51 protein-coding genes and 3 pseudogenes are annotated in these 82,702 nt (G+C 42.7%); 26 read left to right on the top strand and 28 right to left on the bottom strand.

What is annotated here, in order from left to right:
* Nucleotides 1–985 (bottom strand): DUF4347 domain-containing protein (locus tag RMX89_RS00265; RefSeq protein ID WP_322687515.1); only part of this gene is annotated, 985 nt, incomplete at its 3' end.
* An 840-nt stretch (nucleotides 986–1,825) separates the two neighbouring features.
* On the opposite strand from RMX89_RS00265, the gene RMX89_RS00260 reads away from it, so the two are divergent.
* From RMX89_RS00260 to RMX89_RS00240, 5 genes are all read left to right on the top strand, one after another.
* A complete protein-coding gene (locus RMX89_RS00260) occupies nucleotides 1,826–3,037 on the top strand; it encodes a sensor histidine kinase (RefSeq protein WP_322683233.1) in 1,212 nt (403 codons plus the stop codon).
* The gene (locus RMX89_RS00255; protein WP_322683232.1) at nucleotides 3,034–3,486 is read left to right on the top strand and encodes a response regulator; all 453 of its coding nucleotides are present in this window, start codon (nucleotides 3,034–3,036) and stop codon (nucleotides 3,484–3,486) included. The genes RMX89_RS00260 and RMX89_RS00255 overlap by 4 nt, the downstream gene beginning before the upstream one ends.
* Before the next feature lie 827 nt (nucleotides 3,487–4,313).
* Nucleotides 4,314–5,807, top strand: coding sequence for a sensor histidine kinase (locus RMX89_RS00250; protein WP_322687514.1), 1,494 nt, complete (start codon nucleotides 4,314–4,316; stop codon nucleotides 5,805–5,807).
* Nucleotides 5,785–6,933 (top strand): response regulator, encoded by a 1,149-nt coding sequence (locus RMX89_RS00245; protein WP_322683230.1) that lies wholly within the window; start codon nucleotides 5,785–5,787, stop codon nucleotides 6,931–6,933. The genes RMX89_RS00250 and RMX89_RS00245 overlap by 23 nt, the downstream gene beginning before the upstream one ends.
* Nucleotides 6,934–7,191: 258 nt before the next feature.
* Nucleotides 7,192–8,904, top strand: coding sequence for a putative bifunctional diguanylate cyclase/phosphodiesterase (locus RMX89_RS00240; protein ID WP_322683229.1), 1,713 nt, complete (start codon nucleotides 7,192–7,194; stop codon nucleotides 8,902–8,904).
* Nucleotides 8,905–9,140: 236 nt separating this feature from the next.
* Here the strand turns inward: RMX89_RS00240 and RMX89_RS00235 are convergent, their stop codons facing one another.
* From RMX89_RS00235 to RMX89_RS00215, 5 genes and pseudogenes are all read right to left on the bottom strand, one after another.
* The gene (locus RMX89_RS00235; RefSeq protein ID WP_322687513.1) at nucleotides 9,141–10,307 is read right to left on the bottom strand and encodes an ATP-binding protein; all 1,167 of its coding nucleotides are present in this window, start codon (nucleotides 10,305–10,307) and stop codon (nucleotides 9,141–9,143) included.
* Nucleotides 10,308–10,883: 576 nt separating this feature from the next.
* Nucleotides 10,884–11,086 (bottom strand): annotated as a pseudogene (locus tag RMX89_RS00230) (IS5/IS1182 family transposase); the annotation flags it as partial.
* Between the two features lie 223 nt (nucleotides 11,087–11,309).
* Entirely contained in the window at nucleotides 11,310–12,431 is a 1,122-nt protein-coding gene (locus RMX89_RS00225; RefSeq protein WP_322687512.1) for a hybrid sensor histidine kinase/response regulator, read from the bottom strand.
* 230 nt (nucleotides 12,432–12,661) lie between these two features.
* Nucleotides 12,662–21,106, bottom strand: coding sequence for a PAS domain S-box protein (locus RMX89_RS00220; protein ID WP_322687511.1), 8,445 nt, complete (start codon nucleotides 21,104–21,106; stop codon nucleotides 12,662–12,664).
* A gap of 446 nt (nucleotides 21,107–21,552) precedes the next feature.
* Nucleotides 21,553–21,696, bottom strand: a complete 144-nt coding sequence (locus tag RMX89_RS00215; protein ID WP_322683225.1) for a hypothetical protein — start codon at nucleotides 21,694–21,696, stop codon at nucleotides 21,553–21,555.
* 210 nt (nucleotides 21,697–21,906) lie between these two features.
* Here RMX89_RS00215 and RMX89_RS00210 point away from each other — a divergent pair, with 210 nt between their 5' ends.
* The 4 genes from RMX89_RS00210 (at nucleotide 21,907) to RMX89_RS00200 (ending at nucleotide 25,403) form a co-directional block, all read left to right on the top strand.
* Nucleotides 21,907–22,287, top strand: coding sequence for an MHYT domain-containing protein (locus RMX89_RS00210; RefSeq protein WP_322683224.1), 381 nt, complete (start codon nucleotides 21,907–21,909; stop codon nucleotides 22,285–22,287).
* Nucleotides 22,253–22,426 carry an MHYT domain-containing protein gene (locus RMX89_RS34405; RefSeq protein ID WP_409883806.1) on the top strand — a complete coding sequence of 58 codons (174 nt, stop codon included), beginning with the start codon at nucleotides 22,253–22,255 and terminating at the stop codon, nucleotides 22,424–22,426. The genes RMX89_RS00210 and RMX89_RS34405 overlap by 35 nt, the downstream gene beginning before the upstream one ends.
* 175 nt (nucleotides 22,427–22,601) lie before the next feature.
* The gene (locus tag RMX89_RS00205; protein ID WP_322683223.1) at nucleotides 22,602–23,741 is read left to right on the top strand and encodes a response regulator; all 1,140 of its coding nucleotides are present in this window, start codon (nucleotides 22,602–22,604) and stop codon (nucleotides 23,739–23,741) included.
* A 33-nt stretch (nucleotides 23,742–23,774) separates the two neighbouring features.
* Nucleotides 23,775–25,403, top strand: a complete 1,629-nt coding sequence (locus tag RMX89_RS00200; protein ID WP_322687510.1) for a PAS domain-containing sensor histidine kinase — start codon at nucleotides 23,775–23,777, stop codon at nucleotides 25,401–25,403.
* A gap of 557 nt (nucleotides 25,404–25,960) precedes the next feature.
* Here the strand turns inward: RMX89_RS00200 and RMX89_RS00195 are convergent.
* From RMX89_RS00195 to RMX89_RS00170, 6 genes and pseudogenes are all read right to left on the bottom strand, one after another.
* Nucleotides 25,961–29,083 (bottom strand): carboxypeptidase regulatory-like domain-containing protein, encoded by a 3,123-nt coding sequence (locus tag RMX89_RS00195; RefSeq protein ID WP_322687509.1) that lies wholly within the window; start codon nucleotides 29,081–29,083, stop codon nucleotides 25,961–25,963.
* Between the two features lie 377 nt (nucleotides 29,084–29,460).
* Nucleotides 29,461–30,288, bottom strand: a complete 828-nt coding sequence (locus RMX89_RS00190; protein ID WP_322683220.1) for a P pilus assembly protein, chaperone PapD — start codon at nucleotides 30,286–30,288, stop codon at nucleotides 29,461–29,463.
* Between the two features lie 120 nt (nucleotides 30,289–30,408).
* Nucleotides 30,409–30,894 carry a hypothetical protein gene (locus RMX89_RS00185; RefSeq protein ID WP_322683219.1) on the bottom strand — a complete coding sequence of 162 codons (486 nt, stop codon included), beginning with the start codon at nucleotides 30,892–30,894 and terminating at the stop codon, nucleotides 30,409–30,411.
* A 388-nt stretch (nucleotides 30,895–31,282) separates the two neighbouring features.
* A complete protein-coding gene (locus RMX89_RS00180; protein WP_322687508.1) occupies nucleotides 31,283–31,555 on the bottom strand; it encodes a hypothetical protein in 273 nt (90 codons plus the stop codon).
* Nucleotides 31,556–32,025: 470 nt separating this feature from the next.
* Nucleotides 32,026–32,208 (bottom strand): annotated as a pseudogene (locus RMX89_RS00175) (ISNCY family transposase); the annotation flags it as partial.
* A 749-nt stretch (nucleotides 32,209–32,957) separates the two neighbouring features.
* Nucleotides 32,958–33,635 carry a Uma2 family endonuclease gene (locus RMX89_RS00170; RefSeq protein WP_322687507.1) on the bottom strand — a complete coding sequence of 226 codons (678 nt, stop codon included), beginning with the start codon at nucleotides 33,633–33,635 and terminating at the stop codon, nucleotides 32,958–32,960.
* 178 nt (nucleotides 33,636–33,813) lie between these two features.
* Here RMX89_RS00170 and RMX89_RS00165 point away from each other — a divergent pair, with 178 nt between their 5' ends.
* Nucleotides 33,814–36,222 (top strand): tetratricopeptide repeat protein, encoded by a 2,409-nt coding sequence (locus RMX89_RS00165; protein WP_322687506.1) that lies wholly within the window; start codon nucleotides 33,814–33,816, stop codon nucleotides 36,220–36,222.
* Between the two features lie 60 nt (nucleotides 36,223–36,282).
* Here RMX89_RS00165 and RMX89_RS00160 read toward each other — a convergent pair whose 3' ends face one another.
* Entirely contained in the window at nucleotides 36,283–37,830 is a 1,548-nt protein-coding gene (locus tag RMX89_RS00160) for a hypothetical protein (RefSeq protein WP_322687505.1), read from the bottom strand.
* 362 nt (nucleotides 37,831–38,192) lie between these two features.
* Here RMX89_RS00160 and RMX89_RS00155 point away from each other — a divergent pair, with 362 nt between their 5' ends.
* Entirely contained in the window at nucleotides 38,193–38,903 is a 711-nt protein-coding gene (locus tag RMX89_RS00155) for a Uma2 family endonuclease (RefSeq protein WP_322674078.1), read from the top strand.
* A gap of 293 nt (nucleotides 38,904–39,196) precedes the next feature.
* On the opposite strand, the gene RMX89_RS00150 is transcribed toward RMX89_RS00155, so the two are convergent.
* The 3 genes from RMX89_RS00150 to RMX89_RS00140 all read right to left on the bottom strand — a co-directional run bounded on the left by RMX89_RS00150 (nucleotide 39,197) and on the right by RMX89_RS00140 (nucleotide 43,160).
* Entirely contained in the window at nucleotides 39,197–41,188 is a 1,992-nt protein-coding gene (locus tag RMX89_RS00150; RefSeq protein WP_322687504.1) for an ATP-binding protein, read from the bottom strand.
* On the bottom strand, nucleotides 41,185–42,459 hold the full coding sequence (locus tag RMX89_RS00145) for a DUF4255 domain-containing protein (RefSeq protein ID WP_322687503.1): 1,275 nt from the start codon (nucleotides 42,457–42,459) through the stop codon (nucleotides 41,185–41,187). Before RMX89_RS00145 ends, RMX89_RS00150 begins: the two co-directional genes overlap by 4 nt.
* A 269-nt stretch (nucleotides 42,460–42,728) precedes the next feature.
* Nucleotides 42,729–43,160, bottom strand: coding sequence for an EamA family transporter (locus RMX89_RS00140; RefSeq protein WP_322687502.1), 432 nt, complete (start codon nucleotides 43,158–43,160; stop codon nucleotides 42,729–42,731).
* A 403-nt stretch (nucleotides 43,161–43,563) separates the two neighbouring features.
* Between RMX89_RS00140 and RMX89_RS00135 the strand changes: the two genes are divergently transcribed.
* Nucleotides 43,564–45,474, top strand: a complete 1,911-nt coding sequence (locus RMX89_RS00135; protein WP_322687501.1) for a serine/threonine protein kinase — start codon at nucleotides 43,564–43,566, stop codon at nucleotides 45,472–45,474.
* A gap of 461 nt (nucleotides 45,475–45,935) precedes the next feature.
* Here the strand turns inward: RMX89_RS00135 and RMX89_RS00130 are convergent, their stop codons facing one another.
* Nucleotides 45,936–47,534, bottom strand: a complete 1,599-nt coding sequence (locus RMX89_RS00130) for a peptide ligase PGM1-related protein (RefSeq protein ID WP_322687500.1) — start codon at nucleotides 47,532–47,534, stop codon at nucleotides 45,936–45,938.
* A gap of 561 nt (nucleotides 47,535–48,095) precedes the next feature.
* Between RMX89_RS00130 and RMX89_RS00125 the strand changes: the two genes are divergently transcribed.
* Both RMX89_RS00125 and RMX89_RS00120 read left to right on the top strand, forming a co-directional pair.
* Nucleotides 48,096–48,977 carry an SDR family oxidoreductase gene (locus RMX89_RS00125; protein WP_322687499.1) on the top strand — a complete coding sequence of 294 codons (882 nt, stop codon included), beginning with the start codon at nucleotides 48,096–48,098 and terminating at the stop codon, nucleotides 48,975–48,977.
* Nucleotides 48,978–49,170: 193 nt separating this feature from the next.
* Entirely contained in the window at nucleotides 49,171–49,428 is a 258-nt protein-coding gene (locus RMX89_RS00120; protein ID WP_094352695.1) for a hypothetical protein, read from the top strand.
* Between the two features lie 102 nt (nucleotides 49,429–49,530).
* On the opposite strand, the gene mgtE is transcribed toward RMX89_RS00120, so the two are convergent.
* On the bottom strand, nucleotides 49,531–50,931 hold the full coding sequence (mgtE, locus tag RMX89_RS00115; protein ID WP_322674071.1) for a magnesium transporter: 1,401 nt from the start codon (nucleotides 50,929–50,931) through the stop codon (nucleotides 49,531–49,533).
* A gap of 1,052 nt (nucleotides 50,932–51,983) precedes the next feature.
* Between mgtE and RMX89_RS00110 the strand changes: the two genes are divergently transcribed.
* The gene (locus RMX89_RS00110; RefSeq protein ID WP_322687498.1) at nucleotides 51,984–55,016 is read left to right on the top strand and encodes a PA14 domain-containing protein; all 3,033 of its coding nucleotides are present in this window, start codon (nucleotides 51,984–51,986) and stop codon (nucleotides 55,014–55,016) included.
* A gap of 229 nt (nucleotides 55,017–55,245) precedes the next feature.
* Here the strand turns inward: RMX89_RS00110 and RMX89_RS00105 are convergent, their stop codons facing one another.
* The 4 genes from RMX89_RS00105 to RMX89_RS00090 all read right to left on the bottom strand — a co-directional run bounded on the left by RMX89_RS00105 (nucleotide 55,246) and on the right by RMX89_RS00090 (nucleotide 59,253).
* On the bottom strand, nucleotides 55,246–56,796 hold the full coding sequence (locus tag RMX89_RS00105; RefSeq protein WP_322687497.1) for a mercuric reductase: 1,551 nt from the start codon (nucleotides 56,794–56,796) through the stop codon (nucleotides 55,246–55,248).
* Between the two features lie 322 nt (nucleotides 56,797–57,118).
* The gene (locus RMX89_RS00100) at nucleotides 57,119–57,565 is read right to left on the bottom strand and encodes a YybH family protein (protein WP_322674068.1); all 447 of its coding nucleotides are present in this window, start codon (nucleotides 57,563–57,565) and stop codon (nucleotides 57,119–57,121) included.
* Between the two features lie 94 nt (nucleotides 57,566–57,659).
* On the bottom strand, nucleotides 57,660–58,526 hold the full coding sequence (locus tag RMX89_RS00095) for a TVP38/TMEM64 family protein (RefSeq protein WP_322687496.1): 867 nt from the start codon (nucleotides 58,524–58,526) through the stop codon (nucleotides 57,660–57,662).
* The gene (locus RMX89_RS00090; RefSeq protein WP_322687495.1) at nucleotides 58,495–59,253 is read right to left on the bottom strand and encodes a TVP38/TMEM64 family protein; all 759 of its coding nucleotides are present in this window, start codon (nucleotides 59,251–59,253) and stop codon (nucleotides 58,495–58,497) included. The genes RMX89_RS00095 and RMX89_RS00090 overlap by 32 nt, the downstream gene beginning before the upstream one ends.
* Before the next feature lie 39 nt (nucleotides 59,254–59,292).
* On the opposite strand from RMX89_RS00090, the gene RMX89_RS00085 reads away from it, so the two are divergent.
* The gene (locus RMX89_RS00085) at nucleotides 59,293–59,499 is read left to right on the top strand and encodes a hypothetical protein (RefSeq protein ID WP_322687494.1); all 207 of its coding nucleotides are present in this window, start codon (nucleotides 59,293–59,295) and stop codon (nucleotides 59,497–59,499) included.
* Between the two features lie 12 nt (nucleotides 59,500–59,511).
* On the opposite strand, the gene RMX89_RS00080 is transcribed toward RMX89_RS00085, so the two are convergent.
* Both RMX89_RS00080 and RMX89_RS00075 read right to left on the bottom strand, forming a co-directional pair.
* On the bottom strand, nucleotides 59,512–60,222 hold the full coding sequence (locus RMX89_RS00080) for a TIGR04283 family arsenosugar biosynthesis glycosyltransferase (protein WP_322687493.1): 711 nt from the start codon (nucleotides 60,220–60,222) through the stop codon (nucleotides 59,512–59,514).
* Nucleotides 60,219–60,620 carry a CU044_2847 family protein gene (locus tag RMX89_RS00075; RefSeq protein WP_322687492.1) on the bottom strand — a complete coding sequence of 134 codons (402 nt, stop codon included), beginning with the start codon at nucleotides 60,618–60,620 and terminating at the stop codon, nucleotides 60,219–60,221. Before RMX89_RS00075 ends, RMX89_RS00080 begins: the two co-directional genes overlap by 4 nt.
* Before the next feature lie 290 nt (nucleotides 60,621–60,910).
* Here RMX89_RS00075 and RMX89_RS00070 point away from each other — a divergent pair, with 290 nt between their 5' ends.
* From RMX89_RS00070 to RMX89_RS00060, 3 genes are all read left to right on the top strand, one after another.
* Nucleotides 60,911–64,018 carry a pentapeptide repeat-containing protein gene (locus RMX89_RS00070; protein WP_322687491.1) on the top strand — a complete coding sequence of 1,036 codons (3,108 nt, stop codon included), beginning with the start codon at nucleotides 60,911–60,913 and terminating at the stop codon, nucleotides 64,016–64,018.
* 95 nt (nucleotides 64,019–64,113) lie between these two features.
* Entirely contained in the window at nucleotides 64,114–64,530 is a 417-nt protein-coding gene (locus RMX89_RS00065) for a XisH family protein (protein WP_322687490.1), read from the top strand.
* Entirely contained in the window at nucleotides 64,518–64,859 is a 342-nt protein-coding gene (locus tag RMX89_RS00060; protein WP_322687489.1) for a XisI protein, read from the top strand. Before RMX89_RS00065 ends, RMX89_RS00060 begins: the two co-directional genes overlap by 13 nt.
* 398 nt (nucleotides 64,860–65,257) lie before the next feature.
* Here the strand turns inward: RMX89_RS00060 and RMX89_RS00055 are convergent, their stop codons facing one another.
* The 3 genes from RMX89_RS00055 to RMX89_RS00045 form a co-directional block, all read right to left on the bottom strand.
* Nucleotides 65,258–66,754, bottom strand: a complete 1,497-nt coding sequence (locus tag RMX89_RS00055; RefSeq protein ID WP_322687488.1) for an aldehyde dehydrogenase family protein — start codon at nucleotides 66,752–66,754, stop codon at nucleotides 65,258–65,260.
* Between the two features lie 113 nt (nucleotides 66,755–66,867).
* Nucleotides 66,868–67,590 (bottom strand): cyclase family protein, encoded by a 723-nt coding sequence (locus RMX89_RS00050; RefSeq protein ID WP_322687487.1) that lies wholly within the window; start codon nucleotides 67,588–67,590, stop codon nucleotides 66,868–66,870.
* A 373-nt stretch (nucleotides 67,591–67,963) separates the two neighbouring features.
* Nucleotides 67,964–70,735, bottom strand: a complete 2,772-nt coding sequence (locus RMX89_RS00045) for a PAS domain S-box protein (RefSeq protein WP_416211954.1) — start codon at nucleotides 70,733–70,735, stop codon at nucleotides 67,964–67,966.
* A 438-nt stretch (nucleotides 70,736–71,173) separates the two neighbouring features.
* Between RMX89_RS00045 and RMX89_RS00040 the strand changes: the two are divergent.
* From RMX89_RS00040 to RMX89_RS00015, 6 genes and pseudogenes are all read left to right on the top strand, one after another.
* Nucleotides 71,174–71,375 (top strand): annotated as a pseudogene (locus tag RMX89_RS00040) (IS4 family transposase); the annotation flags it as partial.
* A 460-nt stretch (nucleotides 71,376–71,835) separates the two neighbouring features.
* Complete coding sequence (locus RMX89_RS00035; RefSeq protein WP_322682790.1) at nucleotides 71,836–72,753, top strand: exosortase-dependent surface protein XDP2; 918 nt, start codon at nucleotides 71,836–71,838, stop codon at nucleotides 72,751–72,753.
* Nucleotides 72,754–73,465: 712 nt separating this feature from the next.
* On the top strand, nucleotides 73,466–76,012 hold the full coding sequence (locus RMX89_RS00030) for a proteasome protein (protein WP_322687485.1): 2,547 nt from the start codon (nucleotides 73,466–73,468) through the stop codon (nucleotides 76,010–76,012).
* A 31-nt stretch (nucleotides 76,013–76,043) separates the two neighbouring features.
* Nucleotides 76,044–76,853: an Rpn family recombination-promoting nuclease/putative transposase gene (locus RMX89_RS00025; RefSeq protein WP_322687484.1), complete on the top strand. Its 810-nt coding sequence runs from the start codon at nucleotides 76,044–76,046 to the stop codon at nucleotides 76,851–76,853.
* A gap of 366 nt (nucleotides 76,854–77,219) precedes the next feature.
* Entirely contained in the window at nucleotides 77,220–80,195 is a 2,976-nt protein-coding gene (locus RMX89_RS00020) for a molecular chaperone (RefSeq protein ID WP_322687607.1), read from the top strand.
* A 139-nt stretch (nucleotides 80,196–80,334) separates the two neighbouring features.
* Nucleotides 80,335–81,426 (top strand): hypothetical protein, encoded by a 1,092-nt coding sequence (locus RMX89_RS00015; protein ID WP_322687483.1) that lies wholly within the window; start codon nucleotides 80,335–80,337, stop codon nucleotides 81,424–81,426.
* A gap of 101 nt (nucleotides 81,427–81,527) precedes the next feature.
* On the opposite strand, the gene RMX89_RS00010 is transcribed toward RMX89_RS00015, so the two are convergent.
* Nucleotides 81,528–81,707 carry a high light inducible protein gene (locus RMX89_RS00010; RefSeq protein ID WP_322687482.1) on the bottom strand — a complete coding sequence of 60 codons (180 nt, stop codon included), beginning with the start codon at nucleotides 81,705–81,707 and terminating at the stop codon, nucleotides 81,528–81,530.
* 199 nt (nucleotides 81,708–81,906) lie between these two features.
* Here RMX89_RS00010 and RMX89_RS00005 point away from each other — a divergent pair.
* Nucleotides 81,907–82,702 (top strand): dynamin family protein (locus RMX89_RS00005; protein ID WP_322687481.1); only part of this gene is annotated, 796 nt, incomplete at its 3' end.

Here is an 82,702-nt window from a genome sequence, read left to right as displayed (position 1 = left end):
CTGGAGGTGTTACCGGATCGAGGATATTAGCAGTAACATTTGCAGACAGTAGGGAGGAAATGGGGTTAAGAATAGCCTGGAGAGTAGGGTTACTAGTTGTAATTGTGGCGCTAATTGTACCAGTCTGATTAGTTTCTGTCAGATTATCATTGATGGCGGCGATGGTGACTGAGGGGAAAACTTGGGTGGTTTGAGTCGGGTCGATAGTTAAAGTCACCGAGGAGTTTGAACCATTCAAGTTCAGTTGAGCATCGGGAGTCAGAGTCAGGTTGATTGGCACTCCACCATTAACCAAAGTCGTGCCGGCAACACCGAGACTACTAAGTAGGCTGGCGACATTAACACTCACCCCTAAAGTATCTGTAGCACCGCCTTCTGTCAGAGGGTTTGTTAGTCCTGTTAAAGTAATGATTGCCAGTACAGAGGTGTAAGCTTCCCTTACTGTTTCTGAAAACGCCAAGGAAGTGTCAATCTTGCCAATTGTAACTTCCAGTTCCCAGTCTCCTCCTTTAAGAGTACTGCCAGTAGGGTTGGCAGAAGCTGCAATATTTGCCCCAGTCAGTTGGTGGAGCTTTGACAAAAAGGCTTCGCCAATTTCTCCAGATGCAATATTACAACCATAAAGGAGTACAGAGGCAGAGGAGAGAAGGCTTGACCAACTTTGCACGTCCTCTGCATAGCGATTGAGTGTTTCGTTGCTGAGTTGACTATTCCCTAAATAGACTCGTCCTGGTGCGCCGTGAGAAACAATATGCAGGCTGTTAACTTCTTGATAGGATGCTAGTACTTGATTAATTTGCTCAATGCCATCTCTATCGTTATCTAGAACTACAACACAAGTATTCGGTAAAACACCTGCTACTAATGTTTCGTAGTTCTCTACCTTGGAGTCAATGATAACTAGGCGATTAGCAGAAATTTTCCAATCGAGGTTTTTAGTAGCGATCGCAGTAGGTATTGTGTCCAACATAAATTTAGGATTCATAGAAGTTTGTTTTTATCTTCAAAACTTTTGTTAGTTTTACTTTTGAATAATTCAAAAGCCTTATTTAGCAAAGCTTACACCTTGTTTGTTAGCCCTATTTAGCTGTTTTGTTTTGGCTATAATTGAATGCGTGTTTAATGGCGTTCCAAAGATGGCTGATGCAAAAGATAAATTGAGTGCGATCGCAAATAGGTTTAGAAAATCCATAGTTCAGGTATTTCCCTTGTATGGATTTATCCACACTATGTTTTTGATTGAATGAACTTTTGCTCTCAACCTTTCTACTTTTCTACTTTCTTTTCAGTCACACTCGTTTCTCTAATTTAATGACCCTAAGAAACTTCGTAATTCGTAGCTCTACGGGTTTCATGAACTTACTCATCCCGAACTCAGTAATCTTTTTAGCAACCAATCACCTTAAACAAGGGTGCGATCTGTAGTTTTACGCTTTTACTGAACTTACCCATCCCAATCTCAGTAATTTTCTCAGGGTGCTATTATTTATTTCAGCATAAACCGCAATTTTAGCAATTTTATAAGTAATTATTTACACATTTTAATTGTTAAGCCGCAGTGCCTATGAGTCTAATGAAATAAGATTATGGTTATTTATGAGTATTCTTAGTCCTCCTTTACTCTTAGACCACACCAGGACTTACGCACAGGTAATGTAAAATTAAATCTCAAAGGATGCAGAAAACACAGAGAAGCCGGAGCGGCTGCTTTTGCTGTAGACGCTTTGCGGCTTGGCGCAGGTATTGGAACTTCGTTGGTAATAAGACTTAGAGAGGTTTTTTGCGTAAGTCCTACACACATAACCATTCGCTAATAGCTAAAAAGATGAAAGCATTTTTACAAGCATTTTTTTCATCCGACTATATACCGCATGGACATTGCTACCTTTGGCAGCCAAGGTTAGTTTGGTTGCATGGAATGTCAGATGCGTTAATTGCCCTGGCTTACTATTCCATTCCCATCTTTCTGATTTACTTGTCTTATAAACGCTCAGATATCCCTTTTCGTGGGGCTTTTTGGCTATTTGGAGCCTTCATTGTTTGTTGTGGAACCACTCATCTGCTAGAAATCTGGACGCTGTGGCATCCAGTATACTGGCTGACAGGAGGAATGAAAGCAGTGACAGCGATCGTCTCTCTCCATGCAGCACTGACGCTGATTTTGTTAACTCCTAAAGCTTTAACATTACCCAGTCCGGCTCAACTAGAAATTGCAAATCAGACCCTTGAACAACTCAATCAAGCACTGGAAATAAGAGTGGCTCAACGCACAGAAGAGCTAACGAAAACGATTCGGCAACTACAAAATGAAGTGGAACAGCGCCAGCAAACCGAAAACGAACTGCAACGATCTAATCAAGAGTTAGAGCAGTTTGCCTATGTTGCTTCCCATGACCTACAGGAACCCTTGCGGGTCATTGTCAGCTATACCGAACTACTGGCAGAGAAATATCAAAAACAGTTAGATGAGAAAGCCAATAAATACATCACTTATATTGTCAATGCTGCGACTCGAATGCAAGCACTAATTGAAGACTTACTATCATATTCCAGAGTCGGTCGTTGCGATTTTCGATTAGTTTCAACCGATTGCGATCGGATAGTTGACCAAGTGATTCAGACACTCCATGTTGCGATCGCTGAAAGCCACGCCACCATCACGCGCGATCGCCTCCCAACGATCGAAGCCGACAAAGAGCAATTTAGCCGTTTATTACAAAACTTAATCAGCAACGCGATTAAATATCGTCAAGAACAGCCACCTCAAATTCACATCAGTGCAACCCAAAAAGATAACAAATGGCTATTTGCAGTGCAGGATAATGGGATTGGGATTGAAGCGCAATATGCACAGCGTATCTTCATCATCTTTCAGCGCTTACATACCCGTCGCCAATATTCTGGCACAGGACTGGGTTTAGCCATTTGTAAGAAAATTGTTGAGCGTCACCACGGAAATATCTGGATGGAATCAGAGGTAGGGAAAGGATCTGTTTTCTGGTTTACAATTCCCATAAAAAAAGAAAACTCCCAATGAGCAAAGACTCTCACCCGATTGAACCTATTGAAATCCTTTTAGTCGAAGATTCACCGGAAGATGCCGATTTAACGATTGAAATCCTGGGCGATGCTAAAGTTCTCAACCGAATTCATGTGGTGGAGGATGGTGTTGAAGCCCTAAAATTTTTGCGGCGGCAGGACGATTATGCCAATGTACCTCGTCCAGATTTGATTTTACTGGATTTGAATCTCCCGAGAAAAGATGGTCGAGAAGTTTTAGCGGAACTGAAAACCGATCCCGATCTGAAGTTGATCCCGGTTGTGGTTTTAACAACCTCTGCGGCTGATGAAGATATTTTGCGAACTTACGCACTCAACGTCAATTGTTATGTAACCAAACCTGTCGGTCTAGAAGAATTTGCTAAGGTGATTCGTTCGATTGAATTTTTTTGGCTGGCGGCTGTTAAGTTTCCCAAAGTTGTATAGTAGGCTTTAGATAACCTCTGGTGCATTCAAAGCCCTTGTATTAAGCAATACCTTTGCCAAAATAAGAGCCTACAAAAATTTTGGCAAAAACTGGCAAAATGACCCATATATAAGCTTTTAGCTGAAAAGGTAGCTTGAACTGTCAGAACCTTTATGTACTGGGCAATACGCTAAAAAATACCTTGCGGGAAACCTGAAAGGAATTTTTAGGACTTATTGTTTTTGCCCAGTTTCGGAGAAATGGGAGTTTGGACATCAAATCATCCTCGTAAATTGGCTAAGGTACTGATTAGGGCTAACGCATTTTGTTAATAAACTCTTAAATAATCGTATTAAGAATAGCTTATTAAGTTAGTATCAGATTTCGATTATTACTGTTTTCTACTTACATGAGAAAGAAGCAATGGCTACGACCGCCGCAAGTATCGCTATAGATCCAATTCTGTAAAAGGGACCGGGGATTGGGGATTAGGGATTGAGGGTTGGTTTATCAAACGAAAAATGAAGCTATATATTAATTTTAATCTAGTAAAAACGTGAATATTTTTGCTAGTAGTATTTAGGATTATTCTATCTTTTTTAGATTGTAATAACTTTCGTTTTTCCTGCCTGGTGCAATTGTTCTGCATTTTGGATTAATTGTTGTAACTGTTCGTACTTCAAAATAATTAAACGTTTTGTTGCTTTAGTATTGTATTCAATATAATTCAATATGTCACTATCTATTTTTGTCAAAAAAGCTCTTGAAAGTTCTTCTATGGCAGAATGTTACTATTTTGGGGATATCTCTTTTAAGATAGGTTTTGGCATCACTATGGGCAAAACTCATGACGAAGAATGATTCTCTACAAATTCTATTAATTGAAGATAGCCTAGAAGATGCAGATATATTACAAGAATTTCTGGAAAACACAGATCGAACTAGTTGGAAGGTGACAGTCGTAGAAAAACTGAGAATAGCCCTCGAAAAACTGCGTTGCCACAGTTTTAATGTGATTTTGTCCGATCTGTCCCTGCCCGATGCTCATGGTTTAGAGACGATCGCCCAACTCCATACAGCAGCTCCAACCTTGCCGATTATCGTACTCACCAGCCTCAAAGACGAAGCGATCGCTTTAGAAGCAGTGCGGCAAGGCGCACAAGATTATCTCGTCAAAGGGCAAATTAACACCCATGCCCTGATTCGCTCCATTCACTATGCCATCGAGCGATCGCGAATGCAACAGATCATGCATCAACAGTCAGTGGCGATCGCCGTATCAAGTGAAGGAATTGCCATTTTAGATGCCCAATGGAACTATGTGTATGTCAACGAAGCATATTCCAAAATTTACGGTTACAAAGATTCCAGTCTCCTGCTACAAACCAATTGGAAAATTCACTATCACCCGAATCAACAAGCTGGCTTGAGGGGCGAAATTGAGCAAAGTCTACAGCAACGGAAATTTTGGCGAGGAGAAACCGTTGGTTATAAATGTAATAGTCAACCCTTTGACCAAGAACTGTCAATCTCATTGTTACCGCATGGAGGAACAGTCTGCATTCTCCGAGATATTAGCGATCGCAAACGAGCAGAAGCCGCCATGCAACAAGCTTTGCAGCAAGCAAGAGAATTGCACCAACTCAAGTCTGAATTCATCACGATGGTTTCCCATGAATTCCGGACACCTCTGAGTGTGATTTTGGTAGCAACAGAGACGTTAAAACGCTATGCTCATCAATGGACTCCAGAAAAAAACCAGATTCGCTACAATCGCATCATTGCTGGAGTACAGCGCATGACTGAGTTGCTCAACGATATGCTGGTTATGAACAGTTCGGGGGCACATCAAGCTAAACTCAACCCCGTACCGTTGAACTTAGAAAAGTTCTGTCAAGAATTAATTGCCACATTAACCACCAGCGAACACCCAATTATCTTTGAAAGTCAGGGCAATAGTCAGCAAATTTACTTAGATCCAACTGTGCTGGAACTCATACTCACCCACTTACTCTCCAATGCGATTAAATATTCTCTTGACTCTGGAAAGGTGATGTTTGACTTGATTTTTGCTCCCGAACATGTAACATTCTCTATTCAAGATTGGGGTATTGGCATTCCCCTAGAAGACCAGGACAAATTATTCATTCCGTTTTATCGCGGTAGCAATGTTGGCAATTTGCCTGGGACGGGCATAGGGTTAGCAATTGTTAAGCAATTTGTGGAAGAGTGTCAAGGTGTAATCAATGTTACTAGTCAAATGAATCAGGGTACTTTAATTAGAGTAACCTTGCCAATTGCTTTAGTAGAGCAAATTCATGACCAAAATCCTGGTAATTGAAGATGAGCCATCATTACGCGAAGAAATCCTCGATATCTTAGAATCTGAGGGCTTTGATGTAATGGGAGCAGAAGACGGGTTAGAGGGGCTGGATTCAGCTCAAACAAACTTCCCTGACCTGATCCTCTGCGATGTAATGCTACCCGGATCTGATGGGTATGCAGTGTTATCGGGACTGAGACAAAATCCGGACACAGCACTGATTCCTTTCATTTTCCTCACCGCTAAAGCGACCCGCGAAAATGTTCGGCAGGGAATGGACTTAGGCGCAGATGATTATTTGACAAAACCCTTTAGGATGGATGAGTTGCTTAACGCGATTACAAGTCGATTGACTAAACAAGCAACAATCGTCCAGATTCATCAGAAAGTTACCCAGCTTCAACACTCCAATTTGCTTAAAGACGAGTTTATTGGGACTGCATCACAGGAATTACGAGGCCCAGCGACTAATATAATGATGGCGTTGAAACTCTTGCAACAAGCTGTTAACCCAGAGCAAACGCAACGCTACATCGATCGCTTGCAACAAGAGTGTTACCGCGAAATTCATCTGATCGATGACTTGCTCGATTTGCATTATTTAGGCGCAAACGAACGTCCTTTGCAACCCGAAAAATTGAATTTACAAACCTGGATTCCTGCGATCGTCGAACCATTCAAAACCCAGGCTCGAAAACGCCAACAAACTCTCTGGAGCAACATTCCACCTTATTTGCCAATGCCTGTAATCGATGCCGCAGATTTCAAGCGCATCTTGAGCGAACTGCTTAACAATGCCTGTAAATACACTGCTCCCGGTGGCAAAATTGTTTTAGAAGCTCGTTGTGATTTGACTGCATCCGAGGCAATAAATCCAGATGGTCAGATGATTATGCTTATTGTTAGCAACGAAGCAGAGATTCCCGATAAGTTCATTCCCAATCTGTTCCAACCGTTTTATCGAGTTCCAGAGAGCGATCGCTGGCAGCAAGGCGGCAATGGTCTAGGCTTAACACTGGTTGAGAAATTGGCTAAACGACTGAACGGTAAAGTTCAAATTAGTAGTAAAGCGGGTTGGACTCAGTTTACGCTTCAACTACCGATTGAGACTAATCCGCCTACTACCTTGGCTCCTAATAAATGAAAAACTCCATCCTTTTGTGGGTGAAGTTTTTGGGCATGGGGGATGGGGCATGGGGCATGGAAAAGAGCCACTAATGACGGCAGTTGCTACAAGTCCGGAAACCCGCCCAAAGCACAAAGCACTGCCTCCTCAATGCTCAATGCCCAATGCCCCAAGTAGGCGGGCGGCTATCCCTCTCCACCCACAATTCGATTGAGTTTCCCGCGACTTTCAATGAAGGTAATCCATTTTTAGTTTTCTTGTGCCAACTTACTTAATATGTCCAAAATATTAGTCATTGAAGATGAAGTTTCATTGCGCGAAGAAATTCTTGATATTTTAGAAGCAGAAGGCTTTGAGGTCGTGGAAGCCGAAGACGGTCAAACAGGGATTTTTTTAGCTCAGTCCCAGCATCCCGAATTAATTCTCTGCGATGTGATGATGTCAGGCGCAAATGGCTACGAGGTGCTATCGACATTAAGGCAGAATCTAGATACGGCATTAGTCCCCTTTATTTTTTTAACAGCTAAAAGCACCCATGAAGATATTCGTCAGGGTATGAATCTCGGTGCAGACGATTATTTGACGAAACCCTTTGGTGTCGATGAATTATTAGCAGCGATCGCCGCCCGACTCGCCAAGCAAGAAGCGGCATTCCAGGCGCAGCAGCACTGTGCACTTTGGGATTCGTTGACCAACTTACCCAACAAAGCGTACTTAATCGAGCAACTTAATCGGTTAACTCAACAGACACCCACAAATACAACCTCTCAGTATGCCGTGTTATTTGTGGGTTTAGATAACTTTAAGGAAATCAATGATGCTTTTGGGCAACTGATGAGCGATCGCTTGCTGCAAACTGTAGCTACTCAACTGGAGCAAATCCTTGCACCTGAGCAGTTCCTCGCCTATTTTGGCTGTGACGAATTTATTATTATTCTAGAAAACCTTCAGCATCTATCGACGGCAACCAAGCTAGCCGAACAATTTCATCAACAAAGCTTGAAACAGGCATTAGATTTAGGAAGTTGTGAAGTATTCAACAACATAAGTATCGGGATTACGCACAGCCAATTTAACTATAGCAACGCCATCGATCTGCTTGCAGATGCTTCTTTAGCAATGCATCATGCCAGAACAGCAAGCAGCGGATATACTGTGTTCGATCCGGCAATACGAGTCCATCTTTCCGAGCAGTTACAGTTAGAAACAGACTTGAGACGAGCGATTTTAAAAAGCACATATTCGGGTAAACAGCAAGAATTTTGCTTGCATTATCAACCGATTGTTCATTTGTTTACAAATCAGTTAATAGGGTTTGAAGCATTGATTCGCTGGCATCATCCTGAAAAAGGACTCATACCACCGATTCAGTTTATTGCGATCGCGGAAGCAAAGGGGCTAATTCAGGAGTTGGGCTGGTGGATTCTCCAAGAAGCCTGCGAGCAACTGCGAAGTTGGCAACAACAGTTTCCTCAACACGCTGACTTGATTATGAATGTCAATATCAGCGCCTTGCAATTGAATCGAATTGACTTTAGTCAACGGTTGGCAGAAATATTGCAGCACTCCCATTTGTCAGGTGAGTACTTAAAATTAGAAGTGACTGAGAGTTATCTGTTAGAAATGACAGAGGATAACAGTCAAGTCCTCCAATCGCTGAAATCGCTGCAAATTCAGTTATGTATTGATGACTTCGGCACGGGATACTCCTGCTTGAACTGTTTGCATCAGTTCCCAATTGAAACGCTGAAAATCGATCGCTCTTTTACTAGCCAGATTGATGAAGATGGCCAAAATGCCGTCATTAAAGCTATTATTACCCTGGCTGACAGCCTGGATATTAACATCGTGGCAGAAGGAATAGAAACCTCAGTTCAACTGGAAAAATTAAAAGAATTGAATTGTAAGTTGGGACAGGGTTACTTGTTCTCTAAACCGTTGACCAGCCAAGCAGCCACGCAAGCGATCGCCAATGGGATTTTTAGTTAAACTCCAGAAAGCCAATTCCGCAAACGGCGGACTTCCAAACAAAACAATAATCATTGGACTTATACCATTTCACGAAAAGCCTGATACAAATAACGCTTCCAAAATAAAATTCCAGCCAGCAATAGATTTAAATTGAGCAGTTAATTTATCTAACTGTTTCCATACGGCTTCTCGTAACTAATTAAAAGAAGTTAGCCAATTTAGTTGCCAACCAGGAACGCGCTTTGAACTCAAATTTACCGAACGCCAGTATCAACAGAGATTTTTTGTTCACTCGACGGTCTGGTTACAGGCAAAGTTACCCTAAACGTTGTACCTTTACCAACTTCGCTGTCGAAAGTAATGTCTCCCCGCAACAAATCAACACAGCGCTTCACAATTGCTAAACCCAAGCCCGTGCCTGGAATATCAGCTACATTACTGCCTCGGTGAAACGGCTGAAAAATATTAGGATAATAATCGGCTGGAATCCCAATACCTCGATCTCGAACTTCAATTTCAACTCGATCTGCTTGCCGATCGAGCAGGAGTAAAATCGACGTATCTTCAGGCGAATATTTCAGAGCATTTAACAACAAATTCTTTAACAGATAATTCAGCAATCGTTCATCCATGAAGGCAACAAGCGTCTCTTGCTGACTCAGCAGCCGCAATCGATCTTGCCGTTGTTGTACTGTCACTATTTCGATTAATTGTTGAGCCGTACTCAACAACTCAATCTCAGTCAGTTGCAGCTGATACTGATTTGTTCCGGTTTGCACCAGAACCAGTAAATCCTCGCGTAACCAGTTCATACGGAGCGCCGCATTCTGAATACGCTCAATGGCACGCTGCTTTACCAAGGGTGGAGCCTCAAATTCATTCAATAGTTCGGCACTGACCTGAATCACACTGATAGAGTTGCCTATTTCATGCACTACCATGCCCAAATAGTTTTGAAACAAAGGATTTAATTGCTGTTGCTTGGGTTGGCTTTCAGCCTTGGTTTGCCTTTGAGCTATCTCGATCGCTTTTCCGATCTCGGATTCAGCTGTGTGCAATGCCAACGCAATCTCAATAGTTGTTCTCAGGACGCGCTCGTTGAAGGGTTTGATCAGATAAGCAAGGGGGTGGGTTGCTTTTGCCCGTTCCAAAATAGTTTCATCATCGTAGGCAGAGATATAGATCGCCGGAATTGGAGCAGTCTGATGAATGCGCTCTACCGCCTCAATACCGTCGATTTCTCCCGGTAACATAATATCCATCAAAATCAAGTCAGGCTGAAGTTCTGCCGCCTTGGCAATCGCCTCTGCTCCATTCCCTGCAATTCCGACTATGGTGTAGCCCAGACTCATTAAATTGGTTTCTAATTCTCTCGCAATCAGAACTTCGTCTTCTACAACCAGAATTTTTGGATTATCCATAATATTTAGGGCTTACTGAAAACATAATAAAAAAGTCAACAAACGCCGTCTTAAAACGCATAACTGTATCCAGTTTATGAATTGCTAAACAGTATTTGTGACTGATTCCCGCAACACGACCGTTTTTAGTTGAAATATCAAAGCTTCCAGATTTTCGACAAAGCAAACGTCCGGCATAGATGCTTATTTTCTTGCCGCTATTAACTATGGCTTTAACAATGTCGCCAGTTTGAAAACCAATATTTGGAATTCTAAAATTTGCTTCTTTTTTTCGTTACTACAGTCTTCTGGAGTCTGCTCAAAGGTGAACCAGTACTTCTAATATCTCCTTGTTTTCATAAACTGAATTTTCTCTGGTGCGATAATTTTTGTCAACATCAACGGATTCTGGACAATAACTAGTACCGCTACGTTGGAAGTCAAAAGTTGACCTTGAGGGTAGTCGAAGGATCAAAAGTCAAAAAGCCTTTATTTTGGGCTTTTGAAAGGGTGTCTATATTTATACCTTAGTGTACTAAGTTTTTCAAGGTGACTAAAAAGTGTTTTCAAGTTTCTTTATTCATTAAAGTTATCTTAACTAAGATAGTCTAAATATAGTCTAAAAAATACATATTCATCAAAGCAACTAGCAGACAGTTTTGCGGCACATTCCACGATTTTCCCCGCTTTTCTTAGTGCCATTCGGACGTATATGGTTGACTTAAACTTACAATACGGTTATCAACGCTCTGCTTTTTATTTTTATACAACCAGAGTTTTTGACAATAAACTTCTGTGATACCAATTCACTAAAATCCTGAAACAGATCCAAAACTGGAAACTCTTATCAAGTAAGGATTTTTGAATTGCAAATTCGTATGACTACTAGCAATATCTCATATCACCTAGCTTTGAAGAAAGTATAGCCATTTTTCTCTTGATAACGTATTATTTTGTACGGCAAAACTTCTGATTATTCCTTATTGTTCAAGCTCTAATCTTCAATCGAGCGATCGCCCTGTTTCAAAAATAAGCGTGTTTTGCTCCTGGAAGGAGATTGCTGATTTCTATTAAAATGACTGACCCTTGAGGCTGATTATCTTTTACTGAGATTTTGCCGCCATGAGCTTCGATCGCCATCTGACAAAATGCCAAGCCCAAGCCAACTTGCTCAATGTTTTTCATCAGAGTCCCAATTTCATACTTTTCAAAGACTTTTTGCTTGAGTTCGTCACTGATTCCAACACCCATATCAATCACTCGAATCTGGGTTGTCAGCTCGTCTAAATAATTGACTTGCACCGTAACTTGACTTTTAGACGGAGAAAATTTAATTGCATTTGATAATAAATTGTCTAAAACTCGACGCATCACGAGCTTATCGGCGTAAATCGGTCTTTCGGGTTCTGGGAGGTGGGAAATTATCTGAATCATTTTTTGATTGGCGATCGCCTGTATATCGCTGATACAACTATCAATCAGGCGATTCAGCTCGATTGTCTCCAGATTCACGAGCATTTTTCCTGACTCTAGTTTTGCCATGAGCAGTAGGCTTTCGGTTAGCGATCGCAACTGTTGTTCCGCTATTTTTATGCGATCGATCCGAATTTGACATTGCTCTGGCAAATTCGCTCGGCTGAGTATTTCACAAGACAAAACAATGTTAGTCAGAGGATTACGCAAATCGTGTACAATCATATTTGCCATGTCCGATCGCATTTGTAGAGAAGCTTTGAGGGCATCATACTGTTGCTTAATGCGGAGCATCGAGCGAATTCTGGCGCGTAACTCTAATGCACTTACAGGTTTACTGAGAAAATCATCTGCGCCAGCTTCGAGGCAACGGGCTAAATCTTCTTTCCCATTCAATGCAGTGACTATAACGATCGGAATATGCTTCCAATTTGGATTAGTCTTGATGCGACGGCACAGCTCAATGCCATTCAACCCTGGCATCATCACATCAAGCAAAATCAAATCGGGCTGACTTCTTTGTAGCCGTTCTAAGGCACTAACACCACTCGATGCATATCCCAAACGATAGCCACAATTGTATAGAATGCCGCTGATAACTTCAAAATTATCGGGTTCGTCATCCACTAATAGAATCGTCAGTTCTTGATTCACTATTTCAAATTCACTCATGCACGAACAACCCCAAAGCGTAAACCAGACTGAGCCAAATTGATTATACTCTTAGTAAATGAAGGCAGAAGTACAGAGGCAGAGGGCAGAAGGCGCAAAAGCTCTTATTGTAAGCTTTTTGTCTGTTACTAATGGTTGCTTTATTTACGCCGTGCTGTACTAGCCTTCAAAATAACTTTAATAGACGCAACTGATTAGCCGGACATGATATCACTACCAGACATATTCAGTTAGCACAACTGGAGATATTTCTTCATCGTGTTGACGAGATGGATGGGACTGATGGGTTTGGTCAAATAATCATTCGCTCCAACGGCTAAACACTTTTCTTTATCCCCCGACATGGCTAAAGCCGTTACCGCCAAAATGGGAGTGTGCTTGTATTGCTCCTGCGATCGAATTTGGCGAATCGCTTCTAGTCCATTCATATCTGGCATTTGAATATCCATCAAAATCAAGTTGAAAGACTGCATTTGGGTGAGATGAATCGCTTGCAAACCATTGCGGGCAACCACAATGTTAAACCCTTTCAATTCTAAATAAGCTTGTAGCGTCTCGATGTTATCGAGGTTATCGTCTACCAAGAGAACAACAGGTTTCTTTACTACATTCTCTGCTGTATTTTTTGTTTCTACAAGTAAGAAGGGTGAAGCAATTTCGGCAATAGCAGTGGTGCGATGGACAGGCTTATCTGAGTTAGGCTGATTGACCTGTTTCCAGGGAAGTATCACTATAAATTCGCTGCCTTGACCGACAGTGCTGCGAACTTTCACGGAGCCTTTGTGTAGCTCGATAATGCGCCGGACTAAGGCTAAACCTAACCCCGTACCAGCATAACGCCGAGATAAGCTGCTATCGATTTGAACAAAGGGCTGAAACAATTTGTCAATGTTTTCTGGAGCAATGCCAATGCCCGTATCGATGGCGCTGAAGCTGATTGTTTGTTCGGCTGCATTGCCTTGCACTTTGAGGATGACAGCACCACCATTGGGTGTAAACTTGATGGCATTGGTCAGCAGGTTGATTAATACCTGGCGTATCAGTCGTTCGTCTAACTCAATGTCAGGCAGATTGGGAGACAGTTCGAGGGTAAAACTAATTTGCTTTTTGAAGGCTTGCTGTTGGATAAAAGGAATTGTGCTGCGACAAAGTTGCTCCACTGAAACGGGTGTTATTTGTAGGTCTAGCTTACCGGATTCGATTTTGGCTAGATCGAGAATGTCATTAATTAGTTCTAATAAATGTTGCCCATTGGTTTGAATTGTGGTTAAGGTATGGTGTTGTTGCTCGGTTAAATTCCCGTATGTTCTTTCTTGCAAGACTTCAGACAGTCCCAAGATGGAGTTGAGGGGGGTACGAAGTTCGTGGCTCATATTCGCCAGAAATTCGTCTTTGAGGCGAGTCGCACGGGCTAGTTCTGCATTGGCAATAGTCAGTTGTTCGTTAATTTTCCGGAGTTTTTCCTCAGTTTGTTTGATTTGGGTGACATCAAAAATAATGCCAACGATATGCAGAGCTTGTCCAATGTCATCAGTTACGGTGCTGCCTTGTTCGAGCAAATATCGCTTTTCTTGGGTTGCGGGGATGTAAATGGAATATTCGACCTGAAAGGGCTGTTGATTGGCGATCGCCCCTTGAATGACTTCGATAACGCGATCGCGGTCTTCTGGTACAATCAGCGAGTTGACTGGACAGAGATTGCCTTGATTGGCGAGATCCAGGGGGTCAAGGTGGAATAACGCCGTTAAGCGGTCGTTAAAAAAAACAAATGTATTATTTTCAGCAGGATACAGCTTGTAGACAATTCCCGGTAGGTTTTCAGCCAGGGTGCGATAGGAAAGCTCACTCGCTTGCAGCGCCATCTCAGCTTGCTTGCGATCGCTAATATCTCGGATTGCGGCTAGAAAGGCTTGATGATTCTGCCAGGTAATTTCCTCAACGCGCACTTCAACTGTAGTCACCCTGCCAGTGGGTTGCGGAATCTCCAGTTCAAACGTCTTTTGGAGCGTGATGGAAATTCCTAAATCTGCACCCTGGTAGTCTGCTTTTTGGCAATTGAAAATTAGATCGGCAGCCGGATTGCTGAAAAGAATCTGTCCTTGGGAATTTAGAATCAGGATGCCATCAACTGTCTTAGAAATGATTTTTTTGAGGCGCTTTTCGCTGTTTTGGAGTTGTTGCTCAATATGCTTGCGATCGCTAATGTCTTCCACCACCGCCAAGTCACCAATGAGTGTACCCGCAGCATTATATAGCATCGATACTGTAAGACTAACCCATTGTAGCCGACGATCTTTGCGGATATAGCGGATTTCAAGGGTTATTGATGCCAACTCACCGTGATGTAAATGAGCCAACTCACCTTGGATTACTTCTAAATCTTCTAGATGGATCAAGTCTTGCCAAGACATATCCAGTAGCTCAGATTGAGTATAGCCAGTCAGTTCACAAAAGCGTTGATTGACTTGGATATAACGTCCTGATGGGTGAGATTGGCTAATGCCGACAGCTGCCTGTTCAAACAAAGACCGATAGCGCACCTCACTCTCACTCAATGCTGCTGTGCGGCGAGCGATTCTGGCTTCTAGCTCCTGATTAAGCTGTTGTAGTGCCAGTTCTGCGTGTTTGCGATCGCTATCATCTGTACCAATTGCCGTTACAACCCAGCAGCGATTGCTCTCATTCCAGCGAGATGTCAGCGTATCTAAAACCCATCGAGTCGAGCCATCTGGATGATAAAAACGATACTCAAGTGTGGTTTCTCTCTCGGCTTTAATCGCCGCCTGCATCCGCTCCTGTATGACTGCCCAATCTTCTGGGACAATGTTTGATAACCAAACTTCCGCCAGAAATTCCTCTGGTCGATAGCCAAACACTCGTTCGCATCCCTTAGAGTGATAATCAGTTTCCCAAAAACCATTTGGATAATATCGAAAATGCCCAATTGACGCACCTGCACTGTTCAACACATCATTCAGTTTTGCCTCTGAAGCTTGCAAAGCCAGCTCGGCTTGTTTGCGTGCCAGTTGAGCGCGTTTAAAGTCATCGATATCAGTAACTGTGCCTACCCAGCCTGTAATTTCTCTTGATTGGTTTTGGATTGGTATTCCCCGTGCCAGAAACCAGTGGTACAGTCCTTGACGATCGCGGACGCGATATTCGCTCTCAAATAAACTGCCAGTGGCGATCGCTTCTTCCCATTGCTGGAGGGTGCGATCGCGCTCATCGGGATGAATCGCTGCTGCTTTGCCCAATCCCATTGCCTGAGCTTGACTTTGCCCCGTGTAGTCATACCAGCGTTGGTTAAAGTAGTTAACGGCACCTGTTTCATCTGCCAACCAGACCATCTGGGGCATTGCTTCTGCCAGGTCGCGGTAGCGTTGTTCGCTTTCTTGCAAAGCTTGTTCAGAGTATTTGCGCTCAGTGATGTCAGTGATAGTTCCTATATAGCCAATTACGTTGCCAGAGGTATCACTTTCAACGATCGCCAGACAGATCAGCCAATGCACCTTTCCATCTGGTCTCTGAAAGCGACACTCCATTAAAAAGGGAGTCTGAGATTGGGTAGCTCTCTGCCAGTTGAGAAAGACCCAATCGCGGTCTTCGGGGTGCAATGCTCGTTTCCACCCGATGTCCATTGCCTCGTTGAAGGATAGCCCTGCTAGTTGACACCAGCGGGAATTGACATATTTACAGTCTCCGTTCGGATCGGTGTGGAAAATGCCAACTGGTGATAGTTCAGCCAAGTTTAGATAACGCCGTTGGCTTGCTTGAAGTGCTAGCTCGGCTTGTTTGCGATCGCTAATATCTGTGAGGATGCCAAACCAAATAATACTGCCATCTTCTTCCTGAGTGGGAATAGAATGTCCTGAAATCCACTTCAAGATGCCGCTAGGAGTTCTGATGCGAAACTCCATCTCCCATGCTTCGAGCGTTGCAGCCGATCGATCGATGGAAGCGCCGATTTTTTCTATATCTTCTGGCAAAATAATATCCCACACGATTTGTATATCCTTGAGGAGTTCCTCTGGCGTATATTCATACAAATCGACAATACCTTCGCTCATAAAGATCAAGTTGTTTGACCCATCCGGCAAGCGCTGATATTTATAGACGGCTCCAGGCACCATATTAGTAAGTTGACGCAGTATTTGCTCGCTTGTTCGCAGAGCAACTTCGGTTTGTTTTTGTTCGGTGATGTCTGTATTGGTGCCAAACCACCGCAACACCCTACCCTGTTGATCTCGGATGGGAATAGCACGAGAGAGAAACCACCGATACTGCCCATCTCGGCCACGCAAGGGAAAGGTATCTTCCCAGATTTCGCCTGTTTCAAAGCAGTGGCTAATTTTCTTCACTACCCGATCGACATGATCGGGGTGATGTACCTGCTGCCATCCCCAGCCCTGCATTTCTGCCAGTGTGGTGCCTGTGTAGTCAAACCAGCGCTGATTATACCATTCAATCCAGCCATGTTCGTCAGTTATCCAGGCAAACTGAGAAATGTTGTCTGCTAGGGTACGGAACCAGGCTTCACTTTCCCTCAGTTTTTGTTGTGCCTGGACAAGTTCGGTTACGTCCATCACGGATACGCCAACGCCGATTACTTCCCCATTGGGTAAACAAACGGGATAGTGATTGGAGATTGCGCTGCGAAATACACCCGGCCTGACCTCACCGCTAAACTCCATATTTATAATTGGTACTTGGGTTTCTATAACCTGGAGCAGCATGGGAGCAAACTGAGATGCCATTTCCGGAAAAACTTCCCATAAGGTGCGTCCCAAATGCTTACTTAATGGCAGGTCGTTGATTTTGGCTAATGCCTCGTTGCCATAGAGGTAGCGCAGTTCCCGATCGAACAGGGTTAGCCCAACTGGAGATGCGGCGATCAATGCCTGAAGCAGAGCTTCGCTGCGCTGGCGTTCTAGCTCGGCTTGTTTGCGATCGCTAATATCGGTGAAAATGCCACACCAGACAATACTGCCATCCTCTTCTTGGGAGGGGATAGAATGTCCTAAAATCCACTTCAAGACACCGCTGGCAGTTCGGATGCGAAACTCCATTTCCCACGGATCGAGGGTTGCTGCCGCTCGGTCTCTCGAAGCACTCATCTGCTCCATATCTTCGGGTAGGACGATATCCCAGGCGATTCGTCCATTGTTGAGGATTTCCTCCGGTGTATGCTCATACAGATCGACAATGCCCTGGCTGATAAATACAAAACCATCTGCCGCATCCGCCGACCGCCGATATTTAAAAACCGCTCCAGGCACGGTATTCATGACCTGACTTAAGGTTTGTTCACTCGTTCGCAGAGCGGCTTCAGCCTGTTTGCGATCGTTGATATTAATAGCTGTACCAATGATGCGATGGATATTTCCCGCTTCGCTCCGGATTGGAAATAGGTTGGTGAGCGCCCAAATTGAACCCCCTGGAAAAGAAATATATTCTTCATAGCTGATCTTCTGACCCGATTTTAGACATAGGACATACTTTTGCCGGATTGCTGAACCGACCGCCTCACCAAATGCTTCCTCTGGCGTTTTACCCTGAATTTCTTCGCAGGTAACTGAGCCATATCGTTCAGCCACAGGGTTGAATTCCAGGAAGCGAAATTCTTGATCTATGCTCACCTCAATCACAAAAATCGCCAGTTCTGCTCCTGTGTAGATGCTACGGAGAAATTCTTCCTGTTGACGCAGTTTGGCTTCGGCGTGCTTGCGATCGCTAATATCAATTAGAATGCCGTGCCAAATAATGCTACCATCTGCTTGTCGGGAGGGGATGGAATGACCAAAAACCCATTTTAAGACTTTGCTAGCAGTTATCAGGCGAAACTCCGCCGTCCAAGGAGTGAGCATTGCAGCAGATTGGTCAATCAAATCCCGCATCCTCTCTGCATCCTCTGGAACGATGAGATGCCAAAGCACTTGGGAGTCGTTGAGGATTTCCTCTGGGGTGCGATCGCAAAGCTTGATAATACCTTGGCTAATAAATCGAAAACTTTTCGTTCCATCCACACAACGGCAATAGGTATAAACCACTCCCGGAACTGTATTGACCACCAGGCGTAAGGTTTCTTCACTAGCTTGTAGAGCAGTTGCCATTACTTTCCGTTCTGTGATATCTGCGATCGCTCCCACCATGCGAATCGGCTTGCCAGTTTGATCCCGGATTGCCTCTCCACGAGAACGACACCAAATATACTCACCTGATTGCTTACGTCTGCGAAATTCTACTTCATAGGGCAAATGGTCTTCAAGGTGGCCTTTTAGGGTTAATTGCATCAGATCGAGATCGTCGGGATGGATCTCTTCCCTAAGCATCTCATCGGCAAACTTCCAGGCGTTTTTGGCTGGGGATGGGTAGCCTAAAATTTCCCAATAGCGATCGCTGGCAATGACGCGATCGCTGACAAGATCCCAATCCCACACTCCTTCGCCGATACCCCGAATGGCGAGTTGATAGCGTTCTTTGACTACGCTTAATTCCAGTTCCAGTTTTTTTTGCTCAGTAATATCGATGTTGGCCCCAGCAAGACGGTAAATTTCTCCGGCTTCGTTGCGAATCGGAAAGCTGCGGTTCCAGAGCCAGCGAATGGAGTTATCGGGACGGATAATCCGATAGGCAAAGGAGCAAACCTCTTTCCCTTGACAAGCTTGCTGGTTAAACGTGACTACGCCATCGCGATCATCTGGATGAATAAAATCGAGCCAAGCTTGAGGATTGTCATAGGTTTGCTGCAACGGCGTTTGGTAAAGATATTCCCAGGCTAGGCTGGTATAAATCATCTGCTTACCATCGAGGGATTTGAGAAAAAACACATCCTGACTATTGTCAAAAATTTGTCGGAGTTGGGCTTCGCTTTCTCTGAGGGCAGTTTCTAGCTGCGTGCGTTCGGCTTCTAACCTTTTTTTCTCGTTAATATCAGTGACATACCCGATAATCTGAGTTAAGTTGCCGTTAGCATCTGCAAAAAACTGTGCCTGAGTTTCAATCCAGATGTAATGCCCAGCCTGATGTTGCCACCGATATTGCAAGTAGAGATGTCCCTGACGTTCAAAATACTCTGCGGCGGCCGTTTGCACCCGTTTCTCATCCTCTGGATGAATGCTGGCAAACCAATCGGCTGATGTCTGGGGCATTTCAGAGGCGCTATAGCCAAACACCTGCTCGGCATTGATGCCCCACATCATGCGATCGGAGGATGTATCCCATTCATACAGCACTTGTTTAGTAGCTAGCTGGGCAGCATGATGGCGGTTTTGCCACTCTAGCAAGACGTTGATATAGGCGGCTTGTCTAGCTTCAGCTTGCTTCTTTTGGGTGATATTGCGCGCCACGCACAAAAACGACGTAACGGTTCCATCCATATCATATTCTGGAACGACACGGGTTTGAAACCAGATGGAGCGCGAGTGAAGGCGAAGTTGATATTCAATCGTTTGTTCTTGCCTGGTTGCTGCTACTTTTTGAGTGAGAGTTTGCCACTCAGCAAGATGTTCTGGGGCAAGGGTGGCTGCGAGCAGTGGTTGACCAATCAGCGCTTCCGGCGCGTAGCCCAACTCCACCTCTACTGCTGCGTTGAGATAGACGTAGTGTAAGTCTCGATCGAGCCGAAAAATCACGTCAGGGGAACGATCTAGCAATGCGATAAGCTCTTGCCCTTGTTGCTGGAATCGGGTCGCCGTTTCGCTGTGTTGAATGGCGATCGCCACCTGAATGGCAAGTTGTTCTAAAAATGTGACCTCAGCCGGTTGCCAATCACGCGGCACAGCCGACTCACTGGCGCTAACCAGTCCCCAAAATTGGTTGTTAACGATCGCCGGCACTAGAATTTTGGCTCTAATCTGCAAATGCTCCAATAACTCAACATGGCAGGGGGTCATCCCTGCCGTATAGATATCGGAAACTACTCGCACTCGTCCTTGGCCATATCGATCTGCCCAATCTGGAGCAAAGCAAGGATCGTAAATCTCTTCACTGACAAAGGAGCGTTGATCGGCGGCGAGGGACTCTGCTACTACCTGGAACTGCCCATTTTCCAAAAAGTGATAGATCGACACGCGATCGCAGCCCAAAAACTGTCGCACTTCAGATACCGTGGCATCAAGTGTTTCCGCTAAACTCAGCGAAGCCCGAATCCGCGTTGAGACTGCCATTAAAAGCTGCGATCGCTCTGTCTGAAGTTTCAAAGCGGCGATTGATGCCTCATCTGGCCGATCGGGTTCTACAGGTTGCAGCAAACGGCATAAACTTTCGTAGGTCAGCAGCCCTAGTAACTGCCCATTGTCGTCTAATATCGGCAAGTGCTGAATCTGGTGTTTTTGTAAAAGGCTCAGGGCAACATCAGGATTCGTTAACTCAGATTGCCGTAAAACGATCGCTGGTGGTTCAATCACCTCTGCTAAAGTGACTCCAGCAAGCGATCGCCCACTGGCAACCAAACGTGTCACCACTCGTTCGCTGAACAGTCCCACCAGTTGGTTTTCACTGACTACAGCTAAACAGCCTATGCAGTCGTTAGCGCCCATACCGGGATCAAAGTTGCAAGAACTGGAATTCAAAAGTGCGATCGCCTCTGTCACCAGCACATCTGGGGTAACGGTGATGGGCGGCGCGATCGTGTTTTCTAGGACAAGCCTTAACAGAAATGAGCGGGGCAAGAACATAACATTTCCAGCCACAATACTGAGATGAGAAACATCGGGTTGGTCAACAAGAGGAAAAGGGGCAGGGGGCAGGGGGAAAAAAGTTTGACCCTTGTTTACTTTTATTTACACAATTTGGTTTTATTGTGCCGACTTACTTACTACTTAGAGATTGGTTTAACGATTCAGTCTAGCCTATTCTGCAAAAGCAGTCTCTCGGCTTATACTGAATTCCCAGAAAGCTAAGTCAGTAAATTAAGTGGCTAATACCAATTCTCGCTCATTGACACTCCTCAGCCTAAAGCCCGGATTTCTCACCACATCTCCAGAGAGCTAGGGGAGCAGGGGAGAGTTGTTGTACAAGTTCTTTCTCCTGTGTCCCTCTGCCCCTCTGCTCCTCTGCTCCTCTGCCCCTGAAGTTCGTCAAGCTTGTGAGAAATGCGGGTAAAGGCATGAGGATTCTTGGTTCAACGAGATAAGGCAATATATTCAAACCCCAAAAGGCTTGCCATATCTGACCCATCTTCATTGCATAAAGCCTGCGGTATAGCTGCGCTTAGAGCATAGCCCATTGCCAAAAGCAGGGAATTGCGAATTGGTATAAGTTTCACAGTAATTCTACGAAAACAGTATTTAGCATCCAGTACTTCCCCCAATACGGATAAAAATTTGTTCTTGATGCACTTAAGTAAATAATACCGCAAAGGCAAAATCCATTAGAGATTAAGGAATTACTCTCTTTTAAGGGCAATCCTCTCAGCCCTAATGTTAAAGAGTAGAGTTTTAAATTCAACTCCACTCTCATTGTTCAGGGTTTAATTATGACGGCAACCTACGATATTCAGCTCGCGATCCTTTCATTCTGCATTGCTGTCTTTGCTGCTTATACAGCACTCGACCTAGCAGGACGAATCATGGCAGCTCGTAATCTGGCACGTCTTTTTTGGCTCGCTGGAGGTGCGGCTGCAATGGGCATTGGAATTTGGTCAATGCACTTTATTGCTATGCTGACTTACCAGTTCCCTGTCCCAGTTTTTTACGATCTGCCTATCGTTATTTTGTCCCTAATGGTGGCGATCGCTGCATCAGGAAGAGCATTGTTTATTACGAGAGACAACCTTCAATCTGGTCATAGGGGGAATTTTACTAGGAAGTGGAGTTGGCGCAATGCACTACAACGGTATGTCAGCTATGAAACTTGAGGGAACGGCTGACTATAATTTGCTTTTTATTATTGCCTCGATTCTTTTTGCCTTATGTGCTTCCATCATCGCGCTCTGGCTTGCATTCCGAATTAAAGAACTCCAAAAAATAAATTATCCAATTTGTCTACTCAACTAGACTTATTTTCTTCCTTGTCCCCCTTGTCCCCCTTGTCTTCCTTGTCCCTCTGCTATGGAATATTTTTTTACTTGGAAGTCCCTTAAAGGGGAAACAAATCCAATCAGCAAATTACGAAAAATCAGTAGTAGCTTCATTTAAACATCTTGCTTTAGCAGCATAAGGAAAAATCATCATGCAATCTACTCTCAAAAAGATTTTAGTTGTCGAAGATGAACCTCAAGTCCGCGAGAATATTGCCTCAATTTTAGGGTTTGAAGGGTTTTATCGAACTACGGCTGAGAATGGCTTGATTGGCTTGCAAAAGGCCAAAGAAGAGATGCCAGATTTGATTATTTGCGATGTGATGATGCCGGAATTAAATGGCTACGAGTTTGTCCAATCGCTCCGTCAAGACCCGAAAATGGCCACTATCCCTGTGATTTTTCTCACCGCTAAAGCCGATCGAACTGATTTGCGATACGGAATGGAACTAGGTGCGGATGACTATCTCACCAAACCCTTCACTCCTTCTGAACTGCGACGAGCAATTGAGGTTCAGTTCAAAAAGCAAACGATGATTGCTCAAAAGAACCAAATAAAATTTCAGCAGTTGTGTAACACGATTACGGTGTCATTACCCCACGAACTGCATACGCCATTGCAAACTATTATTGCATTACCACAGTTATTAATCGAAGACTGGGAATGTACGTCAGATACTGAGAAATTAGAAATGATCGAGGCAGTTTATACATCCGGCAAGCAGCTTTATGGCTTGACTCAAAACTTTTTGCTCTACGCCAAACTCGAAGTAACCCTATCTGATGCAGAAAAAGTTGCTAGTTTCCGAGAATATGCCCCTAAGACCTCTCTCAAAATGATAGTTGAAGAGACTGCATATCAGGAAGCCCAGAATGCACAGCGAACATTAGATTTAGAGATCGATCTACAAGATGCAGCCGTACAGATTTCACCTACTAGTCTCAAGAAAGTTATGAAAGAATTGATTAACAATGCTTTCAAATTTTCTCTGTCAGGTTCTAAAGTCAGTGTCGTTGGCCTTCCAAGCAATAACCTTTATTCGCTCTATATAATCGACCGCGGTCGTGGCATGACCTCTGAGCAAATTAAGAATGTGGGTGCTTATATACAGTTTCATCATAAGTTGTACGAACACAATGGTGCTGGGTTAGGGCTAGTTACTTCAAAACGCTTAATTGAATTGTATGGAGGAGAGTTGACAATCGAAAGCATAACTGGCGAACAGACTATTGTTCGGATTGCATTGCCAATGCCACTCACTTCTCAAGAAGATCGGCCAGATACAAATTGAATCATATTGAAGGACTTGAGAAGAGGCTTCAAGATGCTAGATTTACTCCATCCTCTTTTAAATTCAAACAGTTTTATTCCACACGGACATTGCTATCTCTGGAAACCAGGATTGGTGTGGCTGCACGTGCTTTCTGATAGTGTGATTGCATTGTCCTACTTCTCTATTCCCTGCTTGCTCGTCTACTTTGTCTCCAAACGACGCGATATTCCGTTTAACTGGATATTTCTGATGTTTGGTGCTTTCATTATTGCCTGTGGCACCGGACATCTGATGGATATCTGGACATTATGGTATCCAACTTACTGGCTGTCAGGTGTAGTCAAAGCCTTGACAGCCCTTGTTTCAATGTATACAGCTTTGGAACTCATTCCTCTGATTCCTAAGGCGCTAGCGTTATCGAGTCCAGCTCAGTTAGAAGCAGCAAACCAGGAGCTAGAACAAGCTCTCAAACAGTTGCAGCAGGCACAATCTCAACTAATTAAAACCGAGATTAAACTGGCTAAAGCCGAGATATTGCAGCAAAGTGAAGAGCGATTTCGCTCGTTGCTCCAAAATGCATCGAATATCATCGCTACCTTAGAATCAAGTGGAGGGGTTGTTTATGTTAGCCCTTCTTTGATGCATATTCTAGGACATCAGCCAGAAGATTGGATTGCTAAAAATCTTCCTGAGTTAGTCCACCCAGACGATGGCCTTTCTGCGTCAGCGCTGCTGTATCGAGCCATTGATAATCCATCTCAAAAAACAACAGTAGAATTTCGTTTGCATCATGCAGATGGTTCTTGGCATGATTTTGAGGCGATCGCGAAAAACCTCCTAGATGAGCCAAATGTAGCGGGCATTGTGATCACCTGTCGAGATATCACCGAGCGAAAACAAGCAGAAGCCGAAGTGCGTAAAGCACTAGAGAAAGAACGAGAACTAAATGAATTGAAGTCGCGCTTTATTTCAATGGCTTCTCACGAGTTCCGCACGCCATTGGCGATCGTGTCATCTTCCATCGGCATCTTAGAAGACTACGGACACCGCCTCAATCCAGACCAAAGCCGAAAGCAGTTTCAGCACGTCCAAAAATCTATCACTCATATTACCCAACTACTAGACGATGTGTTGATGATTAACCGCGTAGAAGGTGGGAAAGTGGAATTCATGCCAACTGCGATCGATGTTATGCAGTTTTGCCACGATCTAGTAGAAGAAATACAACTGAGTGCCCCTAGCCATCAGATTACGCTGTTTATTACCGACAAACGGAACGCAGGCAGCAATAGTTATACTCAACTCGACAAAAAGTTACTCCAATCTATTTTGACTAACTTGTTGTCGAATGCTGTCAAGTATTCCTTTTCAGGAAGCGCAATTGACTTCAACCTGATTTGTCAAAATGAAGAAACGATCTTCAAAATTCAAGATCGAGGTATTGGGATTCCCGATGACGATCGAGACCACTTGTTTAAGCCCTTTCATCGGGCTAAGAATGTAGGGAATATTCCCGGAACAGGTTTAGGGCTTTCAATTGTCAAAAAATGCATTGACCTGCATGGCGGTGAAATTAAGGTATGCAGTCAAGTAAATATAGGTACAGTCTTCACTGTTATAATCCCTACAAATCAAATGGAACTCATAGCTGGTAGGGCTACCCCATCCAATAATGAATAGACTTGTCCGAAAATTTGAAAACCAGTCTGTATCCATTTGTCACAAGTTAAAAACGAGTAGATTTTGTCAATACTAGCCCGCAGTTCTCACAAGCAGTAAAAAATTAATTTACATGACCTGATGTGAGGCTTTTTTTTGATATATCATCAATCAAAATTTAGGCGCAAAGATGAATTAAGTATAAAGTCCAGTTATTAAGTTAAAATAGTTACTCTTTTTGTATCAGTACTCGAATCAGAATGCTCTGTTCATAAAATGCCTGCATTCCAAAACAAAACTTGAATCAACCCAAGCCCAAAGTATCATTTATTAGAAATACATAAAAAGGAATTTAACTTCAACTTAAGCAACCACTGGGACTGACTTTGGCTGTTCAAATCTGAACTGTTTTGGTATACGATCTGTTGAAGATGGGGTCATACTTGTAACTGCTGAAACACTTAATATATCCACATTTTCGCAGTTTTTCACCCCCTTTTTTATCTCTTTGTGAGAAATCCGGGTTAAGCGTAAAATACTTGATTCATCTGAAGAGGGTTGGTGAAAGCGAGTTAATTTCATGGTTTTTGCAACACAGCAGATATTTCTAATTGTTGCAAATTGAGTTCTTGAAAGGGTGGAGACGTTTCGGTTAGCTTGATTTTACTCGGTTGAATGGATTTGCCATTCACCTGTAACGTATAACTACTTTGCCGCAGGTGTTCTATAAAGTAGACCCCGGCATCATTTGTAACTGATATGAGCCGCTGCCCGGAATCCACGCCGGAGCCAACCTGAATTGCTTCGACTCGGACACCACTCAATGGGGTTCCGTGGCTATCTGTGACAATGCCTGAGAGCGAATAGGCAGGGACGAGGGGAACTAGCACAGGAGTATAGCTGCCAGCCACAACCTTAACTGCATAAGCACTGGTTGCTGCCTGCCAATCGGGGGGTAGCCCTGCTGCATCCAGATCCAGACGATAGGTGTTGGGCAGCAAACGTACCAAGATGCGATCGCGGTCAACCTGTGCCCTAGCAGCTTGAACCATTTGATTATTGATCGTCACGAGATTGGGATCTGTGTAAAACTCCTCGCCTGCATCGCGTTGGCCGTTGTTATTGCGATCAAAGAACGGCTGCACCAGAATACCACCCTGAGTCCGTAAATAGTTGGCATGACGATCGCCAGGAGTGATACCACCTTGAAGATTCAGCCCCGATACTAACTCGATACCAAAAGTCGATTCGCCTGTTGTCACTGATACGCCCTGATAGCGTGCGCGGAGCATTACGCCAGGGATGATTGTAGTGCCCACAGAGGCAAGTACGCCAGAACCCCGCGAGCCGATACCATAGCCTAATTGGGCTTCCCATAACAACGTGCCATCGATGGAACGTTCTTTTGAGCGATAACGCCAAGCGAGATTAACTAGATCGTCATTCCTATTTTGGTTGTAAGTGTCGTAGCCGAGAACAAAGGAATGTCCAGTTGTAAAATCGCTGTGCTTTCCCAGGTAAAAACTTAGCGCCGACTGGGAACTGATTTCATTGCCGATAGAGTTCAGTTCAAGTTTTCCCAACCGTTGAATCAGATTCCAGCGCAAGTGACTTTTGGTGTCAAAAGTAAGGCGGGCAAAGGTAAAAGAATCTCTGCCACTGAAGTTGAGTTGAATGCCTCCAGAGGTGGCATCATTACTATTGGTGTTGCCCAGCAAAGTGATGCCTTTAGCCAGTTGCCAATAGGCATCTAATCGGCTGGAGAAGCGATCGTGGGTGAACCGGGCACTGAAGTTTTGCGATGGGTCGTAACTGACATCTGCATTGATGTCCCATGCTGAATTATCGCTGCCGCTTAGGACTGAAACTGCTGCCTTGAAGGGGACGTTTTCTGGCTGCCAGAAGAGTTCGGCTAGTCCTCTTAAAGACCGATCGTAGACAGTGCCTGCACCTAGCGTCACGCTATTTGAAACGCCCCATCGTTGAGCAATGCCACCCCGAAATGTGGAAAAATCGCCAAAGAGATTGTTATTATCCTGTTTGCTGTAATCTCGATTCACTCCACCGGAAACGATCAACGCGGAAGCACCAGCAGGAAGTTGACCAGCCAAATTGGAAAACGTCGCGTCTCGAATTTCTGGTTGGGCAGTTAATTGTCCTTTGGGATAGAGGAAGACCTGGTAGTAGCCGCCCAGCGCTGGGGTTTCCAATTTGAGATTCTCAAACCGATACACGCCAGAGGAATCCACCAGGGTTTCGGCAATGATGCGATCGCTAAATCCTTTTACCAATCGCACTAAAGTCCCTGGTTCTGCCTGCCCGGACACCGTTCGTCCCACCTGTGCTGCTTGCAGGCGTTGGCGCGGATCGCTTTCGCCATAAAATTGTGGCGGTGGTGTGTAGCCCTGGCGCTGAATGAAGGTAAAGCCTACATAGTCGTTAGGGCTGAGGTTCTGCCAGAAGGGGGGCTGAGTACCCACAAAATAATCATTAGCATCGGTCTGGCGTTGAAATAGCGCATCTGTAATCCGCCAGCTATTGGAACTAAATAGTTTGGGCTGGTCTGCCCGCACAAACCAACTGCCGCCCAAAATGCTACCCACCGCAGTCAAATCTCCGCGGAAAGCAGTTGGGGTTGAATCTCCACCACTGACGCTGACCCCTTGTTCGATCGCAGCCAGAGAAATATCTGGCGATGCAATTCGGGGTAGCCCTTCAAGCTGCACAGGAGCCTCTTCCAGTGATGAGCTTTGTTCCGGTGCCGTCAGCCAGGGTGCGTCAAACACAATCGCGTACTCTTTGAGATCAAACTCAACCTGAACTCCAAATAGCGATCGCACCTCCCCCACTGAAAAAACCAGACCCAATTTTGGATCGGTGTGGAGTTTGGCAGGATCGATACGAACGGCAAGACTGGGCGATCGTAATTCGATTTGATTGTCGGGTAAAACTTTTGTGCTTAATTTCAGCGCTTGCACCACGGCATCATAGGGCAATAACCAATGTTCTAGATCGAGCGCTTTCGAGCTATTTTCCTGCCCCCGAACAGAAACCCCCTCATTGACATTGCGCCCACCAATGTTGATACCCACCGGAAACACTGTAAAGCCCTCCGGCACCTGAGCAATGGGAGACAGATTCGGTTCCGATGTCTGCATCTTCGCATCGCTTGTTGGCAAAGTGGCGGAATTTGCTGAAACTGTAGGCGCAACAGTCACAGGTTCAACCGGACTCGCCTTTTCGGAACCTGTAGGCGTAACAGTCACAGGTTCAACCGGACTCGCCTTTTCAGAACCCAAAGACTCAGGTACAACCTTTGGGGCAATCTCAGGCTGTGTTGCCGGAATATGCACAGATGGAGGTTCTGTAACTAGAAACTCTATATCTTGTAAATCAATGGATAACGGTTGTCCCAGCAGTTTTGCATCTGATTTAACGCTTGATTGTGCATCAGCACCCGATGGTTCCTGTTCTCGATCGCGTGCTGATGGACTTAAAGCAATTGATTTAACGCTTGATTGTGCATCAGCACCCGATGGTTCCTGTTCTCGATCGCGTGCTGATGGACTTAAAGCAATCTGTTTTTCATCAATAGATTTAGGAGTAATGCTAAAGATGCCGATCTCCGAAAGAGATTTACTATTAGAAATGTTGTGGGGAATTGAGTGGACGATGGCGGGTGGGGGAATTGTTGGGAACATAGAGGTAAGCGGAGTTAAAATCAGCAGGCAAAATCAGCCTTCCTCAGGTCTTCTAGGTGGCTCTTAACTTTGTGCAAATTAGTTAGCAAGCAATCTGTTGAGACCCTACACAGTCGGCCAGTCATCGTCGTAAGTAGTTGGACAAGAATATTTACAGTCATTGTGAATGAAGCGTACCCCTGCGGGGAAGCTTCATTCACAATGGCGTTGTGTAATTAATTCTGCTCGATAAAAGTAGGACGCACGGACAAGGATTTTACGTCATTACGAGCAAAGCGTTTGCGGAGCGTCTCGTAGAGAAGTAATCGCAAAGGCTTAGTTTTTCCTCACGAGTATCACGAGTACGTAAGTCCTAAAAATTCTTGATTGTGCAGTTCCTACTTTGCAGGTACTATCAAATCCACCGAAAATGGCACTGTCTGAGCGTTGTCCTCACCCCAGAGCAACTGTCCACTTAGTTGGTAGTTACCAGGGAGTAAGGGCGATGTATCTTTTTCTGAAACGGCTAAAGCTAAATTACGATCGCCCAGAGCAATGATGGCAGTAGGCGCCAATTCTCCACTCCGAAATACTTTGTTTGCTTGTTTCAACGACCAGCGAACCATTGGGCGCACAGATGCATTGCCTATATTTTTGACGAATAGTTCGAGATGCTTTTGCTTGGCATTGAAACTGGCACGATCGACAACTAAGTTCGGCGCTGTATCTCCCTTGCGGACGTAAACAGTCGTACCGACTCGAGTGATAATGCCAACTTTCCGTCCGATTGTGTCTGTTGACTCATTCAAGGCTTCTGTAAAGATGACTGCCCGGTATTCACCATTCGCTAGGCTGGGAGCAAGTTGAGCCACCATACGAACCCGACGGCTACTTCTGGGTGGCACAATCAATTCTCTAGGAGAAAACTGTATATAAGAACCCAGATAGCTTGAATCAGAGGGTATTGTTTGGAACCCGCGATCGCGGCTGTAAGTGAATGGCTCCGTATAAACCCTCGCCCGCAACGGCGTATCCCCAGAGTTGATCACGTTAAGCACTGCTTTTACTTGTCCCCGGTTTGCCTGGGCTTCAATCACCAGAGGGGATGCTCCCAGATTTGCCCAAGCAGCACCATTGACCAAACAAGCTGCTGATAGTAACCAGCCACTCAGTTGAATGGCTTTTAAAGTTGTGGATGAAGCGGGCTTGTGAACACGGGAGAACATGATGACCGATCCTGGCTTTGCGAATAAATCTAAGGATTAGAAGGAATGAAAGAATGATTGATGGGGGAAGTAAACAAGTTAGCTAGAATTCCCCCATCTGTATCTTTGTACGTTGCTTTATTAAGGGGTCACTGTCAACGTCACAAACATATCGTAGGCACCGCTGGGGATTAGACCAAGGGTTGTGGTTGTCATATTCACACTCAAATTGGTGACACCTGGCAGGGGCACAGGAAAAGGAATAGAGGGTGCGACAATAGCAACAAGGTTTGCGCCTGTGCCTGTAACTGCAACTGTCTTTACGGCTGTAGTATGGTCATAGCCAGCGGGTGCAGTGGTTTGTTGGGGTGCAGATGCCGAGAGGGTTGCCAGAATGTTATTACAGGTGAGTTTGGCTTGGCCAGAAGTGCCGCCACTGGTTGGCAGACTGCTAAGAGTTGTGCCAGCAACGTCTAATCCTAATGTGCCATTCTGGACATTGCTAAATGTGCAGGAGGAAAGGACATTTCCATTAAAATGAACATCGGTACTCCCTGCTTGAGCAACAGAGCTGAACGCAAACGTGCTACCAAGAATCATTGCCGAGAGTAGTAGAATACGACGCATAATGAATTCCTCAAGTTAACTGAATGGATGTTGAATGATGTTCCAGAGATGCCTGATGTCTCAGAGGCATTGAGCGTGATGCTCTCAACCTTTTTGCTTTTCAGTCACGCTCGTTTCTCTAATTTAATGACCCCAAGTAACTTTGTAATTCGTAGCTCTACGCGTTTAATGAACTCGCTTATCCTGAATTCAGTAATCCTTTTAGCAATCAATGACCTCAAACAAGGGTGTCATCTGTAGCTCTACGCCTTTACTGAACTTCCCCATCCCGATGTCAGTAATTTTGCTAGGGTACTGTTAGTAATAACAGTAAAAATCGCCACATTACGCAAATATTGAGTAATTATTTACACTTAGTGTGGTAAAATTTACTAGAGAAGACGACTCTCTAGATTAGCCAAGTAAGCCTTGGGATCTCTGCGAAATCGATACTGTTCAATTCTGGCAATGCGTGGTGTTTTTGCAATTGAGAGCGTAATTCGAGCCAAGTATGAATATCAACTTGTGCTAAATCAGATGCGGTAAAAGAATGAAGCGAAGTTGCGATGCCTTCGGCAACGGCAAAGCCGAACGCGCAGGCAAGTTTGACAGAACCACGAATAACGAGGGATGAGGGGGCAACCTTACAACCTGTACAACGACGTTGATGATGACGTAGCATACCAAAAGCATGTTATAAGTCATTATTAGTTCTGGGAAAATCTTCAATTTCGTAACAATGAAAAAGCCCAGACCAGTAGCTATGGGTGGTTTTTATAAAGTTATCGATTGCAGTGTTCAGCGTACCAGCTTTCTGCTTATGTTGGGACATTTCTATTAACTGGAGTTTAGACTAGTTTCCGGTGCGAAACTGCCAAACAAATCAGAGTAAAACTTGATAATTAATCAATATTTGTATACACAAACTATTGATTAACTATCAAGCTGTATTGAACTATTTACTCTGCTATTTTTAATAGTCTAATGTTGAATTAGACTCAAGTTTAATTGATAGTAACAATTTAAATAAACAGGTGACATAGCAACGGACAGCAGGCTTAGTACACGTAGCGAAAAGGCCGAAATAAAGTCTGCGTTACTTTGCACTCAACTCTGCGCTCCTTTGCGTTTTAATAAACTTATCCTAATGTCCTAATAGCTTTGGCGACTGCTATAAATTTTTTCAGTTTTGAGAGTCTCGCGACTAATAATAGTTAAATTATGAGCAATAATTCCCCAGCCAACCCAACGACAGAATCCCAACTCTCCCCTATATAAACAACGTTGTAAGCCAAAACATCGTTTCAAGAAACTTATACGTTCTTCTACTCTATTAGCCTAATTGTTGATTTACAGACGATTATATCCTCACATAGATGCTTGTCAACAGACTGTAACGTTGTATGTACGCATTTATATGGAGACGCATATCAAGAACCCATATTAACCACGTAATAATCTGGGTTTTAGCCATCGTGTAAAAAACCTACACTTGTCAGGGGGATTAAAGTTGTTGGCTTATTCGTATCAATGAAAGTATTTCATGAACAAGTAAGCTTTTCTTATCTCAAAGAAATTTTGGGCAACCCGTACATCTAATTTCAGTGTCTCTGTCAGGCACAACGATCGCTCTTGGCAGGCGGATAGCCATCACAAAGCGCGCTCAACGAAAGCAGCGATCGCTCAATGCTACTGACTATAGGTAAAGTGAAATAAAGTGCGATCGCCACTGAGGTATTTTTGTGAACACTACCATGCCAGCAATAGAATTAGAAGATGTTTAATATTTTGGAGAGTCCGTCAAACTCTTGTTATGTAAAGCTTTTCAGAAATTGTTTAATCGTTTTATTTTTTTATTGGACTAGGAGTCAAGTATCTTAGAAAGTCATGACTGAAATTGTTCAACCGTTATTTCTTAATTGTCACGAAATAACAAGCATTTGATGGGCTAAAATTGTTCAACCGAATTATTTGTCTACAACTGTCCCACAACACTTTGCTGCTTACCAGCTTCATATTACGGCAAGTACAATTCTATTTTTGCTAGAAGCGGAGAAGGCGCGGCCTTAAAGCTAATGCTTGCATTATTCCGGCAAATCTCCAAATTGCTGACGATAACGCTCAAGTTGTTTTTGCGCTAATTCAAGCTGTTCTTCTGAAGTTTGATAACGATTTCCTTGTTGGTCATACCAATACAAAACCTGACGCTGGATATTACCAGATACGTATTGCCCTCTACCAATTCCTAAACCAATTTCTGGCATCCAAAAGGGTTCACCAATTTGCAATTGATAGCTACCATCTACTAAGCGATAAACTTCAAAAGGTTGGTGACGGTCTCTTTGCCAATACTCTGGATTATAAATAATGTAGTACAGTACCCCTAACTTGGCATAGGTGTCTAATTTATTGTCATATTCTCCACCCGGAGTTAAGGAGACAATTTCTAAAGCCAGGATAGGCACAATGTTGTTTTCTTCCCAGACAACATAGCTTTTACGAGATTTATCTGACTTGCGGCGTTCTACACCTAAGCTCAAAAATCCGTCTGGGACAATCGGCACAAGTGGACTAACCCCTGTGGTATGGTAAACGCCCATATCGACGCTGAAAAACCAGTCATTACGGTTTGCCCAAATATATTGCAGCAAGAAGAGAAGCAAGTTGGGAATAAAGTTCTGGTCTTCGTTATCCACAGGGGTATCGTCTGAACAAGGAAGTTCAGCACTACTAGGCAATTGACGGGGGTCTGATTTCACCATAAGTAATGATGGTGCTGAGATGACCTAATGACCTTTATTTTATTAGATGAGAAAGCTTTATTCTGAAAAGTCAGGAAAAAAGTCGGATTTACAGAATCTTATCCGAAAACTCCAGCAACATAACTGTAAAGTAATTTATAGTTGTCCCTAAAATCTGAACTACCCTTGTCGTTACACAATGGACGCTGAAGCAGCATTAGCATGGTTAGACGCTACAATTCCCCCGCAGACTGGGGAACGGTTGAGCGATTTGCAAAAAGTGATTCTTGTGCAAGTTTGGTTGGGTAGAAAATACTTGGATATCGCTCATTCTTACGGTTGTACGGAAGGACACGCCAAGGATGCAGGTTCTCAGTTATGGAAGCTGCTTTCTAAAGTATTGCGAGAAAAGATTACCAAAAGTAATTGTCGCGCTACTTTGGAGCGAGTTCTGAGAAAAACTACTGCGATATCATCCAGTCTGATTGATTATTCCAGATCGCCCCAACCCACCCCAAAATTAGAGGATACCAATTTTATTGGACGAACAGAAGCGATCGCTCACTTAAATACTTTGGTAAATCAAGGCTCGAAAGTGATTGTGATCCAAGGTGAAGGCGGTTTAGGCAAAACTACTCTAGCGCAGCAATATCTTCATCAGGGGTTTGATTTGGTTTTGGAACTACTGATGGCGAAGGAAACGCAAAATATCACTCCCGCTGAACGAGTTGTAGAGGAATGGCTTAAACAAGATTTTGACGAAGAACCTGGGGTAGAATTTGGGGTAACTTTGGCGCGACTCAAGCGCCAACTCCACAATCGGCGCATTGGGGTGTTAATTGATAATCTCGAACCTGCATTAGATCGACATGGTGGGTTAATTGCTTCTCACCGCAACTATGTAGAACTATTGCGCGTTTTAGCTGATGCCAGGGTGCAATCTGTTACCTTGATTACTAGCCGCGATCGCCTTTGTGAACCTGGGTTAAATGTGAATCACTATCGGCTTCCTGGTTTGGATGAAAGCGCATGGCAACAGTTTTTTAGCAACCGTGGGTTAAATATCAACACACCAACTTTGCAAATCATGCATCGCACTTATGGCGGTAATGCTAAAGCAATGGGAATTCTCTGCGGTTCGATTCAGGAAGATTTTGACGGTGACATGGTTCTTTATTGGCAAGAAAATCATGCCGATCCGTTAGCCGCAACCGACTTAAAAAATTTAGCCGTTAGTCAAATCAATCGTTTGCAAGCTCTCGATCCCCAAGCATATCGCCTCCTTTGCCGTTTAGGATGTTATCGTTACCAAGATATACCCAGCATTTCATCACCAGGGTTGTTTTGTTTACTGTGGGATGTTCCAGCCGATCAACATCGCCAAATCATCGCCTCCTTGAGAAATCGGTCTTTGGTGGAGTGCGATAAAGGTGAATATTGGCTGCATCCCGTGATTCGGAAAGAGGCGATCGCACGTTTACGCCCCAGCGATGAATGGGAAATTGCCAACCACAAAGCCGCAGAATTTTGGACAATTAGTGTTCAACAAATTGAAACCTTTAAAGATGCTTTGCAAGCTCTAGAAGCATATTATCACTACATAGAAATTCACGAATTTGATTTGGCGGGTAAAGTAATTTTAAAAAGCCGAAATAATCAATGGCAGCAGTTTTTACCTCTTGGTAGCACATTGTATCGGATGGGTTTAATTCAACCGATACTTGCGGCAATTGAGCGAGTTGTTAACAATCTAGAAGATGACCAAAATCTCAGCGAACTTTATAATATATTAGGCGATTTATATTGGATAACAGGTAAAATTAGTCAAGCGATCGCTTGTCAAAAAAAGACTATTGCACTCGCAACCCAAGCACTCAAATCACTTGTACCTCAGCCAGAAAATAAACATACAGTTTACTATCTGAGGATGCTAGAGGTAGATTCTTTATTAAGTATTGGTCTTTACAAAATAGATTTGTGGGAACTAGAGGCAGCCGCAAAATTATTTCAACAAGTAATTTATTTAGCTCAAAATACCGAGCATCATCGCTGGGCAGAGAAAGCTTCAGTCTGTTTAGCTTTGGTGTATTCTTATTTAAGTTTGTGCGATCTCTCATATCAATTAGCAGATGTAGCGTATCAAAATATTACGAACGAAAAACTGATAGAACAAACTGGTAGATTTGTCTATTTTATGCAAATTTTAGGTCAAACATACGTCAATTTAGGTGAATTTTCTCAGGCAAATCAGATATTCCAGCAAGCTTTGACTTTTGCTGAAAAAAGTCATTATATGCAGGTAAAAGCAAAAACACTCAATGGTTTAGCAGAAATCCATCGACAAAAAACAGATTTTGCATTAGCTCTTGTTAAGCATACAGAAGCAATCGAACTTTTGGATAAAATAGGCGCTAAATGCGATCTGGCTGAAGCTTATTTTCAATTGGGTTTAACTAATCAAAAGATGTTGAAGCCTGATGAAAGTCAAATAAATTTCGATCGAGCGATTCAGCTATTTACTGAAATCAAAGCACCAAAACAAGTTGAAAAAGTTTTAAACTGCGCTGCTCAAATCTGTGTCACCAGTCGGAGATTGGAAACGAGGTAAAAATCTTTGATTTAGTAAACGGCTCTGCAAACAAATCAAAGTAAATAATTAAAAGTTGACTCAAGGACTTGGTGCAGTCCATTGAGAAGTGGTTTGATCGTACTTCCCTTTTATAGTTGCAGCGCGAGGACGAGCTGCTGCTAAAGCCGCTAGTTCATCGTCTTCCGAGGTATAGTCTCCAAAATCTACACCTAATAAACCACCATTACCTAAAATCCCGATACTCTTCAAATGATCCTCAATATTATCTAAATCAAGAATGTCAGAGTCATCATTACTTAAAGTTCCCATCCACATAATCCAAATATCTTTTTCTATTTGAGCGACTCCAGGTTTAGTAGGATCGTAAGCCAAAATAGAATTGCCAAAGGCACTCATTGCAGTTGCTTTTTGTCTCAATTCGCTAAAGACACTTGCCATTCCATTAATGCGATCGTTCATGGCATTAGTTGCTGTTAATATATCTGCTGGCGAATATGACGATGCACCACCAGCAATTTGTACCCTGATTTCTGCAATTAATCGCTCAAGAATAACGGAATTTTTATGTAAGTTTGCTAATACTTTATTGGTTTGCAATGCACCACGATACATTGATGCAACGAGTTGCCAAATATTACTTCGCAGCATATCCGGTGAAAGACCGCTAGGTTGTAAATCACTGCCTCGCGTTGTGATGGCGTCTGATACAGCAAGAGCTACAGCCGAAGACGCAGCTCCTTGTAAAAATGAAGAACCGGCTGCTGTACCTGCATCCGCTAGGGTGAGAGCAAACCATCCAGCAGCGGTAGAAGGAGCAATATAGGCGGCGGCAAGACCTGCTAAAACACCCGTTCCTATTCCTAAAAATATTCCTCTCCAAAGAGTTTGATTTTGTGCTTCTGCTCTTCCTTGACCAATTACTCTTGAGTAATTGCTGTAAGCCATATCGTAATTTATAGAGAAAATTTTTAATTTTGTACTGATTAAATCAGTATTTGCTACAGATAAATCGACATAAATACTACCTAAATTATGACAAGCATCAATTAATCTTGCATTGGCTTCCGTCAGTGGCAGTTTTGTCGAAAGTTCTGTAACTACTGGGTTTTTTGGCGCTCTCTGCAATACATCTCTCTGCAATACTCCACCTTTCTGTTGTACTACATGAGTCAACTGATTATTCCCTGGCGATTTCCTTTGCCCAAAGTAAACATCGAGAGGCTTGGTTTGCACTTCTTCCTCTTGAGTCTGTTCTTCTTGTGTCATTTGCGGTTGCATCGCAGTATTAGGCATTGACATGACTCGATTAGCCACTCTATCGGCTTCCTGCTCATACCGATCTCCTGGTTCTCCAACCGTCAGTTTTGCTTGTGGACGACGCAACGCTATGCTACTAATGTCGTGAACAGGCTTTTTTTTGATAGCTTGTGATTCCCAGGATTCTTCGCCAGCAGACCGAGCTGCTTGCAGGTCTGTTGATACCTCAGAGGATGTTTGGATTGGAGCTTTATTTGTGATGTCAAAGCCACGCACTGGATTTGCCAGCGTTGGAGTTGTTGCTGAGAGCAGCGACGGATTTGAAGTGGATATACCTGCTTTCTTGGGTTTAAATATGCGATCGCTCATCTCATATCCTCAAGCATATTTTTGAATCAAATTATACAATTTGCTTCGTGGCGATCGCTATCGACTTAAGTAGAAATTATTCTGTGCCAGCAGGTGTTTTGTGTGAGCGAGACTTATAATCTTAGAAAGCTGGGATGGAAAATTGAGGCGTTCGCCGTTGGCAAAGCCTCTCGTAGAGAAGCCATCGCTTTTGCAGGTGAATGAATTGGGTTAAGTTAGATTTATCTTGTAGATTTATCTTGTCAAAAGCTGTGTTACGGACGCGCTCGCTTCCGTTATGGATGGAAGAAACAAGTCTAATCCTCTTGCCTTCTGCCTCCTGCCTCCTGCCTCCTGCCTTGTTTCTTAGAAGAGAAATTATTATGTCTTCTGCTCAAGATTTAGGAATAATTTTAGAAGACACACCAGAAGATGTTATATTTCCTCCTGGTGATTTATACAGTGATGAACCACCTTTGGAAACAGAACTTCACTTGCGGCAAATACTGCTGTTGATTCAGTGTTTGGAATGGTTGTGGCAGGAGCGTCAAGATTTCTACGCTTGCGGTAACATGACGATTTATTACAGTCCGCGTCAACGCAAGTCTGAGCAATTTAGAGGCCCCGATTTCTTTGTAGTTTTAAATACCCAACGCAAAACACGCAAAAGCTGGGTAGTTTGGGAAGAAGATGGCAAATACCCAAATGTGATTGTAGAGATTCTTTCTGACAAAACAGCTGCTACTGATAGAGGGTTGAAAAAGGAAATCTATCAGGATATTTGGCGGACTCCTGATTATTTTTGGTTTGACCCGGTAAGTTTAGAATTTAAAGGATTTCATTTACTAGATGGTCGTTATCAAGAACTGCAAGCAAATGAAGCTGGTTGGTTATGGAGTCAGCAATTGCAGTTATATTTGGGAGTTTATCAATCGAAGTTGCGCTTTTTCACTCCCGATGGACAACTAACCCCTACGCCAGAAGAAGTAGCACACCAAGAACAGCAACAGCGTCAACAAGCCGAGCAGCAACTTGCTCAAATGGAGTCTATGCTTGCTCGCTATCGGGAAAGATTTGGTGAATTACCAGAGTAATATCATTTTAGATTTTGGATTTTAGATTTTAGATTTGGAATTGCTTTCGTGCGTCTGGCTTGGTGTGAATCCATCTTAGGACTTACGCACTATACAAATCAACCAAAACGTGTACTACGGTATTTAGTCTTTTCAGAGGCTTCAGATAACCCTGATTTATTCCGACATTTGCGATCACTGGATGCAAAACATGGCTAAAATACCCAAATTGTGTTTAGTACTTATGTACGATGCGTAAGTCCTACATCTGTCGCAATCATTTTTCAAATTGGTATAAGGTCAAAATTGCAAAATTACATCCAGCCGCCAACTTCCGCATCAGTCAAGGGTTTCTCTAACTTACTATATTCTGTTTGAGCCGCCCGCAATACGTGTTTCATCTGCACTGGTTCCCCAGCATCGGCAGCGAGGAAAGCGGCATTTAAAGCTATGTTACGGATATTACCCCCAGCAACATTGAGTCGTGCTAGTTGCAGAGCATCTAAATCTGCGGTTGGGGTTTCGGCTGGAAAGACACGCCGCCAAATTTCGGCTCGTTGTGTTGTATCAGGGAAGGGGAACTGCACCACAAAGCGAATCCGCCGCAGAAAGGCTGTATCAATTGCACTCTTCAAGTTAGTAGTCAATACTGCTAAACCTGGGTAGCTTTCCATCCGTTGCAATAGATAGCTAACTTCTATATTGGCATAGCGATCGCGGGCATCTTTGACTTCACTCCGTTTGCCAAATAAAGCGTCGGCTTCATCAAATAACAAAATCACTCCACCTTGTTCTGCGGCATCAAATACTCGACGCAAATTCTTCTCTGTCTCACCAATATATTTGCTGACTACCGATGATAAGTCAATCCGATAGAGGTCGAGGCGTAATTTATGGGCCAGCACTTCTGCTCCCAAAGTTTTACCAGTACCGCTACTACCTGCAAATAAAGCGCTGATTCCCAATCCCCGCGCACTCTTGCCCCCAAAACCCCAATTATTATATACAGTACTACGTTGCCGTACATGAGCCGCAATTTCCCGGAGAACTTGTTTCTGTGCCTCTGGCAATACTAAGTCCTCCCAATCACCAGATGGCTCAATCCGTTGGGCGAGTTCATCTAAGCGCGGACGTGCTTGCACGCGGCAGGCATCCCATAAAATGCTAGTAATATCGGTTTCTGGTGTTTGTGCTAATTGTCCTGCGGCTTCTGCACAAGCAGCGCGAATGGTTGCAGCACTAAGGTTAAACTGATCCACTAAGGTTTTGACTTGCCCATTCATTTGCGATGCACTCGCACCTAATGCATCTTGCCAAACTGCACCTTGTTCTTTACTAGTTGGTTGATGTACGTCAAAATTAACTATTAGGCGTTGTGATAAGCCGATGCGTTCTCGACTCGTGACTATTAAAAAGCCCTTTGTGCGTTCGATGAAACGAGCGATCGCATTCAGCCGTGCTGTATCATTAGTATCCAGTTCGTTGCAGTCTATCAGTAAGGCACTCTTACTTAAAATCGTCTCGCGAGTCCACAGGCGAATCAGATTATCCAACTCCCCAGGTGCTAAAGGAATGACTTGTGCAGGTATTACCCACAAACTTAAACCCTGAAGTTGACAAACTGTGGCGGCAATGGCACGTTTACTGGCAGTTTCACTACCAGATAACTGGACAATTGGTAAGCTATTAACCTTGTAAGCTTGCGCCCAAACTGCTGCGATTCGCTCTGCTAAATCTTGGTGCGAGGGAACTAAATCGCTAACCTCTGGTAATGGCTCAATGATGCCAGCTAGCCGTTCGTCAAGATATTGGATACCTGTGAGATAATGTAAAATCCGCTCGTCAATTCTCACAGGACTGAGAGTTAGGGCATGACCATCACCAATTTGAATTAACCGCCAATGACGTAAGGGAGCATTTGGAGCGATCGCATCCCAATGGACGTTAGGTAAAGCTGCCAAAGCTAAACCCAAAGTTGGGTAAGCTCGTTGTGAATCATCGTGAACTATAGCACACAATTTGGCAAAATCTCCATTTAATTCCATACCTGCACACAACAGCAACAAATTACGTTCAAAGGATGAGAGGCGAAACATTTTGCAGACTCTCTCCAATGCCGATGGTGCAGGCATAGCAGCAGCAGCTTCCTGTAACGCTTGCTGTAAATGCTCTTGGTGGTTCTCTTCAGGTTGATTTTGCTCTTTTGCCGTGTGATTTTCCAAAATACCACGCACTACAGCTAGAGCTGCTGATAGGTAGCGGTAGTTTGCCTCATCCCAATTGTGATTAATTGTTGTAGCATTCATAAAATTGTCACCTGTGGCGAATCATATTCCCCTAACTGATTTTTGTGAAGTGGACTTTCGGCGCCATCTACTTGCACGCGGACAATATAAGTTCCGGGTTTAACATTTTTGACCGGAATCGCGATCGCATCAGTGTCTTGGGTAGGTGGTGCAGCCAAGAAAGAGTAAGCTACCGGATTCTCACTTGATACCTGATTGAGTAGCAAAACTACTCGCTGTGCCTTACCTACTTTGGGCTGGAATTTAACGGTAATTTCTGCTGCGCGTAAATTCTCACCGCTATTTTCTACTTGAGTAACGAATGCTGTAATTGTTGGATGTAAGACAAAAGCCGCCATGTTTGATTCAACTAGATGATTCGTTTGCTCTGCATTGCCCATTGTTAAATGTACAACTTGGACACCCTGTATACTGGCGTATAAATCTGGCGGGACTAATAAGCTGATTTGCGTTTCTTTTACTTCTTGGGGTACTAGTAATGTTTCCGTATTACTAAAACGAACTCGTGTGATTTCACCGCGTAATCGTTTACCACGAATTACTAATTTTGTACCTGCAACAATCATTTGTTCAGTTTTTGTTGAAGCTATAACTTGCTCTATATTCGGTTGAGACAAGGGCATCATGTAGAAATCTTCTTCTTTGTCAGATTTACTACTTTCAATCAATACCATTGATGCTAAATAGGTAGCTGAAGGTCGATAGTGTGTTTGTAAAGCAGACCATAACTTAGAAGTTTCTTCCATGTTAAAAAACTCTGGAGTCAGTTTAATCTGCCCAATTTGTTCAGCTAAATCGGATACAGACACACTTGCTACGGCTTGCGAAAAAGCACTTGAGGTATTGGTTGTAGATGCATTTATCAAAGTATTTTCAATAATATCAGATGCGATCGCTGGTGTTTTGTGTAATAAATGCATTGCATAGCCGAGTAAAAGCTCTGCCTGAAAATCTTTAGCTCCGTAGGCTGTGAGTAAGTAGTGGAGATCGAGAGCTAGTGGTGGAATTGGAGAGCGTGGGTTTCCATTAATCCGTGAGTGCCTGCTGCGAAATTCTTGAGATACCCAATCGACATTGCGGTTCTGCGTCACTTGATAGAGAAAAAGGTTGATTTGGGCACGCTCGTCAGCTTCAACTGAAATTCGATCGGGTGGTAAGGCAGTTACAATCACATCACCAACACTAGCAGCGATCGGATCGCTGACTAAACCATTTTCCAGCAAGACTTTTAGTACTGCTGTCACTGCGGCTATAGATAGCACATTACTCATCCTGATTCCTCATGGCAATAGCACATATTAATCATGTACGCCAGAGTACATTAATAGAATAATCTATTTTGCAAAACTTTAAGTCCTGTTGTCGCCAAGACTATCAGCACGAACGCTTCAACTTAAACCTTTATGGGACAGTAGTTTTACTTTTTTCCCTTCATCGATAATCTGTGATGTGAAAAAAGTATTTGTCAAAAAGCTAGGGTTTTGCCGGATAAAGAAAACCTAATTCTTAATTTGGGAGCGAGTAGAGCTTAATTAAGATTTTAAATGATTAAAACTAAAGTACCGATGACTACTAACCCAGTTCCTAAAACGATCTTCCAGCTTAATGTTTCTCCCAAAAAAATGACTGAAAATAATAAAACTAATACCAAGCTTGATTTATCAATTGGTGCAACAAGGGAAGCTTTTCCTGCTTGTAAGGCTTGGAAGTAAAAAATCCATGATAACCCTGTAGATACTCCAGATAATAATAAGAAAATCATGGTTTTTTGGGGTATAGCTAAGATATTAACTACGTTTCCCTGAAAAAATACAATCCCCCAAGCAACTATTAAAATCACAACAGTTCGGATTGCTGTTGCTAAATTAGCATTCACATTTTCTATCCCAATTTTGGCAAAGATAGTTGTCAATGCTGCAAAGCCAGCTGACAATAATGCATATATCCACCATGTTGTGGTGTTGCTTTCCATCTTAGCCTCCTGATTTGCTAGTCAAAATTAGCAGTGTAATTTAATCAGAGTGTTAAATTCAATTACTTGTCTGTAAAGTTTGACTTGCTAGGTTCGTAGTTTGCGCTCTACGGTTTTACTCTTTTAGTCACTCAGTACTACTGAAGCAGACGATTCTCGGCAACTCGCGCTAACTTAATATCAGGAACAAATTTCAACTGCTATTAGGTCTAAAGTTTAAACATTTTATCAAATTTATCATATTACTTTAACTTACTAATATGTTAAGCTGAGTATAATTAGATAACTACTAGTAGTATATATTACTAATATTCATCTAAGTTATGAAGCAATCATATTTGTAATACTAGTATTATCTCTGAATAAAGTTAACACTTAAAGTAACTAGGATGGGTTGCCCCAGATGAAATCCCCACCTTCTTCAAATTCTTGGAATGGTCGCTTCGTCGGTGATAACCAGCGATACCGTTTAGACAGACGGTTGGGCGGGGGTGGCATGGGAGAAGTCTTCCTAGCAACAGACACCCGTGTTGGTCAGCAGGTAGCGTTGAAGTTGCTCAAAGATACGCTAGTGGCATCACAAGAAATGAGAAAGCGTTTTGAGCGGGAGGTGGCAGTTTGTGCTGCTTTGCAAAGCGACCACATTGTGAAGATTAGTGATTGTGGTGTAACCCCGGAAGGTTTTCCATTTTATGTCATGGAATATTTACGGGGACAAACGCTCAGGCAATTACTGCTGCGCGAAAAGCGGCTGTCTGTTGAGCGGACGGTGAAGATTATGGCGCAAGTTTGTAAGGGTTTACAGCTTGCTCATCAAGGAGTGACTCTCCAACGGGATGGCGGCAAAACCACTGAACATATTCAGGTAGTTCATCGTGACCTAAAGCCAGATAATATATTTTTGATGCCCACAGATTTGGGAGAATGGGTGAAGGTTTTGGATTTTGGTGTTGCCAAAATTCGTAGTGAATCTTCAGAAAATTCCAATATTACAAATATAACTAGTACATTTATCGGTACATTTCGTTACGCACCTCCTGAACAAATCCAAAGCGATCGCAACCTGGATGCTAGAGGTGATATTTACAGCTTAGGGATTATCCTTTATGAAATGCTGAGTGCAGCCGACCCCTTTGGAATCAGCATTAAGGGTAGTCATGTGAGTGAGGCTTCTTGGGTATTAGCTCATGCTTATGAGCCAGCAAAACCACTGCGCGAGCAACCAGGGTGTGAGCATTTACCCGAACAATTAGAAGCGGTGGTGATGAAATGTCTCCAAAAAAACCCAGCCAACCGATTTGCAACAGTAGAAGAACTAAATCAAGCTTTACAAGCTGCTGCCAAATTTGCCACCGAATCCAGCGTACCCGGAGAACTTACTGGGCGATCGCAACCTTCTTCAAATCTTGGCTCAAATCACGAAACGGTTCCCAGACAATCAAACGACGATACTGTTATTCGCCCTCCATCTGGTTTCAATCAAGGTTCAAATCACGAAACTGTTCCCAGACAATCAAACGACGACACGGTTCTGCGTCCTCCATCTGGTTTCAATCAAGGTTCAAATCACGAAACTGTTCCCAGACAATCAAACGACGACACGGTTCTGCGTCCTCCATCTGCTTACAAGCAAGGCTCAAATCACGAAACTGTTCCCAGACCATTTGACCCGATTAAGCAAAACCAATCTGAGCCAATCGTTCCTCCCATTCAGGCGGGACACAACCAAGGCTCAAATCACGAAACCGTTCCCAGACCATTTAACCCAGTTGAGCAAAATCAACAGAGTCCTGTGAATAATCCGAACACCAGCAAACCTGATGTGACGTTATATCAACCACGACCAGGATCTAATCGAGGTGGTCAACAAGTACCACCAGACAAAACGTTGTTTCAACCACGACCAGGATCTAATCAAGGTGGTCAACAAGTACCAGCAGACAAAACGTTGTTTCAACCACGACCAGGATCTAATCAAAATAGACCACCAGTTCCACCAGATAAGACGTTGTTTCAGCCGCGACCAGGATCGAATCAAAGTAGACCGCCAGTGCAACCAGATGTGACGTTGTATCAGCCACGACCTGCGTCTAATCAAAGCAGAACACAAACACGAACGGATGATACTATTTACCAACCAAGGCTAAGTGAGCAGCTAACTACGAGAATTACTCCCAATTTCTTGCGAATCGTAGGCGTGGTGTTGGCTATTGGGCTAACTTTAGCCGTAGTAACCTATATATATACCCAATTGCAATCTGGTAAACAGCCAAGCAACCAGCAAAATTTACCTAACAGCGATCGGCCCATTTAGAACTAATCGGCGGGGCACAACATATGCCCCTACCCGTGTACTTCATTTACCTGAAATACGCTGTATATATAACTGGCAGACATAATATCATTGGAGCACAAGGCTTGCTGTGCCACGATCGTGGTTACAAACGACATTCCTTAACTAAGCTGTTACGCAAAAATAAAAGCACATCAACTGGTGTTCGCGCAGCGTCTCCTTCAGGAGAGGTTGTCCTTTGTCCTTAGTAAACACAAATGATAAATGACAAATGATATCATGTCCGCCAAATTACCCATAATAAAAGAACCCCACCCCCAACCCCTCCCCGCCTGCGGGGAGGGGAGACAAAGCACAGCTTTGGCGGGGTGGGGTTCTTCGGGTTTAATAAGCAATCAAGCGGACATGATATGACAAATGACTAATGACAAATGACTAATGACGGTCTACACAGAGTTTGTGCAATATGTAGGCGCGTTAGCTTATAATTCATCCCAAACTACAGGAAAGGAATAATCTGAAAATGCCGAGAAATCACGATTGTCGTTGCGGGTTTCTTCATCCAGAACTTTGACAACTTTGTTATAAATATCTCGTGCTTGTTGCGGTGAATCACCGATGCTGGTTAATCCCACCTTGCCAAACTGCGAAAGGCAGCCCATAAGATGAAACACTGTACCCGTCTCTGTACCGCTGTCAAAGTGCAGTCTGTGGTGAGCAATGATATCCATCAAATCATTGGGTAATAATCCCTGATAGCGCTCTTTTTGCAGATTATCAGTGGCAATGTAATATTTTGGACGACCTTGTTGACTATAAAATAAACCCGTGGAAAGGTCATAGCGGCCGTTCGTTAATAATTTCAAGGTCATGAATGGATGCGTTGTACCGCCTTTACGCAGGTTAATTTCGATCGCCTGAATATCCCAGTCTCCATTACCCTTGTCAACGGCGATAAAATCTACACCAAACCGCTCTAAAGTGCCTTTATCTGCTAGCTTTTTGCCAACTTGAAGTCCCAATTGCTGTAATTGCAATCGATATCTTTCATCAGCAGGAAAGCTGCAACCAAGATAAATCTGACCGTCTGGGCCTCCGAGAATTTGGTCGTGAGTTGACAGGATTTCCACTTCGCCTTGGGGAGTGATCCGTCCTTGAACGCTGGGCGATCGCTTAATTTCCCCTTCCACGAATGCTTCAGCAATTGTCCCTAACTCAGGCATTTTTCCCAAAAAACTATCCCAAGTTTCTTGTTTTGCTTGAAAGCGCATCGTTGATAAGCGATCGCTAATTGCTGCTATCCTTTCGGCATGAGTACCAGTGTTTGGTGCTAAATTCTCAATCGGTCTGAGATCCAACAATGCATTTCCCTCTCCAGAAATGCCCTCGTTAAGTTTTACTACTACCCGTTTTAATGTTGGTTGCCGTTCCCACAAATCAACAGTAGCTTCTGTCAAATCTGTATGGTTCCAAACTTTTTCGCTGCCATCTGGATGCGGTACTCCGCTTTCCTTGAAGATTTCCCGACTGCCACTTTTTGTTCCCCAAATTTGTAAATCTGGTGCAGCCGCATACAGTGGTACACCCAATTTTAAAGACAATTCGCCTTCCCAGTGCGAAGAGTTGTAGCAGATCATAAATGATTTGTCTAGCCTCAAAGATTTCTGAATCCGCTCTAGCAAGCGGGGGCGTTCTAAAATCTTTTGGCTCAGAGGCTTAAAAGAGGAATCGTAAGTAGAAAGTAACAGCAAGCGATTGCGAGCATGAGAAAAGGGAATTCCTGGCAACAATTGCAGATAATAATCAATGATACTCGGATGCAGCGGTACTGATGTTACATAAATCAGTCGAGTTCGGGGATTCCGCAACCGAATTAAGGAAAATAGTAATCTTTCTTCATAATGCTCGCAGCCTTCGATCTTTTGGAGTTCTCCCTGGTCAAGACTCAAGGAGGGAATAATTAAAATATCCGCTTCACTATTGTCAAATATTTCGCTCGTTTTCCAGCGTTCGCGCAGGGTTAATTGTAAGTGGCGAAACTTTTCAACCTGTTCTAACTCGGAAATATTTAATGTTGCCATAACCCATGCCCTCTAATGATCTCAATGTAGCGCACCAAGCACCCTTTTGGACGATGTATAGTTGCCGTGTCAAGATTCAGGTAGTTTTGTAAAAAATTTCCGGAAGTCCGCAAGGATCGATCGAGCTATAGCAACCCACAAATCGCCGATTTCTTTAATTCTTTTCCCTCTTAAGGTTGAGCTAATTGGAGCATACTTTACCTCTAGGGGGCGATAAAGTACAGCAATATAATAGTTAACTTGAAAGCAGGTGAAAAAGAGAAATTCTTCATCACATTAGAGTTGTGTACTTTTTTTCATGGTCAGGCGTGAGGATAAATAATGTAAGTAATGTAAATTGCGTAGAGTTGCTCGAATAAGTAAATTTGGCAAACATCCAGGATAGAAATGCCTAAAATTGCAAATGGCTAGTGAAAGTCAAAGCAAAAAATAAACCTTGGGTTGAATTTTCGATCCAAGGTTTAGTTATGAAATAGGGGATAGGAGAAAGATGGAGTGTAACTACTGCCCAATTACCCTTTTTCAATACCCATTCAATATTCAATTACCAAGGTAAAACAGATGGCTAAAGCAAAAGAACCAAAAGAGAAAAAAGAGCAAAAATTACAACCACCACAGCAACAAGAAACGCCAGGTGTTGAATCAGAAATGACACCAAAACCCAAAGCAGATGATGCTCAGTATCGGGGTAGTGGTAAGTTACAAGATAAGGTAGCATTGATTACGGGCGCAGATAGTGGGATTGGTCGTGCTGTTGCGATCGCATTTGCAAAAGAAGGTGCAGATGTAGCTATTCTTTACCTTAACGAACACGATGATGCCAAAGAAACAAAACATTTGGTAGAAAAACAAGGGCGTCGTGCAGTAACGATTGCAGGTGATATTGGCAATGAAACTTTTTGTCAGCAAGCCATACAACAAACAGTTGGTGAGTTTGGCAAACTCGATATTCTCGTCAACAACGCTGCTGAACAACATCCCAAAGAAAGCATTGAAGAAATCACTGAAGAACAACTAGAGCGAACTTTCCGCACTAATATATTCTCAATGTTTTTCATGACTAAAGCTGCACTCAAGCATTTACAAACGGGCAGTGCTATCATCAATACCACATCGGTAACAGCTTATAAAGGTAGTCCACAACTACTAGATTATTCTTCCACAAAAGGTGCGATCGTTGCTTTCACTCGTTCCTTATCAAAAAATTTGGTATCCAAAGGAATTCGCGTTAATGCTGTCGCGCCAGGGCCAATCTGGACACCTTTAATTCCCTCAACTTTCCCCGAAGAGAAAGTTGAAACTTTTGGCAAACAAGTACCAATGGAACGAGCCGGACAACCAGAAGAAGTTGCTCCTAGCTACGTATATTTAGCTTCTGATGATGGTTCTTATGTCTCTGGACAAGTGCTACATGTCAATGGTGGAGATGTTGTCAATGGTTAAGTGAAAAATTCAGTCATTAGTCATTAGTCATTGGTCATTGGTTATTCACTTTGAATAAAGGACTAATGACTAATGAGAAAAAAATAATTACTTCTAATTATACCCTGATGGTCTTCCATTGGAGGGATGAGTAAATGTGGGAATATTGATAGTCTATCTAGCAGAAAACATTTAATAAATAATAACTACGTCTATGGCATCTCCTACACCATTGAATGGCAGAGAACTAGTAGATTGTGCTAGAGCAAATGCCCAGCAAGGGATTGAAACTGCTGCTTATCAATGTGGCTATGGTCAAGACCTCAACAAATTTGCCAGAGAACTTAGACAAGCTTGTGAAGACATGAATTTACAAGTGAAGGAACTTAGCGGATTGATTACTGACCAGGACATGATACTGCAATTGGGTACTGGCGAAATTGTTGCTCCAGATACGGAATCAGAATTGTAAAAGTTAAGTTAGTCATTTGTCCTTTGTCTTTTGTCATTTGTCTTTTGTCCGTTACTAATAACTAATGACCAATGACTAATGACTAATGACCAATGACTCTTTTCATAACTTTAAAATTACCCGCGCCAAATTGAAGTAAATCAAAACACCTACAACATCAACTGCTGTGGTGATGAACGGTGCTGACATTAATGCCGGATCTAAACGCAGATAGCGAAATAGAAATGGCAGTGCTGAACCGGAGATCGAAGCCAAAATAGAAATAGCTACCAAACTAGTGCCGACAGCGATCGCTACTTCTAATCGTCCTTGCAGAAAATAAGCCCAGACAGTAGCGATTGTACCTAACATTGCTCCCAATAATGCACCTGCGATCGCTTCCCGGCCGATTACCTGTAATGCACCACGCGATCGGATTTCATCGGTGTTCATCCCGCGAATCACCACTGTGGAAGATTGAGCGCCTACATTACCCCCAGTACCAGTCAACAAGGGAATAAAGGCCGTCAGTGTCACCACTTTTGCTAAAATATCTTCTTGCGACTTAATAATTGTGCCTGTAACGGTATTGGTTACAAGTAAGACCAATAACCAGACAACCCGTTTCCGAGCGATTTCCAGCAAATTCATTTGAAAATAGTTGTCGCCCCCCGACTGCACACCACCACCTAAAGCATAGATATCCTCGGTGGTTTCTTGTTGCAGAATATCAATTACATCATCCACCGTCACAATACCTACTAGAAGCTGTTCTCGATCTACTACAGGTACAGCCAAAAAATCATATCTTTGGATTAATCTTGCAACTTCTTCTTGATCCGTATCAGTGTAGACAAACACCACATCACGGGTCATAATTTCGCCAATAATTTGCTCCGGCTGAGACGTTACTAATTCCCGCAACGATACAATCCCCGTCAAGCGCCTTGCCGCATCCATGACATAAAGATAATAAATCATCTCACTGGCATTAGCTAAGTTACGAATTCGCTCTAGAGCTTGAGATACTGTGAAATTTTCTTTCAGCGAGATCAACTCTAGCGTCATAATTCGCCCAGCTGTATCAGCTTCATAACCCAATAGTTGGGCTGTAGCTTGACGTTCCGCTGGACTCAGTTGTTCTAGCAAGCGATTGACGACTTTTGCCGGTAATTCATCAAATAACCTAGCTCGGTCATCCGGCGACATTTGATCGACAATATCGCAGACTTCCTGGCTTTTAAGTTCTTCAATTAACCGTTCTTGAACACTGTAGTCGAGATATTCATAAACTTCGATCGCCTCATCCTTAGAAAGCAAGCGAAAAGCCAAAGCGTGCATCGCTTCTGGTAAACCCTCAATCGCCTCGGCGATATCCGCAGGCTGCACGGGTACAAGAATTGATTTTGCTCCTTGCAAGTCTCCTGCTTCCAGGAGCATTTGCAGCTGAGTCCGCACTAAATCTCGCAATTCCCTGCGCGAGAGATTCTGGATGGTAGAGTTTAAATTGTTTGTCTCAGTCAAAGTCCACTTTCCTCAGCCAGTTTGAACAAGGTTGCTGCCCTTAGTCTAGGGGAAAGTGGGAATGTGCAACGTCAAACTTGTAATTTTTCTGACTTAGAGTAAATTGAAAACTTTTGTAAATAAACGAAAGAGTAGGGTTTTGGGGGAAGGGAAAAGGTTAAAGGGAAAAAAACTTTATATATCGAGCCTTCCAATCCTTTTCTGCTTACCCTTTTGCCTTTAATACCAATTTTGTATGAAGATGCACATAATAAGACCCCCCTCTAGTCCCCCCTTGGCAAGGGGGGACGGCGTAGCCGGGGGGTAAATATATGCAGCTTCACAAAGAAATGGTATAACCGAGCAGTATTGGATTGTGTTCTCTAGCTTAAATGCATGAATGGTGAGGCTTTTGTAAAAGTTTTTGTTCCACTGATTTTAGGTTATTACTAAATTTATGCTGGTTCTGGTAACAAAGAGATAAAGTAATAGTCAAAATGAAGTATAAATAAATATTAATTTTTCAAATCTTTAAATATTAAAATTTTTCTTTATACAAATTTTATATAGTTAATAAATTTGTCGATAAGCACATTAGATTATCCGGTATTTTGGCATTTTTTATTTAAATATCATCAAAACTTTTATATTCCTTTAAAAAAGGATAGATCAATATGAATATTTAAACAAAGTTCCATACAGAAGATAGACATAACACCGCCATCTATTGTCAAATGTGTAAGCACTAAAAGAATACTTAAGTAATCTATGTAAAGTTATTGCATTTGACTAATTACGCATGTATTTGCTTTCTTAAGCACTGCTTGCCTTGCTGATATGCATTTGCACATCAATAAAATTTAGAAAGTCTCAAGAATTCAGTAATTTTTTGAAAGAAAACAAAAACTAACAAAGACTAATATATTCTTCAATTAATTATTCATGATTAGTAATTACTGAATATATCTTTATAAGTTAATCATTTATTAGCTTATCAGTATATTTATATCAAGCTTCATGAGGCATTTTTTGTTGGAATATTTAATGTTAAATTAATCCTGAAACACTAAATTATGGCATCAAATCAAAACTTATCAACATCTGTAAGTCCAGTAATTACTACTAAATCATCTCTAGAAAGTATTGACCAAGGACAAACCAATATTTCTGCTCGGTCTAGCCTACTCTCTCAGGGAGATGGACTTAAGGCAGAGTATTACGACAACATGGACTTCACCAACCTGAAGGTAACTCGTACAGATCAGACGGTGAACTTTAACTGGCGCGCTGGTTCTCCCGATTCGTCGATTAATGCAGATACTTTCTCAGCGCGGTGGACAGGTCAGGTAGAAGCCAAGTACAGCGAAACTTACAAGTTCTACACCACTGCTGATGATGGTGTGCGACTGTGGGTGAATGGTCAACAAATCATCAATCAGTTTATCGATCAACCTGCCACCGAATCCAGTGGCGCGATCGCATTAGTTGCAGGTCAAAAGTACGATATTAAACTTGAGTACTATGAAAATAAATCCAATGCCGTTTCTCAACTGCGTTGGTCAAGCGCCTCTCAGGCGAAGGAAATCATTCCCCAGTCCCAACTGTATAGTAATGTCAGCACACCTAGTAGTGGCAATGGACTCAAAGGAGAGTACTACGACAACATCGACTTCACTAACCTGAAGGTAACTACTACAGATCCGACGGTGAACTTTAACTGGCGCGCTGATTCTCCCGCTCCGTCGATTGAGGCAGATACTTTCTCAGCGCGGTGGACAGGTCAGGTAGAAGCCAAGTACAGCGAAACTTACAAGTTCTACACCACTGCTGATGATGGTGTGCGACTGTGGGTGAATGGTCAACAAATCATCAATCAGTTTATCGATCAACCTGCCACCGAATCCAGTGGCGCGATCGCATTAGTTGCAGGTCAAAAGTACGATATTAAACTTGAGTACTATGAAAATAAATCCAATGCCGTTTCTCAACTGCGTTGGTCAAGCGCCTCTCAGGCGAAGGAAATCATTCCTCAGTCTCAACTTTATTCACCAGTTCTTCCGACCACTATCACCTTAGGCTCGTCTTCGATGACTGTGAACGAAGACAGTGGTAGTGTTACCGTCAAACTAATTAGAACTGGAGATTTAAGTAGTACATCTTCAATTAAATATGCAACTATAGCTAATACTGCTACAAAAGGAGTTGACTATGGCAGTGAAGGCGTTGAAAGTGCTGGAGTACTGACTTTTGCGCCGGGACAAAGTAGCACCCAGGTATCGATTCCGATCAATGATGATTCCTCGATAGAACCAGATGAAAGCTTTAATTTTGTCATCGATCAGGCAGAGGGGGCAACACTAGGAGTCCAAAGAACTCTCTCAATTACAATTCAAGACAACGATCGCTCCGGCCTCGATTTCAGTCAGCCAGTAGTTAATGAGGGTGACGGTACTGCTAAGGTGACAGTTACACGGGGCAATGCTTCGGCGGCTGCTAGCGTCAACTACATAACCCAAGATGGGACTGCTAAAGCTGGATCTGACTACCAGGCTGTATCTGGAAGCTTGAGTTTTGCAGCTGGACAAACCAGCAACACAATTGTTATCCCCATTCTGAATGACAACGTTGGGGAATCAAATGAAACATTTGCTTTGAAGTTCAGTAACCCAGTTGGAGTGCAGTTAACTAATCAACAGACAAGTATCACTATTATTGATAATGACTCTGGTAATTTTGCTTTAGATACAGTAGTTTCTGGTTTGAATCAACCCACAGCTTTTGAATGGGCACCTGATGGTAACAGTATGTTCATTGCCCAGAAAAATGGGGTAGTGCGAGTCATGAAAAACGGTACTTTATTATCAACCCCGTTTACTGATATTCGCGGACAGGTAAATGATACGCGCGATCGCGGTCTGTTAGGCATTGCCGTACATCCAGATTTTGGTAAAAGTCCAAACGGCAACAACTATGTTTACCTGTTGTATACCTACGATCCACCAGAAACTAATACAAGCAATTCTAAGAATAATCCCAATAGCACATTGGACGATCCCGATCAGAATGGGAATCGGACTGCACGCCTAAGTCGCTTCACAGCCGACCCCAATACTAATTACACTACTGCGATCGCTGGCAGCGAAGTTGTACTACTCGGCACAAATGGCACTTGGGCAAATATCAGCCACCCAGATGGAAATAGCACAAATGTTTCACTTGGCTATGCACCATCAGGAATTCTCAACAAAGATACTGGTAAGCCGTTTACCAGCTTGCAGGATTATCTGAATAATCTCGATAAAGTCCAAAATATCCAGAATTTTATCGCCAATGATAGTGAATCTCACTCAGTTGGTTCTGTGCGTTTTGGTACTGATGGTTCTCTATTTGTGAGCTTAGGAGATGGTACTTCCTACAATGGAGTAGACCCCCGAGCAATTCGCGTCCAGGATAAGAATAATTTATCCGGCAAGATTTTGCGGATTGACCCGATTACTGGTAAAGGCTTATCAAGCAATCCTTTCTACAACGGTGACGCTAATAGCAATATTTCCAAAGTTTATGACTACGGTCTGCGTAACCCCTTCCGTTTCACAATTGATAAAAAGACCAATACTCCCGTAATTGGTGATGTTGGCTTCGGTACTTACGAAGAGGTGAATATCGGAAAACCAGGAGCTAACTTTGGCTGGCCATTCTATGAAGGTGGCCTTGATGCAAATGGTAATGTCGTCAGTCTGAAACAACCAGTCTACGCTAATTTAGATGCAGCAAAAGCCTTCTATAATAGTGGCTCATCTGTTACAGAACCACTGTACACTTACAAGCATTCTGGTTCTAATTCGATCCTGGTGGGTGACTTTTACACAGGTAATACTTTCCCTGCAATCTATCAAGGTGCCTTATTCATTGGTGATTTCAGTCAAGGAACTATCGATGCTTTGATATTAGATAGTCAAGGTAAAGTTACCTCAGTTAAGCGGTTTGCTTCCCAAACAGACAGGCCTAATCTAGGACTGCCTACACAAATCACCACTGGCCCTGATGGTAATCTGTATTACGCAAACTTGACCGGAGGCGAGATCGATCGTTTCCGACCTGTTTAGAGATAAATACAGTTTAATGTGAGTTCGACAAGCCCTTTTTTGACCTCTCCCCCAACCCCTCTCCGACACGGAGAGGGGAGCCAAAACCCTAATTTCTCGTTGCTCCTCCCTTTCCCCGTGGGAGAGGGAGGTTGTCCGGGAGAGGTTCATGGAACTCACGTTGGTTTAGAGATGACATAAAAGTTATCAGTTATCAGCGAACAGTTATTTGACCGTTCGCTGATTTTGCTTAAGATAACTTTGTCACAAATCCCAACAATTTTTTGGTATTTGATGTGAGGAGTGTTCGACGATAAGCATCAGCTGCTTTTTTAATTGCTTCGGCTTGAGTGGGATAAGGATGAATTACACTGCTTAACTTGCTCAAGCCAATCTTATTCACCATTGCCGTAGTCACTTCTGATATCATCTCACCCGCGTGACTGGCGACAATAGTTGCACCGATAATTTCATCAGACCCCTTTTTATGGTGAATTTTGAGAAATCCTAACTCTTCACCATCTGCGATCGCTCGGTCTACACTATTAAAAGGTATGTTGATGGTTGTCACCTCAATACCCAATTTCTGCGCCTCGTGTTCGTACAACCCCACGTGAGCAATTTCTGGGTCAGTATAAGTTACCCAAGGCATCACCAAACTACTGAATTTCGAGCGTCCTATGCCAAAGGGAGAAAACAGGGTATTTTTAATTACAATTCGCGCCGCAGCATCAGCAGCATGGGTAAACTTCCAGTTCATGCAGATATCGCCAGCTGCATAAATTTTGGGATTGGTCGTTTGCAGGTAATCATTTACCTTCACACCTTTGTGCTTGTCATATTCTACACCCACAGCTTCTAAATTTAGATTTTCGACATTTGGCGATCGCCCCGCGCCGACTAAGATTTCATCGACTGTCACCGAATCTCGATGACCGTTAGAGGAAAAGTAAAGCCGTTTCCCCTCAGTCACAGTTACCACTTCTTCCAGTTTGGAATCAAGTACTAGGCGAATTCCTTCGTTAATCAAAACCTTTTGGAGAATTTTAGCAGCTTCAGGGTCTTCTTTATTTAGGAGATGAGAACCGCTATGGAAAAGCACCACCTCACAACCCAAACGCCGGAAAGCTTGCGCCAATTCGCAACCAATGGGGCCGCCACCAATTACCGCCAAACGTTCCGGTCGTTGAATTAGAGAAAAAACTGTCTCATTGGTTAGATAACCCGCCTGTTCAATTCCTGGAATCGACAGTTGTGCAGGTCTTGCGCCAGTTGCAATTACAGCTTTTTTAAACTTGAGGGTTTTATCGCCAACTTCCACGGTATTTTTACTTGCAAATCGACCGCTACCCAAAAAGACATCAACACCCAACTTTTGAAAACGCTCCGCCGAGTCGTTAGGGCTGATATCAGCTCTTATCTTCCGCATCCTGGCCATAACTTTGGGAAAATCAACATCAATATTATGTTGAGGAATATTAACTCCCAAGTCTTTAGCATCCCAGATTTCGCCAACGACGCGGGCAGAGCGAATAATAGTTTTAGATGGTACGCAACCAACATTTAAGCAATCTCCACCCATGAGATGCTTTTCAATCAACGCCACCTTTAAACCCACATCCAGACCCGCCGCACCCGCAGCCACTACTAATCCCGCCGTACCAGCGCCAATTACTACCAAATCGTAAACATCTGCCGGTTGAGGATTAACCCAATTTGGCGGATGAACGTAAGACACCAACTTTTGGTTATACTCATCCGTTGGGCGAACAGTAACTCTCTCTAAATCTGAATTGGTCATTAGCAAAACCTTTTTTAAGAATTGAAAATAATACTAAATTCAACTGCCTTTTATAAGAATTCAAAATTAAAAATTAAGAATCCTGATAAATTTAGGCGGTTCAGTCTTTTATTTTTTATGCTTGTTTAATAATTGGACTTTGAACAAAATTAATTATTTGTCGGCGCATCCAATTCAGGCAGTAACCGCCGAACGATTGAATTGACGCGGTGCAAAACCGCAACCAAGCCCGATAAAAATTAACGGACAATGTGATAAAAAAGCTGCTGTTTCGCGCTTGAGTACAACGACTTGTTAGGCGTAGCTTATGATTCACGAAGTCCTACGGCTTGAGATTAAGCGACGCTTTGCCTGTCTCCGGGTCGAAAGGCACTGATTGATGCTCATGCACAATCATCCACTTGCCGTCAATCTCACGCAAGCAAACAGTCGCCCGCACCCACATTTCGACTTTCCCTCCGTCTGTCAGTGTTCCGCTCACACGATAGAGGTAATGGCAGAAAGCCACCGTTTCGCCCGTCGTGATGCTCAGGTCTAGAATCTCATAGCCGATTGAGCCTTGAAATGAAGAAACCCACTTCTGGACGCGTTCTCTAACCGTATCTACTCCGATATATTGCAGTGGATTGATGACATCGAAAGACAGAATATCCGGCGCGTGATTGGACAAAAGCGCGTTGATGTCCTTGTTGGGTAATGCTTTGACGCGCTCCTCGATTATCGTGCGAATTTGGACTTCATCATTTGGTTTACTATTTTCAGTTTTCATATCACTTTCCTTTGTTCAGTTGTTATCCCATTTTCCGCAATTTATTTTGTAATATATGAAGATTACCAAAGATAGCGAAAGCATCTGTCCACCTTTATAATTTTTCTTCTAAAGCTTTCCGCGCAATCCGGGTGACATAAACTGTCACAGCTACTGTAGCAATCAAACCCAAGATGCGAATTGCCCATTGGAAAGTTGGGTTGGTAGGTTGAGCTTCAGTACCAATCATGGCAAGATTACCTGCAAGGGAACCAATATAAACGTACAGAATGGTTCCGGGAATCATGCCTACAGAGCCGATGAAGTAATCTTGAAGTGAAACTCCCGTGATGCCAAAGGCATAGTTCAACAAATTGAAAGGAAATATCGGGGATAGTCGCGTTAACAGGACAATTTTTAATCCTTCTCTACCTACCGCTTCGTCAATGGCGACAAATTTTTTGTTATCTGCGATTTTCCGAGCAACCCAACCCCTTGCTAAATAACGTCCGACGAGAAAAGCAGCAGTAGCGCCAAGGGTTGCACCGATAAACACGTAAAGAGAACCCCAAACTGCACCAAAAATTACACCAGCTCCCAAGGTGAGAATAGAACCTGGGAAAAAAGCAACGGTAGCAATAATATAAAGGACAATAAAAGCTATGGCTCCTACTGCGCCCAGGCTTTCAATCCACTGCAAGGCTTGGCGTAAAATTGCTTGGGGATTGAAAGAATTTAAAGTTACCGATTCTTGTGCTAAAGCTGGGTCTGTGTTTAATGAGAAACTGCTTGCCAATATTAGTAATATTAATATACTGAGGCGAAAAAACTTCTGGAAGTTTCTGGTATTAATACTTTTAACACTTCGGCTCCTTTCGACTTCGCTCAAGGCAAGTCGCTCAGTGTTAAAGCCGAGCGGAGTCGTTCGCGTAGCGTCTCGCAGAGAGGCTTTAAATATCTGAATGATTGTTAGTTTTTTCATGGGTTGTGATTTCTTCTACTGCCACACTTTGAGCTAATGCTTTCTGAGCAACTTTTGTGATATATACAGTTACAGCAACGGTAGCAATCAACCCAACTACTCGCATTATCCATTGCCAGACTTGAGTCTCTGGAGTAATTGGTTGATGAGAGGTGTTGATAGTGGCAAGATTACCAGCTAAAGAACCAATATAAACGTACATCACAGTACCGGGAATAATGCCGAAGGAACCTAATATATAGTCTTTGAGAGAAACCTGTGTTATCCCAAAAGCATAATTTAATAAATTGAAGGGAAATATAGGTGAAAGACGAGTTAGCAAAACAATTTTCCATCCTTCTTTAGCAACTGCTAAATCAATCGCTTTAAATTTAGGATGTTTGTCCATTTGTCGAGAAACCCAATCTCGTGAGAGGTAGCGTCCAATGAGAAAAGCTAAGGTTGCTCCAATTGTCGCAGCAATTAGCACATATATCGATCCCCAAAATACACCAAACAGACAACCACCTTTGAGGGTTAGGAGGGAACCGGGTATAAACAGCAATGTTGCCAAGTTGAAAATAACTATGTAAGCGATGGGGCCTAAAGCACCAAGACTGTGAACCCAAATGACTAAGGTTTGTAAAAGTCCCTGAAAATTTAACTGTTTAGCAGCAATTATGAGAGTGATAATCAGGCAACTTAGCAGTAGTAGTTTGAGTTTGGAATTTAATAAACGCTTGTTCATTTTTATAAGTTTCACCCTCAGAGGCTCGACGTTGACCTTTTGAGGCTCAATGTTGACCTTTTGAAGCTCGATGTTGACCTTCTGAGGCTCAACGTTGACCTTTTGAGGCTCGATGTTGACCTTCTGAGGCTCAATGTTGACCTTCTGAGGCTCAATGTTGACCTTCTGAGGCTCAATGTTGACCTTTTGAGGCTCAAATTTAAAATTTACACCTCAAATCCAATGCCCCTAAGATATACTACTTAGATGAGAAACAGCTTAAAGCCTCTTAAATTTTTCTCGACGATACCAGCTACAAATTCGCTCAGGTGAAACGCCGAGCAAATAAGCAGTAATTACTATTTGATTAAGTAGCGTAGTTTTTAATACTCCTTTTTGCAACCATCTACGCGCTGAGGTAACAACTGGTGTGGGAATAATTACAATGCGTCCGATGCGTTTTAGACGACGCATGAGTTCAAAGTCTTCCATGATAGGCAATTCGGGAAAATTGCCTATTTTTTGAAATACTTCCTTGGTTAAAAAAATTGCTTGGTCGCCATAGGGCATTTGATAAAAATGCGATCGCACATTTACTCCCCACTCTACCCATCGTAAACTGAAAAGCGACGCATCAATCCGCAACTTAAAAGCACCAGCTACAATCCCAGGTTGTTGTAGCGCTGTGCGAATCATCTCATCAAACCCCGTTGGCAAACGGGTATCCGCATGGAGAAACAGCAGAATCTCACCGCTAGCCGCTAAAGCACCCGCGTTCATTTGCACAGCACGACCGGGAGATGATGAGATAACTTTGACATTTAAAGACTGAGCGATCGCTACAGTATCATCACTAGAGCCACCATCGACTACAATGACTTCTATATTTGTACTGGCTTGAGTAGTAGCAATGGCTTTTTTAATATTCCCCGCTTCATTAATAGCCGGAATAATAATCGAAATTTTGGCTGCGTCAATACTCTCACTCATGATTGCTGAGTTTGTTTTTCCGGTTGGTCAGGAAACGAACACTCTACCGTTACCTTCAGATTACTTTCAGCCGTGCCTTTAGTTACGTAAGGTATACCTGCTTCACCACCAACTTTGATCCCAAATTCTAAAGTGACTTTATCAATATTGGCAACAGGGATTTTCTTAAAAGCATTAAGTGAATAAACAGTGTAAGCCCGAATTGTACCTTCAATTGCTTGAAAATTTTGCACTATCTGTTTTTGTGCAGCATCAGCATCCCATCCTTTATCAATTAGCGCTTCTTCTTCTCCCTCTGGGGAAACTTCAGTAATCACTGGCGGAGCATCTACGTTATTTGTGGCTTCAATATAAATAATCGTCCCATCTTCTAACTGAATAGGTGTGAGTTGAGTCATAGGATAAATCTCGCCTAAAAGAATTGCGTGTAGTGTAGCCCATCTGACTTTTCACGGCATCTGGAAAACCTCTCTCTAAATCTCTCTCCTTTTAGGAGAGAGACTTTGAATTTCCCCCTTCCCGCCACGGGTTGGGGGTTAGGGGGTTAGGTTTTTCGTGGACTTTTCCACATAACGTGAAAAGTCAGGGTAGTCCAGCAGTGCTTATCTACAAAATTTTACGGAAAATGCGGTAAATTTCTTGTAGAAGCTGGAAATAATTCGGCACAACTATCATAGGGCTTTGCAGGATGAGTCGAGACGCTTTGGTGGTGGGAATTAATACGTATGACCGCTTAAAGAGTCTTAATGCGCCTGCTGCCGATGGTGAAGCGATCGCTCAAATCTTACAACAATATGGTGAATTTGGGGTAACGCGGCTGCCAGCAGTCAAAGATAAGGAAAACCAGACGATTCGCATTGGTAAGCAAACTAAAGTTAGTTTAACTCAGTTAGAAAGAGCGATCGTCCAATTATTTAAGCCAGATGGGAAGCCGCCAGACACAGCACTGCTGTATTTTTCTGGTCATGGGTTGCGGAAAAATGTAGGAGGAATTCAGGAAGGCTTTTTAGCGACGAGTGAAGTCAACCCCGATGCGGGTAATTGGGGATTATCTCTACAATGGCTGCGGCGACTGCTGCAAAAAAGTGAAGTCAGACAACAAATTGTGATTTTGGATTGCTGCTATAGCGGAGAAGTGCTAAATTTTGCAGAGGCAGATCCAGGCGATCGCGGTAAAGGCAGAGACAGGTGTTTTATTGCGGCTTCTCGTGATTTTGAAGTGGCTTTTGAAGAAATTAACAGCCAACACAGCGTTCTCACTGCTGCACTGCTGAAAGGTTTGGAACCAAAACAAGACCGTTGGGTGAGTAACTACACCTTAGTAGACTTGCTCAATCAAGAACATCACCCGTTCCCCCAGCGTCCAATTTTTGCTAACTCTGGTGAAGCAATTAATCTCACCCGCAAATGGAATTCCTCTCCTGTTAACTCTATAGTACAGATATCAGCTATTTGTCCTTACAAAGGGTTGTCATATTTTGATTGCACAGAAGCAGATGCCAACTTATTTTATGGCAGAACAGCGTTAACCGACGAATTATTAGAAAAAGTGCGATCGGGTAACTTCCTAGCTGTGTTGGGAGCATCAGGAAGTGGTAAATCTAGTGTTGTCAGAGCAGGTTTACTTTATCAATTACAGTTAGGGCGCAGGTTATCTGGTAGCGATACTTGGCAGTTGAAAATATTTCGACCAGGGATTAACCCCTTACAAAATTTAGCATTGGCATTTGTAGAATCAGAATTATCAGATATTGAACGCGCCTCACAATTAGCAAAAGCAGAAGAATTAATTGCAAAAGGCGCAGTTGGTTTAGGACAGTTGATTACTGCTAGTCAAACTCAGCGCGTAGTGTTAGTGGTAGACCAGTTTGAGGAAGCTTTTACTCAATGTCAAGACATTACAAAACGACAGCAGTTTTTTGAATGTGTACTAGGTGCTTTGCAGCGTGATGATAATAAACTCTGCCTAATAATTACAATGCGGGCTGATTTCTTTGGTAAATGTCTGGAACAAGAGTATGGCGGACTAGCTAAGAAAATTCAAGAGCATTTAGTAACAGTAACACCGATGAATCGGGAGGAATTAGAAACAGCAATTATCAAACCTGCCCAACAGGTGAACTTAGCAGTAGAACCGGAATTAGTTTCTCAAATGATTGCAGATGTAGAAAATTCACCGGGGAGTTTACCGTTGTTGCAGTACACGCTGACAGAACTATGGCAGCAAAGAACTGAAGAACGGTTAAGCCTGACTACATATAGCAAACTAGGTGGTGTCAAGGGAACCTTGCAAACACGCGCTACAGAAGTTTATGAGTCATTATCACTTGAGGAACAGCAAGCAACAAAGCGGATTTTTTTAGAATTGACGCAGTTGGGAGAAGGAACAGAAGATACGCGTAGACAAGTTTTGCAACGAGATTTAGTTACTTCACAGCATCCAGAAGTTGTGATTAATAAAGTAATTCAACGGTTAGCTGATGAGAAGCTAGTTGTCACCAATACCTTATCTAAACAAATTGCTGTGGTAGATGTGGCACATGAAGCACTGATTCGCCATTGGTTGCTATTACGCAAATGGATTGAGGAAAGCCGGGACATGCTGCGACAAAAGCGAAAAATTGAAGCGGCAGCTATTGAATGGCGAGATAGGCGAAGGGTTAAGGATTATTTATTTCAGGGAAAGCGGTTAAGAGAGGTAGTAGATTTTCAGCAGCAACAAACTGAGAACTTAACATTATCTGACTTAGCTATTGAGTTTATTCAAGCAAGTGTCAGACAAAGACGGAATAATCGCTTTCAGTCAATTGCTGTTTTCTTAATTATCCCGCTGAGTTTATCAGTATATGTGGGCATAGTTATTGAGAAACCAATTAGGATAACCCTACTTTGGCAAACTGTTGATGCTGCTAGAGGAAAGGAGTTTAGTCAGGCAAGAATTCAAGCACTTGAAAAACTAGTCCAAGCTGGTGAGAGTCTAGCTAAAAAAGATTTCAGGGGTGCCAACCTCAGCGGTGCCAACCTCAGCGGTGCCGACCTCAGGGGTGTTAACCTCGGCGGTGCCAGCCTCAACCGTGCCGATCTCAGCGGTGTCAACCTCAGCGATGCCAGCCTCAACCGTGCCGACCTCAGTGGTGTCAACCTCAACGGTGCCAGCCTCAGGCGTGCCGACCTCAGCTATCTCAACCTCAACCGTGTCAACCTCAGCAGTGCCGACCTCAGCGGTGCCAACCTCATGCGTGTCCACCTCAGTCGTGCCAACCTCACAGGTGCTGACCTCAGCAGTGCTATCCTCGTAGCTGCCAACCTCATAGGTGCTGACCTCAGCAGTGCCCACCTCAGCAGTACCAACCTCTGGATTGCCGACCTCAGCAGTGCCGACCTCAGCAGTGCCAACCTTGGCAGTGCCGACCTCCGCAGTGCCAACCTCATTGATGCCGACCTCAGCAGTGCCGACCTCAGCAGTGCCAACCTCAGCTATGCCAACCTCAGCAGTGCCAACCTCATTGATGCCGACCTCCGCAGTGCCAACCTCATTGATGCCGACCTCCGCAGTGCCAACCTCATTGATGCCGACCTCAGCGGTGCCGACCTCAGCGGTGCTGACCTCAGCTATGCCGACTTTAGAGGTGTGAGAAACCTGACTGTTAAACAAGTTAAATCTGCTAAAAATTGGAAACAAGCAAAATACGATAAGGATTTTCGTACCAAGCTTGGTTTACCACCTAAACCACTTGATTTGACTTTCCAGCGTAATTCACTATTCAAACTCAAACAACTCAAACCAACTAAGTGAATTCCAAAGAATGAATTATCGCAAACATAACCGCCCTTAGTAAAATTATATTAACTAGCCCCAATCGTTACTTTGTCTGAATTATCAGGGAGAAAATGCCAGCAAAAGATGTATATCATGATGCGGTTAAAAATGCTCTAATTAAGGATGGTTGGATAATTACAGCCGATCCTTATCCCATTAAATATGAAGAAGTGAAACTCTTTGCCGATCTGGCTGGTGAAAAAACTATTGCGGCTAGTAGAGAAGGAAAACAAATTGTTATTGAAATTAAAAGTTTTCTCAGCCGTTCCCCTATGCGTGATTTTGAAACCGCATTAGGTCAGTATCTCATTTATCAAGCTTTTCTTTCTCTTGAACATCCCGAACAGGAATTATATTTGGCAATAGGGGAAGTAATCTATGAAGATTTCTTTCAAAAAGTTGCAATTCAACTAGTTTTGGCAAAGTATCAAGTCTCACTATTAGTTATTAATATGAAGAAAGAGGAGATTGTGAAATGGATAAGTTAACTCAATATCAAAATATAATCAAGCAAATTTTAACAGAGTATCAAATAATTTCATCACAGGTTCCTATTGTTGATGTGGATGAAGTGTTAATGTTTGATGATGAAAGAAGTCAATATTTGTGGTTCAATATTGGTTGGAAACAAGGCAAAAGAATTAAAGGAATTTCTGTCTATATTCGCATTAAAAATGAAAAAATTTACATAGAAGAAGATTTGACTGAAGAAGGAATGGCAACTGAGTTAATGCGTTTAGATGTTCCTGCAAGCGATATTGTCTTGGCTTTTCAGCCTCCAGAAGTGAGGAAATATACTGAGTTTGCAACGGTTTAAAGATTATTTTCTCCTACTAGCGCGGCTGAAAGCGGCTTATTAGAGCATCTAGTTTGAAAAAATGGCATCAAAGAGAGATGCCTGCGGCGGGCTACGCCAACGCAACACTCAGAGATTGCTTTGCTGGGAAGGAATTGACCCAAATTTACTATGAACTACCCCTGGCTTAAACTTTCGCACAGCCAAGGGTTAGGGAGAATAAAACCTTAGAGGTTATTTGAAAAGTGGTTAAATGTGATTTTAGGCACTTATTGATCCCCCCTAGCCCCCCTTTTTAAGGGGGGAAAACTTCTTAAAGTCCCCCTTTTTAAGGGGGACTTTAGGGGGATCTAAAACTTTTTGCTACCAACAACAGGACTTTTCAAACATCCTCTTAGCCCAAGTGTATTTGTAGATAATTAACTGCGATTATCTATCTGAGCGCGTTGCAAACTTCCAGAGAAGTCAACATAGACACTTTTCCATTCTGTGAAAACATCCATTGCAGTAGTTCCCGCTTCGCGGTGTCCGTTACCGGTTTGTTTCACACCACCAAAGGGCAAGTGTACCTCTGCGCCAATAGTCGGGCCGTTAATATAAGTGATACCTGCTTCGATGTCGCGCATAGCAGTAAAAGCCCGATTGATATCGCGAGTGTAAACTGAAGAAGAAAGACCATAATTGCTATCGTTGAGAATTGCGATCGCTTCCTCAAAAGAACTAACCTCAATCAATACCACCACTGGCCCAAATATCTCTTCACGGGCAACGTGCATATCAGGAGTTACATCATCCAAAATAGTTGGTTGAAAGAAGTAACCGTTTTTCAGTAAGCCTTCACTAGTAATTTCCCCACCAATTAAAACCTTTGCTCCTTCCTCACGAGCGATATCCAAATACTTCCTCACCTGTTGGAGTTGCTTTTCATTGACTATCGGGCCAATATCTGTATCAGAGTCATTGCCAGCACCCAAGCGTAACTTACTGGTACGCTCATAAAGCATAGCGGTAAACTTTTCTTTGATATCACGATGCAAAATCAGCCGACTAGTAGCCGTACACCGTTGCCCAGTTGTCCCAAACGCTCCCCACACTGCACCATCGAGAGCAAGTTCTAAATCCGCATCTTCCATCACCACTTGAGCATTTTTACCACCCATTTCCAAACAGACACGCTTGTGAGTGCGTCCGCAAGTCGCGCCAACAAAAGCACCCGTTTCTGAAGAACCGGTAAAGGATACCAAATCTACATTGGGATGCTCAACTAAAGCTTTCCCCGCCTCTTCTCCCACACCATGCACCAAGTTAATTACTCCTGGTGGTAAACCTGCTTGTTGAAAAATCTCAATCAATTTAGTTGCACAGGCGGAGGTATCTTCGGCAGGTTTGAGAATGACTGTATTGCCACATACCAAGGCTGGCATCGCTTTCCAGCAAGGAATTGCCACCGGAAAATTCCAGGGAGTAATTAAGGCACAGACTCCGATAGGCATCCGCACAGTCATGGCGAATTTGTTCGACATTTCCGAGGGTGTGGTTTGCCCAAATAGTCGCCGTCCTTCGCCAGCACTGTAAAAGGCGCAGTCAATACCTTCTTGGACATCTCCCCTAGCTTCCGTCAAGGGTTTACCCATTTCCCGACTGATTAGCTGGGCAAGTTCTTCTTTATGTTGGAGCAATATTTCCCCAACGCGAAAGATGTATTCTGCCCTCGCAGGGGCCGGGACTTTGCGCCAACTGTGGTAGGCTTTACGGGCGGCGGCTACCGCTGTATCTACATCCTTAACTTGAGAACGGGGAAATATGGCAACAACTTCGGTTTTGTCGGCAGGGTTGCGACTTTCTAGGGTAGCTTCTCCTACAGCACTCAACCATTGGCCATCTATATAATTGCGGCAAGATAGCGGAGTTGTCATTTTGAAAATCTCCGACTGAGGATCTACTGAAACTTGTGTATTAAGTTTGCTTGCTTTCTAGGTTATCCTCAAGTTTAGGAAATTGGCGTGATAAGCAAATATCGATATAAAAATTAAGGCACTAATGCCAATACTCCCACAGGAGAACCAGAACCACCACGTAATCTTAGAGGTGCGATCGCTAGAGTAGTCCCTTTCGGTGGCAGTTGATCCAAATTTGTGAGATTTTCCAACACAATGCGCGGTTTTTCCAATACCAAGCGGTTAATCGCAAAACTGTTATCTTGTCCGGGGTCTACACCATGAGTATCAATTCCTACCCCAACTATTTGCCGTTCATCAAGTAAAAATTGAGTTGCATCGCTGCCAAATCCGGGAAAGTGGGGAATCCCTTGAGCATCATGATTGAGGAATGCACTTTTATCTAACCACTTTTTTTGCCAACCAGTATTCAGTATAACTACGCAGCCAGCAGAAATTTCACCATATTCTGCTTCCCAAGCCAAAACATCAGCAACAGTCAGGGCATAATCAGGATTAACTGCTGTAGCTTGGCAAACGTTTATAACTACCGCAGGTACAACCAAAGACTGGGCTGGATATTGGTCAATTCCCACAGCAGAACTATGAAAACTATTAGGGGCGTTGATATGGGTAGCGCTATGTTCCCCCAAGGAGAAACGCCGCAAGTAATAACCATCATTATTTAGTTCAGCCACAGTTTCAAATTCTACTGTGGGATCTCCAGACCATTGGGGAATGTCTATGTCAATTACATGACTTAGGTGGATAACGCGTGTGTAGGTGATACTATTTTGACTTTGGGGTTGTATCATCCCAGCCTTCTATTTTATTTGTACTCAGAGATTTTTTTGTTCGGTGCGTAGGTGCAGTTCATTGTGTACATTGTCTGGATTGCCTATGCCTACGCAAAGATAGTACTACCATTACAACGTTTTTCAAACCTAATTCCCTATATTAGAAGAAATAATCCCCTCAATTCCTGTAAATTTTAGGTTATTGAGGGGGTTAAAATGTTGCAGCAAAAAGTGAGTTGATCTTAGTTAACAACTATTAGGTTAAGTTTTGATTAAGTTTAGATTAAGATTACTTCTCCAAAAATTAAATATGCGTTATCTAGAACCGTTCTAGAGACGTAACACTGTTACGTCTCTAGATTTTTTCACTTTTATCTCTATTGCGTGATATCTAGGTTGAGGGTTCTTGTTTTAGTGGAATCATTACAACAAATTCGGCACCTTCTCCTGGTGCTGAAATACAATGGATCTTTCCACCGTGTTTTTGCACTACAATTTGGTAGCTAATTGATAATCCCATACCTGTACCTTTACCCACAGGTTTCGTCGTGAAGAAGGGGTCAAATAAGCGTTTGCGTACTTCTTCACTCATCCCTGGGCCATTGTCAGCAACTCTAATAATTACATAGTCTTCTTGAATGAGGCTGCGAATGTGAATTTGTAAAGAAGTCATTTGTCCTTGGTCATGTGTCCTTTGTTCAGTGTTGTTTACTAATGACATAAGCGCAACTCTTGGAGACGCTACGCGAACGCCTTTTTGCAGGGTATGACTATTGACATAGGCGCTTCGGCTTCCCGCAGAGTATGACTCTTCTAAAGCATCGATCGCATTTGTCAACACATTCATAAACACCTGATTCATCTGTCCAGCGTGACAGACTACTGGTGGTAGATTGCCGTAGTCTCGAATTACTTGGATTTCGGGATGTCCTGGTTTGGCTTTTAGGCGATTTTGCAATAGCAGCAAAGTGCTATCCATCCCTTCATGAATATCCACTGCTTTTGTACCGTCTTCATCAAGGCGAGAAAAATTACGTAAAGATAGGACAATCTGCCGAATGCGTTCAGATCCCATCTTCATCGACTCCAGAATTTTGGGTAAATCTTGCTTGAGAAATTCCAAATCAATGGTATTGATTTGTCGATCGATCTCTGGTGTTGGTGGGTAGTAGTTTTGTTGATAAAGTTCTACTAAGTGCAGCAAATCCTTAGTATATTCACTGGCGTGGCTAATATTACCGTAGATGAAATTGACGGGATTATTGATTTCGTGGGCAATACCTGCAACCAATTGTCCTAAACTGGACATTTTTTCAGTTTGAATCAGTTGCGCTTGGGTTTGTTGAAGTTCTAGCAGTGCTGCTTCTAGTTGCTGGGCTTTGTCTTGGGCAGTTTGGGCGGTGATGCGACTTTGGGTGTAAAGTTTAGCTTGGTCAATGGCGATCGCTAATTGAACTGTAACTGCTTGTAGTAATTCTACTTCGTTGTTCTGCCAAGAACGAAAGCCACTACAATAACCACAGCTAAATGCACCAATTTCACCAGATTGAGTGTGTACAGGCAGCGCCATAAAAGCAGTAAAACCAAAATCCTGCAAAAATTGCTGTGCTATGGAATCGCCCACAGTCTCAGTATCATCAATGCGGATGATTTCTCCGTTCAAGGTTTTGGCTGCGATTAGTTTGATTTCGGCATGAGTTGCTTCTTGTTGGTTAAGTAAACACGGTAAAAAAGAACTTTTCGCCTCATAGACTCTTTCCCAGTATGGTACATCAGCGTCTTGCCGATACCAAAAGAAGACGCAGCGATCGATCTGGAATAAGTTGCGAATCTCCTGTACTGCGGTTTCTACAATGTAATTGAGATCCAAAGAAGCTCGAATTTGGCTAGAAAGACGATTGAGCAATGTTTCTCGCTGGGCGCTTTCTCTGAGTGCAATTTCTGCTTCTTTACGATCGGTGGTGTCATAGCAAATACCAACGAAGTACAGAATATTGCCATTAGCGTCTTTAATAGCAGATGAGTTGCTTGTATGCCATCGCCAACTACCATTTTTGTGTTGGACTCGATATTCAATTGCTTTTTGTTTTTCGCTTGCTGTCAAAATTCTTTGAAAATAATCGACACAAATATGCACATCGTCAGGATGTATAAAGGGAACAAAAGATTTGCCTTCAACCTCTGCAATCTCATGCCCAAAAATCTCAGTCCAGTTAGGAGAAACGTAGGAAAATATCCCTTCAAGTGTCAGCGCAAAAATAACGTTGTTGGCATTTTCTACAATGCTGCGGAACTTGGCATCACTTTCTATTAAAGCTGCTTGGTTGTTGTCGCTGGTGTCGCGGACAAGAACTATAATTTGCTGGTCTGGTAATGGTAATAACCTAGCTTCAAAATTATTGTTTTTTTCTGGTTGCGGTAAGGTATATTCAAAACTGACTTCATATTGAGTTTCAAGTACTTGATTTATTGCTTGATGGAAGCGATCGCTTACAGCAATCGGTAAGCATTCTCGCAAACTCTTGCCCTGACAATCTTCTGGTAAAATATACAGACTCTCCATCAACCCTTGCTTGTAATCCAGAATACTTCCAGCAGCATCAAGACGGAAGTAGGAATCAGGAAGTACTTGCAAAATCGCGGTAAATTCTGATATTTTTTGGCGTAACTCTGCTTCAACTGCTTGGCGTTTGCTAATTTCAGCTTGCAGTTGCTCCAATGCTTTTGCTAATTCTGTTGCTCGTTCTCTATCTGTAATTTTACGTAGGCAACGAGATGAATTTGTCGATAGGGAGCTGTTTTCTGTTAGGGAAGATTGACCGATCCCGATCGGCACTTCTGTTAGATCGATACAATAACCGATGTAACCGACAAAGCTACCATCTGCCGCAAATCGTGGCGCGGCTGTATCTAAAATCCAGCGATATTCACCATCAGATCGACGCAGGCGATATTGCCTCTGGAAGGAATCATACGTCGCAAATGCTCTCAGGTATATATCTTCACATCGCTGTCTATCTTCTGGATGGACGCTGCCAGTCCAAATATTGCCTATTTCCTCTTCTCGCGCAGATGCAGCTTTTGTTAGATGTATTCCAGTAAATTTCAGCCAATTAGAATTGAAGTAACAGTAAAGTGCATTACATCTAGACATCCAAATCATCAGAGGAGCAATATCCGCCTGCTGGTAGAATACTTTTTCATCCTCTTCAACTATGATTTGTTTAACGTAGCTCTGCACCTTTTTAGAAAACACTTTTGCCTGCCTGCTCTGCCTAAATTATTAAGGTAATATGCTGAAAATACAATTTCTTAATATATGGATATAATCTTGTTTATGCCAACCTGCTAACGATCTTAATACTTTATTTATTTTTATATATGCAGCAATTCCTCTTTTAGTGTAAATAAATTGAAAAAATGCTGAAGTTATCATTAAGATTAACTTCAGCGTTTTGCGTGAAATTTAAACTATATATATCACAGAGCTTGTTTGACTTTGTTTATTTTTAAAATCACTGAGAAATTCATCTTAGCTATGTAATTGCATTGCTGAAAAACCTGATTTAGCTTCACTAAAAATATATGATTCTCTGTGAGGCGTTTACGCTTCCAAATCGAGTTTGATTTTCGAGATGCCAAGCAGTTCTGGGGATTAGAAAACTTTATGAACCTCAGTCAAACTGCGGTGACTAATGCTGCTAAAACACGCATTTTTTATGGTCAGCTTATCCCATCATCAACTCTTAGATTTTCGCCAACACAATCCCGACTCCGGCATTATCGTAAATTCCAGGGTTTAAGACCCCAACCATTACACATAGTATCAGTTGAGTTGGGGTTTAAATCCCCGACTCCAACTGTCTTGAATTTTGAAGTAATGAGTAATAAGTAATAGGTATTACTCATTACTCATTTAAGGTATTGTATCTAATAACAGCATTTTGGCTGAAAGGATCGCCCACACAAAATTTATAAAAACTTTTTTTACCAATTGACACAAACAAAAAGCTATGGGATAGTTCTACTAAACTACGGTAAGTCGACCAAGATTTAGTAGTAAAGAATCATAAATCTGATTAAAGACTTTCAAAAACTGAAGGGTTAATTGTCCGAAGTGTAAAAAAGTCTGATAATTCGCTCTTTGCAGAAGCAGGGGTGAGGTTGCACACATTTGAGACTGTGCGACTAATTTGTTCTGTCTAGTAACCTATCTGATTCACTCAGGTAAGTTTTTTGGTGTCTACCAAGGTGAAAATACAAATGACAAATATCTTTGCAAAGACAATAGCGATCGCAACAAGTGCTGCTTCTATATCAGTGGCTTCCCTAATACTAACAGTACCTGCTCATGCTCAGGCAGCACCATTCACCCAATTTTCGTTTAAAACTAATGTCACAGCTACTCCGACTAACGACCCTACATCTAGTTTACTCAACGATCCCACAAGGGATATCCGGTTGGATTCAGTAGAATTTAGTGGAAGAACGATTAGTAGCTTTGAAGTTGTCACCAAAGCAAAGATTCTCCGAAATGATACATACACTCTCCCAGATGGAAATGTATTCGGTGTACTGAATTCAGGAAGAGGCCCTAATACTCCTGATGACGCCCTGCTTCCAGAAGGCCCCTCAAAACCAAACCCAACTGCTCAAGACATTGTTGACAGTTTGGGAAACTTAAATCTAAATAGCATTCTGGTGACGCGAGAAAATGCAGATACAGACAGCATTGAAGTCTCCTTCGCCAATCCCGTGAATACCTTCCTCTTTTGGGAGCGTGGTGGAACAGCAGGTGGTTCAGTTGCAGGCGATAGCGATTTATTGGTGGAAGCTTTGGGTGAAAATAATGAAGTTATAGCGACTTACAAAATTTTGAGGCAAAACTACACCAAAGCCGACTATAACATCAGTACTCAGGTCTTCCCCATCCTTAACAATGGGCCTTTCAATATTGGCTCCATAGGCATTAGTTTAGATGGAATCACTACTCAAACACTGCGATTAACTAGCTCTAACAATAATGGGCTTATTCCTGGTATTCCTAACGACAATGGCCCAGATTTCAAAGTTATAGCAGCAACGGTTAAAGTTGTTCCCGAATCCTCTACTATTATGGGCGCACTGTTAGTGGGTGGTTTAGGGATCATCTTCAAGCGTAAAAGAACAGTTATGGGCTGATATAACAAGCAGTTTTTAAACTGTTAGCCAAAATAACATAACTCCAAAGACCTCTATCACTTAGTACAACTAAGGAGAGGTCTTCTTATTTGGTAGAAATCTATACCTGTTAGTCTCCCAATGAGTGTCTGCTAAACATTAGTTTTGGATCTGAGCAAGAGTCAGAATAACCACTTGATTGAATCCCCAGATGATTTTATTTTTGCCAAATTGGGATGCTTTCAAGTCTTGGCGACTAAAAATCGCGGCTACAGGAAACTTTACCCACCTCCATTGGTTTAAAAATTTTTGCTTAGGCGGATTTGGCTTGTGTAGTAGTGAATTATATTCTAATACCCTTGGGTTAGCACCAAAAACCTTGCATATAAAGGACTTACGTAAAAATTGTCTAAAACTCTTATTCCTTAAATCATGTGTATAAAAGGGTTGAATACCCACATATTTACTAAGCGGTCTTCAATAATTTAGTGGTATAAAAGCTAACTTCTCTTATTCGTAAACCTTGATTTTGAAGAACGTATTCTTTTTTATTTTTCCTAACAAAATCCAATGTTTCAAAATTGTGTTGACTATGCAAAATACTTCATCCCAAAATCACAAATTAAATGAGAGAAATGCTAAATGTGATATCAACTGGTTGTAACAATGCCTGGTAATCGCATTTTATATGTTATAAAGCTCACAGAAATTAATGTTAGGCGGAAACTACTTTATGGAACCAGATAAACTGGGCCGTTTTAAGGAGTACGGCGAATTCATCCTCCGAAAGATAGATTCTGTGCCCCAGTACCCTTCTAAACAAGAAGATTGGGTTCCAGCTAGTCTTGATGACTGTCTTCTGCGTTTGCGATCGGCTGCCCAGAAAACTGTAGACCTGGCAACTTCGCCTGTCAAAATTGGTGTGATGGGAGAATTTAGTAGTGGAAAAACCTTACTTTTAGGCAGTCTAATTGGATATGCAGATGCTTTACCAGTCAGTGAAAACCCCACTACAGGTAATGTTACCGCCATACATATTATTCCGCAAGACGATTTTGCAACGACGCAATTAAGTAACTTTACGGTAGAGTATCTTTCCCATGAGGGAGTACACGAGTGTCTCCGCTTCATGCTAGGGGAAGCCAATAAACGAACCACAGCAGCAGGGCTTCCTCCGATACCAGTATCGAAACTCAACTCTGGCACAGATATTATTAGCTGGTGTGAAGAAGCGTGGAATAGTAGTAACAATTTGGAGCTACGTTATTTACTCCGGGAGTTGGTATTATTCCTGCGGGCTTATCAAGCCTATGGGGAAGTTATGTGTGGTGGGCACTACCAAATTGATGCTATCACCGCCCGCGAGGGGCTACAGCTAGTTGAGCAGCCAATGGCAATCCAAACTCTGAAATTTGAGGATCTACCCCCAGCGCACATCAGATTACCGAGTCCACCCCAGAGGCTACCAACAAAGTTATTGCAAAACAGTTTCCCACTGATCCGCCGCGTCGATATCGATGTGAAAATCTCACGGGAAATTTGGGATTTTACAGATGCAGGTAAATTTATTCTCATCGACTTTCCAGGATTGGGGGCTGCTAATTCTGGGGCTAGAGATACCTTTTTGTCATTGCGGGAATTGGCAGAAGTACAGACAATTTTGGTATTGCTAAATGGTAAATCTCCTGGGAGCGATCGCGCCAATAAAATCTTCACGATGATGCAGCAGCAGCGACCGGGACAAGACCTGAAAGATTTAATTCTCGTCGGTGTGGGTCGTTTCGATCAACTCCCCCTAGACAGCGAGGGTGGCGAAAGAGAACTTGACCATCTGATTGAAGATAGTCATTTAGAAGAGGAAACGGTTCTCCAAAAACTCAAAGTTCTGCAAACTACCATTGACGGTGCAGCAGCATTTACAACCCAAAAAGACCGCATCGTTTTACTGTCGCCACTGTTGGGACTGGCTGAATTAGCAAAACGTTCTAGTAAAGTCAAAGCTGGTTCACCAGAATTTTTAGCTAACCTAGACTATCCTGATTACCTAGACAGGTCTAAACGGCTACAAGAGAAATGGGAGCTATTAAGTAAAAATCTGATAGAATCTAACACCCGTAGCTATTTGGGCAGACAGTTGGGTTACTTTAGTCAAGATGGCGGACTTAGTAAGCTGCGGGAATTGATTCAAACTCACGTAGCTACTCATGGTTTGAAGCAACTGTATGAAGATACCAAAAGAGCTGCTGATGTGGTGAGTCAGCAACAAGATCACTTAAAAGACATCATAGATGAAATTCACGAGCAAGGTATCCCCACAGGCGATAGTCCGGCTTTTATCGAATTGCGCTTTGTGGTCGAAAGCTTAGATAAAATATACAGAAATTTCCAAAAAGATATCGGCAAAGAACCACTTAAAGACCGACGCGGTGTTGTTGTCAGCGATGTAGTGAAAGACGAACTCACCTTTAGAATTCTTAATTGGAACCAGTGGACTTTACTCTTCAACAAAGCCAATAATGGAGCGATCGCTCTGGCAGAATCTAAAGGTGCAGCTGGGAAATTATTCGATCGGGGAAACCGCGTAAATACTTCCCTTCCAACTAAGAGCGATGATTTTTATCCAGTATTTGAGAAAACCGTTAAAGAAGTAGAAGATTTTGCCCGCGATCGCATCCAGCAAGCTGTGGTAGATTTGTTGAACCAATTATCAAATCATATAGCCCCAGAACGCGAACAATTGCAGGCATTTTTTCATCCAGAAATGGAACAAGAAATCGAAGAAAAATTTGGTTTTGAAGATGCCGATCTCTTTTACAAATTATTACTAGGATGCGATCCTAACGAATGGAAAGAAGCAATTATCGCTGAAATCAGTAGTAAAGACAAAACCGTTGCACCCGAAATTATCTTTCCTTTAGCACGTCAAGACGATAAACACAACGTTGGTCAAATCTTTGATTGGGCACCAGAGAAAAGCCAAGGCTTACCCAGATCGAGCAATCACCAACTTTTAGTACTGCGACTGCGAGATGAAATTACAGCTAGCGCCAGCCTCCATCTTGTGCAGTATGTTAGCGAAGTTAATCAGCAAATTAATTCCGAACTAGAAGGTATTTTGGATCAGATTATTCCGAGTCTGCAAAACCTTTCCAAAAAAGAAAGTTTGCTAAGATATTTGGCGGCTGGGGAATTGCCATCTGAGATCCAAATTCCTACTTGGTTGCAGATTATTTCCGAAATTGCGGCTGTTTCTCACTCAGATGATTTAGATTTGAGATGACGCGATCGCGTGAAGATATGAGGATATATTTGTGAGACGTGATGCAATTTTTTATACAATTTTCAAGCGTGTCCCAGAATTGTTTTTCGAGTTAGTAGAACAGCCACCGCCTGAAGCTGCTAGCTATCGCTTTGAATCAGTTGAAGTTAAAGAACCAACATTTCGGATTGATGGGGTATTTTTACCTCCACCGGATGCAGCATCTCAGATAATCTTTTTTGCTGAGGTACAATTCCAAAGAGATGAGTTACTGTACCATCGCTTTTTCTCAGAATCCATGCTGTATATGTATCGTAACGCGTCGCTTTATGATGACTGGTATGGGGTAATTATTTTACAGTCTCGCAGCTTGGAACCGGAAAACACCACTATTCATAGATCGTTACTGAACAGTTCTCAAGTACAACGAATTTATTTAGATGAGTTAGGTAGTCCTGATGAGTACAAAGTAGGTATCAGTTTGATGCAGTTGACTATTGCCTCAGAGACTCAAATGGTTCGGGAAGCAAAACGTTTAATTGAGCGGGTGCAGCAAGAGCAGATAACTGTCTTGGCTAAGAAGGAGATAATAGATGTAATCACAACAATTGCAGTTTATAAATTCGCAAACTTAAGTCGTGAAGAGGTAGAGGCTATGTTAGGAGTTAAGTTAGAAGAAACTAGGGTTTATCAAGAAGCTAAACAAGAGGGACGAGAAGAAGGACGAGAAGAACTAAAACTTGAACTTGTACCTCAGTTATTAGCTCGTGGTATGTCGATGGAAGAGGTTGCCAAATTACTTAATTTAACTATAGAACAAGTAAGACTTACAACTGAGCAAGAGTCTTCAACATCAACTTAGTAACTACCGTAATTTTCATAGCAATGCCTAGTTTGAGCTACGCCTACGTACTTTCATTTAAAAGCGTAGGCGTAGATATCGTGCCAAATAAAAAAGCCAGTGCTAAAGACCAAAATTAAAAGTTTTTACCATAAGAATTCTCTAAGGTGATTTACAAGAATAAATATATCGATGCCGTTGGTTTCGACTTCGCTCAACCAACTGATAGATCGAGAGTTGAGCGTTCGCGTAGCGTCTCGCAGAGAAGTCGAAACTCGCGAACACAGGTATTTTCTTTGTCGGAAATCACCTAAATTTGTAATTTTATGATAGAACATTACAGTTTTTAGCCAGCTATAAAATAAACAACAGAAAGTGAATACTATAATGAACCCTTTTCAACTCAACAAATATAGCGATCGCGAACCAAGCGAGAAACAACAAAAAAGATTTCCGGGATGGTTTGCTTTAGATTTTGGTACGTCGAATTCGACAGTCACACTCTTCGATCCAATTGAAGTACCGATCGCAGAAATTTTACCCAAAGAGCAAGAAATGCGGTTGCGCGATCGCTTATCGCAATGGCTCAGTTCTCCCGCCTCAGTGGCTTTACCGGATGTCAGCACTGATGATTGGGCAAAGTTTATCATAGAAATTAGCAAAAATTTGGAGATAGAACCCAGTCGATTAAGTGAAGTCTTTGAAAGCGATAATAAAGAGCGATTTTTAGAAGCAATTCGCCAAATTGAGCTTTCTTTAGGAAACAGCGAGAGATTCCGCCGTGCTGTCAGCAAAAAACTTTACCAAATCTATCATGAGGTGTTCCGCGTCCCTACCCTAGAGTCGCAAAATCTGATCCCAGTTGTGCTGGATATCGATCGCCGCGATACGGAAATTCCCAGCGAGTCGGAAATTTCACACTTAGAGGATTTAAAACTGCGGATGGGAAGGGAAGCTAGAGATAACCGAAAAAAAGCGATCGCTCAAGGCACAAGCGGTTCTTTAAAGGAAATTATCAGCAGGTTTCACCATTCACCCAAACGCTATTTTGGCCAGGAGCGATCGTTTTCAGTTATTTTGGATGGCGAAGAAGAAACAATTACCGCTAACCAGTTAATCCAATCTGCTTGGGCGCATTTAATCGAGTTAACTGAAGACTACCGCCAACACGCACGACGCAGATTTTCGGAAGGAGATTTTTTAACAGCAGTTGTCACTTACCCAACAGTCGCCCCACCAGTTGTTCGCAAGGAAGTTAGAGAATTAGTTGAGCAGTTAGGAATCGATGATGTCCAAACTGCTTATGATGAAGCCGTTTCTGTAGCAATATTCTTTTTATGGCGAGAATTTGGCGGTAATCTCAACATTGGGATCGAGTCATTTAAAACCCGTTGTCGCCAAGTAGGAAACAAATGGTCACAAAATGTCCTCGTCTTGGATATTGGCGGGGGAACCACAGACTTAGCTTTAATTGAACTGACTCTAGAAGATAAAACCCCAGCTTTTGCTGATTATGAAGACCGGGGTTTAGGAGGGCGTTACTATAAACTTACTCCCAAACTATTAGGTTCATCTGGTCATTTACAGCTAGGTGGTGAGTTAATTACATTGCGAATTTTCAGATTATTAAAAGTTGCGATCGCCGATTATTTATTGACAGCAGTCACAATAGGCGATATTGAAAACGAAAAGCTAGAAGATTTAATTAACTCGGAGTTAAACGAGCGCTTTTTAGAACAAGGCAAATTCAAAACTGGCAGTCTTTTAAAATGTCTAGATAAAGAGAATCCAGAAGGCGATATTGCTTACAAAGATGCTCTAGATACAGCCGAGAAAGTATTACCGACTCGTTGGCAACAAGCACCTCAACGTCTGCAATCCTTTTATATTCTCTGGGATTATGCAGAAGCAGCCAAACTTAAACTTGGGCAAAAGCCACCAATAGAGAATTCTCTATTAACCTTTACACTTTCTGAGCAGCAAATTTCCGAATTGCTTAACCAAAGCGCCATTAAATTGCAAGTCAAAGATCCAAATAATATCTGTGTTACCCTAGACAACCAACAATTTGAACGAGCCGCCGCTTCAGGAATTAAAGAAGCGATCGGAATTGCCAAAGGATTAATGGAAAGTCGTTTGCGTCCCGACGATCTCACCAAAGATTCTTGGAATTCCCAAAAAGTTGATTGGTTAATTTTGTCTGGTAAAACTTGTAATTTAGACATAGTGCAGCGCCAAATCTACCAAGAATTTAGTAAATCTCCATATTTTGTCTGGAATCCAGAACGCATTACCTTTGTGTTGGAATTTACTAAGCTAGCCACCTCCGCTGGTGCTTGCTATGCCGAAAAGCTACGAAGATTGAGATTCGATCCAGAAGAGTCGAAAAGCTTGCTGCGTAAGGGAGCCAACCAGCTAGAAATTGATGTTAAAAACCTATTTTACTATTTACCCTGCAACTTCAAACGCAAAACCCAAAGCAACGATTTACTAACTATATTCAAAGCTGGACAAGAACTCTATCAACTTGCACCTTGGGAAACTGTCGCCAAAGTTCGTACTCATTGGCAAGGCATACAATTAACTAATATTATCTACCGTCAAGATTACGAAGAGGGAGATTTACGACTATGGGGAAGCTTTGACGGCAAAAACCTGATGAATCAACTGGAAATGCCAGAAGTAGAATTTCTGAAAAAAATAAAAGTCCAGTTTGAGATTGACCAAACCCTCGAATTTAACGTATTGCTTTGTCAAGGAAATCCCCATTATTTGATTGATATTTCTGGTATTGATTTAGAATCGGTAGTTTCAGAAACTTCAGCGCTATTTGCTGATGGTAAATTGAACTGGAATATCGCTGTGGAAGGCTTCAATAAAAATTTAAATGATGGTGATATTGCCGTTAACGTGATTGAGTCAGCAACCGTCGATCAACCAGATGCCTATCATCTTGTATTTGAAGTCGGAAATGATGGTAGTAAAACGTTTCACAAATTTCATTATTTGCGCGATGGAGTGACGCAACCAGGAATTGGGTTAATTAGTAATCCCTTACCTCCATTCCCACAAACTGGCCAGCACACCTTCTATATTTATCAAACAGATGCCGAAACCAACAGCAAAAAATGGATAAGAATTGGCGCACTCAGCAAACCAGATGTAACCACAGATTATCCTTGCCAATATCGTGTAACTCTCGACGATCGAGGTATTCTAAGAATGCACGCTGGTGAAGTACCTTACTGGACATCACAAAATCAAGAATGCTTGAAAGAAGAAGGATGTGTTTATCGTGCTGAATTAGAATTGCAACCTAATGAAGTTGATAAAGAACGCGATCCCTTTTGCGGCATACATTAAACCTTTGCGTTCCTCTGCGCTAACCTTTGCGTTCCTCTGCGTTGAAAAAAATTAAGATTTTTAAACGCAAAGGGGCGCGGAGTAAACGCAAAGGGGCGCAGAGGTTTGCCAAGTTTTATTCGCTTTGGAGGTGATATTTATGCAGCACTTGCGTCAATTATTAGAGATAGAAAACTCGGAGTTAGCCCGATTACTGCGGTTTAGTTTGTATGGACTAGAGGCTAGTTTAAATCAGGCTCGCGCTGAATTTCCACTAGATCCGGGATCTAAAATATGCGATGATGTGTTGCAAGAACTTCATAACCTCTTACAACCTGCACCGCCACAGCAAAATACTGGTTGGGAAGATCCGCCAGATGAGTTAAAACTAAATCACCTTCGAGAAGCTTTCGATTCCGACTCAGAACTTAGTTATTATTTGGGTAATTCCCAACTGCAAAGCCAAACAGACTCTGATTTGTGGAATGAGATTCAACGCAAACTGCTGCGAGTCCCAGAGGATTTAGCTGCAACTTGGCGACAGCGCACCTTGGATTTAGCTCAAGAAGTTGGTGCGATCGCAGATAATTCTAATCTTTTTCAACTTCCCTTTATCCGCTACGAAATTATCTACCCCGGTCTTAGTGGAACTGTTCAAACTCAGGGATTGTGCTTATATCAACAAGCACTTTCAAATCCACTAGTTACTCAAGGTAATGCATCTGATTTACCAGCGGCATTCCTATTTTTATATATGAATTTTATCGAAATAGACCCAGATTTACATCATGCTTTAAAGAGCGTTTTTAGCTTCGATGTCGTTTCCTTACACTCTAAACCAGAACAGCGCGATCAATATATTGATGCTTTAAGCGATCGCTTCCAACGCACCCAAAAAGCAGAGAAAAATACCGATCCCCTGTCAATTCTCCGTGCTTGGATTGACATGGATGAAGCAATACATTCCCTAGTATTTGTACCACCGGCTGAACGCTATTCTTGGTGGGGAAAGCTACAACATGAATCACGGCGCATCCTGAAGAAAGTAGCTGACGAAGCTATTAATGCAGGTAATGAAGTGCGAATTCGCCAATTATCGGGACTTTATGCAGATATCTGTGCTTCATCCAAGGATGACTTACAACTAGACTGTGGTGGTATTCCTGGCGAAGTCTTAACTTGTCTTCGAGTATATGCGCGAATCAATCAAGAAGAATCTCCCGGTCGTGTAATATTTCGCTCATCACGCTAGTTGCTGGCGAGTTTTCTAATTCTTGAGATTATGAGGCAAGACAGATAATTTTACTAATCCCCGCCTTGCCTCATAATCTAATGAAGGTAAAACGTTTAAATCTAAAGGATGCCCCAGAAGTGTAAAATCCCTTGACCAGAAAACACTTCAAGCGCAACAGCAGATATAAAACCGATCATTGCAAAACGACCGTTCCAATTTTCGCTCTGAGGAGTGAAGCCCCAGCGCAAAGCATTAGGATCTTCTGAAACCAAAGGCGTAGTCTTCTTAACGTCTGCCATAAATAATACTCCGAGCTTTTATGTTGTAACAGTTATAACTGTCTGTAAAGTAATGTAACAGACTTTTACAAAATTGCAACATAAACTCAAAGCAAAATTCTTTCCCATAAATAAGGGTGGGTAATCCCTACTGACTGGCAGATTAATATCTATACCATAACTAAATAAGTAATATTAATAGTGCAGTTGAGATACAGCAATGAATATTAACTTACTGGGATATCGTCAGAAAGTAGGCATGGGTCAAGTACAGGTTGCTAATATACTGGGCATCTCCCATGAAGAAGTTTGTATTTATGAGCAAAAGCCTGAAACAGTTCCAATGGGGCTTTTAGTGAAATGGCTGGGAATATTTGGGCTTGATATTGCCACTGCTATGTCAGTATCAACGCCACCACTCAAAGAAATTGCTCCAGGAACTCCATACGCTGAACTTTATCACAAACTAAATTTACTGAATCAGTACATTGATGCTACTCATCCTCTAGACAAACTAGATATACCAACACCGCCAGCTACACCACATGATCTCAAAAAGCAACTGAAGCTCTATAAGCAAAAACCTAATTTAGCATTGACAGGAGGTTTTGATGCTGGTAAATCACACCTAGCAAATGCTCTATTGGGTAGCAAAAATTTACCAGTTGGTTATCAGCCAGCCACTAGAGTAATTACATTTGTTCGCCATATAGAAGACCGCCCTCAATGGTTCAAACAAGATGTTTTGGTTTTTGATGAAAACTTTTGGTTAAAAGATGAGAGTGGTAAACCAATAATTGACTTATTACTTCTAAATGACAAAGAACGTTGCGAGCAGTATTGTTTACAAGCAGGAAACTTTCATATTTTGCAGGAATATGGAGTACATGGTAGCAATGATGATGTAGCAGCTCATGCAGCCGTAGTTTATATGGATTCTCCCCTGCTAAAAGCCTGCAACCTAATAGACTTATCCGAAAATGGTAAATGTATACGGCAAAGGAATTTCAGCGATT

It is taken from the genome of Nostoc sp. DedSLP04 (assembly GCF_034530775.1).
In the GTDB taxonomy this organism is placed as follows: Bacteria; Cyanobacteriota; Cyanobacteriia; order Cyanobacteriales; family Nostocaceae; genus Nostoc.
The sequence above is the reverse complement of the archived record's forward strand: the minus strand, read 5'-3'. Positions and strand labels throughout refer to the sequence as shown.

Excerpts from the sequence above, each read along its gene's own strand:
- RMX89_RS00260 (WP_322683233.1), top strand. The coding sequence starts at position 1,826 with ATGAAAGCATTTTTACAAGCATTTTTTTCATCCGACTATATACCGCAT.
- RMX89_RS00075 (WP_322687492.1), bottom strand. The coding sequence starts at position 60,620 with ATGACTCAACTCACACCTATTCAGTTAGAAGATGGGACGATTATTTAT.
- RMX89_RS00010 (WP_322687482.1), bottom strand. The coding sequence starts at position 81,707 with ATGGCAGACGTTAAGAAGACTACGCCTTTGGTTTCAGAAGATCCTAAT.
- RMX89_RS00255 (WP_322683232.1), top strand. The coding sequence starts at position 3,034 with ATGAGCAAAGACTCTCACCCGATTGAACCTATTGAAATCCTTTTAGTC.
- RMX89_RS34405 (WP_409883806.1), top strand. The coding sequence starts at position 22,253 with ATGCACTACAACGGTATGTCAGCTATGAAACTTGAGGGAACGGCTGAC.
- RMX89_RS00185 (WP_322683219.1), bottom strand. The coding sequence starts at position 30,894 with ATGCGTCGTATTCTACTACTCTCGGCAATGATTCTTGGTAGCACGTTT.
- RMX89_RS00220 (WP_322687511.1), bottom strand. The coding sequence starts at position 21,106 with ATGTTCTTGCCCCGCTCATTTCTGTTAAGGCTTGTCCTAGAAAACACG.
- RMX89_RS00240 (WP_322683229.1), top strand. The coding sequence starts at position 7,192 with ATGTCCAAAATATTAGTCATTGAAGATGAAGTTTCATTGCGCGAAGAA.
- RMX89_RS00140 (WP_322687502.1), bottom strand. The coding sequence starts at position 43,160 with ATGGAAAGCAACACCACAACATGGTGGATATATGCATTATTGTCAGCT.
- RMX89_RS00180 (WP_322687508.1), bottom strand. The coding sequence starts at position 31,555 with ATGCTACGTCATCATCAACGTCGTTGTACAGGTTGTAAGGTTGCCCCC.
- RMX89_RS00090 (WP_322687495.1), bottom strand. The coding sequence starts at position 59,253 with ATGAACAAGCGTTTATTAAATTCCAAACTCAAACTACTACTGCTAAGT.
- RMX89_RS00250 (WP_322687514.1), top strand. The coding sequence starts at position 4,314 with ATGACGAAGAATGATTCTCTACAAATTCTATTAATTGAAGATAGCCTA.
- RMX89_RS00170 (WP_322687507.1), bottom strand. The coding sequence starts at position 33,635 with ATGGTGAAATCAGACCCCCGTCAATTGCCTAGTAGTGCTGAACTTCCT.
- RMX89_RS00095 (WP_322687496.1), bottom strand. The coding sequence starts at position 58,526 with ATGAAAAAACTAACAATCATTCAGATATTTAAAGCCTCTCTGCGAGAC.
- RMX89_RS00120 (WP_094352695.1), top strand. The coding sequence starts at position 49,171 with ATGGCATCTCCTACACCATTGAATGGCAGAGAACTAGTAGATTGTGCT.
- RMX89_RS00200 (WP_322687510.1), top strand. The coding sequence starts at position 23,775 with ATGCTAGATTTACTCCATCCTCTTTTAAATTCAAACAGTTTTATTCCA.
- RMX89_RS00150 (WP_322687504.1), bottom strand. The coding sequence starts at position 41,188 with ATGAATGCTACAACAATTAATCACAATTGGGATGAGGCAAACTACCGC.
- RMX89_RS00045 (WP_416211954.1), bottom strand. The coding sequence starts at position 70,735 with ATGATTTGGATGTCTAGATGTAATGCACTTTACTGTTACTTCAATTCT.
- RMX89_RS00205 (WP_322683223.1), top strand. The coding sequence starts at position 22,602 with ATGCAATCTACTCTCAAAAAGATTTTAGTTGTCGAAGATGAACCTCAA.
- RMX89_RS00125 (WP_322687499.1), top strand. The coding sequence starts at position 48,096 with ATGGCTAAAGCAAAAGAACCAAAAGAGAAAAAAGAGCAAAAATTACAA.
- RMX89_RS00160 (WP_322687505.1), bottom strand. The coding sequence starts at position 37,830 with ATGAGCGATCGCATATTTAAACCCAAGAAAGCAGGTATATCCACTTCA.
- RMX89_RS00165 (WP_322687506.1), top strand. The coding sequence starts at position 33,814 with ATGGACGCTGAAGCAGCATTAGCATGGTTAGACGCTACAATTCCCCCG.
- RMX89_RS00050 (WP_322687487.1), bottom strand. The coding sequence starts at position 67,590 with ATGATACAACCCCAAAGTCAAAATAGTATCACCTACACACGCGTTATC.
- RMX89_RS00065 (WP_322687490.1), top strand. The coding sequence starts at position 64,114 with ATGCCAGCAAAAGATGTATATCATGATGCGGTTAAAAATGCTCTAATT.
- RMX89_RS00060 (WP_322687489.1), top strand. The coding sequence starts at position 64,518 with ATGGATAAGTTAACTCAATATCAAAATATAATCAAGCAAATTTTAACA.
- RMX89_RS00225 (WP_322687512.1), bottom strand. The coding sequence starts at position 12,431 with ATGAGTGAATTTGAAATAGTGAATCAAGAACTGACGATTCTATTAGTG.
- RMX89_RS00110 (WP_322687498.1), top strand. The coding sequence starts at position 51,984 with ATGGCATCAAATCAAAACTTATCAACATCTGTAAGTCCAGTAATTACT.
- RMX89_RS00195 (WP_322687509.1), bottom strand. The coding sequence starts at position 29,083 with ATGTTCCCAACAATTCCCCCACCCGCCATCGTCCACTCAATTCCCCAC.
- RMX89_RS00020 (WP_322687607.1), top strand. The coding sequence starts at position 77,220 with ATGAACCCTTTTCAACTCAACAAATATAGCGATCGCGAACCAAGCGAG.
- RMX89_RS00035 (WP_322682790.1), top strand. The coding sequence starts at position 71,836 with ATGACAAATATCTTTGCAAAGACAATAGCGATCGCAACAAGTGCTGCT.
- RMX89_RS00190 (WP_322683220.1), bottom strand. The coding sequence starts at position 30,288 with ATGTTCTCCCGTGTTCACAAGCCCGCTTCATCCACAACTTTAAAAGCC.
- RMX89_RS00070 (WP_322687491.1), top strand. The coding sequence starts at position 60,911 with ATGAGTCGAGACGCTTTGGTGGTGGGAATTAATACGTATGACCGCTTA.
- RMX89_RS00105 (WP_322687497.1), bottom strand. The coding sequence starts at position 56,796 with ATGACCAATTCAGATTTAGAGAGAGTTACTGTTCGCCCAACGGATGAG.
- RMX89_RS00145 (WP_322687503.1), bottom strand. The coding sequence starts at position 42,459 with ATGAGTAATGTGCTATCTATAGCCGCAGTGACAGCAGTACTAAAAGTC.
- RMX89_RS00055 (WP_322687488.1), bottom strand. The coding sequence starts at position 66,754 with ATGACAACTCCGCTATCTTGCCGCAATTATATAGATGGCCAATGGTTG.
- RMX89_RS00100 (WP_322674068.1), bottom strand. The coding sequence starts at position 57,565 with ATGAAAACTGAAAATAGTAAACCAAATGATGAAGTCCAAATTCGCACG.
- RMX89_RS00135 (WP_322687501.1), top strand. The coding sequence starts at position 43,564 with ATGAAATCCCCACCTTCTTCAAATTCTTGGAATGGTCGCTTCGTCGGT.
- RMX89_RS00210 (WP_322683224.1), top strand. The coding sequence starts at position 21,907 with ATGACGGCAACCTACGATATTCAGCTCGCGATCCTTTCATTCTGCATT.
- RMX89_RS00015 (WP_322687483.1), top strand. The coding sequence starts at position 80,335 with ATGCAGCACTTGCGTCAATTATTAGAGATAGAAAACTCGGAGTTAGCC.
- RMX89_RS00245 (WP_322683230.1), top strand. The coding sequence starts at position 5,785 with ATGACCAAAATCCTGGTAATTGAAGATGAGCCATCATTACGCGAAGAA.
- RMX89_RS00235 (WP_322687513.1), bottom strand. The coding sequence starts at position 10,307 with ATGGATAATCCAAAAATTCTGGTTGTAGAAGACGAAGTTCTGATTGCG.
- RMX89_RS00080 (WP_322687493.1), bottom strand. The coding sequence starts at position 60,222 with ATGAGTGAGAGTATTGACGCAGCCAAAATTTCGATTATTATTCCGGCT.
- RMX89_RS00030 (WP_322687485.1), top strand. The coding sequence starts at position 73,466 with ATGGAACCAGATAAACTGGGCCGTTTTAAGGAGTACGGCGAATTCATC.
- RMX89_RS00155 (WP_322674078.1), top strand. The coding sequence starts at position 38,193 with ATGTCTTCTGCTCAAGATTTAGGAATAATTTTAGAAGACACACCAGAA.
- RMX89_RS00130 (WP_322687500.1), bottom strand. The coding sequence starts at position 47,534 with ATGGCAACATTAAATATTTCCGAGTTAGAACAGGTTGAAAAGTTTCGC.